This window comes from Streptomyces sp. NPDC020597, assembly GCF_044335095.1.
Classification (GTDB): Bacteria; Actinomycetota; Actinomycetes; order Streptomycetales; family Streptomycetaceae; genus Streptomyces.
The window spans coordinates 57,672-172,125 of the sequence record NZ_JBIRUL010000011.1; the positions used below are offsets into that span (position 1 = coordinate 57,672).

The following is a 114,454-nucleotide window of genomic DNA, read 5'->3' on the forward strand; positions in this document are numbered from 1 at the left end:
GATCGGGCTCCCGGACCGGCTGTCCGTGTCACGGAGCTGTACCAGCGCCTCCTCGTCCGCCGGACGGACCCGGAGGTCAACTCCCAGGTCGGGGAGTTCTCTTGGGGGGCGCTTTGCCCGCCTGACAGACAGCGGACAGAGAAGCCTCAGGAAGCCCCCAAGCGCCGTTGGTTGAGTGCCCGCCTCAGGTTCTCCCCATCTCCCTGGAGCTGACTCTCATGAAGCGTGCGCTGATGCCCGTCCGTCTCGTCCCCGCGGTGGCGCTGCTGGCGCTCTCGCCCCTCGCTCTGGCGGCCTGCGGCTCGGGCGACTCCTCCTCCTCGAACTCGAACGGCGGCGGTCCGGGGCAGCAGTCCTGCCAGGCGCCGTCCGGCAACGCCTCCGGAATGCCGAGCGGGGCGCCGAGCGGCGCTCCCTCGGGAGCGCCGACCGGTGCGGCTTCGGGACAGCCGACGGGGGCCCCTACCGGCGTCCCGTCGGGCGCCCCGAGCGGCGCTCCCAGCGGTGCCCCCGGCGGCGGTGGTCAGGGCGGCCCCGGCGGCGGTCAGGGCGGCGGCTGTGGCGGTCCGGGCGGCGGCCAGGGACAGCAGGCCCAGCAGCAGGGCTGACCACAGGCAGGCGGTACACAGGGGCGGCGCGTCCGGGAACGGGTGCGCCGCCCCTGCGCGTCGCCGCCGGCGGTCAGTCCAGCCAGTGGTGACGGCCGATGCTGATGAGCCGCATCTGACGGGTCGCCATCCTGGCGACCCGTTCGCGCTCCTCCGGTGAGGCCTCCAGGGACTCGAGGAACAGCGAGGCCGTGATGAGCATCTGGTCGACGTAGAGATGCGAGAGCATCAGCAGGTCGTCGTCGCTCCAGCCCTCGGCCTCGGAATCCTTGGCCAGCTCGGCCTTCACCTCTTCGGCGAACCGGCCCAGTTGCTCCCGGATCGCCTCCCGTACCGGCTGGACCCCGCCGTGTCGCTCCCGCGCGATGAAACGGACGTGAGCGGGGTACGCGGTCACGTGACCGGCTATCAACTCCACAGCGCGCGTGATGCGTTCGGCACTCGTGTCGGCCGTGGTCACGGTGGTGCGGATCATCGGGTGCAGACTGCCCAGCGCCTCCTCGACCAGCGCCACACCGAGATCCGCCGTGGAGCGGAAGTGCCGGTAGAAGGCCGTCGGGGCCACTCCGACGGCCCGGGTGACCTCGCGCAGGCCCAGGCTGCTCAGGCTCTGCTCCTCGAGCAGCAGCAAGGCCGCGTCCAGGAGCGACTGCCGGGTCTTCTGCTTCTGTGCCTGCCGGATGCCGAGGGTGTGACTCATGTCATCCAGTTAACAACTGTTCTCCGTAATTGGAAAGCCGGGAGGCACGCTAGACTCTGGAGTCAGTGAACAAGTGTAACCACAACTGTTCACCGAAACGTCACGAACGCGGCGCCACGCCGCCTCGAAGGGGGTACGTCCCATGCTGTTCCTCGTCGCCGCACTGCTGCTGTTCGGCGTCGTCCTGGGCACCGTCGCCCACGCGCCGTTCGCCTTCACGCTCGTCGCCGGCGTGGTGATCGCCGCATGGCTCGGCGTCTTCGCGCTCCGCGAGCGCCACGGCCGCCGGCGCACCTCGGCGCACTGACCCGCCGACCCGCCTGCCTGCCGACCCACCGATCGACCGATCCACAGGAGCTGACCGACCATGCACCTCACCGCACCGGCCACACGTCGCACCGGCGTCCGGGACGCCGACGGCATGGCCGTCGCGTCCTTCATCCTGGGCCTGCTGGGCCTGCTCGTCCTCAACGTCTTCCTCGGCCCCATCGCCGTCATCCTCGCGGCGGCGGCCCTCTGGCGCGGCACCGCCCGCCGCGGCCGCGCCTACCTCGGCCTCGCCCTGGGCGTCGCCGACCTGCTCGTCCTGGTCGCGTTCATGCAGGCGGACTCGACGGTCTCCTGGAGCTTCTGACCGCGCCGGCCGCACCTGCGAGCGAGAGGCGCCACCCGGTCCCCGTAGAATCGGGCCACCATGGCATACCTCGACCACGCCGCGACCACGCCGATGCTCCCCGAGGCGGTCGAGGCGCTCACCGCGCACCTGAGCATCACCGGTAACGCCTCCTCCCTCCACGCAGCCGGCCGGCAGGCCCGCCGCACGGTCGAGGAAGCCCGTGAGACCCTCGCGGAAGCGCTCGGCGCCCGCCCCAGCGAGGTCGTCCTCACCTCCGGCGGCACCGAGGCCGACAACCTCGCGGTCAAAGGCCTGTACTGGTCCCGCCGAGACGCCGACCCGGCCCGCACCCGTGTCCTGGCGAGCCCCGTGGAGCACCACGCCGTGCTCGACGCCGTCCACTGGCTCGGCGAGCACGAGCGCGCCACGGTCGAGTACCTGCCGGTCGACGCCGAGGGACGGGTCCACCCCGACGTCCTTCGCGACGCGATCGCGCGCAATCCCCAGGACGTCGCCCTGGCCACCGTGATGTGGGCGAACAACGAGATCGGCACGATCCTGCCGGTCCGTGAACTGGCCGACGCGGCAGCCGAGTTCGACGTCCCGCTGCACGCCGACGCGGTGCAGGCCTTCGGTCAGGTCCCCGTCGACTTCGCCGCCTCCGGGCTCGCCGCCATGACGGTCTCCGGTCACAAGATCGGCGGCCCGTACGGGATCGGCGCCCTGCTGCTGGGCCGCGAGCACACCCCCGTCCCCGTCCTGCACGGCGGCGGGCAGGAACGCCATGTCCGCTCCGGCACCCTCGACGTCCCCGCCATCGCCTCCTTCGCGGTCGCCGCACGCATCGCCGCCGAGCGGCGCGAGTGGTTCGCCCGTGAGGTCGGCGCGCTGCGCGACGCGCTGATCGACGCCGTGGGCACGGCCGTCCCGGACGCGATCCTCGGCGGCGACCCCGTGGACCGGCTGCCGGCCAACGCGCACTTCACCTTTCCGGGCTGCGAGGGCGACTCGCTGCTGCTGCTGCTGGACGCCCAGGGCATCGAGTGCTCCACCGGCTCCGCCTGCACCGCCGGCGTCGCCCAGCCCAGCCATGTGCTGCTGGCCACCGGCGTCGACCCCGACCTGGCCCGCGGCACCCTGCGCTTCTCCCTCGGCCACACCTCCACCGAGGCCGATGTCGAAGCGGTGGCCAAGGCCATCGGCCCTGCGGTCGAGCGGGCCCGCGCGGCGGGGCTGACGTGACGCGCGGCGACTGACCCGCCCCCACGGCCCCGCGGCCCCTGCCGCCCTGGGCCCCTCGGGGCGGTCGTCGCGCCCGTCGTGGTCGTCACGGAGGTCGACGCTCTTGCGCGGTTCACGGCGGCACGGTGGGCGACCCGTCACGCCCGGGTGGGCGACCCCGTCACGCCTGGCGCCGCGCGTCGGCCGCCTGCGCCGCGGCGACGAGCCGCAGGTAGCGCTTCCAGTCCCAGTGCTTGCCCGGATCGGTGTGGTCGGTGCCCGGCACCTCCACGTGCCCGATGATGTGCTCCCGGTCCACCGGTATGTCGTAGCGGCGGCAGACCGCGGCGGTGAGCCGGGCGGACGCGGCGTACATCACGTCCGTGAAGTCCTGCGGCCGGTCGACGAACCCCTCGTGCTCGATGCCCACACTGCGCTCGTTGTAGGAGCGGTTGCCCGAGTGGTACGCCACGTCCAGCTCGCGGACCATCTGCGTGACGCGACCGTCCTTGCCGACGATGTAGTGCGCCGCCGCCCGGTGCCCAGGGTCCTCGAACGCCTTGACCGCGCTCCCCAGATCTCCCTGGGTCACATGGATGACGACCATGTCGATCCCGTAGTCGTCCGGTCGGTCCGCCCAGCGGAAGTTCGCCTCGGAGGCCGGCGTCCAGCGCGCGCCGAGGAAGTCCACCGCCCCCTCCACCCGCTGTCTGCGCACGCCGGGCAGCCGCCAGTACAGCCGCGTCAGCTCCTCACGCGCCAGAACTCCGGTGCCGACGGCTGCCGCCAAGCCGCCGATCAGCAGCGCGCGCCGCCCGATCCGCCGGTCGGAGTCACCTCGTGTCGCCCCCATGGCCCGTCCTTCCTCGGACCCGGTCCGTCGGACAGGGCCGGTCCCTCGAGATCGTCAACGGATACTCGCGGGCCCGGGTTCCCGGCGACCCGTACCCTGAAAGGGTTATGACTGAGACCTCGCAGCGCCCCCGCCCCCTTCGCGTACTCGCCGCCATGTCCGGCGGGGTCGACTCCGCCGTCGCCGCCGCCCGCGCGGCCGAAGCCGGCCACGACGTCACCGGCGTCCACCTCGCGCTCTCCGCGAACCCGCAGTCGTTCCGCACCGGCGCGCGGGGCTGCTGCACCATCGAGGATTCGCGTGACGCCCGTCGCGCCGCGGACGTCATCGGCATCCCGTTCTACGTCTGGGACCTCGCCGACCGCTTCCGCGAGGACGTCGTCGACGACTTCGTCGCCGAGTACGAGGCCGGCCGCACCCCCAACCCCTGCCTGCGCTGCAACGAGAAGATCAAGTTCGCCGCGCTGCTCGACAAGGCGCTCGCGCTCGGCTTCGACGCGGTGTGCACCGGCCACTACGCGAAGGTGCTGGTCCGCGAGGACGGCGCGCGCGAACTGCACCGCGCCTCCGACATGGCGAAGGACCAGTCGTACGTCCTCGGCGTGCTGGACGACCGGCAGCTCGCCCACGCGCTCTTCCCCCTCGGCGACACGGTGACGACCAAGGACGAGATCCGTGCGGAGGCGGAGCGGCGGGGCCTCGCCGTAGCCAAGAAGCCCGACTCCCACGACATCTGCTTCATCGCCGACGGCGACACCCAGGGCTTCCTCGCCCAGCGGCTCGGCCGGGCGGAGGGCGACATCGTCGACGAGTCCGGCACGAAGATCGGCACCCACGAGGGCGCGTACGGCTTCACCGTCGGCCAGCGCAAGGGCCTGCGCATCGGCACCCCCGCCGCCGACGGCAAGCCCCGCTACGTCCTCGACATCTCCCCGGTGAACAACACCGTGACGGTCGGTCCCGCCGCCTCCCTCGACGTCGGCGCGCTGACCGCGATCAAGCCCCGCTGGTGCGGCGCCGCCCCCACCGGCCCCGGCGTGTACACGGCCCAGCTGCGCGCCCACGGCGGCGAGACCGAGGTGGCCGCCGAACTCGTCGGCGACCGCCTCCAGGTCACGTTCACCGAGCCGGTCCGGGGCGTGGCGCCCGGTCAGGCGATCGTGCTGTACGACGGCACACGGGTCGTCGGCTCGGCCACGATCGCATCGACCGTGCGGACGGCGGCCGGGGTGGCCTGACGCCGCCGGAGGACCGGGGCCGGGGGCTCGGGGTCCCGGGGGTGGTCCGGAGCCCCCGGGCCGGCCCGGGCGTCAGTCCTGCCCGGCGAAGAAGTCCGCCAGCACCGGCGCCAGCACGTTCGGATCCACCATGTGGGACTGGCCTTCCAGCGTCCGGTACGTCCCCCGGGGCACGGCGTCCGCGACGGTGCGCACCGCCTCGCGCATCCAGGGCGGGCTCGCCCCGCCCGCCACGGCCAGCACCGGCACGCGGACCGACGCCAGCCGCTCCCGCGGCGCCGTGCCGCCGCCCATGACGGCGTCGTCGTGGGCGAGGGTCGGCGCGATGGCCTCCATCCCCGCCCACATGGGCGACCGGCGCGCGCCCTGGATCATCTCCTCGGCGAGCCCCGTCAGCCGCAGGAACAGCTCGACGGCGTCCCCTCGCCGCCCCTGCGCGAGCGCCTCGGTCAGGTCCGCCGTGTACGCGGCGCGGTCCCGCGCCCCCTCCTCGTCGACGGCGTACGGCGTCTCGTAGACGGCCACCCGGCTCACCGGCAGCCCGGCGGCCGCCGCCTCCAGAGCCAGCGCCCCGCCGGACGAGACGCCGTACAGCGCCGCCTCGCCGCCCGCCGCGTCCACCAGGGCGCCCAGGTCCTCCACCTCGCGCCGCACCGCGTACGGCGCCGTGTCGCCGCTCCCACCGCGGCCCCGGCGGTCGTACCAGAGGACGGTGAAGCGGTCGGCGAGCAGCCCGGCCAGGGGCGCCACGGTGCCGCCCGTGGACATCGCCCCGGTCACGAGGATGACCGCGGGGCCCTGTCCGGCGCGGGAGTACGCGAGTTCGGTGCCGTCGCGGGAAATCGTCTTCTTGTCCATGCCTGTGCAGACTGCCGCACCGCACGGCCCTCATCGCCCTACGACACCTCAACTTCGTAGAAGCAGAGGTGGTTCCTGATCGGTGCGACGTCCGGCTTCGGATCCGGATAGGCCCAGACGAGGTCGGACGCGCCCGGCAGCGACCAGTAGGACGCCGTTCCCTTGAAGGGGCAGTAGGTGTGCGTCTCGGAGGGGGTCAGCAGGTCGAGCCGGACGTCCTCGGCGGGGATGTAGTAACGCGCCGGACAGCCGGTCTCGCGCAGGACGAGCGCCCGGTCGGTCTCGGCCAGCACATGGCCGTCGTGCACCACCCTGACGTGCCGGTCGCTGTGCTCGACGGTGATCGTGTGTCCTCGGGTCATGCAGGGACAGCGCTCGGGGGCCCGCGGTTCTTCCCGCGTACCGTGGCGCCATGCGTATCTGCGTCTTCCTGTCCGCGGCCGACCTCGACGACCGCTACACCCGCCCCGCGCGCGAGTTCGCCGAACTGCTCGGCAAGGGCGGTCACACCCTCGTCTGGGGCGGCTCGGACGTCGGCCTGATGAAGGTCGTCGCCGACGGCGTGCAGTCGGCCGGCGGCCGGCTGTGCGGGGTGTCGGTGGACTTCCTCGCCGCGTCGGCGCGGCCGGGAGCCGACGAGATGGTGATCGCGAAGGACCTGGCCGAGAGGAAGCGGCTGCTCCTGGCGAAGTCGGACGCCGTGGTGATCATGGTCGGCGGGACCGGGACGCTGGACGAGGCCACCGAGATACTGGAGCTGAAGAAGCACGGCCACACCGACAAGCCGGTCGTGCTGCTCAACACCGCGGGCTTCTACGACGGCCTGAAGGAGCAGTTCCGGCGGATGGAGGCCGAGGGCTTCCTGCCCAGGCCCCTCACCGACCTGGTGTTCTTCGCGGAGGAGGCGGTGGGCGCCCTCGCCTACCTCGAGGAGAGCCGGGGCATCGGGTGACCCTGCGGTGATGCGAGCATGGCGGGCATGGCTACCCATGTGATCACCGGTGCGGGCTCCGGCATCGGCGCCGCCGTCGCCCGCCGTCTGCACGCGCGCGGGGACGAACTCGTGCTGCACGCGCGCGACGCCGGCCGGGCGAAGGAACTCGCGGCCGGCTTCCCCGGCGCGCGGACGCTCGTCGGCGACCTCGCCGACCCCGACAGGCTGAGCTGGGCCTTCTCCCACCAGAGCCTCCCGGAGCGGGTGGACTCCCTCCTGCACATCGCCGGAGTGGTCGACCTCGGCCCGGTCGGCGACCTCACCCCGAAGTCCTGGCGGCACCAGCTCAACGTCAACCTGATCGCCCCCGCGGAACTGACCCGGCACTTCCTGCCCCAACTGCGCACCGCGCGAGGCCACGTGCTGTTCGTCAACTCGGGCGCCGGCCTGCGGGCGAGCCCCGACTGGTCCGCCTACGCCGCCTCGAAGCACGGACTGAAGGCCCTCGCCGACTCGCTGCGGGCCGAGGAGCACGGCAACGGCGTCCGCGTCACCTCCGTCTACCCCGGACGGACGGCCAGCCCCATGCAGGCCAAGGTGCACCGGCAGGAGGGCAAGGAGTACGACCCCGCCGAATGGATCGACCCCGAGTCGGTGGCCACGACGATCCTGACGGCGCTCGACCTCCCGAGGGACGCCGAGATCAACGACCTGACGGTACGGCCGGGGCGCTGACGGTCCGTCGCGCTACGTACGCTTCACCCGTGAACGCAGACTTCAGTTTCGCCCCGGCCACCGGCGTCGGCTCCCTGCCGGGCGGCGACGCCCACGAGGCCGCCAAGACCGCCACCGGGTCCTTCGAGGACTTCCCCTTCCTCGCCGAGCTGCCGGCCCGTGGACCCGGCGCGGACATGATCGGCCGCACCGCGGGCCTGCTCGTCGAGATGTACGCGCGCGTGGAGCCCAGCGGCTGGCGGATCGGCGACCGGCCGGGCCGGGACACCAAACGGGCCCGGTCCTGGCTGGGGGAGGACCTCGACGCGCTGGAGGAGCACGTCCAGGGCTACGAGGGGCAGCTGAAGGTGCAGGCGGTCGGGCCCTGGACCCTCGCCGCCGCACTGGAGCTCAGGAACGGGGAGGTCGCCCTGTCCGATCCCGGCGCCTGCCGGGATCTCGCCGGCTCCCTCGCCGAGGGCCTGCGGCTCCACCTCGCCGAGGTGCGCCGGCGGGTGCCCGGCGCGGACGTCGTGCTCCAGCTCGACGAGCCGTCCCTCACCGCCGTGCTCCGCGGCCACGTGCGGAGCGCCAGCGGCTACCGCACGCACCGCGCGGTGGACCGGCAGGTCGTGGAGGGCACGCTGCGGGACGTCGTCGGGGTGCACGGCGACGGGCCCGTCGTGGTCCACTCGTGTGCGCCGGACGTCCCGTTCGCCCTGCTGCGCCGGTCCGGGGCGGCGGCGGTCTCGTTCGATTTCTCGCTCCTCACCGAACGTGACGACGACGTGATCGGCGAGGCGGTCGAGGCGGGCACCCGGCTCTTCGCCGGTGTCGTGCCGGGCGTGGACGCCCCATTGTCGGACCCTGCCGGTAGCGTCATGGGTGTCAGGACGCTGTGGCGCCGACTGGGACTGCGACCCGGGCTTCTCGCGGAGGCGGTCACGCTCACGCCGTCGTGCGGCCTCGCGGGCGCTTCCCCCGGATACGCCCGCCGGGCCCTCGCCCACTGCGTCCGGGCGGCGAGATCCCTCGCGGACGACCCTGAGTGACGGGAGGACACACGGTGGCCGGCGACAGGCAGGCGGAGACGACGGTGCCCAGCGAGGCGCGGGAGCAGCACGCGCAGCTCGCCGAGCAGATCGAGGAGCACCGCTTCCGGTACTACGTGAAGGACGCTCCCGTCGTCAGCGACGCGGAGTTCGACCGGCTGCTGCGCGCCCTCGAGGCGCTGGAGGAGGAGCACCCCGAGCTGCGCACGCCCGACTCCCCGACCCAGAAGGTCGCGGGCGCGTACGCCACGGAGTTCACGGCCGTCCAGCACCGCGAGCGGATGCTGTCGCTCGACAACGCCTTCGACGACCTGGAGCTGGCCGCGTGGGCCGAGCGCGTCCACCGGGACGTCGGGGCGTCCGCGTACCACTTCCTGTGCGAGCTCAAGGTCGACGGCCTGGCCGTCAACCTGACCTACGAGAACGGCCGCCTCACGCGCGCGGCGACCCGCGGCGACGGCCGCACGGGCGAGGACATCACGCCCAACGTGCGCACCATCGCGGAGATCCCGGAGCGTCTCACGGGCGACGGGGTGCCCTCGCTCGTGGAGATCCGCGGCGAGGTCTTCTTCCCGATGGAGAAGTTCGAGGAGCTCAACGCCCGTCTGGTCGAGGCCGGCGACAAGCCGTTCGCCAACCCGCGCAACGCGGCGGCCGGATCGCTGCGCCAGAAGGACCCGCGCGTCACCGCTTCCCGGCCGCTGCACATGGTCGTGCACGGCATCGGCGCCCTGGAGGGCTACGAGGGCATGACCCGCCTCTCCGAGGCCTACGAGCTCCTCAGGACCTGGGGCCTGCCCACCTCCCCGCACAACAAGGTGGTCGGCGACCTCGACGGGGTGCGGGCGTTCATCGCGTACTACGGCGAGAACCGGCACTCGGTGGCGCACGAGATCGACGGGGTGGTCGTCAAACTCGACGAGATCCGTCTGCAGGGCCGGCTCGGCTCCACGGCCCGTGCGCCGCGCTGGGCGATCGCCTACAAGTACGCGCCGGAGGAGGTCAACACCCGCCTCGTCAACATCCGCGTGGGCGTCGGCCGTACCGGGCGCGTGACGCCGTACGCCCAGGTGGAGCCGGTGACGGTGGCCGGCTCCGAGGTCGAGTTCGCCACCCTGCACAACCAGGACGTCGTCAAGGCCAAGGGGGTGCTCATCGGCGACACCGTGGTGCTGCGCAAGGCCGGTGACGTGATCCCGGAGATCCTCGGCCCGGTCGTGGACCTGCGCGACGGCAGCGAGCGCGAGTTCGTGATGCCCGCCGAGTGTCCGGAGTGCGAGACCCCCCTGCGGCCGATGAAGGAGGGCGACGTCGACCTGCGCTGCCCGAACGCCCGCAGTTGCCCGGCCCAGCTCCGTGAGCGCCTGTTCTACCTGGCGGGCCGAAAGGCGCTGGACATCGAGCAGTTCGGCTATGTCGCAGCGGCCGCCCTCACCCGCCCGCTCGAGCCCCAGCAGCCGCCGCTGGCCGACGAGGGCGACCTGTTCGACCTCACCGTCGACCGGCTGCTCCCCATCCGGGCCCACGTCCTCGACCAGGACAGCGGTCTGCCCAAGCGGGACCCGAAAACGGGCGAGGAGAAGATCGTCACGGTCTTCGCCAACCAGCAGGGCGAGCCGCGGAAGAACGCGGTGGCCATGCTGGAGAACATCGCGGCCGCCAAGGACCGTCCGCTGGCGCGTGTCCTCACCGGCCTCTCGATCCGGCACGTCGGTCCGGTCGCGGCCGAGGCGCTGGCGCGTGAGTTCCGCTCGATCGAGCGCATCGAGCAGGCGACCGAGGAGGAGTTGGCGAACACCGACGGGGTCGGCGCCATCATCGCGGCCTCGCTCAAGGAGTGGTTCGCCGAGGAGTGGCACCAGGAGATCCTCCGCAAGTGGAAGGCCGCCGGCGTCCGCATGGCGGAGGAGAGCTCCGAGGAGGACGAGGGCCCGCGTCCGCTGGAGGGCCTCACGGTCGTCGTCACCGGCACTCTGGAGCGCTTCACCCGTGACGGCGCCAAGGACGCCCTGCAGACCCGTGGGGCGAAGGTGACCGGTTCGGTTTCGAAGAAGACATCTTTTGTTGTCGTGGGTGACAATCCTGGATCGAAATATGACAAGGCAATGCAGCTGAAGGTTCCTGTTCTGGACGAGGACGGCTTCTCCGTCCTGCTGGAACAAGGGCCCGAAGCGGCTGCTGAAGTGGCGCTTTCCGCCGAGGAGTAGGCCCCGCGGCGGTTGAAGGCCACCCGATTGGCGCATACCAGATGCATACGGGTGGCCGGGGCGCATTCGGGCAACCGTCGACGACCGCTGCCCGTGGAAGCCTTCTGCGGCCTACTGTTGAGGCGTGCGCCTGCCGTGCCCAGGGTTGTCAGGGCAACGGGCCGCGTGGCGTGGGCACCGCCGGCTGTGAGAGGGACGGGAATGGAACCGACCGAGAGCGCCGCCCCGGAGTCATGGCTGCGCCGGCGCCGGGTGGCCGGCGTCCGGTGGGGGAACCGGTGGGCGGGGCGCTCCGAGCGGCGGCCGGCCGCGGAGACGTACGTGCCGCACACCTCCCTGCGGCCCGACGTCGGCGGCTTCGCCGTGCCGCCCATAGGGGCGCCCGGCGCCCACGCCGACCGGCTGCCGTCCCTGCCCACCCTGCCCGCGTCGGTCGTCGGGGTCGCCGCCCTCGTCCTCGGCGCCGGGGTCTTCCGCGCCTACACCGATCACCAGGCCCTCTTCCCGTCCGGCACGACCGGCTGGGCGCTGGCCGTCCTCGCCGGCGTCGTCGTCGGCCACCTGGTCCTCCTCGGCCGCGCCCGGTGGTGGGGCGGCACCGGCTCCGGCGCCGCGCTCACCCTCGCCGTACTGCTGCTGTACGGGTGGGTGCCGGCCGGCCTGGTCAGCCTCACCGTCGTCGTCCTGGTCGGCATAGCCCGGCGCCACCGCTGGCGGCAGGGCGTCCTGCACGGCGCGGTGGACATCCTCGGCATCGGCGCGGGCGCCCTGCTGCTGGCGGCCTGCGGACGGATACCGTCCGTGGAACGCCCCTGGACTCCCGGCAGTTGGACGGTCTACACCGGACCGCAGGTGGTCCTGGTGGCCGTCGCCTACCTCGCCGTCACCCGTGTCCTGCTCTGGTACCTGCACGCGCCCCGCCTCGGCGGGCTGCCCACCGTCGCCCGGACGGCCCTGGTCAGACAGGGTCTGGTCGCGGTGGCACTGCTCGGCATCGCACCGCTGATCTGCGTGGTGGCCGTGGCCAAGCCGATCCTGCTGCCGCTGTTCGCCATCCCGCTCATCGCCCTCGACTCCACCCTGTGGATGGCCCGCGCCCGCGCCGAGGAGCAGCTGCGCGACCCGCTCACCGGCCTGCCCAACCGTCAGTGGCTCCTGGAGCGGATCTGGACCGCCCTGGACGACGCCGAGCGCATCGGCGCCCGGTCCGCCCTGATGCTGATCGACCTCGACCGCTTCCGCTCGGTCAACGACACCCTCGGACACCTCGCCGGGGACCGGCTGCTGCTCCAGATAGCCGAGCGGCTGAAGCTCGCCCTCCCGCGCGGAGCGGAGGTCGCCCGGCTCGGCGGGGACGAGTTCGCCGTCTTACTGCCCGTCGCCGACTCCACTACCTCGGCGACCCGGGTCGCCCGCGGGCTGGTGTCCGACCTCAGCTCGCCGCTCGACCTCGACGGACTCACGCTCGTCCTGGAGGCCAGCGCGGGTGTCGCCGTCTTCCCCGAGCACGCGCTCGACGCCGAGGGCATGCTGCGCCGGGCCGACGTGGCGATGTACCAGGCGAAGCGGGACCGCACGGGCGTCGAGGTGTACGAGTCCAAACGCGACTCCAACACCCCCGACCGGCTCGGCCTGCTGGGCGACCTGCGGCGTGCGCTCGACGCGCACGAGGTGCAGCTGCACTACCAGCCGAAGGTCCGCTTCGACGGCCAGGTGGCCGGCCTGGAGGCGCTGGTGCGCTGGGTGCACCCGGAGCGCGGGAAGGTTCCGCCGGACGAGTTCATAGCGATCGCCGAGTCGTCCGGTCTGATGCCGCACCTCACCGAGTACGTGCTGGACACGGCGCTCGGCCAGGTCGCCCGATGGCGGGCCCAGGGGCTGTTCGTGCCGGTCGCGGTCAACGTCTCCCCACGCGACGTCCACACGCCGGGCTTCGCGGGATCGGTCGCGGCGCGCCTCGCCCGGCACGGCGTGCCCGCGGGAGCGCTCCAGCTGGAGATCACCGAACACGTCCTCCTGGAGGACCCGCAGCGCGCCGCCGACACCCTCAACGCACTGACCGGCCACGGCGTGAAGATGTCCCTCGACGACTTCGGCACCGGCTACTCCTCCCTGGTGCACCTGCGCCGGCTGCCGGTGAGCGAGCTGAAGATCGACCGCTCCTTCGTGGCGCGGCTGGCGGTCGACGCCGAGGACGCGGAGATCGTGCGCTGCACGGTCGACCTCGCGCATTCCCTGGGGCTCCTGGTCGTCGCCGAGGGCGTAGAGGACGACGAGACCTGGGAACGCCTGCGCGACCTGGGCTGCGACGCCGTCCAGGGCTGGCTGGTGGCGGCCGCCATGCCGGCGGACGAGACGACGGCGTGGCTGCGGGCCAGGGGCGCGCGCGGCTGGCAGCGCCCGCGGGCGGCCCTGCCCGCGGCCGCCGCGGACGAGTAGCCCTCAGGGGCCGGTGACGAAGCGTTTCACAGGCAGGGCGCACAGCACCCTAGGATTAGGGCCTGTCGCCGCATTCCCGCCTGCCCTGCGGGCGGACGACGGGAATGCGACGACAGGCCCTAGGCCCAAACCACACACTCACTCCACCCCAGAGGAACGCTGCATGCCTGGCATCACGCGCGAGGAGGTCGCCCACCTCGCCCGGCTGGCGCGTCTGGAGCTGAAGCCCGAAGAGCTCGAGCACTTCGCGGGACAGCTGGACGACATCATCGGCGCGGTCGCCCGCGTCAGCGAGGTCGCCGACCAAGACGTACCGCCGACCTCGCACCCGCTCCCGCTGACCAACGTCATGCGGGCGGACGAGGTCCGTCCGTCGCTCACCCCCGAGCAGGCGCTCTCCGGCGCCCCGGCCCAGGAGCAGCAGCGTTTCAAGGTGCCGCAGATCCTGGGGGAGGACTAACCGCCATGACGGACAACGTCACCATCATCAGGCTCACCGCCGCCGAGACCGCCGCGAGGATCGCCTCCGGCGAGCTCACGGCCGTCCAGGTCACCGAGGCCCACCTGGCCCGTATCGAGGCCGTCGACGAGAAGGTCCACGCCTTCCTGCACGTCGACCGCGAGGGCGCTCTGGCGCAGGCCCGCGCCGTCGACGAGAAGCGGGAGCGGGGCGAGAAGCTCGGCCCGCTGGCCGGCGTCCCGCTCGCGCTCAAGGACATCTTCACCACCGAGGGGATCCCGACGACCGTCGGCTCCAAGATCCTCGAGGGCTGGATCCCGCCGTACGACGCGACGCTCACCAAGCGGCTGAAGGCCGCCGACGTCGTCATCCTCGGCAAGACCAACATGGACGAGTTCGCCATGGGGTCCTCCACCGAGAACAGCGCCTACGGCCCGACCGGCAACCCCTGGGACCTCTCCAAGATCCCCGGCGGCTCCGGCGGCGGTTCGTCCGCCGCGCTCGCCTCCTTCCAGGCGCCGCTCGCCATCGGCACCGACACCGGCGGCTCCATCCGCCAGCCCGCCGCCGTCACCGGCACGGTCGGCGTGAAGCCGACGTACGGCGCGGTCTCGCGGTACGGCATGGTCGCCTTCTCGTCCTCCCTCGACCAGGGCGGCCCCTGCGCCCGCACGGTCCTCGACGCGGCGCTGCTGCACGAGGTCATCGCCGGGCACGACCCGCTGGACTCGACGTCGATCGACGCGCCCGTCCCGCCGGTCGTCGAGGCCGCCCGCAACGGCAGCGTCGACGGCATGCGCGTCGGCGTGGTCAAGCAGTTCCGCGGCGAGGGCTACCAGGCCGGCGTCATCCAGCGGTTCGACGAGTCCGTCGCGCTGCTGAAGGAGCTGGGCGCCGAGATCGTCGAGCTGGACTGCCCGTCCTTCGACCTCGCCCTGTCGGCGTACTACCTGATCGCGCCGTCCGAGTGCTCGTCCAACCTGGCCCGTTTCGACGGCCTGCGCTACGGCTCGCGCGTCGGCGACGACGGCACCCGCTCGGCCGAGGACGTCACCTCCCTCACCCGTGAGGCGGGCTTCGGCCCCGAGGTCAAGCGGCGCATCATGCTCGGCACGTACGCCCTGTCGAGCGGCTACTACGACGCCTACTACGGCTCCGCGCAGAAGGTCCGCACGCTCATCACGCGGGACTTCGAGAAGGCCTTCGAGCGGGTCGACGTGATCGTGTCGCCCACGACGCCGACCACCGCCTTCGCGATCGGCGAGCGCGCCGACGACCCGATGGCGATGTACCTGGCCGACCTGTGCACCATCCCGACCAACCTCGCGGGCAACGCGGCCATGTCGCTGCCCTGCGGTCTCGCCCCGGAGGACAACCTCCCGGTGGGCCTGCAGATCATCGCCCCGGCGCTGAAGGACGACCGTCTGTACAAGGTCGGCGCCGCCGTCGAGGCCGCCTTCGTGGAAAGGTGGGGGCACCCGCTTCTCGAGGAGGCTCCGTCGCTGTGAGTGCACTGAACAAGGCCAAGGGCTTCAAGAAGTCCAAGTCCGGCACGTACCTGTCCATCGCCGGCACCGCCTTCGGCGCGATCGGCGTCGCCAAGCGGCTGAAGAAGGCCCGCGCCGAGAAGGACACCCTGGTCCTGATCGACGCCACCGTGTCCGCCGTCGCCATCGTCACCGGCCTCGCCATCCTCTACCGCGAGCTGAAGCGGCTGGGCGACGACGACGTCCTGCTGGGCTGAGAGGGAAGTTTCACCGTGACCACCACGACCGACCTGGTGTCGTACGAGGACGCGCTGTCGTCGTACGACCCCGTCATGGGCCTCGAGGTCCATGTCGAACTCGGCACCAAGACCAAGATGTTCTGCGGCTGCTCGACCGAGCTCGGCAGGGACGCGAACACGCAGACCTGCCCCACCTGCCTCGGTCTGCCCGGCGCGCTCCCGGTCGTCAACGCGATCGGCATCGAGTCGGCGATCAAGATCGGTCTCGCGCTGAACTGCGAGATCGCCGAGTGGTGCCGCTTCGCCCGGAAGAACTACTTCTATCCGGACATGCCGAAGAACTTCCAGACCTCCCAGTACGACGAGCCGATCGCCTTCAACGGCTACCTCGACGTACAGCTGGAGGACGGCGAGACCTTCCGCGTGGAGATCGAGCGCGCCCACATGGAGGAGGACACCGGCAAGTCGACCCACGTCGGCGGGGCCACCGGCCGCATCCACGGCGCGTCCCACTCCCTGCTGGACTACAACCGGGCCGGCATCCCGCTCATCGAGATCGTCACCAAGCCGATCGAGGGCGCGGGCGAGCGGGCCCCCGAGGTGGCCCGGGCGTACGTGCGTGAGCTGCGCGAGGTCATCAAGGCGCTCGGCGTCTCCGAGGCCCGTATGGAGATGGGCCAGATGCGCTGCGACGTGAACCTGTCGCTGCGCCCGCACGGCCGCGAGAAGTTCGGCACGCGGTCCGAGACGAAGAACGTGAACTCGCTGCGGTCCGTGGAGCGTGCGGCCCGCTTCGAGATCATGCGGCACGCGGCCGTGCTGAACGGCGGCGGCACGATCGTCCAGGAGACCCGCCACTTCCACGAGGACACCGGGTCCACGACCTCGGGCCGCGTGAAGGAGGAGGCCGAGGACTACCGGTACTTCCCGGAGCCCGACCTCGTCCCGGTCGCCCCGTCCCGCGAGTGGGTCGAGGAGATCCGCGCCGGGCTGCCGGAGCTGCCGCTGGCCCGCCGCAACCGGCTGGTCGCCGAGTGGGGGATCTCCGCCACCGACATGCAGTCGATCCTCAACGCCGGCGCGCTGGACCCGATCGTCGCCACGATCGAAGCCGGCGCCGACGCGGCGTCCGCCCGCAAGTGGTGGATGGGCGAACTGGCCCGCAGCGCCAACGAGTCGGGCGTCGCGCTCGACGAGCTGGCCATCACGCCGCAGCAGGTCGCCCGGGTCGCCGCACTGGTGAACTCCGGCGACCTGAACGACAAGCTGGCCCGCCAGGTCATCGAGGGCGTCCTCGCGGGCGAGGGCGGCCCGGACGAGGTCGTCGACAAGCGCGGGCTGAAGGTCGTCTCCGACGACTCGGCGCTGGGCACGGCCGTCGACGAGGCCATCGCCGGCAACCCGGGCATCGCCGACAAGATCCGCGGCGGCAAGGTGGCCGCGGCCGGCGCGCTCGTCGGCGCCGTGATGAAGGCCACGCGCGGTCAGGCCGACGCGGCCCGTGTCAAGGAGCTGATCCTGGAGAAGCTGGGCGTCAGCGAGGGCTGAGCCCGCCCGCGAGCCGCCAGGGGTGCACCGGTCCGCCGGTGCACCCCTGGCCGCGTTCCCGGCCGGACGCGCTACGCTCGCCCGCCATGAGCGCACGAACCGACTCCGACGCCCACGGCGACATGGAGGACCCGGACGAGGCGTACGGCACCGAGGAGGCCCGGCGGGCCCGCTGGACGGCGACCGTCGCCGGCGCCCTGCTCACCCTCGCCGGCCTCGCCGCCTCCCTCGTGCGCCTCGGCCGCCCCGTCCCGGCCCTCGTCCCGTCGGCCTACGCGCTCGGCGCCGCCGTCTGCGCGCTCGCCGCGGTCCTCGGCGCCCGGGGCCGCACCCGGCGCGCCCTGTGGCTGCTCATCGTCGGCGTGATGGTGATGGCGCTCGGGGACCAGTCGGACTGACGCCTCCCGGCGCGGCCGGACGGGCGCGGCCACGCGGGCGCGGCTGCGGGCGCGGGGCGGCTGACGTGCCCCGACACGGACGCCGTGATTGTCCTGTGATCTGTCTCCCACTCTTGTGAAAAGACACACGAACGCGTCATTCGATCTTTTCCGCCTGCGAGAGTGACCCCAGATCGCTCATACGTTCTTTGCTGGCTGATTCCCGGTCAAAGATCCACAATTCGTCCTCCGGGAGCACAGCTGTGGCAGCCCTCGCGCGTTGGTGTGTCCGCAACCGCCTGCTGGTGGTCGTGCTCTGGCTCCTCGCCCTGGGCGGCACGGCCACCGCGGCCGCCGTCGCCGGCGTCGCGTACTCCAACGACTACGAGGTCCCCGGCACCGAGTCCGGCCGCGCCACCCAGCTGCTCGCCGAGGGCTTCCCGGACCTCGGCGGCGACAGCGACACCGTCGTCTGGCACACCGCGACCGGTTCCGTGGGCGACGCCGACGTCGAACAGACCATGACCCGGACGCTGGACGAGATCGCCGGCCTGCCCGGCGTGGCCTCCGTCGCCGGGCCCTACGGCGAGCAGGGCAAGGCGCAGATCAGCAGGGACGGGCACACCGCGTACGCGACCGTCACCTTCGACGACCGCGCCGAGGACGTCGACGAGGGCGAGGCCCGGGCCGTCGTCGACGCCGCCAAGGCCGCCGAGACCGACGGGCTCCAGGTCGAACTGGGCGGCAGCGCGATCGCGCTCACCGAGTCCTCCGGCGGGCATCTCGCCGAGGTCGTCGGCGTGGTGGTGGCCGCGGTCGTGCTGTTCCTCGCGTTCGGCTCGCCCGCCGCCTCGGCCCTGCCCATCGCCACCGCCCTGGTCGGCGTGGGCACCGCCTACGCCGGGATCGCGCTGCTCGGGCACGCCATGACGGTCGCCGACTTCGCACCCATGCTCGGCATGCTCATCGGGCTGGGCGTCGGCATCGACTACGCGCTGTTCATCGTGACCCGGCACCGGCGCGGGCTCAAACGCGGGCTGCCGGTCGCCGAGGCCGCCGCGAACGCCGTCACCACCACCGGGCGCGCGGTCGTCTTCGCGGGCGCCACCGTGTGCATCGCCCTGCTCGGCATGCTGATCCTGCGCCTGAGCTTCCTCAACGGCGTGGCGGTCGCCGCCTCGCTGACCGTCGTCCTCACCGTCGCCGCCTCCGTGACGCTGCTGCCCGCCCTGCTGTCCCTCATCGGCATGCGAGCCCTCAGCCGCCGCGAACGCCGCCGCCTCACCGAGCACGGACCCCAGCCGGAACTGCCGACGGGCCTCGCCGCCCGCTGGTCGGCGTTCGTGGAGCGCCGCCCCAAGCTCCTCGGCGCACTCGCCCTGGTCGTCATCGCCGTCCTCGCCCTGCCCACCTTCTCCCTCCGCCTCGGGACCTCCGACCAGGGCAACGGCCCGGAGACGGCCACCACCCGCCAGGCCTACGACCTCCTCGCCCACGGCGCCTCCCGCCCGGGCGCGGCCGAGAGCGGGGGAGGCTTCGGGCCCGGCGTCAACGGTCCGCTGACCCTGGTGACCCGCGTCGGCGGCGCCGAGGACCGGCTCGCCCTGGACAACCTCGACGCCGCCCTGCGCACCACCGAGGGCGTGGCGTCGGTGACGCCGGTGACCTTCGCCTCCGACGGCCGCACCGCGTACCTGACGGTGGTCCCGACGTCCGCCCCGCAGTCGCAGCACACCAGCGAACTCGTCGACCGGCTGCGCACCGGGGTGCTGCCCCGCGCCGAGGCGGGCACCTCCCTCGACGTGCAGGTCGGCGGCGTCACCGCCGGCTACGACGACTTCGCCGACGTCATCGTCGACAAGCTGCCGCTCTTCGTGGGCGTCGTCATCGGCCTCGGCTGTCTGCTGCTCCTGCTCGCGTTCCGGTCCGTGGGCATCCCGCTGAAGGCCGCCGTCATGAACGTGGCCGCCGTCGCCGCCGCCTTCGGGATCGTCGTGGCCGTCTTCCAGTGGGGCTGGGGCAGCGAGCTGCTGGGACTCGGCCGCGCCGGGCCCATAGAGCCCTTCCTCCCCGTGATCATGGTGTCGGTGCTCTTCGGCCTCTCCATGGACTACCAGGTCTTCCTGGTCAGCCGGATGTACGAGGAGTGGCTGGAGACCGGCGACAACCGGCGCGCGGTCCGCGTCGGCCTCGCCGAGACCAGCCGCGTCATCAACTCGGCCGCCGTGATCATGATCTCGGTCTTCCTCGCCTTCGTGCTCAGCGGCGACCGCGTGATCGCCATGTTCGGCATCGCGCTCGCCGCCGCCGTCGCCCTCGACGCCTTCGTCCTGCGCACCCTGCTCGTCCCCGCCCTCATGCACCTGCTCGGCGGCGCCAACTGGTGGCTGCCCCGCGCCCTCGACCGGCGCCTGCCGCGGATCAGCATCGAGCCGCCCGAGTGCCGGGCCGCCCATGAGAGGCTCGCCGGGGAACTGGAGGAACTGGAGAGGGAGCCGCGGCCGGATGTACGCGATATCGCTGGGTGACGACGGAGCCGAGCTGCGCCCCCTGGAGCCCTGGCACGCCGAGGAGTTCCTGACGCACCTGCAGCGCGGCCGGGACTTCGTCAACCGGTACGTCCCCTTCGGCGCGAAGGCCGTCGACGCGCCGACCGCGCGGGAGACCCTGCGGCGGTACGCCGACATGCGCGCCGCCGACACCGGCTCGCTGCACGGCGTGTGGGTGGACGGCCGCCTGGTGGGCGGCGCGCTCCTGCTGAACTTCGACGCCGCGACCGCCAACTGCGAGGTCGGCTGCTGGCTGGAGCCCGCCGCCACCGGGCGCGGACTGATCACCCGGGCCGTGCGGATCCTGATCGACCACGCGGTGGAGCAGCGCGGGATCCAGCGGGTCGAGTGGATCGCCTCCGCCGGGAACACCGCCAGCCTGAACGTCGCCCGGCGCCTCGGGATGACCCGCGACGGGGTCCGCCGCCAGGCCTACCCCTATCGTGGGGAGCGGCACGACCTCGAGGTGTGGTCCGTGCTGGCCCAGGAGTGGCGCGACGCTCGCGCGGGCGCCGCTCACAACGATCTCTAAGGGACCTCTCAGAGAGCGTCCGTACGGTGCGAGGTATGGGAACCAAGACTGCTGACCAGGCCGGGGCCGAGACCGGCGCCGGGGCCACGACCGACGAGGAGAAGGTGGACGTCACCAAGACCGACGCCGGCGACCGCGCGACGGAGACCGGGGAGCTCACGGACTCCGGGGAGGCCGCCGCACAGGACGCGCAGGCCGCCGAGGCCGCCGACGACACCGACGGCGCGCACGCGCTCCGGGAGGAGTCCGCGGGCGTGGGGCAGGGGGCGGGCGCGGTCGTCTCCGCGGTCCTCGGCTTCGTGTCGCTGACCGGCAGCTGGGTCGGCACGGTCGCCGGTGAGCACCAGACCCTCCTCGGCCGGATGGAGACCTCGTCAGGCGCGAGCATCGCCCAGCAGATGCAGGCGATCTACGGCGACGCCTGGCAGATCACCGCCCTGTGGGCCGGGCTGTTCGCGCTGGCCGCGCTGGTCACCGGCGTCGTCGTGCTGGCCCGCCCGGCCTTCGGCAGCCCGGCCCGCCCGCAGGCGGCCTGGATCAAGTCGGTCTCCTGGGCCGGCGTCGCGCTCGGCGTCATCGGGCTGCTGCTGGCCGTGCTCAAGTACACCGACGCGTTGCTCGGCCTGCCCTCCGCCGGCTGAGTCCCCGCAGACCACGAGGGGTCTCAGGGCCGCCGTAAGCACCTTACGGCCGGCTCTGAGGCCCCTCGGGCGCGTCTAAGGCCCCGCCGCCCGCCGAAGATGCGGAACTCTCCCGATGTGGCGGACCCCCCTGGGAGACGAAGGTTGAGGCATCGCAGCAAGCGAAGCCGAAACCGATCTCCCGGGAGTCACACGATGTACGAGTACGAGCTCCACCAGGCCCGGTCCGCCGAACTGCGCCGCCGGGCCGCCGACGAGCGGCTCGCCCGCACCGTCGCCCGAGGCGCTCGCGCCGCCCGCCGCGCGGCCGAGGAGCGCGCGAGCGGCGGCGCCGAGTCCGAGTCCCATACGCACCGTCTCCGCCGGCTCCGCTTCCCCCGGACGGCGTGACCGCCGCGGCGGTGGCGGGCGGCCGCACGGGGGTCGGCCGTCCGCCCACCGGGGGCCCGGCGATATCCGCTGGGCCCCCCTCGCGCCGGCGTGCCATGCTCGCCCCCGTGGAGAACAGGTCCGTCAGCCCCGTCTTCGTCGGCCGCTCCGACGAGCTGGACATCCTGAACGACGCGCTCTCCCGCGCCGCCGCGGGAGAGCCGCGGGCGTTGCTCGTCGGCGGCGAGGCCGGGGTCGGCAAGACCAGGCTCGTCGAGGAGTTCGCCGTGACCGCCGGCCGCGACGCCGGCGCCGTCGTCGCGGTCGGCGGCTGCGTCGAGATCGGCGCGGACGGACTGCCCTTCGCCCCGTTCTCCGCCGCTCTGCGCGCCCTGCGCCGGGACCTGCCGGACGAGTTCGCGGCCGCCGCAGCCGGACAGGAGGACGAACTCGCCCGGCTGTTGCCGGAGTGCGGCCGGAGCACGGCCGGACGGCACGACGAGGAGGGCATGGCCCGGCTCCTCGAGCTCGTCGCGCGCCTTCTGGAACGCGTCGCCGCCGAACGCACGGTCGTCCTCGTCCTGGAGGACCTCCACTGGGCCGACGCCTCCACCCGCCATCTGCTGTCCTACCTGCTGCGCACCCCGCGCACCGGCCGCCTCGTCGTCGTCGCCACCTACCGCGCGGACGACATCCACCGTCGTCACCCGCTGCGCCCCCTGCTCGCCGAGCTCGACCGGCTGCGCACCGTACGGCGTCTCGAACTCGCCCGCTTCACCAGGGACGAGGTCGGCCGCCAGATCGCCGGCATCCTGTCCCGCGAACCCGACCCCGAGCAGATCGACGCCATCTTCGAACGCTCCGACGGCAACGCCTTCTTCGTCGAGGAACTCGCCGTCGCCGCACACGAGGGCTGCCGCACCGGTCTCACCGACTCCCTGCGCGACCTGCTCCTCGTCCGCGTCGAGACGCTGCCCGACTGCGCCCAGAACGTCGCCCGGATCGTCGCCGAGGGCGGCTCCACCGTCGAGTACCGGCTGCTGGAGGCCGTCGCCCGGCTCGCCGAGGACGATCTGATCGACGCCCTGCGCGCCGCCGTCAACGCCCATCTGCTGCTCGCGGCACCCGACGGGGACGGCTACCGCTTCCGCCACTCCCTGGTCCGCGAGGCGGTGAGCGACGATCTCCTGCCCGGGGAGCGCTCCCGCCTCAACCGCCGCTACGCCGAGGCCTTGCAGGCCGACCCGACCCTCGTCCCCGCGGACGAGCGCGTCATGCGGCTGGCCAGCTACTGGTACCACGCCCACGACCCGGCCAGGGCTCTGCCCGCCGTTCTCGACGCCTCCGTCGAAGCCCGCCGCCGGCGCGCCTACAGTGAGCAACTGCGGCTCCTGGAGCGGGCGATGGAGCTGTGGGAAGCCGCCCCGCAGGAGGTCAGGGGCGCGCTGCGCCCCGTCGGCCACGCCGAGGCGTATCCGTCCGGGCCGCCCGCACCACGCGAGGGGACGCCCGGCGGCCGCGGCCCCGCCGGCCCGCTGCGTTATCTCGACCTCCTGGCGCAGGCCACCGTCGCGGGCCGCTACTGCGGGGAACGCGAGCGCGCGCTGAAGATCGCCAAGCGGGCGCTGCGGCTGCTCGAGGACGAGGACGGCGACCCCCTGTGCGCCGCCTGGTTCTGGGTGCAGCGCTCCCGTCTGGTGCGTTCCCTGGGCCGGGGCAGCGGCCGCGAGGAGCTGGCCCGGGCACAGGAGCTGATGCGCGGTCTGCCGCCCAGCGAGGTGCACGCCGAGGTGCTCGCGCACGCCGCCGGCTGGTCCGCGCTCCATGCGCCCGGACCGGACGCCTACCGCGCCGCCGAGCGGGCGGTCGAGTACGCCAGGATGGTCGGCGCCCGCGAGACCGAGCTCAAGGCCCGCCAGATCCTGGGCATCCTCATGGTCGACGCCGGGCACATCGAGACCGGCCTCACCGAGCTGTCCGAGGTCAGGGACCGGGCGCTCGCCGAGGACATCCCCACCGTCGCGCTCGACGCCTATGTGAACCTCCCCGCCGAGCTGGAGGCGGTGGGACGCTCCCGGGAAGCCGTCGCGATCATGGCGGAGGGCCTGCTCTACGCCCGACGGCAGGGACTGCCGGACACCGAGGCGTGCGTGCAGGGCAACCTCGCGGAGTCCCTGCTGTCGCTCGGCCGCTGGGACGAGGCGGACCGTGCGAGCGCCGAGGCGGGTCGGATCGCCCGGGGTGTGGCCGTCAAGGGCGTCCACGCGGTGCTGCGCGCCGAACTCGCCCTGGCCCGGGGCGAGCTCGCCGAGGCGGGCCGCCGGCTGGAAGCCGCCCACCGCTACTTCGGCTTCCGGGAACACGTGCCGCAGGACCGTCTCCCGCTCGCCCGCCTCGCCGTCGCCCTCGCCGTGGCCGAGGACCGTCCCTCCGACGCCCGGTCCCACCTGGAACACGCCCTGGACGTCGGGTTCCCGCCCGGCGCCCAGCGCTACGCCTGGCCCCTGCTGCTCACCGCGGCCTCCGCGCTCGACGCCGTCACCGTGGCAGCCGGGGCCGGGGCCGGGACGGCGGACCGGATCCGCCGGGCGGCGAAGACGCTCGCCGCCTTCGCCCCCGTCTGGCAGGCGCACGCACTGTGGCTGCACGCCGAACTCGCCCGCGCCGAGGGCCGCAACGACCCGGAGGACTGGTCCGAGGCGGTCGCCGCCTTCGAGTGTCTGGAACGCCCCTACGACCTGGCCCGCGTCCGGCGCCGCATGGCCGAGGCGCTGCTCGCCGTCGGCGGGGAGGCCGAACGCGAGCGGGCCGCCGAGCTCCTGCGCCTCGCGCACGCGGTGGCCGTCCACCTCGGGGCCCGCCCGCTCGCCGACGCCGTAGCCCTGCTCGGCCGGCGCGCCCGGCTGCCCCGGACCACCGTCGCGGGCCCGCCGGACGCCCCGGCCGGACCCGCCGACCCGCTCGCCGCAATCGGTCTCACCAGCCGTGAACGCGACGTGCTGCGTCTGGTCTCGGCGGGCCGCACCAACCGGCAGATCGCCGAGGAGCTGTTCATCTCACCGAAGACGGCCAGTGTGCACGTCTCGAACATCCTGTCGAAGCTCGAGGTCTCGGGCCGGGGAGAGGCGGCGGCGGTGGCCCACCGGCTGGCACTGTTCCCGCCGAGGGCCGGGGACTGGCCGATCGCGCGATAATCGCGACACTGGGGCAGGACGACCGCGACCCGGCAGAGGAGAGCGATGTTCAACGCCTTCGAGGAACTCTTCTCACCGGGCCGTAAGCACACCCGGGACGAGCAGAACCGGCTGGAGCTGACCCGGGAGGACGTCGGCGACGCCGATCCCGGGCGCGGGCCGATAGACCTCGCCTCCGGAAAGGTCGTGGTCCGGGCGCACGAACCCCCGGAGCCGCCGGGGGAGAGGCCCCCGGCGGGGGAGGGGTGACGGCGGCGCTCAGGTCACCCGCAGCTCCAGAATCCGGTCGTCCCCCTTCTTCGGGGCGCCGCGGCCGTCCGTGGCGCTGGTGGTGACCCACAGCCTGTCGCCGCCCGCCGCCACCACCGTGCGCAGCCGCCCGTACTCGCCCTTGAGGAAGGCCTGCGGATCGGCGGAGACGGCGGTGCCCTTCAGCGGGACGCGCCACAGCCGCTGCCCCCGCAGACCCGCCATCCAGATCGAGCCCTCGGCGTACGCGATGCCGCTCGGGGACGCCTCGTCGGTGTGCCACTGGGCTGTCGGGTCGCGGTACTTCGCGTCCTTGGACGCGCCCTCGGCCGCGGGCCAGCCGTAGTCGGCGCCGGGTTCGATCGCGTTCAGCTCGTCCCAGGTGTTCTGGCCGAACTCCGACGCGAACAGGCGCTGCTTCGCGTCCCAGGCAAGCCCCTGCACATTGCGGTGGCCGTAGGAGTACACCGGGGAGTCGGGGAAGGGGTTGCCGGGAGCCGGCTCGCCCTCCGGGGTCAGCCGCAGGATCTTGCCGCCGAGGGACTTCTTGTCCTGCGCCAGCCCCCGGTCGCCGTTCTCGCCGGTGCCGATGTACAGCTGCCGGTCGGGGCCGAAGGCGATCCGGCCACCGTTGTGGATCATGCCCTTGGGGATGCCCTTGAAGATCGTGTCGGGCGCCCCCAGCTGATCGCCGGCCGGTCGCTTCGCGTCGTAGAGCATGCGCACGACGCGGTTGTCGGAGGCCGAGGTGAAGTACGCGTAGACCATGTGGTCGGAGGCGTAGTCGGGGGAGAGGGCGAGGCCCAGCAGGCCGCCCTCGCCGGCCGCGGAGACCCCCGGCACCTCGCCCAGCTCCGTCTTCGCGCCCGTCTTCTCGTCCACCCGCGTGATCGTGCCCTCGTCGCGCGAGCCGACGAGCAGTCCGCCCTCGGGGAGGGGCGCGAGACCCCAGGGGCTGTTCAGGCCCTCGGTCACCGTGCGCACCACGTCGACCGTGCCCTTCGCGGGCGGGGTCTCCTCGGCGGCCGGGGCGGTGCGGGCGGACGCGCTCCCCGGAGACGCGCTGGCGGAGGCGCCGGGCGACCCCCCGGCGCCGGACGAACAGCCGGCCGTCACCAGCAGGGCACCCGTGGCCAGCACGGCCGACACAGCTCGACGTCGCACGATCATGGTCCCTTCGACACACGGGTCCCTCGGCGGGCTTCACCTGTCTTACGCCGGCGGAGCCTGTGGGGTTCCCGTCCGGCGCGGCGCCCACCCGAAAGCGGCCCCCGTCCCTCCGGCCCCGGCGCCCCGGGCGGGGACCCTCACTCCCACGATCCCTGCGCCCCCGGCAGCCGCGCCAGCTCGGCCAGATCCTGCGGCGTCAGACGCAGCCGGGGGGCGCCCGCGTTCTCCGACACCCACCGTTCCCGCTTGGCGCCCGGGACCGGCACCACGTGCCGGCCCTGCGCCAGTACCCAGGCCAGCGCCGCCTGCGCGGCCGTCACGGCGTCGCCGTGACGGGCGGCGACCCGGCGCAGGCCGACCACGATCGGCTGGTTCGAGGCCATCATCTCGGCGGTGAACCGCGGATGCCGGGCCCGCATGTCGTCCGGTTCGAATCCCTGCCCGGGGGTCAGCCTGCCGGTGAGGAAGCCGTTGCCGAGCGGCATCGCGGCCAGGAAGCCGACACCGTGCGCCTCGCACCAGGGCAGCAGGCCGTCCAGCGCCTCGGGCGACCACACCGACAGCTCCGCCTCGACCGCGCTCACCGGGAACACCTGCTGGACGCGCCGCAGTTGCCGAATCGTTCCGTCGTACAGGTGCCCGCTCGACCGGCGGCCGCCCCGCGCGCCCACCGCACACAGCCCCAGCGCCCGCACCTTGCCCGCCTGGACGAGCTCGGCCATCGCGCCCCAGGTCTCCTCGACCGGCACCTCGGGGTCGGCGCGGTGCAACTGGTAGAGGTCTATGACATCGGTCTGCAGCCGCCGCAGGGAGGCGTCGCAGGCCCGTTTCACATATCCCGGACGGCCGTTGGCCACGATGTGCTGCTCGCCGACGAGCAGACCCACCTTCGTCGACACGAACGCGTCCCGGCGCCGCTCCTTCAACGCCCGCCCCAGTAACAGCTCGTTGGTGAACGGGCCGTACATGTCGGCGGTGTCCAGCAGGGACGAGCCCTCGTCCAGCGCCCGGTGCACCGCCTTGAGCGACTCGTCGCCCCGCTGCCGCGACCCGCTGTACGCCCAGCTCATCGGCATGCACCCGAGACCGACGGCACCCACCTCGAGCGCCCCCGCGCCGATCGTCCTGCGCTCCACCTGCCCGAAACCCTCCCTCACCCGCCCCCCCAACCTAACCTCTGCCGCGGCCCGGGCCTGACATAGCCTCCCGACCATGAGTGCTGACGTATGGCTGCCCATCCCCCCGCAGGAGATCGAGGGCCTCCCGCAGGGCCCGGCCTACCGCTTCTGGAACGGCGAGCAGGACTTCCCGGCGGACCCCGCCGACTGCGCCTTCTACGTCGTCCCCTACATGAAGGCCCCCGAGGTCGGGCAGCGGCCCCTGCCCGCGATGAGCTCGCTGGAGGTCGTGCAGACCCTGTCCGCCGGCATCGACCACGTGGAGCCGGCCCTCGGGACGCTGCCTCCCGGCGTACGGCTCTGCAACGCGCGCGGGGTGCACGAGGCGAGCACGGCCGAGCTCGCGCTCACCCTGGTCCTCGCCTCGCTGCGCGGGGTCCCCGACTTCGTCCGGGCGCAGGAGCGCGGGCAGTGGCTCGACGGGTTCCGGCCGGCGCTCGCCGACAAGAACGTGCTCATCGTCGGGTACGGCTCCATCGGCTCCGCCATCGAGGACCGGCTCGTGCCCTTCGAGGTGGCGCGGGTGGCGCGCGTCGCGCGCTCCTGGCGCACGACGGCGCGCGGCCCCGTGCATCCGATCGCCGAACTGCCCGCCCTGCTTCCCGAAGCGGACGTCGTGATCCTCTGCACGCCCCTGAACGAGACGACGACGGGCCTCGCCGACGCCGCGTTCCTGGCCCGGATGAAGGACGGCGCGCTGCTCGTCAACGTGGCCCGAGGCCCGGTCGTCGACACCGAGGCCCTGCTCACGGAACTGGAGAGCGGCCGGCTGACCGCGGCGCTGGACGTCACCGACCCCGAGCCGCTGCCCCCGGGCCACCGCCTGTGGACCGCCCCGGGCGTACTCGTGAGCCCGCACGTCGGCGGACCCACCTCCGCCTTCCGGCCCCGCGCCGACCGCCTGCTGGCCGACCAGTTGCGCCGCTTCGTGAACCGCGAGCCGCTGCGCAACGTGATCCTCACGACGGGCGCCCCCACCGGGACGTGACGCCGGCGGTGGTCCCGCGGTCCGGTTCGGGCACCCTCCGCAGTCCTCCGGACGCGTTCCGTACCTCATCCGGGCGCATATGCCGATGATCGTCACGCAGCGTAGAGGAACTATGTCCCTGAGTGACGAGACTGGTGTATCGTCCCGACAGGGGCTGCGCCGCGCACGACCGGCGTGAGGGACGGACATTTCAGACTGGTGAGGGGGGCGACGGGCGATGCACGGCCAATGGACGAACGATCCGACGCGGCGGAGTCGCCGCCTGCGACCCTGGCGCTCGGCCGCGCGCGGACCCGGTCGCAGCGCTCACCGGGACCCGGCGGCGGCACGGACCGGGAGGGCCCGGTGAGCTCGCCGTCGACCTCCGCCCCCCTCCTCGACGGAGCGCCGCGCACGCGTCCTCCCGCGGGGACGCCGTGCTTCGCCGTGCCGCCCGCGGGCGGCCCCGGACCCAACGTGGTCCACCAACTGCTGCTGGCCTTCCTGTGCGCGGGGTACGCCGTCGGCGCCGCCCTCGGCTGGGGCTCGGAAGAACTCGCGCTGATCATGGGCGACTTCGGGCTCACCGCCGCCGCCGGCACGGCCGCCGTGTCCTGCTTCTGCTACGCGCGCATCCGCCGCGTACGCTTCCGGCCCGCCTGGATGCTGTTCTCGCTCTCCTCGGCGATGGCGGCCCTCGGCAACCTGGTCTGGGGCTGGTACGAGGTGGTCCTCGGGCGGCCCGTGCCCAGCCCCAGCATCGCCGACCTGTTCTTCCTGTGCTTCGCGCCCCCCGCCATCGTGGGGTTGCTGGTGCTCGCCGCACGCCCCGTGACCAAGGCGGGCTGGGTCTGCCTGGGGCTGGACGCCTGGCTGATCGCCGGCTCGCTGCTCACCCTCTCCTGGAGCCTCGCGCTCGCCCAGGCCGCCCAGCTCGACGGCCCGAGCGTGGCGCACGCGGCGCTGTCGCTGGCGTACCCGCTGCTGGACATCGCCCTGGTGAGCATGGTGCTGGTGCTGCACTTCCGGCGCACCGCCGTGAACCGCACCGGGGTCAACACGGCCGTCGGCGCCCTCGCGCTGACCGTGATGTGCGACGCCCTGTTCACCTCGCCGCTGCTGCACAACGACTACCGCTCGGGGCAGCTCCTGGACGCCGGCTGGTTCGCCGGCTCGCTGCTCCTGGCCTACGCGCCCTGGGCGGCCTACCGCCGGCACGGGCGGGGGGCGGACGAGGGGCACACGCGCGTGGTGCACGAGCACCTGCCCGGACAGCGACCCGCAGCCCGCAGCGTCACGTCCCCGCAGGCCCCGACGCCCCCGCAGGGCGGTGATCACGGCTGCTATCCGGCCACCCGGCCCATCACCGGCTCGCTGGCGGCGCTCACCCCGTACCTCGCCGCCGCCGTCTGCACCCTGGGCATCCTCTACAACGTCCTCAACGGACGCAGCGTCGACCGCGTGGTGCTGCTCACCGGCGGCACGGTCGTGCTCGCCCTCGTGGTCCGCCAGGGGATCATGCTGCTCGACAACATCGCCCTCACCCAGGAACTGGCCCAGAAGGAGAACCACTTCCGCTCCCTGGTCCAGGGCTCCAGCGACGTCATCATGATCGCCGCCCCCAGCGGTGTGCTGCGTTACGTCTCCCCGGCCGCCGCCGGTGTGTACGGCCGGTCCGCCGAGGAGCTGGTGGGCACCGAGCTGGCCCACCTGATCCACCCGGAGGACCTGGGCTGTGTGGTCCACGAGGTGCGCCGGTTCCTCGCCGCCAGCCCGCAGGACGAGCCCACCACGCGCATCGAATGCCGTTTCCGCTCCGGGTCGGGAGGCTGGCTCAACGTCGAGTCGACCGTCAACCGGCACCACGGCGGCCTGATCTTCAACAGCCGGGACGTGACGGAGCGGGTGCGCCTGCAGGCGCAGCTCCAGCACAACGCCGAGCACGACCCGCTCACCGACCTGCCCAACCGCGCGCTGTTCACGCGGCGTGTCCAGCAGGCGCTGTCCGGCCGCCGCAGCTCCGACCGGGGCCCCGCCCTGCGCAACACGGCCGTCCTCTTCATCGACCTCGACGGCTTCAAGGCCGTCAACGACACCATCGGTCACGCCGCCGGTGACGCCCTGCTGGTCCAGGCCGCCCGCCGGCTGCAGGACGCCGTCCGCCAGGGCGACACCGCGTCCCGGCTCGGCGGCGACGAGTTCGCGGCCCTGATCGTCGGCGACGGCACCCGTGACCGGGCCGCCCGCGAGCGTCACATACTGGAACTCGCCGACCGTCTCCGGCTCACGCTCTCGCAGCCGTACCTCATCGACGGCAACGACGTCCGCGTCGCCGCGTCCATCGGCGTGGCCTTCGCCGAACCCGGTCTGGGCGCAGGAGAGCTGCTGCGCAACGCCGACCTCGCCATGTACCGCGCCAAGGCCGGCGGCAAGGGCCGGGTCGAGCTCTACAAGCCGCAGATGCAGCAGGACGTCGTACGCAAGGCGGAGCTCGCCACGCGGCTGCGTTCCGCGCTGCACGACGGTGAGTTCGCCCTCCTGCACCAGCCTGTGGTGCGCCTCTCGGACGGCCGGATCTCGTCGGTCGCCGCACAGGCGCGCTGGCGTTCCTCGCAGGGGGTGCTCTTCACGCCCGCCGAGTTCCTGCGGGTCGCCGAGGACGGCGACCGGACGGCCGAGCTGGGCCGCTGGCTGCTGGAGCAGGCCGTCGAGCAGGCAGCCGACCGGGTCGCGAGCGGGCTGACGCTGCCCGTGGTCGTCCGGGTGGGCGCCCGGCGGCTGCTGGACCGCTCGATGCCGCTGAGCTCGGTGGAGGCGCTGCTGACACGGCACGGCCTGCCGTCGGGCTCGCTGGTGGTCGAACTCTCCGACACCGACCCCAGGGTGCCGCTGGACGAGCTGGAGCGCCGCCTGGGGGCTCTGCGCCGCCTGGGCGTCCGGATCGCCCTGGACGGCTTCGGCAGCGGCTACGGGGCGCTCACGGCGCTGCGCCGGCTGCCCGTGGACGTCCTCAAGCTCGACCGCACGCTCGTCGAGGGGGTCGTCGAGTCCGCCCGGCTGAACAAGATCACCGGTGGGCTGCTGCGGATCGCGTCCGATCTGGGGCTGCAGTCCGTCGCCGACGGCGTGGACCTGCCCGAGCAGGTCGTCGCGCTGCACGCGATGGGCTGCACGCACGGGCAGGGCATGGCGTTCTCCGGACCGCTCGACGAGTACCGGCTGCGCCGCGCCCTCGCGACGGGCCGTTATCCGGTGCCGCACGACGGGCCGGCCGAGCCCGCGTTCGCGGGCGGCGGCGCGGGGGTGTACACCAGTGGGGTGACCGCCGTCCTGGGGAGCGGAAGTGCCCTACGCTCACATAATGAGACTCCCGTCCCACCCACTTGACAGTCGGTGTGCGCCAGGGGGAGGGTCAATGCCATGCGCACCCGAATTCTCGTACTTGGCAAGCGCGTCGGCTGAAGCTGGTGGCGTCCGGACAGACCCGGAACCCACAGCGACCCACACCCGGCGCGCTCCCCTCGCTTGCCTTATGGCACGAGGGGTTTTTTGTTGCACAAAACCCGGGGCGACGCCCCCGCACGACCCCCAGCAACACCCGTAGAACCTTCAGTAAAACCCTCAGCATCGAGAAGAGAATGCCGATGACCGAGCAGGCCACCGGGGCCCATCCGCAGCCCCGGCCCCGATCCGGAGGACAGCACTCCGCGTCCGTCGAGCACGTGACGGGTGCGCAGTCCCTCATCCGCTCTCTCGAGGAGGTCGGCGCCGACACGGTATTCGGCATTCCCGGCGGTGCGATCCTTCCCGCCTACGACCCGCTGATGGACTCGACGAGGGTCCGCCACGTCCTGGTCCGCCACGAGCAGGGCGCGGGCCACGCCGCCACCGGCTATGCCCAGGCCACCGGTCGCGTCGGCGTCTGCATGGCGACCTCCGGCCCCGGCGCCACCAACCTGGTGACCCCGATCGCCGACGCGCACATGGACTCGGTGCCGCTCGTGGCGATCACCGGACAGGTCGCGTCCAAGGCGATCGGCACGGACGCCTTCCAGGAGGCGGACATCGTCGGCATCACCATGCCGATCACCAAGCACAACTTCCTGGTCACCAAGGCCGAGGACATCCCGCGGGTGATCGCGCAGGCCTTCCACATCGCCTCCACCGGCCGCCCCGGCCCGGTCCTGGTCGACATCGCCAAGGACGCCCTCCAGGCGAAGACCACGTTCTCCTGGCCGCCCACCATGGACCTGCCCGGCTACCGTCCGGTGACCAAGCCGCACGCCAAGCAGATCCGCGAGGCCGCGAAGCTGATCACGGCCGCCAAGCGGCCGATCCTCTACGTCGGCGGCGGCGTCCTGAAGGCCGGCGCCACGGCCGAGCTGAAGGTCCTCGCCGAGCTGACCGGCGCGCCCGTCACCACCACCCTCATGGCGCTGGGCGCGTTCCCCGACAGCCACCCGCAGCACCTGGGGATGCCCGGCATGCACGGCTCGGTGGCCGCCGTCACCGGCCTGCAGAAGGCCGACCTGATCATCGCCCTGGGCGCCCGCTTCGACGACCGCGTCACCGGCAAGCTGGACAGCTTCGCGCCGTACGCCAAGATCGTCCACGCGGACATCGACCCGGCCGAGATCGGCAAGAACCGCGCCGCCGACGTCCCGATCGTCGGCGACGCGCGCGAGGTCATCGCGGACCTGGTCCAGGCCGTCCAGAAGGAGCACAGCGAGGGCCAGCAGGGCGACTACACCGCCTGGTGGAAGGACCTGAGCCGCTGGCGCGACACCTACCCGCTCGGCTACGACCTGCCCGCCGACGGCTCGCTCTCCCCGCAGCAGGTCATCGAGCGCATCGGACAGCTCGCCCCCGAGGGCACGATCTTCGCGGCGGGCGTCGGCCAGCACCAGATGTGGTCCGCGCACTTCGTCCAGTTCGAGAACCCCGCCACCTGGCTGAACTCCGGCGGCGCGGGCACGATGGGCTACGCGGTGCCGGCCGCGATGGGCGCCAAGGCGGGCGCGCCGGACCGGACGGTCTGGGCGATCGACGGCGACGGCTGCTTCCAGATGACCAACCAGGAACTGACCACCTGCGCCCTGAACAACATCCCGATCAAGGTGGCCATCATCAACAACGGCGCCCTCGGGATGGTCCGCCAGTGGCAGACCCTGTTCTACAACCAGCGCTACTCCAACACCGTGCTGCACTCCGGCCCGAACGACGTCAACCCGCAGGCCCGGGGCACCCGCGTCCCCGACTTCGTGAAGCTGTCGGAGGCCATGGGCTGCTATGCGATCCGGTGCGAGTCCCCGGACGACCTCGACAAGGTCATCGCGGAGGCGAACTCCGTCAACGACCGTCCCGTCGTCGTCGACTTCGTCGTCCACGAGGACGCGATGGTGTGGCCGATGGTCGCCGCAGGCACCTCCAACGACGAGATCCTGGCCGCCCGGGACGTCCGCCCCGACTTCGGCGACAACGAAGACGACTGAGCGAGAGAGACGTAAGAAGACATGTCCAAGCACACGCTCTCCGTCCTGGTGGAGAACAAGCCGGGCATCCTGGCCCGGATCGCCGCCCTGTTCTCCCGCCGGGGCTTCAACATCGACTCGCTCGCCGTCGGCGTCACCGAGCACGCAGACATCTCCCGCATCACGATCGTGGTGAGCGTCGACGCGCTGCCGCTGGAGCAGGTCACCAAGCAGCTCAACAAGCTCGTCGAGGTGCTGAAGATCGTCGAACTGGAGCCGGGACAGGCCGTTCACCGCGAACTCGTTCTGGTGAAGGTGCGCGCCGACAACGAGACGCGCTCGCAGATCGTCGAGATCGTCCAGCTGTTCCGCGCCAAGACCGTCGACGTCTCCCCGGAGGCCGTGACCATCGAGGCCACCGGCAGCAACGACAAGCTCACCGCCATGCTCAAGATGCTCGAGCCGTACGGCATCAAGGAGCTGGTCCAGTCCGGAACGATCGCGATCGGCCGTGGCGCCCGTTCGATCACAGACCGCTCGCTGCGCGCTCTCGACCGGTCGGCATAAGTATGGAAACGGGCGGCCGACGTCATCGGCCGCCCGTATGCCGAGACCCCGAGACCTACCTGCCGCCCGCCGTCATACGGTGGGACGCACCACCTGCACACAAGGAGAGAACCCAAAGTGGCCGAGCTGTTCTACGACGCCGACGCCGACCTGTCCATCATCCAGGGCCGCAAGGTCGCGGTCATCGGCTACGGCAGCCAGGGCCACGCCCACGCCCTGTCGCTCCGTGACTCCGGTGTCGACGTCCGCGTCGGTCTGCACGAGGGCTCCAAGTCCAAGGCCAAGGCCGAGGAGCAGGGCCTGCGCGTGGTGACTCCCGCCGAGGCCGCCGCCGAGGCCGACGTCATCATGATCCTGGTGCCGGACCCGATCCAGGCCCAGGTCTACGAGGAGTCCATCAAGGACAACCTCAAGGACGGCGACGCGCTGTTCTTCGGCCACGGCCTGAACATCCGCTTCGACTTCATCAAGCCGCCGGCCGGCATCGACGTCTGCATGGTCGCCCCGAAGGGCCCCGGCCACCTGGTGCGCCGTCAGTACGAGGAAGGCCGCGGCGTTCCGTGCATCGCCGCCGTCGAGCAGGACGCCACCGGCAACGCCTTCGCGCTGGCGCTGTCCTACGCCAAGGGCATCGGCGGCACCCGCGCCGGCGTCATCAAGACCACCTTCACCGAGGAGACCGAGACCGACCTGTTCGGTGAGCAGGCCGTCCTCTGCGGCGGTACGGCCGCTCTGGTGAAGGCCGGCTTCGAGACGCTGACCGAGGCGGGCTACCAGCCGGAGATCGCGTACTTCGAGTGCCTGCACGAGCTGAAGCTGATCGTCGACCTCATGTACGAGGGCGGCCTGGAGAAGATGCGCTGGTCGGTCTCCGAGACCGCCGAGTGGGGCGACTACGTCACCGGTCCGCGGATCATCACGGACGCCACCAAGGCGGAGATGAAGAAGGTCCTCGCCGAGATCCAGGACGGCACCTTCGCGCGTGAGTGGATGGCCGAGTACCACGGCGGTCTGAAGAAGTACAACGAGTACAAGCAGCAGGACTCCGAGCACCTGCTGGAGACCACCGGCAAGCAGCTCCGCAAGCTGATGAGCTGGGTCGACGAAGAGGCCTAGGCCTCGAGGACAGGGGTCGGAGCGTACTGCTCCGGCCCCGTTGTCCATCCTGTCCCACCACGGACGGGTGATCCTTCCGCGGAGGCATGAGGCGACCTCCGCCGCAGCACTACACTGCTGTTCATATACGCGTTCAGGCCCACAGCGTCGTGCGTCTTCCACGCGGCTAGCCCCTCCTCCGCATGCGGCCGTCGGGACGGCCGTCCGCACGCTCTGGACTTGTGAGGACTCACGTGAGCTCGAAACCTGTCGTACTCATCGCTGAAGAGCTGTCGCCCGCGACCGTGGACGCGCTCGGCCCGGACTTCGAGATCCGGCACTGCAACGGAGCGGACCGGGCCGAACTGCTCCCGGCCATCGCCGACGTCGACGCGATCCTGATCCGCTCGGCCACCAAGGTCGACGCCGAGGCGATCGCCGCCGCGAACAAGCTGAAGGTCGTCGCACGAGCCGGCGTCGGCCTGGACAACGTCGACGTCTCCGCCGCCACCAAGGCCGGCGTGATGGTCGTCAACGCCCCCACCTCGAACATCGTGACCGCCGCCGAGCTGGCCTGCGGTCTGCTGCTCGCCACCGCCCGCCACATCCCGCAGGCCAACGCCGCGCTGAAGAACGGCGAGTGGAAGCGCAGCAAGTACACGGGCGTGGAGCTGGCCGAGAAGACCCTCGGCGTCGTCGGCCTCGGCCGCATCGGCGCGCTCGTCGCGCAGCGGATGTCCGGCTTCGGCATGAAGGTCGTCGCCTACGACCCCTACGTGCAGCCCGCGCGCGCCGCGCAGATGGGCGTGAAGGTGCTGACGCTGGACGAGCTGCTCGAGGTCGCCGACTTCATCACCGTCCACCTGCCGAAGACCCCCGAGACGGTCGGCCTGATCGGTGACGAGGCGCTGCGCAAGGTCAAGCCGAGCGTGCGCATCGTCAACGCCGCGCGTGGCGGGATCGTCGACGAGGAGGCGCTGTACTCGGCGCTGAAGGAGGGCCGGGTCGCCGGCGCCGGCCTCGACGTGTACGCGAAGGAGCCCTGCACGGACTCCCCGCTGTTCGAGTTCGACCAGGTCGTCGCCACCCCGCACCTCGGCGCGTCCACCGACGAGGCGCAGGAGAAGGCCGGCATCGCGGTCGCGCGGTCGGTGCGTCTGGCCCTCGCCGGCGAGCTCGTCCCCGACGCGGTGAACGTCCAGGGCGGTGTCATCGCCGAGGACGTCAAGCCCGGTCTGCCGCTCGCCGAGCGTCTCGGCCGCATCTTCACCGCGCTCGCCGGCGAGGTCGCGGTCCGCCTCGACGTCGAGGTGTACGGCGAGATCACCCAGCACGACGTGAAGGTGCTGGAGCTCAGCGCCCTCAAGGGCGTCTTCGAGGACGTCGTCGACGAGACGGTGTCCTACGTCAACGCCCCGCTGTTCGCGCAGGAGCGCGGTGTCGAGGTGCGGCTGACGACCAGCTCGGAGTCGGCCGACCACCGCAACGTCGTCACCGTGCGCGGCACGCTGTCGGACGGCGAGGAGGTGTCGGTCTCCGGCACGCTGGCCGGCCCCAAGCACCTGCAGAAGATCGTCGCGGTCGGCGAGTACGACGTCGACCTCGCGCTCGCCGACCACATGGTCGTCCTCAAGTACGAGGACCGGCCCGGCGTCGTCGGCACCGTCGGCCGGGTCTTCGGCGAGGCGGGGATCAACATCGCCGGCATGCAGGTCGCCCGGGCGGCGGCGGGCGGCGAGGCGCTGGCCGTCCTGACCGTGGACGACACGGTGCCGCCGGCGGTGCTGGCGGAGGTGGCGGAGGAGATCGGGGCGACGTCTGCTCGTGCCGTGAACCTCGTCTGAGGTTCGCCGCACGTTCCGGGGGCTGCCGCCCCCGGGCCCCCGCTTCGGCCCTGAAGGGGCCTCGTCCTCAAACGCCGGACGGGCTGGATTCGCTGAGCGTGGCTCGGCGGTCACGTCGGACGGGCTGGATTCGCTGAGCGTGGCTCGGCGGTCACGTCGGACGGGCTGGATTCGCTGAGCGTGGCTCGGCGGTCACGCCGGACGGGCTGGATTCGCTGAGCGTGGCTCGGCGGTGCACGTCAGGTGTGTGCGCCGGGCGGGGCGGATCCGTCGGACGTGGTTCGCATGCGGACGCCGGGTGGGCTGGAGTGATCCAGTCCGCCCGGCGTTTTCGTCTGTGCGGCTACTTGTCGCTGACGCGGCTCCGTCGCAGCGTCGTCGTCGCCGCTGCCGCGGCTGCCGCGAGGACCACCGCCCCTGCGATCGCCGCCCCCTGCATGCCGTTGGTGAAGGCTTCTCGGGCCGCGGTCGCCAGGACGTCTCCCGTGCGTCCGGGCAGGTGGCCGGCGACGGCCAGGGCGCCCCCGAGGGTCTCGCGGGCCTCCGCCGGAGCCGAGGACGGCATGTCGTGGCGGTAGAGCGCCGTGCCGATGGAGCCGAGTACGGCCATCCCCAGCGCGCCCCCGAACTCGGCGCCCGTCTCCAGCAGCGAGGACGCCGAACCCGCGCGCTCCACCGGGGCCGTGCTCATCGCCAGGTCCGTCATCTGGGAGAGGACCATGACGATGCCGGAGGCGAGGACCCCGCAGGCGGTCAGCACGAGCCACATCGAGTCGGCGCCGGCGAGGGCCAGCAGGCCGTAGCCGGCCGCGCCGGTCGTGAAGCCCGCCGTCACCACGTGGGCCCGGTCCACGCCCTTGTGGACCAGGGACGTGGCCAACGGGGCCGCCATGCCGATCGGCACCGAGGGCAGCAGCGCCCACAGGGCGGCCTCCAGCGCGCTCTTGCCGAGGACCGACTGCAGGTACTGCGTGGTGAAGAAGGCCGACCCCAGCATCCCGAACGAGGAGACGAGGTTCAGCACGACCGCGGGGGCGAAGCCGGGCCGGCGGAACAGGGCGGGGGAGATCATCGGGTCGGCGGCCGTGCGCTGGCGGTGGACGAAGAGGGCCGCGAAGAGCAGGCCCACGGTGACCGAGAGGACGTACTCGGTGCGCCAGCCCTCCGACGGGATCTCCTTCAGGCCGTAGATCACGGGGAGCACGGCTGCCATCGACAGCGGGACGCTCGGCCAGTCGAAGCGGCCCGGGGCGGGGTCGCGCGACTCGGGCAGCAGAACCGGGCCGAGAACGAGCAGCAGGACCATCGCGGGCAGGTTGACCAGGAAGACCGAGCCCCACCAGAAGTACTCGACCAGCACGCCGCTCATCACGGAGCCGAGGGCGATGCCGCCCGTCATGACGCCGGACCACAGGCCGATCGCCTTGGCGCGCTGGCCCGGGTCGGTGAACATCGTGCGGATCAGGGCCATCGTCGAGGGCATCAGGGTCGCGCCGCCGATGCCGAGGACCGCCCGGGCGGCGATCAGGGTCTCGGCGCTGTTCGCGTAGGCCGCGATCAGCGAGGCGGCGCCGAACGCGGCGGCGCCGATCAGGAGCAGCCCGCGGCGGCCGATGCGGTCGCCCAGGGAGCCCATCGTCATCAGCAGGCCCGCGAGGACGAACGCGTAGATGTCGAAGATCCACAGCTGCTGGGTGCCGCTCGGCTCGAGGTCGGCGCTGATCGCCGGGATCGCGAAGTAGAGGACGGAGACGTCCATGGAGACCAGGAGCAGCGGAAGCATCAGCACGCCGAGGGCGGTCCATTCGCGGCGGCCTGCGCGGGGCGCCGGGGCGGTGGCGGTGCTCGTCGGGTTCGTTGTCATGGCAGCGACTGTACGGGCGTATTAAACGAGTGTCTAGAACGCTTGTATAAATCATTTGTCTAGGACGCATGTATGGATCGGGGATAGGGTGACGTCATGGGACATCGTGAGGATCTGCTCGAGGGCGCCAAGCGCTGCCTGCTGGAGAAGGGGTTCCTGCGGACGACCGCACGGGACGTCGTCAAGGAGTCGGGGACCAACCTGGCATCGATCGGCTACCACTACGGCTCCAAGGACGCGCTGCTGGCGCAGGCGTACGTCTCGTTGATCGAGGGCGCCGGCGACGACTTCGACCCGGGCTGGGGCGGCGGCGAGGTGACCGCGCCCGCCGGATCGCTGGAACGGTTCCAGGAGGTCTGGGCGAGCATCATCGGCTCGGTGCCGCGGACGCGGGCGATCTGGCTGCTGAGCTTCGAGCTCGTCGTCCAGGGCGACCGGCTCCCCGAGGTGCGCAAGCTGCTGGCCGAGGCGCAGGAGGAGGGCCGCTCGGGGATCGTGCCCATGTTCAACGGCGTCCCGGAGGCCGAGCTCGACAAGGAGACCGTCGACACGGAGGGCCGGTTCTACCAGACCCTCCTCAACGGGCTCATGGTCCAGTGGCTCTTCGACCCCGACACGGCGACGGACGCGGCGCAGCTCACGGAGGGGCTGCGGCGGGTGATCGCGGGCGCGGCGAAGAGCTGAGCCGAGCGAGGCGGGTGTGCGGGCGGGCGTGCCGTGCGTCCCGGTCCACGGGGCTTTCGCAGCGTGCCCTACAGCCGGGCCGCCTTCAGCGTCATGTGCAGCAGCAGCCGGTCCTCGCCGTCGTCCAGGTCCAGGCCCGTCAGCTGCTCCACCCGCGACAGCCGGTAGTACAGCGTCTGCCGGTGGATGCCCAGTGCGGCTGCCGTGCGGCCGGCCTGGCCCGCGCAGTCGAGGTAGACCTCGGCCGTGCGGGCCAGTTCGTGGTGGGCGGGGGAGGTCAGTGCCCGTACGGCGGGGTCCTGGACGCGCGCCGGGGGCAGCGAGGTGAGCAGCCGGTACGGGCCGATCGACGACCACGGCGCGACCGGCCCCAGGCGGGGCTCGGCGAGCGCGGCCCGCGCCGACGCCGACGCCTCCTCCCACGCGGCCCCGAGCTCCGCCAGGCCGACCCGTGAGGCGGCCACGCCGGCGGCCGCCTCCGGCGCCCGTTCCCGCAGCCGGGCCGCCGCCGACGTGGCGGGGGTGAGGACGTCCGCCGAGCGCAGCCGCACCAGGAGCGCCAGTGACCGCGACGCCGTTCCCCACGGCAGCGTGCACCAGGCCGTCGCCCCGGGCAGGGTGCGCAGGGAGATTGCGTCGTCCGGATCTGCCGAGGGCCAGGGGGTCACGCACACCACCGTGTGCGGACCGTCCGCGCGGGCCCCGAGCGCGGTGCGCAGCTCCGCGACCGCCATGTCCCGGGGCCAGCCCGGCTGCGCCGCCAGGACCGCCAGCAGCTCCCGGCTGAGATCGGCGCCGTGCCGGGCCTCGTCGGCCAGCAGCGCGCCGATCCGGGCCGTCACCTCCATCGCGGAGGCGAGCTGCGCGTCGGAGGGCCCGGGATCGTCGTCCAGCAGCCACACGTAACCGAGGACGACGCCCCGATGCCGTACGGGAAGGCAGACGCGGCCCCGGTGCACCCCGGCCTCCGGGGTGGGCGGGATGCGCACCGGGCCCTGCGCGCGCGTGATGCCGAAGCCCTCGAACCAGGCGCGGACGGCGGCCGTGGAACGCCTGGTCAGGATCGACCGGGTGCGGACCGGGTCCAGCGCGGACTCGTCCAGCTCGTCCTCGCTCGCGTACGCGCCGAAGGCGAGGAGCTCGAAGTCGCGGTTCTCCAGGGTCGCGGGGGCGCCCAGCAGCTCGGAGAGCTCGTCGACGAGCTCCTGGTAGTCGCCCCGATGGTCCCGGTAATCCGACGTCACCGGGGCATTCTCCCCCAAGCGCGACCGTCCTTCATACATCTGTCTGAGATCGGCGGCACGGATGCGTGACAGCTGTCGATGGCCCACGATCGGAGGGATCCTTAGGTTTCACGGTGGTTCTATCTGCTGGTTTGTGGAGGTGCCCCGTGCTGGGTCCCGTGATTCTCGCCGCGTCGCGCAGCGACCGGATGCGACGCCTGATCTCGGCGGCCCCGGTGACGAAGCAGGTCGTCGACCGCTTCATCCCCGGCGAGACGGTCGACGACGTCGTCCCGATCATCGAAGAGCTCACCGGCCGGGGTCTGGAGCTGACGATGGACGTCGTCGGCGAGGACATCACCGCCCCCGAGCAGGCCCTCGCCGCCCGGGACGCCTACCTGGCGCTGGTCGGGAGGCTGGGGGAACTCGAGCTCGGCGAACGGGTCGAGACGTCCGTGAAGCTGTCCATGTTCGGGCAGGCCCTCCCCGGCGGTCACGAGCTGGCGCTCGCCAACGTCCGGCCGGTCGTCGAGGCCGCCGCCGCCATCGGCACCACCGTCACCCTCGACGCCGAGGACCACACCACCCTCGACTCGATGTTCGCCATCCACGAGGAACTGCGCAAGGACTTCCCGCAGACCGGCTGCGTCATCCAGGCCTACCTCTTCCGTACCGAGGCCGACGCCCGCCGGCTCGCCGCGAGCGGCAGCCGGGTACGGCTGGTGAAGGGCGCCTACAAGGAGCCCGCCACGGTCGCCCACCAGGACCGGCACGAGATCGACAAGGCGTACGTCCGCGTCCTGCGCACCCTGATGGCGGGCGACGGATACCCGATGATCGGCTCCCACGACCCGCGCCTGATCTCCATCGGTCAGGAGCTCGCGCGCAAGGCCGGCCGCAAGCCCGACGAGTACGAGTTCCAGATGCTGTACGGGATCAGGAGCGACGAGCACCTGCGGCTCGCCGCTGAGGGACACCGCATGCGCGTCTACACCGCCTACGGCACCGACTGGTACGGCTACTTCATGCGCCGTCTCGCGGAGAAGCCGGCGAACCTGCGCTTCTTCGCGCGCTCGATGGTCACCAAGGGCTGAGCCCACCCCCCGCTCGCAACACGCTCAGTAAGGAGTTACCGACCTCATGGACGCTGTGACCCAGGTCCCCACCCCCGTCAACGAGCCGGTGCACGGCTACGCCCCCGGCTCGCCCGAGCAGGCCCGGCTGGAGGCCAAGCTCAAGGAACTGGCCGACAATCCGATCGACCTGCCCTGCACCATCGGCGGCGAGCGCCGTATGGGCGGCGGAGAGCGTTTCGACGTCGTCCAGCCGCACCGCCACAAGGCCCGCCTGGGCACCTACGCCAACGCCACCCGCCAGGACGCGCAGGACGCCGTCGACGCGGCCCTCGCCGCCGCGCCCGCCTGGCGCGCGATGTCCTTCGACGACCGTGCCGCGATCATCCTGCGCGCCGCCGAGCTGCTGGCCGGGCCGTGGCGGGAGACGCTCGCCGCGTCCACGATGCTCGGCCAGTCGAAGACGGCGCAGCAGGCGGAGATCGACTGTCCCTGCGAGCTCGTCGACTTCTGGCGCTTCAACGTGGCCTACGCCCGCCAGATCCTGGCCGAGCAGCCCCCGGCCAACTCCCCGGGCGTCTGGAACCGTCTCGACCACCGCCCGCTCGAGGGCTTCGTCTACGCGATCACGCCGTTCAACTTCACGGCGATCGCCGGCAATCTGCCGACCGCGCCCGCGCTGATGGGCAACGTCGTCGTGTGGAAGCCGTCCCCGACGCAGACGCACGCCGCCGTGCTGCTGATGCGGCTGCTCGAGGAGGCCGGGCTGCCCAAGGGCGTCATCAACCTGGTCACCGGCGACGGCCTGGAGGTGTCCGAGGTCGCCCTGAACCACCGCGACCTGGCCGGCATCCACTTCACCGGTTCCACGAAGACCTTCCAGCACCTGTGGAAGACGGTCGGCGCCAACATCGAGAAGTACCGGACCTACCCGCGTCTGGTCGGCGAGACCGGCGGCAAGGACTTCGTCGTCGCCCACCCGAGCGCCGACCGCGCCGTGCTGAAGACGGCCCTCACCCGGGGCGCCTTCGAGTACCAGGGCCAGAAGTGCAGCGCGACCTCCCGGGCCTACATCCCGGCGTCGATCTGGAACTCCGGCTTCAAGGAGGAGTTCGCCGCCGAGGTCGACTCCCTGACGATGGGCGACGTCACCGACCTGTCGAACTTCGTCGGCGCCGTCATCGACGAGCGTTCCTTCGCCAAGAACAGGGCGGCCATCGACCGCGCCGCGGCGGACCCGACCTGCACGGTCGTCGCGGGCGGCTCCTACGACGACTCGGTGGGCTGGTTCGTGCGCCCGACCGTCGTCGAGTGCACCGACCCGGAGAACGAGGTCTTCACGACCGAGTACTTCGGCCCGTTCCTCGCCGTGCACGTCTACGACGACAGTGCGGACGGCGCGTACGACGCCATGCTGACCCAGATGGAGTCGGTCTCGGACTACGCGCTCACCGGCTCGGTCATCGCGAACGACCGCGCCGCCGCCGCGTACACGATGGAGAAGCTGCGCTACGCGGCCGGCAACTTCTACATCAACGACAAGTCGACCGGCGCCGTCGTCGGCCAGCAGCCCTTCGGCGGCGGCCGCGCCTCCGGCACCGACGACAAGGCCGGCGCCCCGCAGAACCTGATGCGCTGGACCCTGACCCGCGCCATCAAGGAGACGCTGGTCCCGCCGACCGACTACACCTACCCCCACATGGGCTGACGGCACACGGCACACCCGCCCGGCACACCCGCGCACCCGAACGGGCCGGTCCTTCGCGGACCCGGCCCGTTCGGCGTTCCGTCGCTCGTCCGGCGTGCCCACGGGGCCGTGCCGTCTCAGATAGTAGGAAGTCCGAGTAATTGTAGAGACAGGCGCGTGCTCCTCACCTAGCTTTGTAGGAGCCGAACGTCTCGCTCGACCAAGCGAATGGCGGTCGTGAACCGGGCCCCGTGCAGGCAACCCCTGCGGGCCCGCTCCCCGCCCCTTGGGGGCGCCCCCCGCCCATTAGGCAGAGGGGGAGTCTCGCAACCCCTCAGGCACTCCCTGCATGTCGAAGGAGTCGATTTCCCATGGCCGAGACGACCGTCCGCCGCCGAGTCCGTCACGTCTCCCGTACGAGCGAGTCCGACCGCAAGAACGCCGCCGCCGCCCTGCAGCGCGCCCTCGACCGCCGCGACAACGGAGGCGAGACCGGCCACTGAGCCGGTCGGCCCCGCAGTCCGGGAGCCGCACCCGCACGGGGGCGCGGCGCGGGCGTCCGAACGGGACTTCGGACCCCGCGCCGCCCCTCGCCTCCCGCGGCCCCCGCCCCCGCTCGCCCCGCCTCGTCCCTGCCGGGTGCGCACCGCCGCGCCGCTGTCCGGATGACGGACGGTCCGTGTCATCACCTGGGACGAGGAGTAGGGTTCCCGCATGTCTCGCAGCCTCAATCTCGCAGTGATCCCCGGTGACGGCATCGGCCAGGAGGTCGTGGCCGAGGGTCTCAAGGTCCTCTCCGCCGTCCTCCCGCCGGATGTGAAGCTGGAGACCAAGGAGTACGACTTCGGCGCCCGGCGCTACCACGCCACCGGTGAGACCCTCACCGACGCGGACGTGGACGCGCTCAAGCAGCACGACGCGATCCTGCTCGGCGCGATCGGCGACCCGAGCGTCCCCTCCGGCGTCCTGGAGCGGGGCTTCCTGCTCAAGCTGCGCTTCGCCTTCGACCACCATGTGAACCTGCGTCCGTCGAGGCTCCTGCCCGGCGTGGCCACCCCGCTGGCCGGTCAGCCCGAGATCGACTTCGTCGTCGTCCGCGAGGGCACCGAGGGCCCGTACACCGGCAACGGCGGCACGATCCGCAAGGGCACCCCGCACGAGGTCGCCACGGAGGTCTCCGTGAACACGGCGTTCGGCGTCGAGCGCGTGGTCCGCGACGCGTTCGCCCGTGCCCAGGCCCGTCCGCGCAAGAAGCTCACGCTCGTCCACAAGAACAACGTGCTGGCCTTCGCCGGGCACCTGTGGACGAACGTCTTCACCAAGGTGGCCGAGGAGTTCCCCGACGTCACCACCGACTACATCCACGTCGACGCGGCCACCATCTACCTGGTCACCGACCCGGCGCGGTTCGACGTCATCGTCACCGACAACCTCTTCGGCGACATCATCACCGACCTCGCCGCGGCCGTCTCCGGCGGCATCGGCGTCGCCGCCAGCGGGAACATCAACCCGTCCGGCGAGTTCCCGTCCATGTTCGAGCCGGTGCACGGCTCGGCCCCGGACATCGCGGGCCAGGGCAAGGCCGACCCCACCGCCACGGTCCTGTCCGTCGCCCTGCTCCTGCGCCACCTCGGCTACGAGGCGGAGGCCGTCCGCATCGAGGACGCCGTCTCCGCGGACCTCGGGGAGCGCGGATCGCTGCCCGCGCGCAGCACCTCCGAGATCGGCGACGCGCTCTCCGTACGAGTAGCCGGCTGACCCGCGCCGCTCGAGAGCCTCGAAGCCGCCGGGTCGCAAGCGCGCCCGGCGGCTTCCGCATGTCCCCCGCCGGGTGTCACCATCAACCCTGGGTCGCATTCACGCCGTTTTTTGGCCCTCGTCCGGCTCTTGCGATAATCGAACGCGGAGCCGCGGTATGAGGGAATGCTCGGACGTCCTACCACCGGCCACCGGCCGTACGGACGTGAGCGCGGCCCGTCACTACACAACCGGTGAAGGACAACCACTCATGACGACGCCCACGATCGAGCTCAAGCCCTCCGCCAGCCCCACCTCCGCCGCCGAGCGGCAGGCGATCCTGGCGAACCCCGGCTTCGGCCGCCACTTCACCGACCACATGGTGACGATCAAGTGGACCGAGGGCCGCGGCTGGCACGACGGCCAGCTCGTTCCGTACGCGCCGATCCCCCTCGACCCGGCCACCAACGTCCTGCACTACGCGCAGGAGATCTTCGAGGGCCTGAAGGCGTACCGCCGCCCCGACGGCTCCGTCGCCACCTTCCGCCCGGACCAGAACGCCAAGCGCTTCCAGCGTTCCGCCCGCCGGCTCGCCATGCCCGAGCTGCCCGTCGAGACGTTCATCGAGGCGTGCGACGCGCTCGTCGCCCAGGACCTGGACTGGGTGCCCGCGCACGGCGGCGAGGAGTCCCTCTACCTGCGGCCCTTCATGATCGCGACCGAGGTGGGGCTGGGCGTCAAGCCGGCCAACGAGTACCTCTTCCTGGTCATCGCCTCGCCCGCCGGCGCCTACTTCCCCGGCGGCGTGCAGCCGGTCTCCATCTGGGTCTCCGAGGACCACGTGCGCGCCGTCCCCGGCGGCATGGGCGACGCCAAGACCGGCGGCAACTACGCCGCCTCGCTGCTCGCGCAGGCCGAGGCCGCCGCGCAGGGCTGCGCCCAGGTCTGCTACCTCGACGCGGTCGAGCGCAAGTGGGTCGAGGAGCTCGGCGGCATGAACCTGTACTTCGTGTACGGCGACAAGATCGTCACGCCGACCCTCACCGGCTCGATCCTGGAGGGCGTCACCCGCGACAGCCTCCTCGCCGTGGCCCGCGACCTCGGCTACGAGGCCGCGGAGGGCCGTATCTCCGTCGACCAGTGGCAGCAGGACACCGCCGACGGCGCCCTCACGGAGGTCTTCGCCTGCGGCACCGCCGCCGTGATCACCCCGGTCGGCACGGTCAAGCGCACCGGCGCCGAGTGGCAGCAGTCGGGCGGCGAGCCCGGCGAGGTCACCCTCAGGCTGCGGCAGGCCCTGCTGGACATCCAGCGCGGCACGGCCGAGGACAAGCACGGCTGGATGCACCGGCTGGGCTAGTCGACCCACCCCTCCTTCCAGGGCCGTCCCCGAGCGGGGGCGGCCCTGCGGTGTTCCCGGGGCCCGGACCCGTCCACCGTTGTTAGAGCGTTGCTCGAAAAGTTCCTCGCTCACCTTCTGATCAAGCGGTTGAACAGTTTAGAGTGACGCTCGAACTGAGGGAGGCAAGGTGCGACTCACCCCCACGGAACGCGACCGGCTGCTGCTCTTCGGCGCCGCCGAGCTCGCCCGGGCGAGAAGGGCCCGCGGGCTGCGGCTGAACGTGCCCGAGGCCACCGCCCTCGTCGCCGACACGGTGTGCGAGGCCGCCCGGGACGGCGTCCGGCTCGCCGAGGCGATCGAACGGGCCCGCTCGGTCCTCGGGCCCGATGACGTGCTGCCGGGCGTCGCGGACGTCGTCACCGAGGTGCACGTCGAGGCGGTCTTCGACGACGGCACGCGGCTCGCGGTGGTGCACGACCCGATCGGCGGCGGCCTCGGCGAGCAGGCGCCCGGCGCGCTGCTGCCCGGACCCGGGTACGCCGAGCCCGGACCGCAGGTGCGGCTGACCGTCACCAACACCGCCGACGTGCCCGTCTCCGTCACCTCCCACTTCCACTTCTTCGAGGCCAACCCGCGCCTGGCCTTCGCCCGTGCCGAGGCCTACGGGATGCGGCTCGCCGTCCCCGCCGGGGCCTCCGTGCGCTTCGGTCCCGGGGAGCGCGCCGAGGTGGGGCTGGTGCCGATCGGCGGCGACCGCGTCGCGATCGGCTTCGCGGGCCTGGTCGACGGACCCCTGGACGCGCCGGGCGCCAGGGAAGAGGCGCTGCGCCGGGCGGCCGCCTGCGGCTACCTGGGCGCCCACGAGGGGACGTCGCGATGAACCCGCACGCCTACGCCGCCACCCACGGCCCCAGGGCCGGCGACCGCGTCCGCCTCGGGGACTCCGGGCTGGTCGTGCGCGTCGAGTCCGACTCCCAGCGCCCCGGCGACGAGTTCCTCGCCGGGTTCGGCAAGACCGCCCGGGACGGACTGCACCTCAAGGCCGCAGCGGTCCGCGCCACCTGCGACGTCGTGATCAGCAACGTCGTCGTGATCGACGCCGTGCAGGGCGTGCGCAAGACGTCCATCGGCATCCGCGAGGGCCGCATCCACGCCATCGGCCGGGCCGGGAACCCCGACACCCTCGACGGCGTCGACGTCGTGGTGGGCACCGGCACCTCCATCGTCTCCGGCGAGGGGCTGATCGCCACCGCCGGGGCCGTCGACACCCACGTCCATCTGCTGTCCCCGCGCATCATGGAGGCCTCGCTCGCCTCCGGGGTGACCACCGTCATCGGGCAGGAGTTCGGGCCGGTGTGGGGTGTCGGCGTCAACTCGCCCTGGGTGCTGCGGCACGCCTTCAGCGCCTTCGACGCCTGGCCGGTCAACATCGGCTTCCTGGGCCGGGGCTCCTCCTCCGCCCCCGCTCCGCTCGTCGAGGCGCTCGCCGAGGGCGGCGCCTGCGGCTTCAAGGTGCACGAGGACATGGGCGCCCACACCCGTGCGCTGGACACGGCACTGCGCGTCGCCGAGGAGCACGACGTGCAGGTCGCCCTGCACAGCGACGGGCTGAACGAGTGCCTGTCGGTCGAGGACACCCTGCGCGTGCTCGAAGGGCGGACCATCCACGCCTTCCACATCGAGGGCTGCGGCGGCGGGCACGTCCCCAACGTCCTCAAGATGGCCGGCGTGCCGAACGTCATCGGCTCCTCCACCAACCCCACCCTGCCCTTCGGCCGGGACGCCGTCGCCGAGCACTACGGCATGATCGTCTCCGTCCACGACCTCAAGACCGACCTGCCGGGCGACGCCGCCATGGCCCGCGACCGCATCCGCGCCGGCACCATGGGCGCCGAGGACGTCCTGCACGACCTGGGCGCGATCGGCATCACCTCCTCCGACGCGCAGGGCATGGGCCGCGCCGGCGAGACGGTCCGCCGCACGTTCGCCATGGCCGGGAAGATGAAGGCCGAGTTCGGCGCGCCCGGCGACGGTCACGACAACGAGCGCGTGCTGCGCTACATCGCCAAGCTGACCGTCAACCCGGCCATCGCCCACGGGCTGTCGCACGAGGTCGGCTCCATCGAGGTGGGCAAGCTCGCCGACATCGTGCTCTGGCGGCCCGAGTACTTCGGCGCCAAACCGCAACTGGTGCTGAAGTCCGGCTTTCCCGCGTACGGGGTGGTCGGCGATCCCAACGCCGCCACCGACACCTGCGAACCGCTCGTTCTCGGACCGCAGTTCGGCGCACACGGCGCCACGCCCGCCGAGCTGTCCGTGGCCTTCGTGGCCCGGGCCGCCCTCGACCGCGGCGACGACCGGATGCCGACCCGCCGTCGCCGGGTCGCCGTGCACGGCACCCGCGGGATCGGCCCGGCAGACCTGCGCCTGAACTCCCGTACCGGGACGGTCGACGTCGACGCGCGCACCGGCCTGGTCACCCTCGACGGAGAGCCGCTGCGCTCCGAACCGGCCGAATCCGTCTCCCTCAACCGCCTGTACTTCCTCTGACGTCCCCCGACGCTCCCTGACGCCCCCCGCGCTCCCTGACGGCCGCCGACGTCCGCCGACGTCCCCCGGCCCACCGACCTCCTCCGACTTCTTCCAAGGACCCGGACATGAGCACACCCGCCGCCGACGGCTTCCGCATGCCCGCCGAGTGGGCCCCGCACGCCCGTACATGGATGGCCTGGCCGGGCCCCAACCCCACCTTCGACGACCCCGACGGCCTCGCCGCCGCCCGCGCCGCATGGGCCGAGGTGGCCCGGACCGTCCGCCGCTTCGAGCCGGTGACGATGGTGTGCGGGCCCGGGCAGTCGGCGCACGCGCGCACCCTGCTCGGGCCGGGCGTGGAGACGGTCGAGCGCGACCTCGACGACGCCTGGATGCGCGACATCGGACCCACTTTCCTGACGAACGGCCGTGAACTGGCGGCCGTGGACTGGACGTTCAACGGCTGGGGCGCCCAGGCGTGGGCCCGCTGGGAGCACGACGCCGAGATCGCCGCGCACGTCGCCGATCTCGCCGGCGCCCGCAGATACGCCTCGGACCTGGTGAACGAGGGCGGCGCGATCCACGTCGACGGAGAGGGCACCGTTCTGCTGACCGAGACCGTCCAGCTCGGCCCGGAACGCAACCCCGGCCGCACGCGCGCGGACGTCGAGGCCGAGATCCACGCCATGCTCGGCACCCGCAAGGCGATCTGGCTGCCCCGCGGCCTCACCGGCGACTACCCCCCGCACGGCTTCGGCACCCTCGGCCACGTCGACATCGTCGCCGCGTTCGCCCGCCCCGGGGTCGTCGTCGCGCACGTCCAGCCGGATCCGGCGCACCCCGACCACGAGGTGACCCGGGAGGTCGTCGCCCTGTTGAAGGCGCAGACGGACGCCCGGGGCCGCCGCCTGCGGGTCGTCGAGGTCCCCGCGCCCACCGCCCTGGAGGCCGACGGACACTGGGCCGACCACTCCTACATCAACCACTACCTCTGCAACGGCGCGGTGGTGCTCTGCGGCTTCGACGACCCCCGCGACGAGATCGCCGCCGGCATCTTCCGCAGGCTCTTCCCGGAGCGGACGGTGATCCTGGTCGACGCCCGTACGATCTTCTCCGGCGGCGGCGGCATCCACTGCGTCACCCAGCAGCAGCCCACGATCTAGGAGCACCGGATGCCGCGTGCGCGCAGGAACGCCCCGCCCCGCGAGGACGTGCTGGCCGCGGCCATGACGATGATCGCCGAGCGGGGTCTGGAGAGGCTGACGATGGCCGCACTGGGCCGCGAGGTCGGCATGAGCAGCGGACACCTTCTCTACTACTTCCACTCCAAGGACGAGCTGCTGATGCAGACCCTGGAATGGAGCGAGGGCCGTCTCGGCGCCGAGCGCGCCCGGCTGCTGGCGCGTCCCGGCTCCGCGGGCGAACGGCTGGACGCGTACGTCGGTCTGTACGTCCCGGACGGTCACCGCGACCCGCACTGGACGCTCTGGCTGGAAGTGTGGAACCGCTCGCAGAACGCCGACGACGCGGCCCGCGACCGGCAGGCCGCCATCGAGGGCGCCTGGCACCGCGATCTGGTCGCCCTGCTCGCCGAGGGAATCTCGCGGGGCGAGTTCCGGCCCGTCGACCCCGACCGCTTCGCCGCCCGGCTGCGCGCGCTGCTCGACGGCTTCTCCATCCACGTGGCCATCGGCCTGCGCGGCGCGGGGCGGGAACAGGCGCTCGGGCACGTCGGCGAGTTCCTCGATACGGCCCTGCTCGCATCCTGAGACGCGCCGTGAACACCCGGGCGGCCTGTGCCAGACTGCCTCCGTGCTCTCGTTCGCCACGATTATTGGCAGCAGGCGCGCCGGTCCGCAGTGACCGCCACGTACGACCAGGTACGGGCGGCCCTCGTCGTCCTCGACCCGCGCGCAGACCTCTCGCACCCGCGAGGGGTTTTTCGCTTTTCTGGCCCACCCGCAGCCGGGAGCGAGAGCGCGAGGGAGCATGGGGGGATGGTGGAGCCGGTCATTCCGGTAACGACCGAGGTCCAACACAGGAGTCTTGAGACCATGACCGCAACCAGCGAACTCGACGATTCGTTCCACGTCTTCGACACCACTCTGCGGGACGGCGCCCAGCGTGAGGGCATCAACCTCACCGTCGCCGACAAGCTGGCCATCGCCCGTCACCTGGACGACTTCGGAGTGGGCTTCATCGAGGGCGGCTGGCCCGGGGCCAACCCGCGCGACACCGAGTTCTTCGCCCGCGCGCAGGAGGAGATCGAGTTCAGGAACGCCCAGCTCGTCGCCTTCGGCGCGACCCGCCGGGCCGGCGCGAAGGCCGCGGAGGACCCCCAGGTCAGAGCGCTGCTGGAGTCGGGTGCGGGAGTGATCACCCTGGTCGCGAAGTCCCACGACCGGCATGTGGAGCTGGCCCTGCGCACCACGCTGGACGAGAACCTCGCCATGGTGAGCGACACCGTGTCCTTCCTGAAGGGCGAGGGCCGCCGGGTCTTCGTCGACTGCGAGCACTTCTTCGACGGCTACCGCGCGAACCCCCAGTACGCGAAGGCGGTCGTGCGGGCAGCCGCCGAGGCCGGCGCCGACGTGGTCGTGCTGTGCGACACGAACGGCGGCATGCTGCCGGGGCAGGTGCAGGCGGTCGTCTCCACCGTCCTCGCCGACACCGGCGCCCGGCTCGGCATCCACGCCCAGGACGACACCGGCTGCGCGGTGGCGAACACCCTGGCCGCGGTGGACGCGGGCGCGACGCACGTGCAGTGCACGGCGAACGGCTACGGCGAGCGGGTCGGCAACGCCAACCTCTTCCCGGTGGTCGCCGCCCTGGAGCTGAAGTACGGCAAGCAGGTGCTGCCCGAGGGGCGGCTGCGCGAGATGACCCGTATCTCGCACGCGATCGCCGAGGTCGTCAACCTCACCCCCTCCACGCACCAGCCGTACGTCGGCGTCTCCGCCTTCGCCCACAAGGCCGGCCTGCACGCCTCGGCCATCAAGGTCGACCCCGACCTGTACCAGCACATCGACCCCGAACAGGTCGGCAACACCATGCGGATGCTGGTGTCCGACATGGCGGGCCGCGCCTCGATCGAGCTCAAGGGCAAGGAGCTCGGCGTCGACCTCGGGGGCGACCGCGAACTCGTCGGCCGGGTCGTCGAGCGGGTCAAGGAGCGCGAACTCCGGGGCTACACCTACGAGGCGGCGGACGCCTCCTTCGAGCTGCTGCTGCGCGCCGAGGTCGAGGGCAGCCCGCTGAAGTACTTCGAGGTGGAGTCCTGGCGGGCCATCGTCGAGGACCGCCCCGACGGCAGCCACGCCAACGAGGCCACCGTCAAGCTGTACGCCAAGGGCGAGCGGATCGTCGCCACGGCGGAGGGCAACGGCCCTGTCAACGCCCTCGACCGCGCGCTGCGGGTGGCGCTGGAGAAGCTCTACCCGCAGCTGGCCAAGCTCGAGCTGGTGGACTACAAGGTCCGCATCCTCGAGGGCGTCCACGGCACCCAGTCCACCACCCGCGTCCTGATCTCCACGACGGACGGTGCGGGCGAGTGGTCCACGGTGGGCGTCGCGGAGAACGTGATCGCCGCCTCCTGGCAGGCCCTCGAGGACGCGTACACGTACGGACTGCTCAGGGCGAGCGTGACGCCGGCGGAGTGACCGGGTCCGCGGGACGCCCCGGCCGGGCAGGGAGGCCGGGGCGTCCCGCTGTCCTGACGGGACGTCTTGACGGCGGTGTGCGACGCCATTTAACTCACGGCGTGATCTAAGTCATGAGTGAATCGTGCGTGCCTGACGTGCCCGACGTGCCCGACGTGCCCGACGTGCCACTGAGACCCGAGAGCCGAGGGAAGGTCCATGCCAAGGGATCGGTCCGTACCGAGAACTGCCCTGCTCGTCTCCACCGCCCTGTTCGCCGCCCTGCTGTCACCGGCCGCCTCCCGCGCCGCCGACGACCCCGCCCCCACCCCCGTCGACCGCTTCGAGGGCGAGGTGCCGTTCGCCGCCCAGCCCGCCGAGGGCATCTTCACCTGGGGGAGCGACGCCGACGACCCGCCCACGCTGCGGCTCGCGGAACGGCCCGACGCCCCCGACGGGCAGCAGGTCCTCGCAGGCTCCTACGCGATCAGCGGCTGGGGCGGCTTCACCCACGACTACGCCGCGACCGGACCCGCCCACGACTGGTCCGCCCACCGCGGCATCCGGTTCTGGTGGGAGGGCCGCGGCACCGGCGCCAAGGTCGGCTTCGAGATCAAGGACGGCGGCGCCCACGGCGAGGCGTCCGAGCTGTGGACGACGTCCTTCACCGACGACTTCACCGGCTGGAGGCGGATCGAGATCCCCTTCTCCGACTTCGCGTACCGCACCGACTACCAGCCCGTCGGCGGCATCGACCATGTCCTCAGCCTCACGCAGACGTGGGGCTACGCCGTAACCCTCCCCACCGGGGCGGGCGGCGGGTTCGCCATGGACGGCGTGGAGCTCTACGACCGCGCCGACCAGTCGCTGCGCGCGTCCGTGACCACCGACGCCGCCGTGTACCCGGTGAAGGAGGGCGCCGCGGCCACCGTCCGCGTCACCCTCGCCACCACCGGCGCGGCCCCCGTCGACCAGCCGGTGACCGTCGCCTACCGCACCGCCGGCGGCACCGCGTCGGCCGGCGCCGACTACACCCCGGTCTCCGGCACGGTCACCTTCCCCGCGGGCACCGCCTCCGGCGCCTCCCGCACGATCAGGGTCCCGACCCTGAAGGACCGCACCGCCGAGGCCGCCGAGACCGTCCCGCTGCAGCTGACCGTCACCGGCGCCAAGCCGCCCGCCGAGACCCCGCAGGTCGTCGTCGACGCGCACGGACTGGCGTACCTGAACGCCGCACTGCCGGTGAAGCAGCGGGTGAAGGACCTGCTCTCCCGGATGTCCCTGGCGGAGAAGGCCGGCCAGACCACCCAGGCCGAGCGCGGCGCGGTCACCGCCCCCGCAGACATCGCCGGCTACGCCCTCGGCTCGCTCCTGTCCGGCGGCGGCTCCACCCCCACGCCCAACACCCCCCAGGCCTGGGCGAAGATGATCGACGCCTTCCAGCTCCGGGCGCAGGCGACCCGCTTCCAGATCCCGCTGATCTACGGTGTCGACGCGGTGCACGGCCACAACAACCTGTCGGGCGCCACGGTCATGCCGCACAACATCGGCATCGGCGCGACCCGGGACCCCCGCCTCGCCCAGCGCACCGCCGCGGTGACCGCCGCCGAGGTCCGGGCCACCGGAGTGCCCTGGGACTTCGCGCCCTGCCTGTGCGTCACCCGCGACGAACGCTGGGGCCGCTCCTACGAGGCCTTCGGCGAGGACCCGGCGCTGGTGAAGTCCATGGAGACGGTGATCCAGGGCCTCCAGGGGGCCCGCGACGGCCGTGACCTGAAGAACGACGACAAGGTCCTGGCCACTGCCAAGCACTTCGTCGGCGACGGCGGCACCACGTACGGCTCCTCGACCACCGGCGCCTACACCATCGACCAGGGCGTCACCGAGGTCACCCGGCAGCAGCTGGAGGCCGTCCACCTCGCGCCCTACCAGGACGCGGTCGACCGCGGCGTCGGCACCGTCATGCCGTCGTACTCGTCCCTCGACATCGCCGGCGACGGCCGGGGCCCGGTGAAGATGCACGCCCGCGCCGACCTGCTGACCGGCGTCCTGAAGGGCCGGATGGGCTTCGACGGCTTCGTGATCAGCGACTGGAACGCCATCGACCAGCTGCCGGGCGACTACGCCGCACGCGTGCGCACCGCCGTCGACGCCGGCGTCGACATGATGATGGTCCCCTACGGATACAAGGAGTACAGCGCCGCCCTGATCGCCGAGGTGAGGGCCGGCCGCGTCAGCGAACGGCGGCTCGACGACGCCGTCTCCCGCATCCTCACCCAGAAGTTCCGCCTCGGTCTCTTCGAGCAGCCGTACGCGGACACGAGCGGCGCCTCCCGCATCGGTTCCGCCGCCCACCGCGACGTCGCCCGGGCGGCCGCCGCCGCCTCGCAGGTGCTGCTGAAGAACGACGGCGGAGTACTGCCGCTGAAGAAGTCCCAGAAGGTCTACGTGGCCGGCTCCAACGCCGACGACATCGGCAACCAGACCGGCGGCTGGACGATCACCTGGCAGGGCGCGTCCGGCGACATCACCCCCGGCACCACGATCCTGGAGGGCATGCGCAGGGCGGGCGGCGCGATCACGTACTCCAAGGACGCCTCCGCCCCCCTGACCGGCCATGACGTCGGCGTGGTCGTGGTGGGCGAGACGCCGTACGCCGAGGGCGTCGGCGACGTCGGCAACGGCCACGACCTGGAGCTGAGCCCCGCCGACCGGGCGGCCGTGGACCGGGTCTGCGCGGCGATGACCTGCGCGGTCCTGGTCGTCTCCGGACGTCCGCAGCTGATCGGCGACCGGCTCGGGCGGATCGACGCCCTGGTCGCGAGCTGGCTCCCGGGCACCGAGGGCGACGGCGTGGCCGACGTGCTCTACGGCCGGCGCGCCTTCACCGGGCAGCTCCCCGTCACCTGGCCGCGCTCCGAGGCCCAGGTGCCGATCAACGTCGGCGACACGGCCTATGACCCGCAGTACCCGTTCGGCTGGGGTCTGACGACGCTGGCCGAGACCCCGCGGGGCGCGACGGCCACTCTCAAGGCGCTCCGCCGCGCGGCGGCCGCGGCCGAGCGCGCGGGCTCCGACGCGGCCGGCCGGGCCCTGGTGACCAGAGCCCGGCTGATCGTCCAGCAGAAGGCCGGCGACAGCCTCACGGCAGGGGTCTCGAAGCCCTTCGCCGACGCGGACCGACTGCTGCTGAGCGGCCGCTACGGCGCGGCGGTGGAGAAGCTGACCCAGGCGTACCGGGCGGCCTGAGGCCGTTCGGCGCCGCACACAGCCGACTGGTTTGGTGGGCTTCGGGTAGTTTCGAGGTATGAAGGTCGTGTCAACGGCCCGGAGCCCCCTCTCCCTGATGGCCGCGCTGGTGCTCGCCGTCCTCGCCCTGCTGACGGCGGGCGCCCCGCGCGCCGACGCGGCCACCAGCGTGTCGGCCGTCGCCGAGGCCCTGCGCGAGAGCCCGGTCTACGTCGACCCCGGGGCGAGCGGCCAGCTGTCCCAGGCGGACGCGCACGCCCTCCAGCAGCGGATCGAGGCCGCAGGCAAGCCGCTGTTCATCGCCGTCCTGCCGGCCGGATACCCCACGGCCGACCTCTTCACGGACCTGCGCACCGCCACCGGCGTCACCGGCGCGTACGCGATCCGCCTCGGCGACCGCTTCGACGCCCGGGCCGACTCCTCGGTGCTCTCCCGCACGGCCGTCCAGAACCTGGTCACGAGCGTCCGCGCGCAGAGCGACGCCCGGACGCAGCTGGCCGACTTCACCGACCGCGCCCTGCTGAACATGGGCGGTTCGGCCCCCGCGAGCTGGGGCTCCCGGGACGGCGGCGGGGTCTCGCAGGCCGCGCTGATCACGGCCGGTGTGGTGCTGGCCGCGGGCGGGGCCGGCGCGTACACGCTGGTGCGCCGCAACCGCCGGCGGCGCGCGGCCGAACAGCGGGCCGCCCTCGACCGGCTCCGGGTCGTCGTGGACGAGGACATCACCGCGTTCGGCGAGGAACTCGACCGGCTGGACTTCCACCCGGCCGAGCCGGGCGCCGACGACGCCATGCGCGCCGACTACGAACGCTCCCTCGACGCCTACGAACAGGCGAAGTCGGCCATGGCGGCGGCCGCCCGGCCGGAGGACGTCCGCGGTGTCACCCAGGCCCTGGAGGACGGCCGCTTCTCCCTCGCCCTGCTCGCCGCCCGCCGGGAGGGCCGGCCGCTGCCCGAACGCCGTCCGCCCTGCTTCTTCGACCCCCGCCACGGCCCCTCGGTCGGCGACGCCACGTGGACGCCGCCCGGCGGGGCCGCGCGCGAGGTCCCGGTGTGCGCGGCGGACGCGACCCGGCTGGCCGACGGACGCGACCCGGTGATCCGCGAGGTCGACAGCGACTACGGACGCCGCCCGTACTGGGAGGCGGGCCCGGCCTACGGTCCCTGGGCGGGCGGCTACTTCGGCGGCGGCATCCTGCCCGGCCTCCTCGTCGGCACGATGCTCGGCTCCATGATGGCCACCCCGTCCTACGCCGGCGACTACGGCGCCGGGTACGGCGACTTCGGCGGCGGGTACGACGGCGGCGACGTCTCCGGAGCCGATTTCGACCCCGGCGACTTCGGCGGCTTCGGCGGTGGGGGAGGGGACTTCGGCGGGGGCGGCGGGGGCGACTTCGGCGGAGGGTTCTGATCCCGGCGGAGGATGCGGCCCCGCCCGACGGCCGCCGTCGCGGCTCGGGGCAGCCGCCGGGACCCGTCGAGACTTGTTCAGTCCTGCGCGGCGGCCTTGGCGAAGCCCAGCAGGCCGTCGAAGTCGATCGCGCCGGGGTCGCCGTGCGCGTTCTCGGGCACGTGCATGTGTCCGCAGACCCCCTTGAACGCGTTCCAGCGCTCTCCGCTCATGCGCTGGCCGCCGCCGTTGCCCGCCGACTTCGGGTAGGCGGGCCACAGCGCCGGGCCGCGCAGCGGCACATGGTGGTGGATGTTCATCCAGGCCAGGTACTGGGCGACGGCGCGCAGCGCCCACTCCGGGGCCTTCGGCCAGTAGACGTGCGCCTGGCCGCGGGCCGTCCACTTGGCGTGCAGGCTCGGATCGCAGGTGCCGACGAGTTCCACCTGGCAGACGTTCAGGGTGTTGGTCTCGACGCCGCCGCGCAGGTTGGCCAGGGCGCGGGAGGAGATGTCGATGTCGAAGTGCTGGTACCACTTCAGCTTCCTGGCGGCGAAGTCCGGCACGGCCGTCAGGTTGGGCGCGACGGAGCCGCCCTGGTAGTCGGGCAGCGAGCGGCCCTCGGTGGTGTGCAGAACGACGACGTTGACCTCCATGCGGTCGCCGCCGAAGTCGTCCTGGTACCAGTGGTCGCGGTTCGCTCCGGGGTAGTGCTGGGGTCCGGTCCTGGTGCTCATACCTCGTGACTGTGACACAAGGCACAAAAAGGGGCCGGAAGCTCTTCGCTTCCGGCCCCTTTCTGCCGTTTTCCTCCGTATCGGGTCAAGCGCTTACGCGTTCTTGATCGCCGAGATGTCGAAGTTCAGCTTGATCTTGTCCGAGACCAGTACGCCGCCCGTCTCCAGCGCCGCGTTCCAGGTCAGACCCCACGCGGAGCGGAGGATCTCGGCCTTGCCCTCGAAGCCGACGCGCTCGTTGCCGAACGGGTCCTTCGCGGCGCCGTTGAACTCCAGGTCGATGGTGAGCGGCTTGGTGACGCCGAGGATGCTCAGGTCGCCGGTGACGCGGTAGTCGTCGCCGCCGGCGGACTCGACGCCGGTGGAGCGGAAGGTCATCGCCGGGAACTCGTCGGTCTTGAAGAAGTCGGCGCTCTTGAGGTGACCGTCGCGGTCGGCGGAGCCGGTGTCGATGCTGTCCATGCTGACGTCGATGGAGGCGGTGGAGCGGGACGGGTCGGAGCCGTCCAGCTGCAGCGAGCCGCTGAAGTCGTTGAACTTGCCCTTGACGTTCGTGACCATCGCGTGCCGGGCCACGAAGCCGATCGTCGAGTGCGAGGGGTCGATCGTGTACGCGCCGGTCAGCGCGGCGAGCTCCGGGCTCACCGTGGCGACGGCGGCAGCGGCGGAGTCGTCGGTGTTCTTGCGGCCGAAGATGCTCATGGGATGCTCCTTGGGGACGGGGGAAGATCCAGTTTGTTTAACCTTCAATCACTCTCAACGCGGGCGGTCCCGGACCTATTCCGCGGGCGCCGCCGGACTCCCGGCATCACTCGACCGGCCCAAGCCGACGCGCGTCGCACACCCCGGATGTGAGGCGGATCGCACTCATGGACTTTGTGCGACCCCTACAAGCGCCAGGCCCTCTGAGCAGTCGGAACGGCTGCACACCCGCCGGGTTCTGTTCGGTGGTACCAGGAAAACGCTCCGGAGACTGTACGGAGTCGACGTCTCCCTTTCCTTGGCGGGCTTCGTAAGGTCGCTACATGACCGTTTTGGAAGAGACGACGGGCGAGCAGAGCGCAGAGCCTTCGGAGCCCACGGACGCGCGCGGCCGGGTGGCCGAGCTGCACGAGATCCGTGCCCAGGCCCTGGCCGGTCCGAGCGAGAAGGCGACCCAGGCGCAGCACGCCAAGGGCAAGCTGACCGCCCGGGAGCGGATCGAGCTGCTCCTGGACCCGGGGTCCTTCCAGGAGGTCGAGCAGCTGCGCCGGCACCGCGCGGTGGGATTCGGCCTCGAGGCGAAGAAGCCGTTCACCGACGGTGTGATCACCGGCTGGGGCACGGTGGAGGGCCGCACGGTCTTCGTCTACGCCCACGACTTCCGCATCTTCGGCGGCGCGCTGGGCGAGGCCCACGCCACGAAGATCCACAAGATCATGGACATGGCCATCGCGGCCGGGGCTCCGCTGGTCTCGCTCAACGACGGCGCCGGCGCCCGTATCCAGGAGGGCGTCTCCGCGCTCGCCGGCTACGGCGGCATCTTCCAGCGCAACACCAAGGCCTCCGGCGTCATCCCGCAGATCTCCGTGATGCTCGGCCCGTGCGCGGGCGGCGCGGCCTACAGCCCCGCCCTGACCGACTTCGTGTTCATGGTCCGCGAGACCTCGCAGATGTTCATCACCGGGCCGGACGTCGTCAAGGCGGTCACCGGCGAGGAGATCACGCAGAACGGCCTCGGCGGCGCGGACGTGCACGCCGAGACCTCGGGCGTCTGCCACTTCGCCTACGACGACGAGGAGACGTGCATCGCGGAGGTGCGCTACCTCCTGTCGATGCTGCCGCAGAACAACCGCGAGAACCCCCCGCGCTCCGAGGCCGGCGACCCCGCCGACCGCCGCGGCGACGTCCTGCTCGACCTGGTCCCGGCCGACGGCAACCGCCCGTACGACATGACCAAGGTCATCGAGGAGATCGTCGACGACGGCGACTACCTCGAGGTCCACGAGCGGTGGGCGCGCAACATCATCTGCGCGCTGGCCCGTCTGGACGGCCAGGTCGTCGGCATCGTCGCCAACCAGCCCCAGTCCCTGGCCGGCGTGCTGGACATCGAGGCCTCGGAGAAGGCCGCGCGGTTCGTGCAGATGTGCGACGCCTTCAACATCCCGATCGTCACCCTGCTGGACGTCCCCGGCTTCCTGCCCGGCGTCGACCAGGAGCACGGCGGCATCATCCGCCACGGTGCGAAGCTGCTGTACGCCTACTGCAACGCGACCGTCCCGCGTATCTCGCTCATCCTGCGCAAGGCCTACGGCGGCGCCTACATCGTCATGGACAGCCAGTCCATCGGCGCGGACCTTACCTACGCGTGGCCCACCAACGAGATCGCCGTCATGGGCGCCGAGGGCGCGGCCAACGTCATCTTCCGGCGGCAGATCGCCGGCGCGGAGGACCCCGACGCCATGCGGGCGCGCATGGTCAAGGAGTACAAGTCCGAGCTGATGCACCCGTACTACGCGGCCGAGCGCGGCCTCGTCGACGACGTCATCGACCCGGCACAGACCCGCGAGATCCTGATCCGCTCGCTGGCGATGCTCCAGTCGAAGCACGCCGACCTGCCCTCCCGCAAGCACGGCAACCCTCCGCAGTAACCCGGCGGACCCCTCGCGGTACCCCTGCGGAAACCTCATCCACGGAGACTGAGACCCATGAACACTCCCGACATCCGCGTCGAGAAGGGCCACGCCGAGCCCGAGGAAGTCGCCGCCATCGCGGCGATCCTCCTGGCCCGTGCCGCGGCCCGCACCTCCGAGCCCGCTGCGGACCGCCGTGGCCGTCACAAGGCCGGCTGGCGCCGCCTGGAGCGCGAGGGCGGCTTCCGCGCCCCGCACAGCTGGCACTGACCTCGCAGCGACCCCACGACGAAAGGGCCCCTCTCCAGGAGAGGGGCCCTTTCGCATGGCCGGGGGCGCGGGGGCGCGCGATCGGCTCCGGCTGCCCGGCGCACGGCTCGTGGCCGTCCGCCGGGCAGCCCGGTGGTCGTGGGGACGCCTACCGCAGCCGTGCCATCAGCGCGTGCTCGACGAGCGTGATGAGCGCGGACTTCGCGTCGGCGCGGTGCCGGGCGTCCGTGGTGATGATGGGGGTGTCGGGGCCGATCTGCAGCGCCTCGCGCACCTCGTCCGGGTTGTACGGCTGGTTGCCGTCGAAGCCGTTGAGGGCGATCACGAAGGGGAGACCCGAGTTCTCGAAGTAGTCGACCGCGGGGAAGCAGTCGGCGAGACGGCGGGTGTCGACGAGGACGATCGCGCCGATGGCGCCGCGCACCAGGTCGTCCCACATGAACCAGAAGCGGTCCTGGCCGGGCGTGCCGAACAGGTAGAGGATCAGGTCCTGGTCGAGCGTGATGCGGCCGAAGTCCATGGCCACCGTGGTGGTGGTCTTGTCCCCGGTGTGGGTGAGGTCGTCGATGCCCGCCGACGCGGACGTCATCACGGCCTCGGTGCGCAGCGGATTGATCTCCGAAACAGCCCCGACGAACGTGGTCTTGCCCACGCCGAAGCCGCCCGCCACCACGATCTTCGCGGAAGTGGTGGAGCGGGAGGGACCCCCGCTAGAGCTTGCGAAGTCCACTGAGCACCCTTTCGAGCAGTGTCACGTCTGGCTGGCCGCCGGCGCTCTCGTCGCCGCCGGGCTGATGGATGGCGACCAGTCCCGCTTCCGCCAGGTCGGCGACGAGGATCCTGGCCACACCGAGGGGGATGGTCAGCAGCGCCGAGATCTCGGCGACCGACTTGATCTCTCGGCAGAGGTTGCAGATCCGCTGATGCTCGGGCAGCTGGCCCTGCATCTGATGCGGCTGCGCGGTGGTGTGCACCAGCGCCTCGATGGCGAGCTGGTAACGCGGGCGGGTCCGGCCACCGGTCATGGCGTACGGACGCACCAGCGGGTTGTTCGACGAGCCGGCGGGCGCCGCCTCGGGGGAGCGCCGATGCGGCTGCACCGGCTGGATGCGCGGGGCGTGCGGCTGGTCGTACGGGGACGGCCCCGGGCCCTGCGGCCCCTGAGGCGTGTACGGCCGCTGCTGGCTGGGCGCGGAGGGGTAGCTGTAACGGTTCGGGTTCTGGGTACCGTCGTTCTGGCCCTGGGCAGGACCGTACGACCAGTTGCCCGAATGTGAACCGCCTGGGGGTGTTGCCACTCTCTCTCCTCCTCCGACTGTGCCCTGGCACCCATCACGTGGAGCCGCGTCCCGAAACACTACGGCCTCGGGACGCCAAAACGCACCGTCCGTTTGTTAGTTGAGAAGGCTCCCTTGGAGCTCTGCTCGAAGGTCGGGCGTCAGAACCGAACCGGCTCGGTCCACCAGAAGGGCCATCTCGTACCCAATGAGACCGATGTCCGCCTCGGGGTGGGCGAGCACGGCGAGCGACGAACCGTCGGACACGGACATGATGAAAAGGAATCCCCGCTCCATCTCCACGACCGTCTGGTTCACGCTGCCTCCCTCGAAGATCCGGGAAGCGCCTGCCGTCAGGGACGTCAGACCTGAGGCGACGGCCGCGAGCTGGTCGGCACGGTCGCGGGGGAAGCCTTCGGACATCGCCAGAAGGAGTCCGTCGGCGGAGACCACCACCGTGTGGGACACCCCCGGGGTGTTGTCCACGAAGTTGGTGATCAACCAGTTCAGGTTCTGTGCCGCCTGGCTCATCGGGCTCACACTAACGCTCCTGGTTGTAGGTGCTGTCAGGCCCACTGTGATGATTCCCAGTGGCCTGGCCGTTCGTTTCACTGCTTCCTGCGTTGCGTCCGCGCTGGACGCCGCGACGCAGGTTGCTCAACCTGCCTCGGACGTCCTCCGGGGCGCGGGAGACCTGTGGGCCCCCCTGGGGGGTGCTCTCGGCGGCGCCTTCGATGAGGTTGGCCTTGGGCACCCGCCGCGGCAGACCGGAGGAGGTGACCCCGCCCGCCTTGGGCTTCTTCAGAGCGGAGGCCTGCTGCCAGCGCTCGTCGTTCGCCGACCGCCAGATGTCGCTGCCGCCGCTGCTCTCCGAGGAGGAGGCCGGTGCTTCCTGCTTCGTGGCGGGCCGCGTGCCGTTCGCGCCGCTTGCGGTGGATCCGCGGCGGGGCAGACCGGCTTCGGTCAGCGCGTGGGAGGTGGAAGGGCTCGATCCCGGACGGTCGAAGCCTACGCGGTTCTGCTCACCCGCGTCAGCGACCTGCGTGGATTCCGCTTCCGGAGCGTACTGGTCCGGGTAGCCGTTCTGGTAGCCGTTGCCGTGGCCGTTCTGCTGGGGCCAGTCGTCCTGGTAGGCCTGCTGCTCCTCGTACGGCGGGAAGTCCTCGGACGTGGCCGGCTCGGCCGTCGTCCGCTCCTCCTGGACGGGCTCCGCATACGCGGGGTCCGGGTAACCGCCGTTCGACGGGAAGCCGTCGCCCTGCGACACCCCGCCGTTGGGCGGGAAGTACTGCTCGTCGTACGCCGGGCGCTGCTGCTCCTGGTACGCCGTCTGCTGGTCGAACGAGGCGGGCTGCTCGGCGTAGCCGGTCGCGCCGCCGTCGTAGTGGCCCTGGGCGCCGTTCTGCGCGGGGTCGTAGCCGTTCTGCGCGGCTTCGTAGCCCTGGTGCTGATGGCCGGCCTCGAAGTTCTCGCCGTAGGCGGAGGCCTCGGCGGACTGGTGAGGCTGCGCGGACTGATGGTCCGGCTGGCCCGACTGGGACTCCAGGGCCGCGCGGCGCTCCTCGCGCATCAGGGACCGGCCCACCGGGTCCAGGTCGCGGATGTCGTCGGGGACCTCGTAGCGGCTGTCGTCGAAGCCGAGCTCGGCGGCGGTGCGCATCGGCAGACCGTTGCTGAAGTCCTCGCCGGCGCCGTAGTTCTGCTCCGGGATGATCTGCGAGACCGTGAACTCGTCGCGGTCCGGGTGGTGCTGCTGTTCGCCGCCGCCACCGTGCGTGATGGCGTCCGGCAGCATGACCAGCGAGGTGGTGCCGGCCTGCTCGCCCGAGGGGCGCAGCTGGACGCGGATGCCGTGCCGGTCCGACAGCCGGCCGACCACGAACAGGCCCATGCGCTGCGAGATCGCGGCGTCCACGGTCGGCGGGTTGGCCAGCTTGTGGTTGATGTCCGCGAAGTCCTCGGCGGTCAGGCCGATGCCCTTGTCGTGGATCTCGATCATCACGCGGCCGTCGGGAAGACGGGTGGCCGTGACGCGGACCTTGGTCTGCGGGGAGGAGAACGTGGTGGCGTTCTCCAGCAGCTCGGCGAGCAGGTGCACGAGGTCGGTCACGGCGCGGCCGTGGATCTCGGCCTCCGGGACGCCCGACAGCTCGATGCGCTCGTACTGCTCCACCTCGGAGGAGGCGGCGCGCAGCACGTCGACCAGCGGGACCGGCTGGTCCCAGCGGCGGCCCGGCTCCTCGCCCGCGAGGACCAGGAGGTTCTCGCCGTTGCGGCGCATACGGGTCGCGAGGTGGTCCAGGCGGAAGAGGTTCTCCAGCTGGTCCGGGTCGGCCTCGTTGTTCTCCAGGTCGGTGATCAGGGTCAGCTGGCCCTCGATCAGGGACTGGTTGCGGCGCGACAGGTTGGTGAAGATCGCGTTGATGTTGCCCCGCAGCAGGGCCTGCTCGGCGGCGAGCCGGACGGCCTCGCGGTGGACCTGGTCGAAGGCGCGGGCGACCTCGCCGATCTCGTCCGTGGTGGTGATCGGGATCGGGGCGACCCGGGTGTCGACCCGGCCCGGGTCGGTGCGGGAGAGCTGGTCGACCAGCATCGGCAGGCGCTGTTCGGCGATGCCGAAGGCGGCGTTGCGCAGCTGGCGCATGGAGCGGCTCATCTGGCGGGCCACCGCACCGGCGAGGATGAACGCCAGGAGCAGGGCGACGACCACAGCGGCGCCGGTGATGATCGCGGAGGTCTTCGCGTCGGCCGCGATGTCCGAGGCCTCGGACACGGCCTTGTCGGTCAGGTCCGACTCGATCTGCCGGTAGGCGTCGTACTTCAGCGTGGTGACCGCCCACCAGTTCTCCATGCTGATGCCCTTGTCGGCGAGGGCGGCGCGCTCGCTGCCGTCCCTGCTCTGCATCGTGGAGATGGCGACGACCATCGTCGTCGGGTTGGCGGGCGGCGGAACGTAGTCCGGGTTCTTCTGCTTCGCCTCGGCGGCCTGTGCGGCGCCGTCGCTCTTGATCTTCGCCTCGGCGTCCTGCAGCTTCTGCGCGTCGGCCTCGGTGCCGCCGCCGACGTACTCCTCGATGGCGATGCCCTCGAGGTAGGCGTAGGAGGAGAGGGAGACCTTCTGCTTGGCGAAGTCGTCGTTACGCGGGCCCGGCTTGATCAGCAGGTGCATGCCGATCGAGCGCTCGAGCGACATCGCGGCCTTGGTCAGCGAGATCGCGTAGACGGTACGGCCGTAGGAGGTGATGTTTCCGGTGCCCAGGCCGAGCTCGTTGGAGAACTCCATCAGGGGGTGCGCGACCGCGGTGTAGCCCTCTTCGGTCTGCACGCCCGACAGCTTGGAGGTGTAGGCGGCCGCACGCAGCGGCGCCAGCTTGGTCTCCGCGTCGCGGAACAGCTTCAGCCGGCGCTCGAGACCGGCCTTCGCCGGCATGTTCTTCGCGGCCTCGTCGAAGGCGTTGGCGGCGTCGTCGGTGACCTTGCGGGCCGCGACGACCGTCGGGTCGTCCCGCTTGCCGGCGAGCAGGGGCGCGGCGGAGATGTCGCGCTCCTTGTAGATGGCGTCGCCGTAGCTCAGCGAGGCCCGCACCAGGCGCGCGGTGTTCTCCGCGTCCTCGGCCTCCTGCCAGGTGTCGATCGAGCTCTTCACCTGGAAGCCGCCCATGACCAGGCCGACCACCACGGGTATGAGCAGAATCGCGTTCAGCCGGGTCGGCACCCGCCAGTTGCGCGGGGAGAGACGGCTGCCGCTCTTGGCGGGGGCAGCCGTCGGCTCCGGGCCGGGCACATGGGCGGGCGCCGCTCCGCGCGGCGGCGGCGTGAAGTTGCCCCGGGCCGCAGGCTCGGGACTTTTCTTGCTTCGCCTCACTCGACCAACAACCTCTCGGCGGTCGGCACCTTCGTCGTGCCGCTGTGTCTCAGAGCCCGGTCAGCCATCGACCATGAGTACGTCATTGACTATTGGGCAGTTCAGGCATTCCAGCATGACGACCAGCCCTCTTCCAAACATGGGAAAGAGTTGGTTCGACGTGATGTAAACCCCAGATAAAACGGTCAAAAAGAACGAGCCCCGCCAAAAGGCGGGGCCTTCGTGCGCACAGCGAGACTGACTGACCGCGACGCGTGGCGGGACTCGTCGATTCCTCTGCCGAAACGTTATGAACACCGGAGCCGACCGTGTCAAAGCCCACAGCCGGCTCCAGGACGCCTACGGCACATGCTGTACGTCACCAGGTGCTTGAAAGTTACCGCAGTCGCGCCATGAGCGCATGCTCGACCAGGGTGATCAGCGCGCTCTTGGCGTCCGAGCGGTGCCGGGCGTCCGTGGTGATGATGGGGGTGTCGGGGCCGATCTGCAGCGCCTCGCGCACCTCTTCGGGCTGGTAGGGCTGCTGCCCGTCGAAGCCGTTGAGCGCGACCACGAACGGCAGGCCGCTGTTCTCGAAGTAGTCGACCGCGGGGAAGCAGTCGGCCAGCCGCCGCGTGTCCACCAGCACCACCGCGCCGATCGCGCCGCGCACCAGGTCGTCCCACATGAACCAGAAGCGGTCCTGGCCGGGCGTGCCGAACAGGTAGAGGATCAGGTCCTGGTCGAGCGTGATGCGGCCGAAGTCCATGGCCACCGTGGTGGTGGTCTTGTCCCCGGTGTGGGTGAGGTCGTCGATGCCCGCCGACGCGGACGTCATCACGGCCTCCGTGCGCAGCGGGTTGATCTCGGAGACGGCGCCCACGAACGTGGTCTTGCCCACGCCGAAGCCGCCCGCCACCACGATCTTCGCGGAGGTGGTGGCCCGGCCTCCGTCAGAGCTTGCGAAGTCCACTGAGCACCCTTTCGAGCAGCGTCACGTCCGGAGCGCCACCGTTGTTCTCGTCGCCGCCCGGCTGGTGGATGGCCACCAGTCCGGCCTCGGCGAGGTCCGCGACGAGGATCCGCGCCACACCCAGCGGCATGGCCAGCAGCGCCGAGACCTCGGCGACCGACTTCACCTCGCGGCACAGGTGACAGATGCGCTGGTGCTCCGGGAGCAGCCCCATGAGCGCTGCCGGGTCGGCCGTGGTGCTGATCAGCGCCTCGATGGCGAGCTGATAGCGCGGCCGGGTCCGGCCACCGGTCATCGCGTACGGACGCACCAGCGGCTGGTCGCCCTCATCGCCGTACGGCTCCGCGTACGGATCATGATGGGCGGTGGGCGGGGTCATGGATCCTCCGGGCGGGACAGCAATTTTGGTTTGTCGTGCCGTCCGTCGAGGCCGGTGGGGGGATTGTGTCGGCCGGACGGTGATTTCGTGAGGCGGGTGGTACTCGGGCGGGTCAGTGGAGCAGACTGCCCTGGAGCTCGGCGCGAAGGTCGGGCGTGAGGACCGCGCCCGCTCGGTCGACGAGCAGTGCCATCTCGTAGCCGACGAGGCCGATGTCGCACTCGGGGTGCGCGAGGACGGCGAGCGACGAGCCGTCCGAGACGGACATGAGGAAGAGGAAGCCTCGCTCCATCTCGACGACGGTCTGGGCCACGTTGCCGCCCTCGAAGATCCGGGAGGCCCCGGCCGTCAGCGAGGTCAGACCTGAGGCGACGGCCGCCAGCTGATCGGCACGGTCGCGGGGGAAGCCCTCGGACATGGCCAGCAGGAGCCCGTCGGCGGACACCACGACGGTGTGGGACACCCCGGGGGTGTTGTCCACGAAGTTGGTGATCAACCAGTTCAGGTTCTGTGCTGCCTGGCTCATCTGGCTCAACTAACGCTCCTGCTGGTGAGTGGGGCTCGGGAAACTGCCGGTCGAGCCGTTGCCGGCCTGACGACCCTGCGCGATGCCCCGACGGAGATTGGTCAGCCGGCCGCGTACGTCGTCAGGCGAACGCGAGACCTGCGGACCGGTCTGGTGCTGTTGCTGCTGAGCCGTGCCCGGGACGAGGTTCGCCCGGGGCACCCGGCGCGGCAGACCGGAGGTGGTGACGCCGCCCGCGGCAGGCTGCCTGACGCGCTCGGCCTGACGGACGAGTTCGTCGTTGGGCGAGGTCCGCCACGAGGCGGGAGCGGAGGCCGGACGCTGCGGAGCGGCCGGAGCCTGCGGCTGCTGTTCCTGCTGCGGAGCCGGGGACGGCGCCGCACCGCCCGCCTGCTGACCGTGGAACCAGTTGGTCTCCAGCGTGTCGTACAGCGGGGTACGGCCGTCGCCGGGACCCGGGGCCGGCGGCAGGGCCTCCGGCTCGGGACGCCCGGCCGGACGCTGCGGGACCGGCTGCTGCGCGGTTCCGTAGCCGTTCGGCTGGGCGACGGGGAACTGGCCGGTGGACGACGGGTCCTGGCGGGCGGGCAGCGAGTGCTGCCCGGTGCCGGAGCCGTCGTAGCCCGCTGACGCGAACCGGCCCGTGGAGCCGTTGTCGTAGCCCTGGGGGGCGAACTGGTCCGGCGCCGCCGGAGCGTTCTGGCCGCCGGGGGTCCCGAAGACGTCGGAGCGGGTGTACCCGTTGTCGCCCGGACGTCCGCCCGCGCCGGGGCGCTGGAACTGACCGGTGTCCTGCGGGTTGCCCGCGGCCGGGAACTGACCGGTGTTCTGCGGACCGTTCGCCGGGGTGCGGCCGAAGTCGGCGGGGCGGCTGAAGTCGGCGGGACCGGCCTGGCCCTGGCGTTCGGCGGCACGCGGCACTGCGGGTATCTCGGCGGTGGCGCCGGGACCCTGCCGGTCGTCGATGCGCGGCATCCGCGAGGTCTGCGCGACGTCCGGCTCCTCGTGGCCGCGCGGGGCGTCCAGCGGGGTGCGCGGCACCGGCGGCCGGGCGTTCTCGTCGCCCCAGCTGGGCGTGCGCGACTGCGGGTTGCCGCCCGGCAGCTCGGCGCGCGGACCGCCGCGCGGCGGCAGCTGCGGCTGACGGCCGCGGCCGCCCTGCCCGGCGTTGTCGGCGCGCTGCTGCGGCGGACGTCCGCCGAACATGTCCGTGCCCTGCGTGCTGCCGTTGGCCGCCTGCAGACCCTGGGGCGCACCGGGCGCCTGGCCGCCGAAGCCGGCGCCGGCCGGAGCCGGACGGCCCTGCGGCGATGCGGCCGGCGGCTGCTGGGGACCGCGCGGCGGCTGGCCGCCGGGACGGCCACCGCCGTCCCGGCCGGGCAGCGCGGCCCGGGGACCCTGACCGCCGGCGAGAAGGCCGCCCGCGCCGGCCCCGGCGCCGAGGGCGCCGCCCTGCGAGCCGTTCTGGCGGCGCGCGGCGGCGACGCCGGCCGCGGCCTGCGCGGCGGCGGGACCGCCCGCGACACCGCCCTGACCGGGCTTGGGCTGGGGCTTCTTGCCGCCCTGGGCGACGTCCACGGGCAGCATGACCAGCGCGGTCGTGCCGCCGGAGTCGGAGGGGCGCAGCTGGATGCGGATGCCGTGCCGCTGCGACAGACGACCGACCACGAACAGACCCATGCGGCGGGAGACCGACACGTCCACGGTGGGCGGCGAGGCGAGCCGCTCGTTGATCGCGGCGAGGTCCTCGGGGGAGAGGCCGATGCCGGTGTCGTGGATCTCGATCAGCACACGGCCGTCGGGCAGCGCGTGACCGGTGACCTTGACCTTGGTCTGCGGAGAGGAGAACGAGGTGGCGTTCTCGAGCAGCTCGGCGAGCAGGTGCACGAGGTCGTTGACGACCCGGCCGGCCACTTCGGTGGTCGGCACGGACGAGAGCTCGATGCGCTCGTACTGCTCCACCTCGGAGGCGGCGGCGCGCAGCACGTCGACCAGCGGGACCGGACGGGTCCAGCGGCGGCCGGGCTCCTCGCCCGCGAGGACGAGGAGGTTCTCACCGTTACGGCGCATGCGGGTCGCGAGGTGGTCGAGCTTGAAGAGCGAGGACAGCTGGTCCGGGTCGGCCTCGCGGGACTCCAGTTCGGAGATGAGCGAGAGCTGACGCTGGATGAGGCCCTGGGAGCGGCGCGAGAGGTTGGTGAACATCGCGTTGACGTTGCCCCGCAGCAGGGCCTGCTCGGCGGCGAGGCGGACGGCCTCGCGGTGCACGTCGTCGAAGGCCGCGGCCACCTGGCCGATCTCGTCCCGGGAGTGCACACCGACCGACTCCACGGACGTGTCGACGTCCTGCGGGTCGGACTCGGACAGCTGCTTGACCAGCTCGGGCAGCCGGTCCTGGGCGACCTTGGTGGCGGTCTCCTGCAGGCGGCGCAGCGAGCGGATCATGGACCGGGCGACGACGAACGCGCCGACCAGCGAGACGCCGAGCACGAGCAGGATGAGCGCGCCGGAGATGATCGCCTCGCGCTCGGACTCGGCGCGCAGCTCACGCGCCTTCTGCTCCATGTCCTCGAGCAGCGTGTGCTCGATGTTGGCCATCTGCGCGATCTTGGTCGAGCTGTCGTCGATCCAGTCCTGGTACGACCGCTTGTCCTGCGACTGCAGACCGGTGGTGGAGCTCAGCGCGCGGGTGGCGTAGGTGTCCGCCTCCTCGATGACCGGGTTGCCCCGCTCGATGGGCTGCAGCAGCTCCTCGGCGCCGTCGTCGCCGTAGATGCTGCGGAAGCTCGCGAGTTCGGAGTCCTGGTTCTCGAGGGCGGCCTCGGCGTACTGCCGGTCGTTCTCGGAGAGGTCGCCGTAGACCGTGTTGCTCACCGGCAGCGCCGCCGCGAGCACGGCGCGCTGGACGGAGGCGTACTCCTTGGCGGCGGAGAAGGCGGACAGCGCACGGGTGCGCTGGATCATCTCCGGGTTGCTGGTGGCCTGCGCCATGTCCTGCGACAGGTCCAGCAGGCTGGTGATCAGACGGTGGTAGGCCTCGACCGTCTGGGTGGAGTTCTTGGGCTCCGAGTAGGCGGTCGACCGGATCTTGGCCAGGTTGCCGAGGTCGCTGAGGAGGCCGACGAGGCTGTCGCGGACACCCTGCAGGTTGCCGTCGGTGCTCGCGGCGTCGATCTCCTCCGAGGCGTCCTGGAAGGCCGTCACGGCCTTGTCGGTCTTGTCCCGGTAGCCCTTGATGCCGAAGTCGGTCGCCTTGGTGCCGTGCGTCAGCGGGCCGGCGGAGCGGTCGCGCTCGTTCTGCAGCTGGACGGCCAGCTCGGTGGCCTGCTTGGTCATGTCCGTCAGCAGCTTCATGTTGTCGAGCTGCTTGATGTCGTCCATCGACTGGTCGATGCGCAGCGCGCCCAGGGTGGTCGCGGCGACCACCGGCAGGGTCAGCAGTGCCACCAGACGCGTGGAGATGCGCCAGTTGCGCAGCGCCACCCGAGAGCCGGGACCGGGAGAACCGGTCGGCGGCTTGGCCGTCGGAGTCGGGGTGAAGGAACTCGGCGACGCGGACGAGCCGGGGCGCCCGGAGCGCTCACCGCCGTCGCCGGACGCGGCCGGGCCCGGGTTCTGGGCGTGCTGGGGCGAGGAACTGCCGGCATTGGGGCCAGTCCCGCCGTGCGGCTCCGGCTCCGCCGAAGCACTGCCATCCCTCTTGAAACGTCCCTGCACTAGCGTCGCAACCTCTGGACCAGGCGCCTCCCCGCGTGAACGGAAAGACGGTGTCGGCGTGTCGGGGGCGTCCTGAATTACGCCACCCTGATGGTCGTGAGTACCGGCGCTGGCTCCCCCTGTCTCGCCGCCACCGGGCGCGTTCTGCGCCCCCTGTGCGCCGGCTCGATCCCGCGGCGGTCCGAGGAATTCCAGCACAGTGCAGGATCTCCAACAAGGCCCGTTGGCCAGGCTGTGACATCCGTGACACGAAGTGAGGGTGAAGTTACGGGACGTAGAAAGTGTTTACCCCTAAGGCGGACATAAGGGTGTGAACCCTTGGGGCGACAGGGGTGTCCCAGTCGCCATGATCAGGAGCGGAATGAGTGCTTCAGGTGCTTTATGTCCGTTTCGTAGCAGTCAAGCAAGGGCCCGAAATGACCGAAATACCACTGAACTCGTGAGCAAACTCACACGTCAATCATGCGACCTTCACGCGTTCACCGGGAAGCGCGTGTTTAGCCTGACGCTTTACAGGGATGGCACATCCGACAAACCGCGCCCGCGCGGGTGGCCCTTCACGGCCTCCCCGGCGCCCCGACACGACAGGGCCACGTACACCAGTGAAGACGACGATGTTCCACAAGATCGCCAACCCGAGGCGCACGACGCTGGCGCACCTCGACGCCGCCGACGAACTGCAGCTCCCGGAGCAGCAGGAGCACTCCGTCGATCTCCCCGCCCAGACTGCCAACCCCAAGCGCACCATCCTCATGGAGGCACCGCTCGCCGCCTCCGTCGCGGAGTAGATCCAGGGGATCCAGGAGATCGTCCCCGGTCTCCGCGATCACATACGGGCGCCGGCCGCCGAATGCTCAAGCCGGGCGCCCACGGATGTCAAGGGCGTCCCCGGCCGGGGGCGCCCTTCCGCGTTAGCCTGGAGCGTCACACTCCCGCCAGCTCAGTCAAGGGGCCAACCAACCCGTGCGCATCGCCAGGTTCTCCATCGACGGCAACGTCGCCTTCGGCGCGGTCGAGGGGGCCGAGCCGGACGAGCTCGTCCTCGACATCATCAAGGGCATCCCGTTCGCGGACTTCGAGCTCTCCGGCACCAAGGTGCCGCTGAGCAAGGTCCGGCTCCTGCCGCCCGTGCTGCCCAACAAGATCGTCGCCTTCGGCCGCAACTACGCCGAGCACGCGCGCGAACTGGGCAACGAGGTCCCCGACGCCCCGTTCGCCTTCTTCAAGCCGTCCACCTCGGTGATCGGCCACGGCGACGACATCCAGTACCCGTCGTTCTCCGAGGAACTGCACCACGAGGCCGAGCTGGCCGTCGTCATCGGCCGGATGTGCCGCGAGGTCCCGCGCGAGCGCGTGGCGGACGTCGTCTTCGGCTACACCTGTGCGAACGACGTCACCGCACGGGACGTCCAGCGGCGCGAGAAGCAGTGGGCGCGGGCCAAGGGCTTCGACACCTCCTGCCCGCTCGGCCCCTGGGTGGAGACCGGACTGGACCTGGCGACCGCGTCCGACCTCACGATCCAGCTCACGGTGAACGGCGGGCAGCGACAGCTCGGCCGCACCAGCGAGATGACCCACTCCATCGCGGATCTGATCGTCAACATCACCGAGGCCATGACGCTGCTCCCCGGCGACGTGATCCTCACGGGCACCCCGGCAGGGGTAGGCCCCCTGGCTGTCGGCGACGAGGTCGCCGTCACCATCGAAGGCATCGGCACTCTCACCAACAAGGTTGTCAAGCGTGGCTAGCGCACCCGGCACTCCCGTACGCGTCCGTTTCTGTCCCTCGCCCACCGGTAACCCGCACGTGGGCCTGGTCCGCACCGCCCTGTTCAACTGGGCCTTCGCCAAGCACCACCAGGGCACGCTGGTCTTCCGCATCGAGGACACCGACGCGGCCCGCGACTCCGAGGACTCGTACAACCAGCTCCTGGACTCGATGCGCTGGCTCGGCTTCGACTGGGACGAGGGCCCCGAGGTCGGCGGCCCGCACGCGCCGTACCGCCAGTCGCAGCGCATGGACCTGTACAAGGACGTCGCGCAGAAGCTCCTGGACGCCGGGCACGCGTACCACTGCTACTGCTCCCAGGAGGAACTGGACACCCGCCGCGAAGCCGCCCGCGCCGCCGGCCGGCCGTCCGGCTACGACGGCCACTGCCGCGACCTCGCCGAGGCGCAGATCGAGGAGTACCGGGCCCAGGGCCGTGCGCCGATCGTCCGCTTCCGCATGCCCGACGAGACGATCACCTTCACGGACCTGGTCCGAGGCGAGCTGACCTTCACCCCGGAGAACGTGCCCGACTACGGCATCGTCCGCGCGAACGGCGCCCCGCTGTACACGCTGGTCAACCCGGTCGACGACGCACTGATGGAGATCACCCACGTCCTGCGCGGCGAGGACCTGCTCTCCTCCACGCCGCGCCAGGTCGCCCTCTACAAGGCGCTGACCGAGCTGGGCATCGCGAAGTCCGTGCCCGCCTTCGGCCACCTGCCGTACGTCATGGGCGAGGGCAACAAGAAGCTCTCCAAGCGCGACCCGGAGTCGTCCCTCAACCTCTACCGCGAGCGCGGATTCCTCCCGGAGGGCCTGCTCAACTACCTCTCGCTGCTGGGCTGGTCGCTCTCGGCCGACCAGGACATCTTCACGATGGACGAGATGGTCGCCGCCTTCGACGTCACGGACGTGAACCCCAACCCGGCGCGCTTCGACCTCAAGAAGTGCGAGGCGATCAACGCCGACCACATCCGCCTGCTCGACGTGAAGGACTTCACCGCGCGCTGCGCCCCCTGGCTGAAGGCCCCGATCGCCCCCTGGGCGCCGGAGGACTTCGACGAGGCGAAGTGGCAGGCGATCGCCCCGCACGCGCAGACCCGGCTCAAGGTCCTCTCGGAGATCACCGACAACGTCGACTTCCTCTTCCTCCCCGAGCCCGCCTCTGACGAGGCGTCCTGGGCGAAGGCGATGAAGGAGGGCAGCGACGCGCTGCTCACGACGGCCCGCGAGAAGCTGGAGTCCGCCGACTGGACTTCCGCCGAGTCCCTGAAGGAGGCCGTCCTGGCCGCCGGCGAGGCCCACGGCCTCAAGCTCGGCAAGGCCCAGGCCCCCGTCCGCGTCGCCGTGACCGGCCGCACGGTCGGCCTGCCCCTCTTCGAGTCGCTGGAAGTCCTCGGCAGGGAGAAGACCCTGGCCCGCATCGACGCGGCCCTGGCGAAGCTGGCGGCGTAACCGTCCGGACACGCGTGAGGGGCGGCACCCGGAGCACCGGGCGCCGCCCCTCGGGCGTTCACTCCTCAGACGGCGTCGCTCTCGTCGACGAGGTAGGCGAACTCGTCGAAGATCTCGAGCACGACGACGACCAGCACGGCTGCCGCCACCATGTATTCCAGCATGACGCCCGGGGCGACGTACGCCTTGCGCAGGTGCTCGTCGGGTCCGAGCTGCGCGGTCGCGACCTTGCGGAAGGGATCGCGCGCCAGTATCCGCACGGCCTTGTCCAACTGGGCTCGACGCTCGCCGGGCAGGCCGTCGTACGCCGCCCGGGCTTCGACGGTGAACTGAACTCGGTACTCGCTCATGTCCTCAGTGTGCCAGCCCGCGATACCGTCGGGGCCATGAGTATTCGCGCCGTGGTCTGGGACGTTGACGACACTCTCTTCGACTACACGACCGCCGACCGCGAGGGGATGCGGGCGTATCTCACCACCGAGCGGCTGCTCGACCGGTTCGGCACGGCGGAGGAGGCCCTCGCGCGCTGGCGGGAGGTGACCGACCAGCAGTGGGCGCGGTTCTCCGCGGGCGGCATCACCTTCGAGGACCAGCGCCGGGACCGGGTACGGGCGTTCCTGGAGCGGCCCGAGCTGACCGACGCGGAGACGGACGCCTGGTTCCGGAGGTACATCACGCACTACGAGGCCGCCTGGTCGCTCTTCCCGGACGTCCTGCCCGTGCTCGACGTGCTCGCCGCCAGCCACCGCCACGCGGTGCTCTCCAACTCCAGCATCCACGTCCAGGACCACAAGCTGCGCGCCCTCGGTGTGCACGACCGTTTCGAGGCCGTCCTGTGCGCCGCCGAGCTGGGCGTCTCCAAGCCCGAGGCGGGCGCCTTCCTCGCGGCCTGCGAGGCCCTGTCGCTGCCCCCGCACGAGGTGGCCTACGTCGGGGACCACCCCGAGATCGACGGACGGGGCGCGGCCGACGCCGGGCTGCTCTCGGTGTGGATCGACCGTCGCGGCGGCACGGCGACCGTGGAGCTTCCCGCCGGCCGGCACCGGATCGCCTCCCTCGCCGAACTCCCCGCGATCCTCGGCGCGGATACCCGTTTTGGAGCGCAGTCCACCTTCGGGTAATGTTCTTCCTGCGCCGCCGGAGAGCGGGCCGAAAGGCCGGAACCGACGGAGCAGAACTAGAACAAGATCCCCTCCGGGGCTTGCGTTCCAGTGGCCTATGGTGTAATTGGCAGCACGACTGATTCTGGTTCAGTTAGTCTTGGTTCGAGTCCAGGTAGGCCAGCTCGCAGAGCTCATCTGCGCATGCGGAGATCGATTCCGCGAAGCCCCCGTTGTGTAGCGGCCTAGCACGCTGCCCTCTCAAGGCAGTAGCGCCGGTTCGAATCCGGTCGGGGGTACTGGTTCCGATCATCTCGGGACTGCTAGGGCCCCCGTTGTGTAGCGGCCTAGCACGCCGCCCTCTCAAGGCGGTAGCGCCGGTTCGAATCCGGTCGGGGGTACAAACTGGTCTAAACCACATTGGTCTATGGTGTAATTGGCAGCACGACTGATTCTGGTTCAGTTAGTCTAGGTTCGAGTCCTGGTAGACCAGCTCGGATCTGCGGCGATGCAATTCAAACGCTCGCAAGATCCTCGCCCCCGTTGTGTAGCGGCCTAGCACGCCGCCCTCTCAAGGCGGTAGCGCCGGTTCGAATCCGGTCGGGGGTACCACTTCAAGGCCCTCCGCTTCGGCGGGGGGCCTTGTGCGTGTGCCCGCCGCCGGGGCGTCGCTCATCCGAGGCCGAACCACCGTGCCGGTCCATCGCGTGCGTCAACCCGGCGTAGGACAGGAGCAGTTCGGCGTCCCGCTCGTGACCGAGGCGACGCGACGCCGAGGCCACCGGGACCACCGGCGACCGGTACGCGGTGAAGATCGTCGTCAGCGGACGGGCGTCGGACCGGCCCGGCGTGCGAAGAACCACCCCGCGGACCGGGGCCACCGGCAGCCGGCCCACCTGGATCATGGCGCGCACCGGCCGCAGGCGACGCAGAGGGCGGCCACGCACGGCGGATTCCGTGGAGCGGCGAGGAGCTGTACGCGAAGGACCGTCTCCGTACCGGTCCGCGCCGTGGGCGTGCGCCCGTGCCCGCGAGGGCCTGCCGTTGCGGGAAAGGGCTGCCGCGGCGTTGAGGCCGCCCTTTCCCGTACCGGATCAGCCGCTGCGGCGCAGGGCCTCCGACAGGCGGGCCGCGGCGTCGATGACCGCCTGGGCGTGCATACGGCCCGGGTGGCGCGTCAGGCGCTCGATGGGGCCCGAGACGGAGACGGCGGCCACCACGCGGTTGGAGGGACCGCGGACCGGCGCGGAGACGGACGCGACGCCCGGCTCGCGCTCGCCGATGGACTGTGCCCAGCCGCGACGCCGTACGCCCGAGAGGGCGGTCGCCGTGAAGCGGGCGCCCTGGAGACCGCGGTGCAGGCGCTCCGGCTCCTCCCAGGCCATCAGGATCTGGGCCGACGAGCCCGCCTTCATCGTGAGCGTGGAGCCGACCGGCACCGTGTCCCGAAGTCCGGACAGGCGCTCCGCCGCGGCCACGCAGATGCGCATGTCGCCCTGGCGGCGGTAGAGCTGCGCGCTCTCGCCCGTGATGTCCCGCAGGTGCGTGAGCACCGGGCCGGCGGTGGCCAGCAGGCGGTCCTCGCCGGCGGCCGCGGCCAGCTCGGCGAGCCGGGGACCGAGAATGAAACGGCCCTGCATGTCGCGCGCGACCATACGGTGGTGTTCCAAAGCCACGGCCAGACGGTGGGCCGTGGGTCGTGCGAGTCCGGTGGCGGCGACCAAGCCTGCGAGGGTGGCCGGACCGGACTCCAGGGCGCTCAGGACAAGGGCTGCCTTGTCCAGGACGCCGACGCCGCTACTGTTGTCCATGAAACGATACTCCCGTCTCACTCTGTGAAACGCAAGTTCATTTTTCCGTGAGACGCGCAACCCTTGGACGCATGGTGGCCCGCGGACCAACGGGCCAGGCGGCGGGTGCCCGGGGAACAGCAGGGGCCGGTGGGCGTCGCCTCCACAAGATCTCTAGTTGGGCCGGTGCGTCATTGCCGGCCGGAGGGAAAGCGATGGGTAGGACACTCGCGGAGAAGGTCTGGGACGACCACGTCGTCCGGCGCGCCGAGGGCGAGCCCGACCTCCTCTTCATCGATCTGCACCTCCTGCACGAGGTGACCAGCCCGCAGGCCTTCGACGGACTGCGGCAGAACGGCCGCCCCGTGCGCCGTCTCGACCTCACCATCGCCACCGAGGACCACAACACCCCGACCCTCGACATCGACAAGCCGATCGCGGACCCGGTCTCCCGGGCCCAGCTGGAGACGCTGCGCAAGAACTGCGCCGACTTCGGGGTCCGGCTGCACCCGCTGGGCGACGTCGAGCAGGGTGTCGTGCACGTCGTCGGCCCGCAGCTGGGCCTGACCCAGCCCGGGATGACGGTCGTCTGCGGCGACTCCCACACCTCCACGCACGGCGCCTTCGGCGGCCTGGCGTTCGGCATCGGCACCTCGCAGGTCGAGCACGTGCTGGCCACCCAGACGCTGCCGATGGCCCGCCCGAAGACCATGGCGATCACCGTCGACGGCGAGCTGCCCGACGGCGTCACCGCCAAGGACCTGATCCTGGCGATCATCGCCCGCATCGGCACGGGCGGCGGTCAGGGCTACGTGCTGGAGTACCGCGGCTCCGCCATCGAGAAGCTCTCGATGGAGGCCCGCATGACCATCTGCAACATGTCGATCGAGGCCGGCGCCCGCGCAGGCATGATCGCGCCCGACCAGATCACCTTCGACTACCTCGAGGGCCGCCCGCACGCCCCCAAGGGCGAGGACTGGGACGCGGCCGTCGCCTACTGGAAGACGCTGAGGACCGACGACGACGCCGAGTTCGACGCCGAGGTGGTCATCGACGCCGCCGCGCTGTCGCCGTTCGTCACCTGGGGCACCAACCCCGGCCAGGGCGCGCCGCTTTCGGCCGACGTCCCCGACCCTGCTTCGTACGAAGACGCTTCGGAGCGCCTCGCCGCCGAAAAGGCCCTGGAATACATGGGGTTGGAGGCCGGACAGCCGCTGCGCTCCATCAAGGTGGACACCGTCTTCGTAGGTTCGTGCACCAACGGCCGCATCGAGGACCTGCGCGCGGCCGCCGAGCTCGTCAAGGGCCGCAAAGTCGCCGACGGCGTACGGATGCTGGTCGTCCCGGGCTCCGCGCGCGTCGGTCTGCAGGCCGTCTCCGAGGGTCTGGACCTGGTCTTCAAGGAGGCCGGCGCCGAATGGCGGCACGCGGGCTGCTCGATGTGCCTCGGCATGAACCCCGACCAGCTGGCTCCCGGGGAGCGCTCGGCGTCCACGTCCAACCGCAACTTCGAGGGCCGGCAGGGCAAGGGCGGTCGGACGCACCTGGTGTCGCCGCAGGTCGCGGCCGCGACGGCCGTCCTGGGCCACCTGGCCTCCCCGGCCGACCTGTCCGACGCCGAGACCCCTACGCCCGCTGGAGTCTGATCAGCCATGGAAGCATTCATCTCGCACACCGGCCGGGCCGTCCCGCTGCGCCGCTCCAACGTCGACACCGACCAGATCATCCCTGCTCACTGGCTCAAGAAGGTCACCAGGGACGGCTTCGAGGACGGGCTGTTCGAGGCCTGGCGCAAGGACGCGGAGTTCATCCTCAACCGGCCCGAGCGGCAGGGCGCGAGCGTGCTGGTCGCCGGCCCCGACTTCGGCACCGGGTCCTCCCGCGAGCATGCCGTCTGGGCACTGCAGAACTACGGCTTCAAGACCGTGATCTCGTCCCGCTTCGCCGACATCTTCCGCGGTAACTCGCTGAAGAACGGCCTGCTCACGGTGGTGATCGAGCAGAAGATCGTCGACGCGCTGTGGGAGCTCACGGAGCGGGACCCGCAGGCCGAGATCACCGTCGACCTCGAGGCCCGCGAGGTGCGGGCCGAGGGGATCACCGCCGCCTTCGACCTGGACGAGAACTCCCGCTGGCGGCTGCTGAACGGCCTCGACGACATCTCCATCACCCTGCAGAACGAGGGTGACATCTCCGCCTACGAGGCCAAGCGGCCCTCGTACAAGCCGAGGACGCTCGAGGTCTGACCCCGAGGCCCCCGGGCCGCGAGGCGACCCCGGCCGGGACGAGTTTCGGCCACCGCGACACCCCCTCCGTACCCCCGATCGGTCCGATCGGGGGTACGGCCGTGTCCGGGCCCGTCCGGCCCCGGAGACCTTCATCATTTCTGCCAACTTCCCACGTTAGAGGGGTTGTTGCCGGGGTACGCGCCTTGTGTGGACGCGACCGCCGGACGGGCGCGGAGGGCCGTTCGAGGCGGCAGTTGCCCCCTGGGCGGGCGACAACTCGCCCCAGATGGCACAATCTGTGCATGGAACACGACGGCCAACTCGAGCTCTATACGGCGGTCGCGAACCAGCTCAAGGAAGCGCACACAACAGTGCGCGCACTGCAAGTCCCGGAGGGCGTACGGATGGCGCTGACCCGGAAGCTGCTGGTCATCACGGCCGCGGCCAAGCACGATCTCGCCGATGCGACAAGGCGTCTGGAGCGGTTCATGGCGGACCTCGACGAGGGGCGAATGCCCGAAGAGGACCGCTGACCGCTTCCGGAGCAGCCGATTTCGTTGCGGCACAAGGGTGATTAGCCCGTTTCGTGTTTGATTTGCGGTATATATCTGCCTAACGTGCGAAAAAGCTTGAACACTTTCGTTCGGGCGAATGTCTCCGAAGGGGAAGACGTGAACAAGGCGCAGCTCGTAGAAGCGATTGCCGACAAGCTGGGCGGCCGCCAGCAGGCCGCCGAGGCGGTCGACGCGGTCCTGGACGCCATCGTCCGCGCTACGGTCGCCGGCGACCGGGTCTCGGTCACCGGCTTCGGTTCGTTCGAGAAGGTCGACCGGCCGGCCCGCTACGCCCGCAACCCCCAGACGGGCGAGCGGGTTCGGGTCAAGAAGACCTCCGTCCCGCGCTTCCGCGCAGGCCAGGGCTTCAAGGACCTGGTGAGCGGTTCGAAGAAGCTCCCGCGCGGCGGCGAGGTCTCGGTCAAGAAGGCCCCCAAGGGAAGCCTGACCGGCGGCGCGTCCGCGACGGTGAAGAAGGCCGCCGCGAAGAAGGCCGCGCCCGCGAAGAGGGCATCGGCCGCCGCGAAGAAGGCCGCTCCCGCAAGGAAGACGACGGCCGCCGCGAAGAAGACCACGGCCACCGCCAAGAAGACCACCGCGAAGAAGACCGCGGCCAAGAGCACGACGGCGGCCGCCAAGAAGACCACCACCGCGAAGTCGGCCGCCGCGAAGAAGACGACGGCCCAGAAGGCCCCGGCGAAGAAGGCGACGGCCAAGAAGGCCCCCGCCAGGAAGTCCACCGCCCGCAAGACCACCGCCAAAAAGGCCACCGCCCGCAACGCCTAGGGCACCTGGGGCCACTCACGCGCCGGGCCGGACTCCCTCTCGGAGCCCGGCCCGCGGCGTGTCCGGCGGCCGTTCCGCCTCAGAAGGTTCAGCAGGTTCAGAAGGTCTGGAGCGTCACCAGGGTGATCCTGGGCCGCTCCTTCGGTCCGTCCGTCTCGATCCGCACCCGCTGTCCGGGCCGCAGCAGCCTCAGCCCGCCCGCGTCGAAGGCCGGCGCGTCGAAGGGCACCGGTGTGCCGTCGTCGAGCAGCACCTGCCCGCTGCGGGTGTCGGGGTCGTACGTGTATGCGGTCGCCTGCATGGCGGCAGCCTACTGCCCGGGGATCAGCAGGCGCGCGGTCGCCGCGGCCGTCCGGGGCCCCACGCCCAGTGCCAGCGCGGCCCGCAGGTCCTCGCCGGTGTCCACGTCCTGGCGCACCGAATCCACCGCGTCGAGCCGGAGTTCCACGGCTCCCGAGGCTCGATGGCGGGTCCGGGAATCCGGGCCGAATGCCGGGCGCAGCGCACGGCCGGGTGCGACGGCGAGAAGCGTGGTGCCGATTGCCGCCGCGTCCGGAAGGAATGCGCGGGGGAATTCCGCGGCCGCGTCCAGTACCCGGGCCAATTCCGGCGCGCGCAGCGACGGCAGATCGGCGTTCAGGGCCGCGAGGGGCGCGTCGGGACGAAAAGCCCGTACGGCGGCCGCTCCGTGGGCCAGCGCGGCGTTCAGGCCCGTCCCCGGCTCGTCCGGGACGATCCGGGCGCCCAGGGCCGCCAGTGTGCGCCCGGCCAGGGCGTCGTTGGTGACCACGGCCACATCCCGCACCGCGGACGAGGCCAGCGCCGCCGCCACGGTGTCCTCGGCGAAGGCCAGGGCGACGCCCGGGCGCAGCCCGTCGGCGGCCGTGTCCGCGAGCCTGCTCTTGGCCAGCGCCAAGGGCTTCAGAGGTATGACCAAGGTCCACCGCACCGGCGTGCCTCCCCTCTCTTGTCGCGGTCATTGTCACCCGGCCCGTCCGTGCGCAGGACGCGCGGGCGTACGGTGTTCTCGACAGACCCGCGGTCCGGAGCGACACTTGTGCGGCCCCGGGCTCCGCTGCAGGCCCAGGGAAGTCCTAGAGGAAGGTGTTCGCGTGCCCCGCCGCAGAATCGGCTTCTGGTACCGCTTCGCCGCGGTGCTGTGCAAACCCTGGCTGGTGGTTCTGATCAAGCGGGACTGGCGCGGAATGGAGCACATTCCGGCCGAGGGTGGATTTATCACCGCGGTGAACCACAATTCGCATGTCGACCCCTTCGCATACGCGCACTTTCAGTACAACACCGGACGGGTGCCGCGATTCCTGGCGAAGAGCGGGCTTTTCCGGGAGGGATTCGTCGGCGCCGCGATGCGCGGCACCGGGCAGATCCCCGTCTACCGCGAGAGCACGGACGCGCTGAGCGCCTTCCGGGCCGCCATCGACGCCGTGGAGCGCGGCGAGTGCGTCGCGTTCTACCCCGAGGGCACCCTCACCCGTGACCCGGACGGCTGGCCGATGACCGCCAAGACCGGCGCCGCGCGCGTGGCCCTGCAGACCAGGTGCCCGGTGATCCCCGTCGCCCAGTGGGGCGCCAACGAACTGCTGGCCCCGTACGCCAAGAAGCCCGACCTCTTTCCGCGCAAGACCCACCACGTGCTCGCGGGCCCGCCCGTGGACCTCTCACGGTTCTACGGCAGGGAGACCACCCCCGAGCTGCTGAAGGAGGCCACGGAGGTCATCATGGCGGCCGTCACCGGCCTGCTGGAGGAGATCCGCGGCGAGAAGGCGCCCGAGACGCCCTACGACCCGCGCAGGGAGCGCATCGAGCAGCGCCGCCGCACGCAGGCCGAGACCGCCATGGAGAACGGCGCGGGGGCCGCCGTCCCGCACATCGACCGCACCGACCGCGCGGGGACCGGGCACGCGCAGGCCCGTCACGAGGGGGAGAACAGCAAGTGAGCAACTCCGTGAAGGCGGCCGTCTTCGGCACCGGATCATGGGGGACCGCCTTCGGCGCGGTCCTCGCCGACGCGGGCTGCGAGGTGACGCTGTGGGCGCGCCGGGCCGAGCTCGCCGACGCGGTCAACTCCACCGGCAGCAACCCCGACTACCTCCCCGGCGTCGAACTGCCGCGCAACCTGCGGGCCACGGCCGACCCGGCCGAGGCGGCCCGGGACGCCGACTTCACCGTCCTCGCCATCCCCTCCCAGACGCTGCGCGCCAACCTCGCAGACTGGACCGGGCTGCTCGCCCCCAACACCGTCCTGGTGTCGCTGATGAAGGGCGTCGAGCTCGGCACGACCATGCGGATGAGCGAGGTGATCGAGGACGTCGCCAAGGTGGGCCGGGACCGGATCGCCGTCGTGACCGGGCCCAACCTCGCCAAGGAGATCGCCTCCCGCAGGCCGGCCGCGGCCGTCGTGGCCTGCACCGACGAAGGCGTCGCCAGGCGTCTGCAGGCCGCCTGCCACACCCCCTACTTCCGCCCGTACACCAACACCGACGTGGTGGGCTGCGAACTGGGCGGCGCCGTCAAGAACGTCATCGGTCTCGCGGTCGGCATCGCGGACGGCATGGGACTCGGCGACAACGCCAAGGGCTCGCTGATCACGCGCGGGCTCGCCGAGACCACCCGGCTGGGCCTGGCGATGGGCGCGGACCCGCTGACCTTCGCCGGACTCGCCGGGCTCGGCGACCTGGTGGCCACCTGCTCCTCGCCGCTGTCCCGCAACCACACCTTCGGCACCAACCTCGGCAAGGGCATGACCCTGCAGGAGACCATCGCGGTCACCCGGCAGACCGCCGAGGGCGTCAAGTCCTGTGAGTCGGTGCTGGATCTGGCCCGGCGGCACGGCGTCGACATGCCGATCACCGAGACGGTCGTCGCCATCGTGCACGAGGGCAAGCCTCCGGTGGTCGCCGTCAAGGAGCTGATGTCGCGCAGCGCGAAGCCCGAACGACGCTGAGCGAACCCGGCGGGCGGACGCTGACTCCCGGCCCTACCACCGGGTACTCTCAAGCCGATATGAGCACCGAGAACCTCCCCCAGAGCCCCCAGCAGCCCTCTCGCAAGCCGCGGGTCGCCGTCGTCTTCGGCGGACGCAGCTCCGAGCACGGGATCTCCGTGGTCACCGCCGGCGCGGTCCTGCGGGCGATCGACCGGACGCGGTACGAGGTGCTGCCGATCGGCATCACGCGTGAGGGCGGCTGGTTCCTCACCGCCGACGAACCCGAGCGCATGGCGATCACCGACCGCCGCACGCCCGACGTCGACGAGCTCGCCGAGTCGCGGGACGGCGGCGTGGTGCTCCCCGTCGACCCCGCGAACCGCGAAGTCGTCTACTACGAGGCCGGATCGGTGCCCAAGGCGCTCGGCGAGGTCGACGTCGTCTTCCCGGTGCTGCACGGCCCCTACGGGGAGGACGGCACGCTGCAGGGCATGCTGGAGCTCTCCGGCGTCCCGTACGTGGGTTCGGGGGTGCTCGCCTCGGCCGTCGGCCAGGACAAGGAGTACATGAAGCGGGTGTTCACCTCTTTCGGGCTCAAGGTCGGCCCGTACGTGGTGATCCGGCCGCGCGAGTGGGCGCAGGACGAGTCGGCCGCCCGCAAGAAGATCGTCGACTTCGCCGGCGAGCACGGCTGGCCGCTCTTCGTGAAGCCCGCGCGCGCAGGCTCGTCCATCGGCATCACCAAGGTGGACGATCTGGCGGGGCTCGACGAGGCGATCGCCGAGGCCCAGCGCCACGACCCGAAGATCCTGGTCGAGGCGGCGCTGCGGGGCCGTGAGATCGAGTGCGGCGTCCTGGAGTTCGAGGACGGCCCGCGCGCGTCCGTACCGGCCGAGATCCCGCCGCCGGACGCCCACGCGTACTACGACTTCGACGCCAAGTACATCGACTCGACCCCCGGCATCGTCCCGGCGCCGCTGACGCCCGAGGAGACGGCCGAGGTGCGGCGCCTCGCGGTGGACGCGTTCGAGGCGGCGTCCTGCGAGGGCCTGGTCCGCGCGGACTTCTTCCTCACGGACGAGGGCGAGTTCGTCATCAACGAGATCAACACGATGCCCGGCTTCACGCCGATCTCGATGTACCCCAAGATGTGGGAGGAGACCGGGATCGGCTATCCCGAGCTGGTGGACCGCCTGGTGCAGGCGGCTCTGCGCAGGTCCACGGGCCTGCGCTGACCCGGCGCCGCCCGACGCGGGACCGGCGCGGCCGGTCCGGTCGAACGGGCCGGACGAGCTAGTCGGCGATCCCCTCGGGGATCGCCTTCTTGATGGCCGGGGCCAGATCGATCAACGCGCCGGAGGTGTCGGCGTCCGCGGACACCGACACCTCGACATAGACGCTCCTGCGGGCCGTGGTGAAGCGGTAGCCCCCGCCGTCCCACTTCTCCATCAGCCAGTCGACGCCGTCCACCCCGCCGGCCACCGCGTCCGCGTCGGCTCCCTGCGCGACCTCGGGGTCGATCATCTTCGGCGGCTGCGCGACACCGCAGCGCAGTATGATCTCCGCACCTCCCCAGCCCGCGGTGAGCGCGGAGGCGGGCTCGGGATCGTGGCGGCTCTCACCGTCCACCTTCGACGGCAGTACCTTGTCCAGGTTCCGGCACAGCGTCGTGGCTTTCGCGCCGGGACTGGGAACCGCCGCCGACGCGTTGTCGTCTGCTGAGGAGCAGCCCGCGACCGTGATCAACAGCACGAGCGCGGGCAGGCCGAAGGGCCGGTGACGGAAAAGGTTCACCGGCCAAGGTTAGACGGGGGCTACAGATGCACGACCGGGCAGGTCAGGGTGCGGGTGATCCCGTCCACCTGCTGGACCTTGGCGACCACCATGCGGCCGAGGTCGTCCACCGTGTCGGCCTGGGCCCGCACGATCACGTCATAAGGTCCCGTCACGTCCTCTGCCTGGACGACGCCAGGGATTTTGCCGATCTCTTCGGCGACGGTCGACGCTTTGCCGACCTCCGTCTGGATCAGGATGTACGCCTGTACCACGGAACCTCCAGAGCGGCCACGAGGATCATGTGGGGAAAAGGAACGCCACGGTATCGCGTCGCCGCTCGCCGCGGGGAGACCTGCGGGAACCAGGGCCCGCGCGCCGGGGTACGGGCCCGACTGAAGTTGACGGCTGTCTCGACCGTATCGAGGACACTGGTTACGCGCGACCGGGCACAGACAGGTATAGAAGGGGCGAAAGGGCAATGAAGGGCACTGTTGGTGAGCTCGGCGAGTTCGGGCTCATCAGGGAGCTCACCTCCCGTCTCACCACCACCCCCGCGGTCCGCGTCGGCCCGGGTGACGACGCCGCGGTGGTCGCCGCGCCCGACCGCCGGGTCGTGGCCAGCACCGACATCCTGCTGGAGGGCCGGCACTTCCGCCGCGACTGGTCCACGGCGTACGACGTCGGCCGCAAGGCCGCGGCGCAGAACCTCGCCGACATCGCCGCCATGGGCGCGGTGCCGACGGCTCTGCTGCTCGGCCTCGTCGTGCCGGCCGAGCTGCCGGTCACCTGGGCGAGCGAGCTGATGGACGGCCTGCGCGACGAGTGCCAGGTCGCCGGCGCCTCCGTGGTCGGCGGCGACGTCGTACGCGGCGACACGATCATGGTGTCGATCACCGCGCTCGGCGACCTGCGCAACCAGGAGCCGGTCACCCGGGGCGGAGCCCAGCCCGGTGACCTCGTCGCGGTGACCGGCTGGCTGGGCTGGTCCGCCGCCGGGTACGCGGTGCTGTCCCGCGGCTTTCGCTCGCCCCGCGCCTTCGTGGAGGCCCACCGTCGCCCCGAGCCGCCGTACCACGCGGGACCGGCGGCCGCCGGGCTCGGCGCCACGGCGATGTGCGACGTCAGCGACGGGCTGATCGCCGACCTCGGGCACATCGCGGAGGCGAGCAAGGTCCGCATCGACGTCCGGTCGGGCGCGATCGACATCCCGACCCAGATGAACGACATCGGGCAGGCCGTCGGGGTCGACCCGATGCAGTGGGTGCTGGCCGGGGGAGAGGACCACGCGATCGTGGCGACGTTCCCGCCGGACGTGAAGCTGCCCGCCCGCTGGAAGGTCATCGGCGAGGTCCTCAACCCCTCCGCCCTGCCCCAGGTGACCGTCGACGGGGCGCCCTGGACCAGCAAGGGCGGCTGGGACCACTTCGGGGACCTGGAGGAGTCGTGAGCGCTCCCGCGGCGCCGCCCCGGGTGCTGACCGTCGCCGGCTCCGACTCGGGCGGCGGGGCCGGGATCCAGGCCGACCTGAAGACGATGCTCGCGCTCGGCGTGCACGGCATGAGCGTGATCACCGCGGTCACCGCGCAGAACTCCGTGGGCGTGCAGGGGGCTTGGGAGCTGCCGGTGGAGGCGGTCCGGGCCCAGTACCGCAGCGTCGTCGACGACATCGGCGTCCAGGCGGTCAAGACGGGCATGCTGGCGTCCGCCGAACTCGTCGAGACGGTGGCCGGGTTGCTCGCCGGGACCGGCGTCCCCGTCGTGGTCGACCCGGTCGGCGTCTCCAAGCACGGCGATCCGCTGCTGGCCCCCTCGGCGCTCGACTCGGTCCGCACGAAGCTGCTGCCGGTCGCCACCGTCGCCACCCCGAACCTCGACGAGACGGCCCAACTGACGGGCGTACGGGTCGAGTCGGAGGAGCAGCTGCGGGACGCGGCCATCGCCGTGCTGGCCTACGGGCCGCGGTGGGTGCTCATCAAGGGCGGTCATCTCCCCGGCGACGCCGTGGACCTGCTGACGGACGGCGTCGAGGAGCACTGGCTGCGCGCGCCGAGGTACGACAACCGGCACACGCACGGCACCGGCTGCACGCTCGCCTCCGCGATCGCGGCGCAGCTGGCGAAGGGGCGCAGCGTGCCGGAGGCGGTCGGGGCCGCCAAGCGGTATGTCACAGGGGCGATCGCCGCGGGGTTCGCCCTCGGCGCGGGGATCGGTCCCGTGGACCACGGCTGGGACCTCGGCCGGGGCGGGCACGGAGGCGCGGAGCGGCGGTGAGCGCGGCGCGCGGTGCGGACAGCAAAAAGCCGGCCCACCCGAGGTGGACCGGCTCGATGCAGCGAACCAGCAGTGGCCGCGCGCGATGGGGTTCCCCCCAGCTCGAATGGAGTCGAGGGCAGGGGGACGTGCGTCAGCGCGAGACCTTGCCGGCCTTGATGCACGAGGTGCAAGCGTTCACGCGCTTCGGCGTCCCGCCGACCACGGTACGGACGCGCTGGATGTTCGGGTTCCAGCGACGGGACGTACGGCGGTGCGAAAACGAGATGTTGTTGCCGAAGCTCGGCCCCTTGCCACAGACGTCGCAGTTGGCAGCCACGGGTCACTCCAAAGACTTCAGATGCACTTACGGTGGATCCCGGCATGCCGGGATCGAGATCGCAGGATCAGAGATCTGAGTGGCGGTGCCAGGGGGATGGCCCGATGTGTATCGGGCAACCGGAGCAGCATACAACGACTGCGCCAGCAGAACGAAACTACCATGGCTGCTCAGGGCCCCGGCCCCGGCGGCGTCGCTCGCGGCCGGCCCTCCCCCGGCCCTCACCCGGGCCTGCCCGGGCCGCTTTCCGGCGTACCCGGCGCCTGGGGCTACGCTGCGTCCAGTCCAGCACTTCAGGGAGGCGCAGGTGGCGCAGGTGCCGCAGACGTTCTTCGATGCTCTCGCGGTGCGCACCTGGTGCGGCCTGGCGCTGTCGGCTCTGGGCCGGGCCCGCGAGGAGATCGACGCGATCAACGTCTACCCGGTCGCGGACGGGGACACCGGCACCAACCTGTATCTCACCGTGGAGTCCGCGGCGACCGCCGTCGAGGCGGTCTTCGTCGGGCACGAGGCCGGATCCGCGCCCGTCGGGCCCCCGTCCCTCGCCGACGCCGCGCACGCGATGGCGCACGGCGCGCTCATAGGCGCGCGGGGGAACTCGGGCACGATCCTCGCGCAGCTGCTGCGCGGCATGGCCCAGGTGCTGTCCGCCGAGCAGGAGGCCACCCACACCGACGGCGCCGGGCTGCGCCTGGCGCTGCGGCAGGCGGCCGACGCGGCCCGCCAGGCCGTGGCCCACCCCGTCGAGGGCACCGTCCTGACCGTCGCCTCCGCCGCCGCGGACGCGGCGGGGGGCGCGGAGGGCGACTGCGGCACGATCGCCCGCGCCGCCCACCAGGGGGCGTGTGCCGCGCTAGCCGCCACGCCGGCGCAGCTCGCGGCGCTGGGGAGGGCGGGAGTGGTCGACGCGGGCGGCCGGGGGCTCGTCGCGGTCCTCGCGGCCCTGGTGGAGACGTTCACGGGAGAGTCGCCGGGCATGCCGGGCCCTTCGGGACCTCTGGGGCTGTCGGGGTCGGCTGCACGCGCGGGACTCGTCCCGATGCAGGGCGCCGCGAGCGCCGGGAACGTTCCGGGCTCGGGCGGCGGGGACGGCGCGGACGACTGCGGGCGGGCGCCCGGCGCGGAGGGCGGGCACGCCCGGGACGCCGGAAGCGGCGGCGCGGCCGGGGCCGGGGACGAGCGCGGCCCGGACGGGGGAGAGGACGGCCCGGACGGGGAAGGGGGCGGGCCGGCCTTCGAGGTGATCTACCTCCTGGAGGCCGAGGACGCGGCCGTGGTGCGGCTGCGCCAACGGCTGGACGCCCTCGGCGACTCGCTCGTCGTGGTCGGCGGGGACGGCCTGTGGAACGTGCATGTGCACGTGGACGACGCCGGCGCGGCCGTGGAGGCGGGCGTGGAGGCGGGCCGGCCGTACCGGATCCGCATCACCCACTTCGGCGCCGACGACGCCCACACGCGCGGCGGCGAGCGGCCGCCGCGCGAGCGCGTGCAACGTGCGGTCGTCGCCGTCGTGCCCGGCGAGGGACTGGTCGGGCTGTACGCCGAGGCCGGCGCGACCACCGTGCTCGCGCGCCCCGGGGAGCCGCCCGCGAGCGGGGAGCTCGTGGAGGCGGTGCGACGTGCCCACGCGCGCGAGGTCGTGCTGCTGCCCAACGACGCCGACCTGCGGCACACCGCGGCCGCGGCGGCGGAACAGGCCCGCACGGAGGGCATCCGGGTGGCTCTCATCCCGACCCGTTCCGCGGTCCAGGGCATCGCCGCGCTCGCCGTACACGAGCCCGACCGCCGCTTCGACGAGGACGTCGTCTCGATGACCTCGGCGGCCGGCGCCACCCGCTACGCCGAGGTCGTCGTGGCCGTGCGCGAGTCGTGGACCATGGCCGGCATCTGCCAGGCCGGCGACGTCCTCGGACTCGTGGACGGCGATGTCGCCGTCATCGGCTCCGACGTCGCCGCCACTGCGGAGGGCGTCCTCGACCGCATGCTGTCGGCGGGCGGCGAACTGGTCACCCTGGTGCTCGGCGACGAGGCTCCCGAAGGCGTCGCCGAGCGGCTGGAGTCGCGGGTGCGGGAGGCGTACCTCGCCGTGGACACGGTCGTGTACCGGGGCGGGCGGCAGGGGGCGTTGCTGCTGATCGGGGTGGAGTAGGCAGGTTGAACGATTCCCGGGGCCCGTGTCCTCGTTGAACGATCCCCGAAGTCCGAGCTCGCTCTCCTCGTAGAACGATCCCCGGAGTCAGAACCCCCTCAAGGGAATCGTTCAACGATCCCTCGGCTCCTCCGCCGCCTGCAGCAACTGCTCCGCCTCGGCCCGCCGCGCCCGTATCGTCCCGCCGCCCCGCTGGCCGTCGCCCTCGAAGCCCTCGGCGGCGGCGTCCGCACAGGACCGCAGCACCGCACGCGCGCGGGCCGCCGCCTGCGCGGGGCGTCCCAGGTCGCACTCCAGCCAGCCCGCGGCCAGCTCGGCGCCGGTCCGGGCGAGCAGGCCGCTCCCGCCCAGGGTGACGAACACCGCGACCGCCTCGGACATTTGGGAGAGCGCCTCGTCCAGGGTGGCCCGGATCGCGTCGTCGTCCGCGTCCTCGGCGGCGGAACGCGCGAGCAGGTCGCCGAACTGGCGGTGAGTGTCGCCGAGTTCGGAGACCAGCCGAAGTCGCGCCTCCTCGTCGTCGCCCGCGCCGCCGAACGCGTCCGCGCACTCCTCCACGGCGCTCGTCATCAGGGCGCGTGCCACGCCCGGGTCCTGCTCGGTGCGCAACGCCAGCCAGGCGCGGGCCCGCAGCGAACGGATCAGCCCGTGCACGTTGCCGAGGTCCCGCCACAACTCCCCGGCGCGCGCGTACGCCCGGTCGGCCTCGGTGTGCAGTCCGGCGTGGCCGAGCGACTCGGCGGCCAGATGGGCGAGGGTGGCGTGGTCGTGCTGCTCCGGCCAGTGCCGGGCGATCTCGGCGGCCTGCAGCCGGCGTTCGGCGGCGTCCCGGTGCTCGCCGAGCTCGCTCAGGCAGTCGCCCAGCCACCACTGCGTCTGGACGACCGCCCCGTCCCCGTGCGTCTCCGCGCTCAGGTCCGCCAGCGCGGACTCCAGCACCTCGGCCGCCTCGGCCCAGCGGCCCTGGCGCACCAGGTACCCGCCGAGCTGATGCCGCGCCCACGCGCCGTACGTGGGGCCCGCGCCCGCCTCGTCGGCCCAGTGCGCCGACTCCAGGGCGTGCTCCGCGGCCTCCTCGGCCTCGCCCCGGCCGCCGACCACCTCGGCCAGCTGAAGGTGCAACTGGGCCCGTCCGATCGCCTCCAGGAACGGCCCACCGTGCTCCAGGGCCGCCCGCAGCGCCCGCTCCGCCTCCGCCATGTCGCCCAGCTCGTGGGCGAGACCGGCCAGCCGGGCCTCGTACTCCACGGCGAACCACGGCACACCCGCCTCGACGAACTCCGCGGCGGCGCGCGCGAACAGCTCCGCACCGGTCTCCGCCTCGCCGGAGCGCGTCGCGAGCTCCGCCAGCATCGCGTGGCCCTCGGCCACCCGGGCGGCGAGCCGGACGTCGTCACCGGCCCGCCCGTCCACGAGCGCCAGGAGCTCCCGGACGGACGACTCCGCCTGCGTCGCGGCCGACGCGGGCACCGGCCCCTCGGCCTCGTGGACCCGGCGCATCAGGATCCGCGCCCGCGCCATCAGGACGCCCGCCGCCTGCGGCACCTCCGTGCCGCCCTCGGCGTACAGCGCGAGGACCCTGTCGTACGGCTCGGAGACCGCCGCGAGCGCCTCGTCCACCTCGCCGTCGAGCGCACGGACGTAGGCGGCACGCGCGCGTGCCGCCAGCGCCTCACCCGGGTCGCCCGCCTCCTCGTACAGCCCGGCGGCGCGCTCGAACGCGTCGGCGCCCCCGGGGCCGAGACCGATCGCCTCGTGGTCGGCGATCTCGGCGAGGTCGCGCGCCGCCAGCTCCACGCCCTCGATCTCCGCGGCCGCCCGGGCCACCCGCGCCCATGCCTCGACGGCGTGCGGCCGGAGGGTCTCCGACAACCGCCTGGCCTCTTCGAGCAGAGCCGGCAGGTCCGCCTCCGCGATCTCACCGGCCGCCTCGGCCCGGGCCGGGGCGGCGAGCGTGGGCGCGGGCGATGGCGCCGTGACCGCCGGACGCGACGCGCGCACGCCCAGGGGCAGCCGCTCCACCAAGGGCCGCCGCGCCATCCGCGCGCGTGCCCGCTCGCTGACGTGCTCCGTGCCGTTGCGCTCGTCGAAACGCGCGGCCAGGGCGAGCGCCTCCGCGCGCGCATGCGCCGCGAGCTCGTCGGCCGTCCACTCCCGCCCGGCCGCCCCGGGCACCCGCTCCCCGCCGAGTCCGAGCTCACCCAGGCGCCCCATCAGCAGCGCCACGACGCTCAGGAACTCCAGCCTGCTGCGCGGCTGGCCTTCGTCCGTGAAGTAGGCGGGCCGCTCGGCGAGCAGCTCCAGGCCTCGCGCCTCGTTGCCGGTCAGCGCGCAGAACTCGACGTGGTCGGCGTACGCGCTCCGCATGCTCTCCATGGACCGCACCAGCCGGAACCCTCGCAGATGATGGGCGCGGGCCTCGTCCGGGCGGCCCAGCCGCAGCAGCGGCAGCAGCGACGACGCCAGCACGCTGTGCGGCTCGTGCGCGCACGTGTACTCGCCCTCCAGGACCGGCGCCCACAGCTCCAGGGCCTCCGCGTCCCGCCCCCGCTCCGCCTGCCACCAGCCCTGCCCGTGCAGCTCGCACGCGTGGCAGTCGGCCATGGTGTCCCGGTCCGCGGCCAGCCAGGCGGTGAACGCCCGCTCGGCCCGCGCCACGTCGCCCACGTGCGCGGCGACGCTGAACTCGGCGCTGCGCACCGCCCGTTCGGAATGGCCGGCGAGCCGGTAGCGGTGCTCCATCTCGCCCAGCCACTTCTCCACCGACGCCAGCGGCACGTGCGGCTGGTCCAGCATGCCGGCCGACATCCACTTGAAGACCCAGTGCAGCGAATGCGTCTCGTAGGCGTCGAAGTCCTCGGGCCGCTCGTCCCACATGCGCAGCAGCCGCGCGAACGGGACGAACATCTTCGCCTTCTCGGAGCTGTAGTTGTAGACCTTCAGCTGGTGCCCGAGCGCCTCGATCACGGCGAGCGGGATCCTCAGCCTCTCCGCCTCCAGGAGCAGTTGCTCCGCGCGCGCGTTGCGGGCCGGCCCCTCGGGCTGCTCGCCGTTCTCCGCCATCGCCCTGCGGAGGGAGTCGAAGTCCGTGATCTCACTCACCCGTGGCCCCCTGTCCGTCCGACGACTGCCCGTGTGCCGTGTCCCCGTGGGTGGCCCACTCGAGGAGGCCGATGAACGACCGGTTCAGGAGCGCCGAGTCCGCCGGCCGCAGCGGACGCTGCGCCATCAGCAGCGCCTGCCCGTACAGGGACTCCGTGGCGGTGCCGATCAGCTCCTTGTCGCGAAGCGAACCGATCCGCCGGATCAGCGGGTTGAGATGGTTGAGCACCAGACGCGCGCGCGGGGCGCTCCCGCGCAGCGAGCCCAGGATGCCCGCCCACAGGTCGTCCGCCTGCTCCTCGGCGTCCGCGCGCGCCTGCTCGTGCCGGGCCGCGCGGTCGTCGAGGTGCAGCGCGGGCACCGACAGCGGATGGAAGGCCCGCAGGACGACGTCGCAGCCCAGCGGGTCGAGCTTCGCCCGCGCGGCCGCCAGGAAGCCGGCCAGCGCCAGCTCGTCGGCGGGGGCGACGGAGTCCAGGTGCGCGGTCACGGTGTCGGCGTCCAGCTCGGCGACGACCGTCCCCGGCCGCACCGAGGGCAGCGCCTCCACCAGCTCGCTGTCGTAGGTGTAACCGCCGTTGATCACTCCGACGCCCTGCGCGGAGGCGATCGGCGCGACCTGCCGGTACTCCTCGACGGTGCGCGTGAAGTGCACCACCGGGTGCCGCTGCGCGAACTCCTCCAGCGACAGCCGGCCGTCGGTCGTCTCGAAGGGCAGCCACGGCAGCATCGTGCGCAGCATGTCCGTGTCGTGCCGCGCCAGGGACTTCACGCCCAGATGGTGCACGGACAAGAACGCCTCGAGCCGCTCCGGTTCACCGGCCGCAAGTCCCGTCAGCCACGACCGGATCCGCTCGCCCAGCGCCTCGCGCACCGCGGCCAGCGTCTCGTCCTCGTAGAGCGACTCGCGCGAGGCGGTCGGCCGCAGACTGTCGGTGTCCAGGACGCAACGCACGAAGAACGCCCAGTCGGGCAGCAGCTGTTCGCCGCGCTCGGTCAGCAGCATGCCCTTGAGGTGCACCCGGTGACCGGCCCGCTGCGCCGGGCTCACCGCGGACGGCAGCACGTACGCCACCCCGCGGATCCCCGCCAGCGGCACGTCCAGGCCGACCGCGTCCAACGGCGTGAAGCCGAACAGTTCACGGCAGTGCCGGGCCAGGGCGACCCGCCGGTCGGCGGGGGAGGCGTACGCCCGGTCCCAGGGCGCGGGCAGATCGGTGACCGGCTCGTCGCCGACCCGGACGTCGTACGGGAGCAGCGACCCGAAGTCCCGGGCCAGCGCCAGCACACGCGGCTCTGCGAGCCACTCTCCCGCGCCCGCCCGCGCCACCAGATGCACGGTGGTGCCCGGCTCGGGACGCTCCTCGTGGGGCAGCGTCCGCACGGTGTACGAGCCGTCGTCGCGAGCCGTCCACTCCACCGGCGGCGCGTGCGGCGTACGGGCGCTGCGGCTGACCACCCGGATCCGCTCGGCGACCACGAAGCAGGCCAGCAGACCGATGCCGAACTGGCCGAGAAAGTCCGACCGGACGTCCTGCAGACCCTCGGCGCGCTTGGAACTGCGCCCGATCGTCGCCAGCAGGTCGTGCACGTCGGACTCGGTGAGCCCGACGCCGGAGTCCTCCACCCGCAGCCCGCCGCCCGCCGCGAACAGCCGCACCCGCGCCGGGGCGCCGGGCTCCTCGGCCCGCCGGGCGGTGATGGCGTCCACGGCGTTCTGCAGGAGCTCGCGCAGATAGACCTTGGGACTGGAGTACAGGTGATGGGACAGCAGGTCCACCAGACCGCGCAGGTCGACCTGGAACGAGTGGGGTGACGGAGATGCCTGGGATGACTGTGAGGTCTGGGAGTCCATCGCTGCAGCGCCGCGGGCTGGGGGAGGAGCACGGCGCGGGGTCGGGCGGTCCCGGTGGGGCGGTGACCGCGGATGATGGCCGGAGCGCGCCATCCTAGAGCCCGAACGAGCCGTCTGACCAGGGGTTTCAGGACACCTATGCGGCAATGTCAGTGACGTGGTGTGCAATGGATCTCGTGCCCGCGCTGAAGGAACCACTGGAACAACCGCTCACGTCAGTGCTCGGCCCCGCCACCGCGAAGGTGATGGCCGAGCACCTCGGCCTGCACACGGTCGGCGACCTCCTGCACCACTACCCCCGCAGATATGAGGAGCGCGGCCAGCTCACCTCACTCGCCGACCTCCCGATGGACGAGCACGTCACCGTGGTCGCCCAGGTCGCCGACGCCCGCCTGCACAGCTTCGCCTCCGCCAAGGCGCCGCGCGGCAAGGGCCAGCGCCTGGAGGTGACCATCACCGACGGCAGCGGCAGGATCCAGCTGGTCTTCTTCGGCAGCGGCGTCCACAAGCCGCACAAGGAGCTGCTGCCGGGCACGCGCGCGATGTTCGCGGGCAAGGCCTCGGTCTTCAACCGCCGCCTCCAACTGGCCCACCCGGCCTACGAACTGCTGCACGCCGACACCGAGGAGTCCGTCGAGACCTGGGCGGGCGCCCTCATCCCGCTCTACCCGGCCACCGCCAAACTGGAGTCCTGGAAGATCGGCAAGGCGGTCCAGACCGTCCTGCCCAGCGCCCAGGAGGCGGTCGATCCGCTCCCGGAGTCGCTGCGCGAGGGCCGCGGCCTGCTCTCCCTGCCCGAGGCCCTGCTGAAGATCCACCGCCCGCACACCAAGGCCGACATCGCCGACGCCCGCGCCCGCCTGAAGTGGGACGAGGCGTTCGTCCTCCAGGTCGCCCTGGCCCGTCGCCGGCACGCCGACGCCCAACTCCCGGCGGTGGCCCGCAGGCCCGCGCCCGACGGCCTCCTCGCCGCCTTCGACGCCCGGCTTCCCTTCACCCTCACCGAGGGCCAGCGGAAGGTCTCGAAGGAGATCTTCGACGACCTGGCGACGGAGCACCCGATGCACCGGCTGCTGCAGGGGGAGGTGGGCTCGGGCAAGGCCCAGCCCCTCGACTCCCTGGTGCTCACGCCCGCCGGCTTCCGGCGGATGGGCGACCTCGCCGTGGGCGACGAAGTGGTCGTGCCGAACGGGGAGATCGCGCCGGTCGACGGCGTGTTCCCGCAGGGCGACCGCGAGGTGTGGCGTCTGGTCCTGTCCGACGGCGCGCGGGTGGAGTGCGACGACGAGCACCTGTGGATCGTCGGCACCGCCTCCGCGTGGCGCAGCGGCCAGGCCCCCGGGGTCATGACCGCACGCCGGATCCGGCAGGACACGCTCACGGCGGACGGCGCCCCGAAGTGGTACCTCCCGGCCGCGACCCCGGTCGACCTCGGAGGCGACGCGCCACTGCCGCTGGACCCGTACCGGTACGGCGCCCTGCTGGCCGGCGGCGGAAGCGGCGGACCGGATCCGGCCGCGCAGGGCTCGCCCTCGCCCGGTGCGGGCATCGGCGTCCCCGCCGCCTTCAGGAACACCTCCGTCAAGAACCGCACGGCCCTCCTGCAGGGCCTCCTGGACACGGACGGCACGGTCGGTGCGGACGGCCTGAGCGTCACGTTCCGCGCGGCCTCGCGCCTGCTCGCCGACGACGTCGCCTGGATCGTGCGCTCGCTGGGAGGCCGGGCGCGCCTCCTCCCGTCGGGGGAGGGCTTCGAGGTCCTGCTCGCCCTGCCGGAGGCGCACCCGCCGTTCCGGCTGCCCCGCAAGGCGGCCCTCCTGCGGGCCCGGCCCGCCGGCGACGACGCGTTCCGCCGCGGCATCCAGGCCGTCGAGTACGTGGGCCGCAAGCCCGTCCAGTGCATCAGCGTCGCCCACCCGAGCCACGCCTACGTCACCGACCACTTCACGGTCACCCACAACACCATGGTCGCGCTGCGCGCCATGCTCGCCGTCGTCGACGCGGGCGGACAGGCGGCGATGCTCGCCCCCACCGAGGTCCTCGCCCAGCAGCACCACCGGTCCGTCGTCGAGATGATGGGCGATCTGGCCGAGGGCGGCATGCTCGGTGGATCCGAACAGGCCACCAAGGTCGTCCTGCTGACCGGGTCGATGGGCGCGGCGGCCCGCCGCAGGGCGCTGCTCGACCTCGTCACCGCGGAGGCCGGCATCGTCATCGGCACCCACGCGTTGATCGAGGACAAGGTCCAGTTCCACGATCTGGGTCTGGTCGTGGTCGACGAACAGCACCGCTTCGGCGTCGAACAGCGGGACGCCCTGCGCGGCAAGGGCCGGCAGCCCCCGCACCTGCTCGTCATGACGGCCACGCCCATCCCCCGTACCGTCGCCATGACCGTCTTCGGCGACCTGGAGACCTCCGTCCTCGACCAGCTCCCGGCCGGCCGCTCCCCGATCGCCAGCCATGTCGTCCCCGCCGCGGACAAACCGCACTTCCTTGCGCGCGCGTGGGAGCGGGTACGCGAGGAGGTGGCCGGCGGTCACCAGGCGTACGTCGTCTGCCCTCGCATCGGCGACGACGAGGACGACCCTGAGAAGGCCGGCAAGGCCAGGAAGAAGCCGCCGGAGGACGAGGCCGAGAAGCGGCCCCCGCTCGCCGTCCTCGACGTCGCCGAGCAGCTCGCGCGAGGCCCCCTCCAGGGACTGCGCATCGAGGTGCTGTACGGCCGGATGCCTCCCGACGACAAGGACGCGGTCATGCGCCGCTTCGCCGCGGGCGACACCGACGTCCTGGTCGCCACGACCGTCATCGAGGTCGGGGTCAACGTCCCCAACTCCACCGTGATGGTCATCATGGACGCCGACCGGTTCGGCGTCTCCCAGCTCCACCAGCTGCGCGGCCGCGTCGGCCGCGGCTCGGCGCCGGGCCTGTGCCTGCTGGTCAGCGAGATGCCGCAGGCCACCGCGGCCCGGCAGCGGCTGGACGCCGTGGCCGCCACCCTCGACGGCTTCGAGCTCTCCCGCATCGACCTCGAGCAGCGCCGCGAGGGCGACGTCCTCGGCCAGGCCCAGTCCGGCGTCCGCTCCAGCCTGCGCGTCCTCACGGTCATCGAGGACGAGGAGGTCATCGCCGAGGCGCGCCGGGAAGCGGCGGCCGTCGTCGAGGCGGACCCGGAGCTGACCGCCTACCCGGGCCTGCGCACGGCGCTGGACGCCCTGCTGGACGAGGAACGGGAGCAGTACCTGGAGAAGGGGTGAGGAGGATCACCCGGGGACGCGGGGAACCGCGCCACCCGCCACACTTGAACCCAAAGCCGCCCACCACCAAGGACCAGAGATGACCCGCGTGATCGCCGGAGCAGCCGGCGGACGTCGCCTGGCGGTCCCGCCCGGCACCGGAACCCGCCCCACCTCCGACCGCGCACGCGAAGGCCTCTTCTCCACCTGGCAGTCCCTCCTGGGCGGCCCCCTCGACGGCGAACGCGTCCTCGACCTGTACGCCGGATCAGGGGCCGTCGGCCTGGAGGCCCTGTCCCGCGGCGCCGGCCACACCCTCCTCGTCGAGGCAGACGCGCGAGCGGCCCGCGTCATCCGGGAGAACGTGAGAAACCTCGCCCTCCCCGGTGCCGAGGTCCGCGCGGGCAAGGCCCGGCAGGTCATCGAAGCGGCGCCGGCCGCACCGTACGACCTCGTCTTCCTCGACCCCCCGTACGCCGTCACCGACGACGATCTTCGGGAGATCCTGCTCACACTCCGCTCGGGGGGCTGGCTCGCGGCCGAAGCCCTCGTCACCGTGGAGCGCAGCACCAGAGGCGGTGAGTTCGGCTGGCCGGACGGTTTCGAAGCGCTCCGGTCCCGTCGCTACGGCGAGGGAACGTTTTGGTACGGTCGCGCCGCCTCTACGTGCGAAGACGCACGATGACCGGACCGGAGAGCGAGGGAACACAAGTGCGCCGTGCCGTCTGTCCCGGGTCGTTCGACCCGATCACCAACGGACACCTCGACATCATCTCCCGCGCCTCCCGTCTCTACGACGAGGTCTATGTCGCGGTGATGATCAACAAGTCCAAGAAGGGCCTGTTCGAGATCGACGAGCGGATCGACCTGATCCGCGAGGTCACCGCCGAGTACGGCAACGTCCGGGTCGAGGCCTTCCACGGCCTCCTCGTCGACTTCTGCAAGGAGCGCGGGATCCCGGCCATCGTCAAGGGCCTGCGCGCGGTCAGCGACTTCGACTACGAACTGCAGATGGCGCAGATGAACAACGGCCTCTCCGGCGTCGAGACGCTGTTCGTGCCCACCAACCCCACCTACAGTTTCCTCTCCTCCTCCCTGGTCAAGGAGGTCGCCACATGGGGCGGCGACGTCTCCCACCTGGTGCCGCCCAGGGTCCTCGACGCGCTGACCGAGCGCCTCGGGCGGGACTGACCGTCCGAGGGCCGTCCTGACGTGCCGTCATCCGGTGTCCGGCGGGCGCCCCATGGCCGTACAGTCGTCCCGTCCGTCTCCAACACAGCTGTAGAGAGTGGCGAGCAACCGGTGGACGTGCAGAAGAAGCTCGACGAGATCGTCACGGCGGTCTCCAGTGCCCGGTCGATGCCGATGTCGGCCTCGTGCGTGGTCAACCGCGCGGATCTGCTCGCTCTGCTGGAAGAGGTACGCGCGGCCCTGCCCGACTCGCTGGCCCAGGCCGAGGAGCTCATCGGCGGCCGCGAGCAGGTCGTCGAGCAGGCCCGCCAGGAGGCCGAGCGGATCATCGAGACCGCCCACGCCGAACGCGGCTCGCTGGTCTCCGGCACCGAGATCGCCCGCCGCTCCCAGGCCGAGGCCGACCGCATCCTCGCCGAGGCCCGCAAGGACGCCGAGGAGGTCCGCGCGGACGCCGACGACTACGTCGACTCCAAGCTCGCCAACTTCGAGGTCGTCCTCACCAAGACCCTCGGCTCCGTGGGCCGCGGCCGCGAGAAGCTCCTCGGCACCGGACCGGGCACCGACGAGCACGGCTACGAGGACGAGGACGCCCCCGAGCGCAGCCACGACCCCGAGACTCTGCGCCGCGACGCCGACGCGTACGTCGACGCCAAGCTGGGCGCGTTCGAGGCGGTCCTCGCCAAGACGCTCGAGGCGGTCGGCCGGGGCCGGCAGAAGCTGCACGGCCGCATCGCCACGGACGACCTCGGCGCCCTCGCCGCCGACACCACCACCTTCCAGCACTCCTCGGACGCCGACTACCTCGCCGACCTGGCCGCCCTCGCGGAGCAGGACGCGGCGTCCGCGCAGCCCGTCCAGCAGACGTACGACCAGCAGGAGCCGCAGCCGGCGTACGGCTACCAGCAGCAGCCGGACCCTTACGGCGGCTATCCGCAACAACAGCAGGACTACGGCCGGCAGGACGCGTACGGCTACCAGCAGCAGGCCGACCCCTACGCGTATCAGGGGGGCTACGACGCCCAGCAGGCCCCGTACGACCCGAACCAGCCCGTGCAGCAGCACGACCCGTCCCAACAGGCCCGGCAGCAGCACCAGCAGGCGCAGCAGGGGTATGCCCTCGACGAGACCAGCCTCTTCGACACCGGCATGATCAGCGCCGAGCAGCTGCGCGCCTACGAGCAGGGACGCGGGCTGTAGGACCGGGCGGGCGGGAGCCGGATTGGGCTGTGGGCGAATGCTCCAGTATCCTGGCTCATCGGTCGCGTGTGCGCTTCGCTGATGTCGTATGCGCCCGCGATCGCCGCTGCCCGCGACACCGAGGGGCAGTGTCCCCAGCTCAGAAGATCGAAAGCAGGAATGGCTCTGAACGCCCGCCTCGACCACCGCAAGCCTCTCGTGTTCGACACGCACGAGCTGGGGCGGCGGCCCGGTGCGCAGCAGCGCCTGACCCGCGAGATCGACGCTCCCCAGGATCTCGGGATCCAGGGAGTCGTCGGAGTGCCGGAAGGCGCTCCGGTGGAGCTCGCGCTCCGACTCGAGTCGGTCATGGAAGGTGTGCTCGTCACAGGCACCGCCCGTGCACGGGCCGAGGGGGAGTGCGTAAGGTGTCTGGAGCCGCTCGAGTTCGATCTCGCAGCGGACTTCCAGGAGATGTTCTCGTACCCTGACGCCGACGACCGGGGCCGTGTGAAAGCGGATCCGGCCGACGACGCCGAGGAAGACGAGGACAGGCTCTTCCTCGAGGACGGACTGTTCGACCTCGAGCCCGTGCTGCGCGATGCGGTGGTGCTCGCACTGCCGATGCAGCCGGTGTGCCAGGACGACTGCCCCGGCCTGTGCTCCGAGTGCGGAGCCCGGCTGGCGGACGACCCGGACCACCACCACGACGCCGTCGACATCCGTTGGGCGGCACTGCAGGGACTCGCCGGTTCACCTGAAGACGGCGAGAAGGACGAGATGAGCGGCGGCGCGCTTCCATCAGCGCACGCCGACGAGAAGCAGGAGAAGTAGCCGTGGCTGTTCCGAAGCGGAAGATGTCGCGCAGCAACACGCGCCACCGCCGGTCGCAGTGGAAGGCTGCGGTCCCCACCCTGGTTGCGTGCGAGCGCTGCCACGAGCCCAAGCTGCAGCACATCGCGTGCCCGTCTTGCGGCACCTACAACAAGCGCCAGGTCCTCGAGGTCTGAGCGGCTGGTGAGAGGCTTCATGTCTGACGCCAAGGCGGACACGACCGCCAAGAACAAGGCGGACACGGCCTCGTCCCACACGCTTCTGGAAGGGCGGCTCGGCTATCGGCTCGAGTCCGCCCTTCTGGTGCGTGCGCTGACCCACCGTTCCTACGCGTACGAGAACGGCGGTCTGCCGACGAACGAGCGGCTGGAGTTCCTCGGGGACTCCGTGCTCGGCCTCGTCGTCACGGACACGCTGTACCGCACCCACCCCGACCTGCCCGAAGGCCAACTGGCCAAGTTGCGGGCCGCGGTGGTCAACTCGCGTGCGCTGGCGGAGGTCGGTCGTGGTCTCGACCTGGGCTCCTTCATCCGGCTCGGCCGGGGTGAAGAGGGCACGGGCGGCCGGGACAAGGCATCCATCCTCGCCGACACCCTCGAAGCGGTGATCGGCGCGGTCTATCTCGATCAGGGCCTCGACGCGGCCTCCGAACTGGTGCACCGCCTGTTCGACCCGCTGATCGAGAAGTCCTCGAATCTCGGCGCCGGCCTGGACTGGAAGACCAGTCTCCAGGAGCTCACCGCGACCGAAGGCCTCGGCGTCCCCGAGTACCTGGTCACGGAGACCGGCCCCGATCACGAGAAGACCTTCACTGCTGCCGCCCGCGTCGGAGGCGTCTCGTACGGCACCGGCACCGGCCGCAGCAAGAAGGAGGCGGAGCAGCAGGCCGCCGAGTCCGCCTGGCGGTCCATCCGGGCAGCGGCGGACGAGCGCGCCGAGGAGGCGACGGCCGAGGCGGCCGTCGCGGCCGACGGCAGTGTGGACCAGGAGTCCGCCTCCGCCTGAGCAGCACCACGCGACGAGCGCCCGCCCCCGACGGGGGCGGGCGCTCGGTCCGTGCAGGAACCGAGTCACGGGGGATGCCATGCCCGAGTTGCCCGAGGTCGAGGTGGTCCGGCGCGGTCTGGAGCGGTGGGTGGCCCATCGCACGGTCGCCGACGCCGAGGTCCTGCACCCCCGCGCCGTGCGCCGTCACCCGGCCGGCGCCGAAGACTTCGCGCACCGCCTCGAAGGCCACCGCATCGGCGCCCCGAGCCGGCGCGGCAAGTACCTCTGGCTGCCGCTGGAGGACACCGACCAGGCGGTCCTGGCCCATCTCGGCATGAGCGGCCAGCTCCTGGTCCAGGCGCACGGGGCTCCCGACGAGAAGCACCTGCGCGTCCGGGTGCGCTTCGCGGACGACACGGACACCGAGCTCCGCTTCGTCGACCAGCGCACTTTCGGCGGTCTCTCGCTGCACCCGACCGGCCCGGACGGGCTCCCGGACGTCATCGCGCACATCGCCCGCGACCCCCTCGACCCGCTGTTCGACGACGAGGCGTTCCACCAGGCGCTGCGCAGGAGGCGCACCACCGTCAAGCGCGCGCTGCTCGACCAGTCGCTGATCAGCGGCGTCGGCAACATCTACGCGGACGAGGCGCTCTGGCGCTCCCGTCTGCACTACGACCGTCCGACGGCCGCCTTCACCCGGCCCCGCACGTACGAACTGCTCGGCCATGTCCGGGACGTGATGAACGCGGCCCTCGCCGTCGGCGGCACCAGCTTCGACAGTCTGTACGTCAACGTCAACGGTGAGTCGGGCTACTTCGACCGGTCGCTGGACGCCTACGGGCGTGAAGGGCTGCCCTGCAAACGGTGCGGCACGCCGATGCGCCGACGCCCCTGGATGAACCGGTCCAGCTACTTCTGCCCGAAGTGTCAGAGAGCGCCGCGCGTCCCGTCGTAGCGTTCGCGCGCGGCCAGGACGTCGGTCATCCGCCCTTCGACGAGGTGGATGAGGCCCAGCAGGCGCTCGGCCACCTCCCGCCCGAGCGGGGTCAGTTCGTAGTCCACGCGGGGTGGGTTGGTGGGCTGCGCCTCGCGGTGCACCAGACCGTCACGCTCCAGCGCGTGCAGTGTCTGGGAGAGCATCTTCTCGCTCACGCCGTCGACGCGGCGGCGCAGCTCGTTGAAACGCAGGGACCCCTCGTACAGCGCTCCGAGGGTCAGTCCGCCCCAGCGGCCGGTGATGTGCTCGAGTGTGCCGCGCGAGGGACAGGCCTTGGCGAACACGTCGAACGGAAGGTCCTGATCCTCCGCCCTCTCCCGGGTGATGTCCATACGGCAAGCCTACTCGAAGGTAGCGCTAACTGACAGGTTGCACTAACTAGAAGTTAGTGCTTTCCTTTGGTAACTTTCCTTGAGCTGCCCATTTTCAGGAGTATGCATGTCCACCCCTGTCGTCTCCGTCGCCTACCACTCCGGCTACGGCCACACCGCCGTCCTCGCCGAGGCCGTCCGCGCCGGCGCCGCCGACGCCGGCGCCGAGGTGCACCTGATCAAGGTCGACGAGATCACCGAGGAGCAGTGGACGCTGCTCGACGGCTCGGACGCCGTCGTGTTCGGATCGCCCACGTACATGGGCACCGCGTCCGCCGCCTTCCACGCCTTCGCCGAGGCGACCTCCGCGCGCTGGCCCGAGCAGGTGTGGAAGGACAAGCTGGCCGCAGGGTTCACCAACTCGGGTTCCAAGAGCGGCGACAAGCTGCACACCCTGCAGTTCTTCCAGATCCTGGCCGCGCAGCTCGGCATGCACTGGGTAAGCCTCGGCCTGCTGCCCGGCTGGAACAACTCGGCCGGCTCCGAGCACGACCTCAACCGGCTGGGCGTCTTCCTGGGCGCCGCCGCGCAGACCAACGTCGACGAGGGTCCGGACGCCGTCCACAAGGCGGACCTGGCGACGGCCGAACACCTGGGACGCCGGGTGGCCGGGACTGCGCGGATCTTCCTCGCCGGCCGCGCCCAGGCCGCCTGATCCCGCAGGCCGCCCCGCGTCACGCCGTGGCCCCTACGCCGTGACCGACCCGCCGTGACCTGCGACGCAGCCGTCGCCGGTCGCGGCGTCGGTCGTGTCCGCCGTACAGCTGTCGCGGTTGTCCGCGTCGGTCGTCGTCGAGCACCCTCCGACGGCCCCGGGACGGCCCTCGACGGGTGATGTCAGGACAGCGGATGCTCGTGCGGCAGTGGCTCCCGGACGAACTGGATACGCCGTTCGTCGGAGGCGCCGATGGCGTGGAAGTTCCGGCGGGCCTGCGTCAGACTCAGCCGGCCGTTCGGTCCGCCGCGCACCCTGTCGGCGTCGCGATCGTCCTGGCCGTCGTCCTCCCAGAAGCACACGGGGCAGATCTCATAGAGGCCGCGCTCGGCAAGCGTCAGGTAGCCACAGCACGGACACCGATAGGGCCCGCCTTGTGGGCCGCGGTTCACGTCGACGAAGGGTTCGGTCACGGCCGCATCCTGGCGAAGTCCCGCTGCCTGCGCATCCCGACAGTGACAGGGACGGCCTGACTTGATCATGCCGGCGCCCTCGAGATGAGGCATGGGTCAAGGGCACGCGGCCGTATGAGCGGCAGCGACCGGCATACCCGGAGTCCTGCTGAGCGGCGTGCACGCCGGAGGCTTCGACAGCGAGAGCAAGGCTCTGACCTGCGGTGTTATCTCAGTACCCGAAGTCCTGCGTCCACCAGGGGCCGCCGGAGCCGAAGTGGACGCCGACGCCCAGGGTCTTGAAGTCGCAGTTCAGGATGTTCGCCTTGTGGCCCGGGCTGTTCATCCAGGCCTCCATGACGGCAGCCGCGTCGGACTGCCCGCGGGCTATGTTCTCGCCGCCGAGTCCCGATATGCCGGCCTTGGCCGCCCGGTCCCACGGGGTCGCCCCGTCGGGGTCGGTGTGGTCGAAGAACCCGCGCGCGGCCATGTCGTCGCTGAACTTCTCGGCGAGGCCCGACAGGGCGCTGTTCGCGGAGACGGCACTGCAGCCGACCTTGGCCCGCTCCTCGTTGACCAGCTTCAGCACCTCGGCCGCGGCCTGTGCCTCGGCCGAGACCGTCACAGGGGCCTCGGACCTCGGCGGCGCCTTGGTGGCGGCCCTCGACTTGGACGGCGTGGTCTCCGGCGCCCGGGAAGGCGTGGACGCCGGCTTCTTGGGAGCCGCCTTCGTCGGCGCGGCCGAGGAGGCGGAGACGGACGGGGACGGGGAGGGCGTGGCCGGGGCGGAGGGCGAGACCGAACGGCCGGCGTCGCGGCTGGTGGGGGCGGAGCCGCGGTCGTCGTCGGCGTTGCCGGACGTGCCACCCTGCTCGGAGGCGGAGTTCGTGGGGGAGCCGGCGGCGGCCTGGACCTTGTCGCCGGAGCCGCCGCTGCCGCCTCCGAGGCGGTAGCCGTCGATACCGGGCACCACACCCGTGGCCACGGCGACCGTGCCGATCGCCACCGCCGCGGAGACGCCGAGCAGACCGGACTTCACCGGGGTCGCGACCCTGCGCTTACGGCGCCGGCCCGCACCCGCCCGATTCGCCCCGGCCCGGCGGGCGCCGCCGTCGGGGGTGAACCCGTCGGCCGCGAAGACCGCGGTGTCGCCGTCGGCGTAGTCGCCCTCCGCGTACAGGTACTGCCGGCTTCTCGCGACGGAGTCCGCGTACGCCTCGGGGTTCAGATACGGCGCGATGCCGATCGTCGGAAGGGTTTCCGTCTGCGCATCCTGCGCCCTGTGCCTGTCCGCATGCGAGCCGTGCGTCTGTGTGACCCCCGTGGCGCGGCTCGTGGCGGCGCGGCCGGCGGCGGAGCGTCGGTGGCGTCCCATGTCCTTGCCTTCCTCGTCCGAGCGGTGTTCTCAACGGTCGGCCGAAGCCCTGGGGCGACGCGCGCCTCCTGCTCCCTCTGGTCAACCTGACTCACCCGATCGAGTGAGTTTCATATGAGAATCATTGGGTGGGGACGGTACCGCATGGCGCTCGGGGAGGAAGTGTCCCGAGAGACTTTGCGCGGTTAGGTTGCACCCATGAACGAGGATGTACGGCTGGTCGCCTGGGTGCGCGGACACGTCCAGGGCGTGGGATTCCGCTGGTTCACCCGGGCCAAGGCGCTGGAGGTCGGCGGCCTGAGTGGTTTTGCTCTCAATTTGGCCGACGGCCGGGTCCAGGTGGTCGCCGAAGGGGCCAAGGAGGGCTGTGAGGAGCTGCTCGGCTGGCTCCTGGGCGACGACACGCCCGGACGCGTAGACGGAGTCACCGAGATATGGGACACACCGCGCGGAGGTTACGACGGCTTCGCGATCCGCTGAGAACTCCCGCCGGGCGCCCCCGGGAAAGCGGAGGGGAATGCCACGGGCACGTGCCCCCAGCAGAAAGGGGCAGGTGATTGCCAAGAAAGGCTTGCCGTGGGAGGCTCCGCCCTTAAGGATGATCGCCACGCCCCGAGGGCCCCGCAGGAGTCGCAGCGCCGCCGCACAGGCCGCGCGCCACCGGGCAGCCCGCCAATACGGGGCGTGATCGTGTTGACCGTCAAACTTTTTGGTGAGACGCTGAAAGCACCCCGCGCACCCCAGCTGTTCGGCATGGATGAACGGCAGCACCAGCAAGATCCTGCCAAGCACCGCGGGTGCAAATCCCTCACGACCCACACCGCTTCGGTCGGTCACTCATTGTGGAGGACCATCCATCATGGCAAAGGCGCTTCTCGGTTACGTCGGCGGCTCCGACCCGCGACTCCTCGCCGAGATGCGACGGCTCCAGCAGCGTGTACAGGACCTGGAATCCGAGCTCGGACGGATCCAGGCCGAGAACGACGCGCTGACGGCTGCCGCTTCTCACGAATCGCTTATGGAGAGCATCGACGCACGCCAGGCGGAGCCTGCGCTCACCTGATCGCTGCACGCTGTACCACGGCACGCAGGGGTCGGGCGGCTCATTCTCACCGCGTCGGACCGCTAAGTTGTCAGAGTTTGCAAGGGACGCTTCGGCGTCCCTTCTTTCTTGTCCCCCGTATTTCAGCGCCCCCGCTTCCGCCCCTTCTGCCCCCGGCCCCCCGCCGTTGGTTCCCCCACGCACCCTTTCAGTCTCTTAACGTTTGGTGTGCCCTGCGCGTTCATGGGTGAAACCGCGGGTTCATGGAGTGAGACACCCCCGGAAGGTAGAGTCCAGCGCCGTGCACCTCAAGGCCCTGACCCTCCGGGGGTTCAAGTCGTTCGCGTCCGCGACCACGCTCCGGTTCGAACCGGGGATCACGTGCGTCGTCGGACCCAACGGCTCGGGCAAGTCCAACGTCGTCGACGCGCTCAGCTGGGTCATGGGCGAGCAGGGCGCCAAGTCGCTGCGCGGCGGCAAGATGGAGGACGTCATCTTCGCCGGCACCACCGGCCGCCCCCCGCTGGGCCGCGCCGAGGTGTCCCTCACCATCGACAACTCCGACGGGGCGCTCCCCATCGAGTACGCCGAGGTCACCATCACGCGGATCATGTTCCGCAACGGCGGCAGCGAGTACCAGATCAACGGCGACACCTGCCGCCTGCTCGACATCCAGGACCTGCTCTCCGACTCCGGCATCGGGCGTGAGATGCACGTGATCGTCGGCCAGGGCCAGCTCGACTCCGTCCTGCACGCCGACCCCATGGGCCGCCGCGCCTTCATCGAGGAGGCTGCGGGCGTCCTCAAGCACCGCAAGCGCAAGGAGAAGGCCCTCCGCAAGCTGGACGCGATGCAGGCCAACCTCGCGCGCGTGCAGGACCTCACCGACGAACTCCGGCGTCAGCTCAAACCCCTCGGCCGCCAGGCCGCCGTCGCCCGCCGCGCCGCCGTCATCCAGGCCGATCTGCGCGACGCCAGGCTGCGCCTGCTCGCCGACGACCTCGTACGGCTGCGGGAGGCCCTGCAGGCGGAGGTCGCCGACGAGGCCGCCCTCAAGGAACGCAAGGAGGCGGCCGAGCAGGAGCTGAGGAAGGCCCTGCAGCGCGAAGCCCTCCTGGAGGACGAGGTCCGGCAGCTCACGCCGCGCCTCCAGCGTGCCCAGCAGACCTGGTACGAGCTGTCCCAGCTCGCCGAACGCGTCCGCGGCACCGTCTCGCTCGCCGACGCCCGGGTGAAGAGCGCCACCTCCGCGCCCCCCGAGGAGCGGCGCGGCCGCGACCCCGAGGACATGGAGCGGGAGGCGGCCCGGGTCCGCGAGCAGGAGGCCGAACTGGAGGCCGCGCTCGAAGCCGCCCGGCACGCACTCGACGACACCGTGACCCACCGCGCGGACCTGGAACGGCAGCTCGCCGCCGAGGAACGGCGACTGAAGGACGTCGCCCGGGCGATCGCCGACCGCCGCGAGGGCCTGGCCCGGCTGAACGGCCAGGTCAACGCGGCCCGCTCGCGCGCCGCCTCCGCGCAGGCCGAGATCGACCGCCTCGCCGCCGCCCGGGACGAGTCCCAGGAACGGGCCGTCACCGCCCAGGAGGAGTACGAGGCGCTCAAGGCGGAGGTGGACGGCCTGGACGCGGACGACCACGAGCTCGCCGAGCGGCACGAGAGCGCCAAGCGGCAGCTCACCGAGGCGGAGGCGGCCCTCGCCGACGCCCGCGAGGCGGCCACGGCCGCCGAACGCAGTCGCGCCGCGACCCTCGCCCGTCGGGACGCCCTGGCGCTGGGGCTGCGCCGCAAGGACGGCACGGGCGCCCTGCTCGCCGCGCGTGACCGTCTCAACGGCCTGCTGGGCCCGGCGGCCCGACTGCTGACGGTGACGCCCGGCCACGAGGTCGCGCTCGCGGCCGCCTTCGGCGCCGCCGCGGACGCGATCGCCGTCACGACTCCCGCCGCGGCTGCCGAGGCCATCCGGCTGCTGCGCAAGCAGGACGCGGGGCGCGCCGCGCTGCTGCTCAGCGGTGCGGCGGGCGACGCGTCCGAGGAACGCACCGACGGTCAGCGCACCGACGGTCAGCGCCCCGATGGTCCGCCCTACGCCGCCGATCTGGTGCGGGGCCCCGGCGAGCTCATGCCCGCCGTGCGCCGGCTCCTGCGGGGGATCGTCGTCGTGGGCACGCTGGAGGACGCCGAGGAGCTGGTCTACGCCCGCCCGGACCTCACCGCGGTGACCGCCGAGGGCGATCTGCTGGGCGCGCACTTCGCGCACGGCGGGTCCGCCGGGGCGCCCAGCCTGCTGGAGGTGCAGGCGTCCGTCGACGAGGCCACCGCCGAGCTCGACGAGCTGGCCGTGCGCTGCGCGGACCTGACGGAGGCACAGCGCACGGCCGGCGAGCGCCGCCGGGAGTGTGCCGCGCTCGTCGAGGAGGTGGGGGAGCGACGGCGGGCCGCGGACCGGGAGAAGTCGTCCGTGGCGCAGCAGCTCGGGCGGCTCGCGGGGCAGGCCAGGGGTGCGGCCGGTGAGGCCGAGCGGTCCGCGGCGGCCGCGGCGCGGGCGCAGGAGGCGCTGGACCGGGCCGTGGAGGAGGCCGAGGAGCTGGCGGAACGGCTGGCCGTCGCCGAGGAGGCGCCGGCCGAGGAGGAGCCCGACTCCTTTGTGCGCGACCGGCTCGCCGCCGACGGGGCCAACGCGCGGCAGACCGAGATGGAGGCCAGGCTCCAGGTCCGCACCCACGAGGAACGCGTCAAGGGGCTGGCCGGGCGGGCCGACTCGCTGGACCGGGCCGCGCGGACGGAACGCGAGGCACGCGCGCGTGCCGAGCAGCGACGGGCGCGACTGCGGCACGAGGCGGCCGTCGCGGACGCCGTGGCCACCGGCGCGCGGCAGCTGCTCGCCCACGTGGAGGTCTCCGTGGGCCGGGCCGAGGCGGAGCGGGTCGCCGCCGACGCCGCCAAGGCGCGGCAGGAGCAGGAGCTGGCCGCCGCCCGCACCGCCGGCCGCGATCTGAAGGCCGAGCTGGACAAACTGACGGACTCGGTGCACCGCGGCGAGGTGCTCGGCGCGGAGAAGCGGATGCGGATCGAGCAACTGGAGACCAAGGCGCTGGAGGAGCTGGGCGTGGAGCCCGCGGGGCTGGTCTCCGAGTACGGGCCGCATCAGCTCGTGCCGCCCTCGCCGCCCGCCGAGGGCGAGGTGCTGCCGGAGGACCCGGAGGACCCGCGCAACCGGCCGAGTCCGTTCCGGCGCGCCGAGCAGGAGAAGCGGCTGAAGTCGGCCGAGCGCGCCTATCAGCAGCTGGGCAAGGTGAACCCGCTGGCGCTGGAGGAGTTCTCCGCGCTGGAGGAGCGGCACAAGTTCCTCAGCGAGCAGCTGGAGGACCTCAAGAAGACCCGCACCGACCTGCTTCAGGTCGTGAAGGAGGTCGACGAGCGCGTCGAACAGGTCTTCACCGAGGCGTTCCGGGACACCGCACGGCAGTTCGAGGGCGTGTTCGGTCGGCTGTTCCCGGGCGGCGAGGGTCGGCTGATCCTGACCGACCCCGACAACATGCTCACCACGGGCGTGGACGTGGAGGCGCGGCCGCCCGGCAAGAAGGTCAAGCGGCTCAGTCTGCTCTCCGGCGGCGAGCGGTCGCTGACCGCCGTCGCCATGCTGGTGTCGATCTTCAAGGCGCGGCCCAGCCCCTTCTACGTCATGGACGAGGTCGAGGCCGCCCTCGACGACACGAACCTGCAGCGGCTCATCCGCATCATGCAGGAGCTGCAGGAGTCGTCCCAGCTGATCGTGATCACGCACCAGAAGCGCACGATGGAGGTCGCCGACGCGCTGTACGGCGTGTCCATGCAGGGCGACGGTGTGTCGAAGGTCATCAGCCAGCGCCTGCGTTGACCGGCCCGAGCGGGTACCCGTCATCCAGCTCCCACCGCTTGCTCTTCAAGAGTTGAACACACTTCCTCCATGTGGGCGCTGAAAAGTCACAGCCGGGCCCTATTGACTTCGATACTTGAAGGCATAGTCTCGGCACCGTTGCTTTTACCTTCAGATGCCATCTATCTGGGGGTGCTGATCCCGTCGGCAGCGCTGCCGACGGCCCGAGGAGTTGAACGTGACCAGCACGACGCAGGCACAGAAGTCAGGAGCCGGCAGGGCTCATCCCGATCACCTGGGGCACGTCGTCTTCATCGCGGCGGCGGCCGCGATGGGCGGATTCCTCTTCGGCTACGACAGCTCCGTGATCAACGGCGCCGTGGAGGCCATCCGGGACCGCTACGACATCGGCTCCGCGGCCCTCGCCCAGGTCATCGCGATCGCCCTGATCGGCTGTGCCGTCGGCGCCGCGACCGCGGGCCGCATCGCCGACCGCATCGGCCGCATCCGGGTCATGCAGATCGCCGCCGTGCTGTTCACGGTCAGCGCCGTCGGCTCGGCGCTGCCCTTCTCCCTGTGGGACTTCGCCTTCTGGCGGGTCGTCGGCGGCTTCGCCATCGGCATGGCGTCCGTCATCGGCCCCGCCTACATCGCGGAGGTCGCGCCGCCCGCCTACCGCGGCCGGCTCGGCTCCTTCCAGCAGGCCGCGATCGTCATCGGCATCGCGATCTCGCAGCTGGTCAACTGGGGACTGCTGAACTCCGCGGACGGCGACCAGCGCGGCAAGCTCATGGGCCTGGAGGCCTGGCAGGTCATGCTCGGCGTCATGGTGGTGCCGGCCGTCCTGTACGGCCTGCTCTCCTTCGCCATCCCCGAGTCCCCCCGCTTCCTGATCTCCGTGGGCAGGCGCGAGCGGGCCCGCGAGATCCTCGAGGAGGTCGAGGGCGAGAGCGTCGACCTGGACGCCCGCGTCGCCGAGATCGAGCGCGCGATGAAGAGCGAGCACAAGTCGACGTTCAAGGATCTGCTCGGCGGTTCCTTCTTCTTCAAGCCGATCGTCTGGATCGGCATCGGCCTGTCGGTCTTCCAGCAGTTCGTCGGCATCAACGTCGCGTTCTACTACTCCTCGACGCTGTGGCAGTCGGTCGGCGTCGACCCGACCGACTCGTTCTTCTACTCGTTCACGACGTCGATCATCAACATCGTCGGCACCGTCATCGCGATGATCTTCGTGGACCGGATCGGCCGCAGGCCGCTGGCCCTGATCGGCTCCGTCGGCATGGCCGTCGGACTCGCGTTCGAGGCCTGGGCGTTCTCCTTCGACCTCGTCGACGGCAAGCTGCCGGCCACCCAGGGCTGGATCGCCCTGATCGCCGCCCATGTGTTCGTCCTCTTCTTCGCCCTCTCCTGGGGCGTCGTCGTCTGGGTCTTCCTCGGCGAGATGTTCCCCAACCGCCTCCGTGCCGCGGCCCTCGGCGTGGCCGCCTCCGCGCAGTGGATCGCCAACTGGGCCATCACCGCGAGCTTCCCGTCGCTGGCCGACTGGAACCTCTCCGCGACCTACATGATCTACACGGTCTTCGCCGCGCTCTCCATCCCGTTCGTCCTGAAGTACGTCAAGGAGACGAAGGGCAAGGCACTGGAGGAGATGGGCTGAGGCCCCGGAAGGCCTTCGCCGAGGGGTCTCCGGTCGGGGAGCGGGCCCGTTCCCCGCTGCCCGCTCCCCGACGCCTCCAGGACGTGCCGCCCCGGCTCACCCGCCGAGCCGGGGCAGCACGTCCTCGCAGAACAGCCGCAGGCTGCGCCAGCCCTCCTCCACCGGCATCCCGCCCGCCAGCGGATGCAGGACGAGGTTGTCGAGGCCCTGCGCCACGCACGCGTCCGGCGTGAGGATCCGGTACACGCCCTCCTCCCGCAGCTCCGCCACCGTCGTCGCCCCCGACTTCACCGCCGAACGGATCCCGCCCGACTGCCAGGAGGCGTAGGTCCGCGCCTCGTGCAGGAAGCGGTCGCCGTACTCGGCCCAGACCCGGTCCGGATCC

Annotated in this window: 101 protein-coding genes, 5 tRNA genes and 1 pseudogene (2 of these 107 only partly in view); 75 read left to right on the forward strand and 32 right to left on the reverse strand. The window is 71.9% G+C overall.

Going from position 1 to position 114,454, the window contains the following annotated elements:
- Together ACH4ZA_RS20670 and ACH4ZA_RS20675 are read left to right on the forward strand one after the other, a co-directional pair.
- On the forward strand, positions 1–2 hold a 2-nt sliver of the coding sequence (locus tag ACH4ZA_RS20670) for a thioesterase family protein (RefSeq protein ID WP_398430878.1). Its footprint begins 880 nt before the window's first position; only 2 of the gene's 882 nt are visible here; its start codon lies beyond the left edge, outside the window; the stop codon is cut by the window's left edge — 2 of its three bases fall inside, at positions 1–2.
- 216 nt (positions 3–218) lie between these two features.
- Complete coding sequence (locus ACH4ZA_RS20675; protein WP_319277540.1) at positions 219–608, forward strand: hypothetical protein; 390 nt, start codon at positions 219–221, stop codon at positions 606–608.
- A 73-nt stretch (positions 609–681) separates the two neighbouring features.
- On the opposite strand, the gene ACH4ZA_RS20680 is transcribed toward ACH4ZA_RS20675, so the two are convergent.
- Positions 682–1,308, reverse strand: a complete 627-nt coding sequence (locus tag ACH4ZA_RS20680) for a TetR family transcriptional regulator (protein WP_319277538.1) — start codon at positions 1,306–1,308, stop codon at positions 682–684.
- A 142-nt stretch (positions 1,309–1,450) separates the two neighbouring features.
- Between ACH4ZA_RS20680 and ACH4ZA_RS20685 the strand changes: the two genes are divergently transcribed.
- From ACH4ZA_RS20685 to ACH4ZA_RS20695, 3 genes are read left to right on the forward strand one after another with little or no spacing between them, the layout of a single operon-like run.
- Entirely contained in the window at positions 1,451–1,615 is a 165-nt protein-coding gene (locus ACH4ZA_RS20685; RefSeq protein WP_319277535.1) for a hypothetical protein, read from the forward strand.
- 60 nt (positions 1,616–1,675) lie between these two features.
- A complete protein-coding gene (locus ACH4ZA_RS20690; protein ID WP_266725844.1) occupies positions 1,676–1,942 on the forward strand; it encodes a DUF4190 domain-containing protein in 267 nt (88 codons plus the stop codon).
- 60 nt (positions 1,943–2,002) lie between these two features.
- Entirely contained in the window at positions 2,003–3,166 is a 1,164-nt protein-coding gene (locus ACH4ZA_RS20695; protein ID WP_398430881.1) for a cysteine desulfurase family protein, read from the forward strand.
- Positions 3,167–3,326: 160 nt separating this feature from the next.
- On the opposite strand, the gene ACH4ZA_RS20700 is transcribed toward ACH4ZA_RS20695, so the two are convergent.
- Positions 3,327–3,998 (reverse strand): N-acetylmuramoyl-L-alanine amidase, encoded by a 672-nt coding sequence (locus ACH4ZA_RS20700; RefSeq protein ID WP_319277531.1) that lies wholly within the window; start codon positions 3,996–3,998, stop codon positions 3,327–3,329.
- A gap of 107 nt (positions 3,999–4,105) precedes the next feature.
- Between ACH4ZA_RS20700 and mnmA the strand changes: the two genes are divergently transcribed.
- Positions 4,106–5,236 carry a tRNA 2-thiouridine(34) synthase MnmA gene (mnmA, locus tag ACH4ZA_RS20705; protein WP_398430884.1) on the forward strand — a complete coding sequence of 377 codons (1,131 nt, stop codon included), beginning with the start codon at positions 4,106–4,108 and terminating at the stop codon, positions 5,234–5,236.
- 72 nt (positions 5,237–5,308) lie between these two features.
- Here mnmA and ACH4ZA_RS20710 read toward each other — a convergent pair whose 3' ends face one another.
- Entirely contained in the window at positions 5,309–6,094 is a 786-nt protein-coding gene (locus ACH4ZA_RS20710) for an alpha/beta hydrolase (RefSeq protein WP_319277528.1), read from the reverse strand.
- Between the two features lie 38 nt (positions 6,095–6,132).
- Positions 6,133–6,456 carry a DUF427 domain-containing protein gene (locus ACH4ZA_RS20715; RefSeq protein ID WP_319277525.1) on the reverse strand — a complete coding sequence of 108 codons (324 nt, stop codon included), beginning with the start codon at positions 6,454–6,456 and terminating at the stop codon, positions 6,133–6,135.
- A gap of 50 nt (positions 6,457–6,506) precedes the next feature.
- Between ACH4ZA_RS20715 and ACH4ZA_RS20720 the strand changes: the two genes are divergently transcribed.
- The 16 genes from ACH4ZA_RS20720 to ACH4ZA_RS20795 all read left to right on the forward strand — a co-directional run bounded on the left by ACH4ZA_RS20720 (position 6,507) and on the right by ACH4ZA_RS20795 (position 25,085).
- Complete coding sequence (locus ACH4ZA_RS20720; RefSeq protein WP_306949159.1) at positions 6,507–7,046, forward strand: TIGR00730 family Rossman fold protein; 540 nt, start codon at positions 6,507–6,509, stop codon at positions 7,044–7,046.
- A gap of 18 nt (positions 7,047–7,064) precedes the next feature.
- Positions 7,065–7,763: an SDR family oxidoreductase gene (locus tag ACH4ZA_RS20725; protein ID WP_319277523.1), complete on the forward strand. Its 699-nt coding sequence runs from the start codon at positions 7,065–7,067 to the stop codon at positions 7,761–7,763.
- Between the two features lie 29 nt (positions 7,764–7,792).
- Complete coding sequence (locus tag ACH4ZA_RS20730) at positions 7,793–8,794, forward strand: methionine synthase (RefSeq protein WP_319277521.1); 1,002 nt, start codon at positions 7,793–7,795, stop codon at positions 8,792–8,794.
- Between the two features lie 14 nt (positions 8,795–8,808).
- The gene (gene ligA / locus ACH4ZA_RS20735) at positions 8,809–11,001 is read left to right on the forward strand and encodes an NAD-dependent DNA ligase LigA (protein WP_319277520.1); all 2,193 of its coding nucleotides are present in this window, start codon (positions 8,809–8,811) and stop codon (positions 10,999–11,001) included.
- A gap of 201 nt (positions 11,002–11,202) precedes the next feature.
- Positions 11,203–13,440, forward strand: coding sequence for a putative bifunctional diguanylate cyclase/phosphodiesterase (locus ACH4ZA_RS20740; protein WP_398430888.1), 2,238 nt, complete (start codon positions 11,203–11,205; stop codon positions 13,438–13,440).
- 163 nt (positions 13,441–13,603) lie between these two features.
- The gene (gene gatC / locus ACH4ZA_RS20745; protein ID WP_007384860.1) at positions 13,604–13,900 is read left to right on the forward strand and encodes an Asp-tRNA(Asn)/Glu-tRNA(Gln) amidotransferase subunit GatC; all 297 of its coding nucleotides are present in this window, start codon (positions 13,604–13,606) and stop codon (positions 13,898–13,900) included.
- Positions 13,901–13,905: 5 nt separating this feature from the next.
- A complete protein-coding gene (gene gatA / locus ACH4ZA_RS20750) occupies positions 13,906–15,408 on the forward strand; it encodes an Asp-tRNA(Asn)/Glu-tRNA(Gln) amidotransferase subunit GatA (RefSeq protein WP_398430890.1) in 1,503 nt (500 codons plus the stop codon).
- Positions 15,405–15,644: a hypothetical protein gene (locus tag ACH4ZA_RS20755; protein ID WP_069770484.1), complete on the forward strand. Its 240-nt coding sequence runs from the start codon at positions 15,405–15,407 to the stop codon at positions 15,642–15,644. The genes gatA and ACH4ZA_RS20755 overlap by 4 nt, the downstream gene beginning before the upstream one ends.
- Positions 15,645–15,659: 15 nt before the next feature.
- On the forward strand, positions 15,660–17,174 hold the full coding sequence (gatB, locus tag ACH4ZA_RS20760) for an Asp-tRNA(Asn)/Glu-tRNA(Gln) amidotransferase subunit GatB (RefSeq protein ID WP_319277515.1): 1,515 nt from the start codon (positions 15,660–15,662) through the stop codon (positions 17,172–17,174).
- An 86-nt stretch (positions 17,175–17,260) separates the two neighbouring features.
- A complete protein-coding gene (locus ACH4ZA_RS20765; RefSeq protein ID WP_319277514.1) occupies positions 17,261–17,572 on the forward strand; it encodes a hypothetical protein in 312 nt (103 codons plus the stop codon).
- A 242-nt stretch (positions 17,573–17,814) separates the two neighbouring features.
- Positions 17,815–20,079, forward strand: a complete 2,265-nt coding sequence (locus tag ACH4ZA_RS20770) for an MMPL family transporter (protein WP_398430893.1) — start codon at positions 17,815–17,817, stop codon at positions 20,077–20,079.
- The gene (locus tag ACH4ZA_RS20775) at positions 20,057–20,632 is read left to right on the forward strand and encodes a GNAT family N-acetyltransferase (protein WP_398430895.1); all 576 of its coding nucleotides are present in this window, start codon (positions 20,057–20,059) and stop codon (positions 20,630–20,632) included. The genes ACH4ZA_RS20770 and ACH4ZA_RS20775 overlap by 23 nt, the downstream gene beginning before the upstream one ends.
- Before the next feature lie 35 nt (positions 20,633–20,667).
- A complete protein-coding gene (locus ACH4ZA_RS20780) occupies positions 20,668–21,273 on the forward strand; it encodes a hypothetical protein (RefSeq protein WP_398430897.1) in 606 nt (201 codons plus the stop codon).
- 195 nt (positions 21,274–21,468) lie between these two features.
- Entirely contained in the window at positions 21,469–21,663 is a 195-nt protein-coding gene (locus ACH4ZA_RS20785) for a hypothetical protein (RefSeq protein WP_319277508.1), read from the forward strand.
- 95 nt (positions 21,664–21,758) lie between these two features.
- Entirely contained in the window at positions 21,759–24,836 is a 3,078-nt protein-coding gene (locus ACH4ZA_RS20790) for an AAA family ATPase (RefSeq protein ID WP_398430899.1), read from the forward strand.
- A gap of 45 nt (positions 24,837–24,881) precedes the next feature.
- Positions 24,882–25,085: a DUF6191 domain-containing protein gene (locus ACH4ZA_RS20795; RefSeq protein ID WP_398430901.1), complete on the forward strand. Its 204-nt coding sequence runs from the start codon at positions 24,882–24,884 to the stop codon at positions 25,083–25,085.
- A 9-nt stretch (positions 25,086–25,094) separates the two neighbouring features.
- On the opposite strand, the gene ACH4ZA_RS20800 is transcribed toward ACH4ZA_RS20795, so the two are convergent.
- Both ACH4ZA_RS20800 and ACH4ZA_RS20805 read right to left on the reverse strand, forming a co-directional pair.
- Positions 25,095–26,255, reverse strand: coding sequence for a PQQ-dependent sugar dehydrogenase (locus ACH4ZA_RS20800; RefSeq protein WP_319277503.1), 1,161 nt, complete (start codon positions 26,253–26,255; stop codon positions 25,095–25,097).
- Positions 26,256–26,392: 137 nt separating this feature from the next.
- A complete protein-coding gene (locus ACH4ZA_RS20805) occupies positions 26,393–27,391 on the reverse strand; it encodes an aldo/keto reductase (RefSeq protein WP_319277501.1) in 999 nt (332 codons plus the stop codon).
- 76 nt (positions 27,392–27,467) lie between these two features.
- Between ACH4ZA_RS20805 and ACH4ZA_RS20810 the strand changes: the two genes are divergently transcribed.
- The 6 genes from ACH4ZA_RS20810 to serA all read left to right on the forward strand — a co-directional run bounded on the left by ACH4ZA_RS20810 (position 27,468) and on the right by serA (position 37,377).
- On the forward strand, positions 27,468–28,421 hold the full coding sequence (locus ACH4ZA_RS20810; protein ID WP_319277500.1) for a 2-hydroxyacid dehydrogenase: 954 nt from the start codon (positions 27,468–27,470) through the stop codon (positions 28,419–28,421).
- Between the two features lie 345 nt (positions 28,422–28,766).
- Entirely contained in the window at positions 28,767–31,787 is a 3,021-nt protein-coding gene (locus tag ACH4ZA_RS20815; protein ID WP_319277601.1) for an EAL domain-containing protein, read from the forward strand.
- Between the two features lie 257 nt (positions 31,788–32,044).
- A complete protein-coding gene (locus ACH4ZA_RS20820) occupies positions 32,045–33,892 on the forward strand; it encodes an acetolactate synthase large subunit (protein ID WP_319277498.1) in 1,848 nt (615 codons plus the stop codon).
- 21 nt (positions 33,893–33,913) lie between these two features.
- Positions 33,914–34,438, forward strand: a complete 525-nt coding sequence (ilvN, locus tag ACH4ZA_RS20825) for an acetolactate synthase small subunit (protein WP_057584948.1) — start codon at positions 33,914–33,916, stop codon at positions 34,436–34,438.
- Between the two features lie 117 nt (positions 34,439–34,555).
- Complete coding sequence (gene ilvC, locus ACH4ZA_RS20830) at positions 34,556–35,554, forward strand: ketol-acid reductoisomerase (RefSeq protein WP_107441775.1); 999 nt, start codon at positions 34,556–34,558, stop codon at positions 35,552–35,554.
- A 233-nt stretch (positions 35,555–35,787) separates the two neighbouring features.
- Positions 35,788–37,377: a phosphoglycerate dehydrogenase gene (gene serA / locus ACH4ZA_RS20835; protein WP_319277495.1), complete on the forward strand. Its 1,590-nt coding sequence runs from the start codon at positions 35,788–35,790 to the stop codon at positions 37,375–37,377.
- A 343-nt stretch (positions 37,378–37,720) separates the two neighbouring features.
- Here the strand turns inward: serA and ACH4ZA_RS20840 are convergent, their stop codons facing one another.
- Positions 37,721–39,241, reverse strand: coding sequence for an MFS transporter (locus ACH4ZA_RS20840; RefSeq protein ID WP_398430907.1), 1,521 nt, complete (start codon positions 39,239–39,241; stop codon positions 37,721–37,723).
- A gap of 96 nt (positions 39,242–39,337) precedes the next feature.
- On the opposite strand from ACH4ZA_RS20840, the gene ACH4ZA_RS20845 reads away from it, so the two are divergent.
- Entirely contained in the window at positions 39,338–39,925 is a 588-nt protein-coding gene (locus ACH4ZA_RS20845; RefSeq protein ID WP_319277492.1) for a TetR/AcrR family transcriptional regulator, read from the forward strand.
- A 68-nt stretch (positions 39,926–39,993) separates the two neighbouring features.
- Here ACH4ZA_RS20845 and ACH4ZA_RS20850 read toward each other — a convergent pair whose 3' ends face one another.
- A complete protein-coding gene (locus tag ACH4ZA_RS20850) occupies positions 39,994–41,208 on the reverse strand; it encodes a helix-turn-helix domain-containing protein (protein ID WP_319277599.1) in 1,215 nt (404 codons plus the stop codon).
- Positions 41,209–41,315: 107 nt separating this feature from the next.
- Between ACH4ZA_RS20850 and ACH4ZA_RS20855 the strand changes: the two genes are divergently transcribed.
- The 12 genes from ACH4ZA_RS20855 (at position 41,316) to ACH4ZA_RS20910 (ending at position 57,817) form a co-directional block, all read left to right on the forward strand.
- The gene (locus tag ACH4ZA_RS20855; protein ID WP_319277491.1) at positions 41,316–42,242 is read left to right on the forward strand and encodes a proline dehydrogenase family protein; all 927 of its coding nucleotides are present in this window, start codon (positions 41,316–41,318) and stop codon (positions 42,240–42,242) included.
- Between the two features lie 46 nt (positions 42,243–42,288).
- Positions 42,289–43,929 (forward strand): L-glutamate gamma-semialdehyde dehydrogenase, encoded by a 1,641-nt coding sequence (gene pruA, locus ACH4ZA_RS20860; protein WP_398430910.1) that lies wholly within the window; start codon positions 42,289–42,291, stop codon positions 43,927–43,929.
- 350 nt (positions 43,930–44,279) lie between these two features.
- Positions 44,280–44,411: a hypothetical protein gene (locus ACH4ZA_RS20865; RefSeq protein ID WP_015493350.1), complete on the forward strand. Its 132-nt coding sequence runs from the start codon at positions 44,280–44,282 to the stop codon at positions 44,409–44,411.
- 211 nt (positions 44,412–44,622) lie between these two features.
- The gene (locus ACH4ZA_RS20870; protein WP_398430912.1) at positions 44,623–45,666 is read left to right on the forward strand and encodes a 3-isopropylmalate dehydrogenase; all 1,044 of its coding nucleotides are present in this window, start codon (positions 44,623–44,625) and stop codon (positions 45,664–45,666) included.
- A gap of 250 nt (positions 45,667–45,916) precedes the next feature.
- Positions 45,917–47,005: a branched-chain amino acid aminotransferase gene (locus ACH4ZA_RS20875; protein WP_319277486.1), complete on the forward strand. Its 1,089-nt coding sequence runs from the start codon at positions 45,917–45,919 to the stop codon at positions 47,003–47,005.
- 169 nt (positions 47,006–47,174) lie between these two features.
- A complete protein-coding gene (gene ureA, locus ACH4ZA_RS20880; protein WP_319277485.1) occupies positions 47,175–47,867 on the forward strand; it encodes an urease subunit gamma in 693 nt (230 codons plus the stop codon).
- Positions 47,864–49,537 (forward strand): urease subunit alpha, encoded by a 1,674-nt coding sequence (locus tag ACH4ZA_RS20885; RefSeq protein WP_398430914.1) that lies wholly within the window; start codon positions 47,864–47,866, stop codon positions 49,535–49,537. The genes ureA and ACH4ZA_RS20885 overlap by 4 nt, the downstream gene beginning before the upstream one ends.
- 107 nt (positions 49,538–49,644) lie before the next feature.
- Positions 49,645–50,682 carry an agmatine/peptidylarginine deiminase gene (locus ACH4ZA_RS20890; protein WP_398430915.1) on the forward strand — a complete coding sequence of 346 codons (1,038 nt, stop codon included), beginning with the start codon at positions 49,645–49,647 and terminating at the stop codon, positions 50,680–50,682.
- A 9-nt stretch (positions 50,683–50,691) separates the two neighbouring features.
- Positions 50,692–51,288, forward strand: a complete 597-nt coding sequence (locus tag ACH4ZA_RS20895) for a TetR/AcrR family transcriptional regulator (protein WP_398430917.1) — start codon at positions 50,692–50,694, stop codon at positions 51,286–51,288.
- A gap of 285 nt (positions 51,289–51,573) precedes the next feature.
- Positions 51,574–53,178, forward strand: coding sequence for a citramalate synthase (cimA, locus tag ACH4ZA_RS20900; protein WP_319277479.1), 1,605 nt, complete (start codon positions 51,574–51,576; stop codon positions 53,176–53,178).
- A gap of 198 nt (positions 53,179–53,376) precedes the next feature.
- Positions 53,377–56,406: a glycoside hydrolase family 3 protein gene (locus tag ACH4ZA_RS20905; RefSeq protein WP_398430918.1), complete on the forward strand. Its 3,030-nt coding sequence runs from the start codon at positions 53,377–53,379 to the stop codon at positions 56,404–56,406.
- A gap of 58 nt (positions 56,407–56,464) precedes the next feature.
- A complete protein-coding gene (locus ACH4ZA_RS20910; protein WP_398430920.1) occupies positions 56,465–57,817 on the forward strand; it encodes a hypothetical protein in 1,353 nt (450 codons plus the stop codon).
- Between the two features lie 77 nt (positions 57,818–57,894).
- Here ACH4ZA_RS20910 and ACH4ZA_RS20915 read toward each other — a convergent pair whose 3' ends face one another.
- Together ACH4ZA_RS20915 and ACH4ZA_RS20920 are read right to left on the reverse strand one after the other, a co-directional pair.
- Complete coding sequence (locus ACH4ZA_RS20915) at positions 57,895–58,533, reverse strand: hypothetical protein (RefSeq protein WP_319277472.1); 639 nt, start codon at positions 58,531–58,533, stop codon at positions 57,895–57,897.
- A 93-nt stretch (positions 58,534–58,626) separates the two neighbouring features.
- Positions 58,627–59,235: a YceI family protein gene (locus ACH4ZA_RS20920; protein WP_398430922.1), complete on the reverse strand. Its 609-nt coding sequence runs from the start codon at positions 59,233–59,235 to the stop codon at positions 58,627–58,629.
- A 323-nt stretch (positions 59,236–59,558) separates the two neighbouring features.
- Between ACH4ZA_RS20920 and ACH4ZA_RS20925 the strand changes: the two genes are divergently transcribed.
- Positions 59,559–61,163 (forward strand): acyl-CoA carboxylase subunit beta, encoded by a 1,605-nt coding sequence (locus tag ACH4ZA_RS20925; protein ID WP_319277468.1) that lies wholly within the window; start codon positions 59,559–59,561, stop codon positions 61,161–61,163.
- 57 nt (positions 61,164–61,220) lie between these two features.
- Entirely contained in the window at positions 61,221–61,415 is a 195-nt protein-coding gene (locus ACH4ZA_RS20930) for an acyl-CoA carboxylase epsilon subunit (RefSeq protein ID WP_319277466.1), read from the forward strand.
- Positions 61,416–61,563: 148 nt separating this feature from the next.
- Here ACH4ZA_RS20930 and ACH4ZA_RS20935 read toward each other — a convergent pair whose 3' ends face one another.
- The 8 genes from ACH4ZA_RS20935 to ACH4ZA_RS20970 all read right to left on the reverse strand — a co-directional run bounded on the left by ACH4ZA_RS20935 (position 61,564) and on the right by ACH4ZA_RS20970 (position 72,131).
- The gene (locus tag ACH4ZA_RS20935; protein ID WP_026248371.1) at positions 61,564–62,145 is read right to left on the reverse strand and encodes an ATP/GTP-binding protein; all 582 of its coding nucleotides are present in this window, start codon (positions 62,143–62,145) and stop codon (positions 61,564–61,566) included.
- Positions 62,126–62,713: a DUF742 domain-containing protein gene (locus tag ACH4ZA_RS20940; RefSeq protein ID WP_319277464.1), complete on the reverse strand. Its 588-nt coding sequence runs from the start codon at positions 62,711–62,713 to the stop codon at positions 62,126–62,128. Before ACH4ZA_RS20940 ends, ACH4ZA_RS20935 begins: the two co-directional genes overlap by 20 nt.
- 96 nt (positions 62,714–62,809) lie before the next feature.
- The gene (locus tag ACH4ZA_RS20945) at positions 62,810–63,223 is read right to left on the reverse strand and encodes a roadblock/LC7 domain-containing protein (protein ID WP_037781109.1); all 414 of its coding nucleotides are present in this window, start codon (positions 63,221–63,223) and stop codon (positions 62,810–62,812) included.
- A gap of 10 nt (positions 63,224–63,233) precedes the next feature.
- A complete protein-coding gene (locus ACH4ZA_RS20950) occupies positions 63,234–66,557 on the reverse strand; it encodes a nitrate- and nitrite sensing domain-containing protein (protein WP_319277462.1) in 3,324 nt (1,107 codons plus the stop codon).
- Positions 66,558–66,933: 376 nt separating this feature from the next.
- Positions 66,934–67,509 carry an ATP/GTP-binding protein gene (locus ACH4ZA_RS20955; RefSeq protein ID WP_030793795.1) on the reverse strand — a complete coding sequence of 192 codons (576 nt, stop codon included), beginning with the start codon at positions 67,507–67,509 and terminating at the stop codon, positions 66,934–66,936.
- Entirely contained in the window at positions 67,490–67,888 is a 399-nt protein-coding gene (locus ACH4ZA_RS20960; RefSeq protein WP_009190816.1) for a DUF742 domain-containing protein, read from the reverse strand. The genes ACH4ZA_RS20955 and ACH4ZA_RS20960 overlap by 20 nt, the downstream gene beginning before the upstream one ends.
- 112 nt (positions 67,889–68,000) lie before the next feature.
- Entirely contained in the window at positions 68,001–68,414 is a 414-nt protein-coding gene (locus tag ACH4ZA_RS20965) for a roadblock/LC7 domain-containing protein (protein ID WP_003973453.1), read from the reverse strand.
- Positions 68,415–68,423: 9 nt separating this feature from the next.
- The gene (locus tag ACH4ZA_RS20970; protein ID WP_398430926.1) at positions 68,424–72,131 is read right to left on the reverse strand and encodes a nitrate- and nitrite sensing domain-containing protein; all 3,708 of its coding nucleotides are present in this window, start codon (positions 72,129–72,131) and stop codon (positions 68,424–68,426) included.
- 614 nt (positions 72,132–72,745) lie between these two features.
- Here ACH4ZA_RS20970 and ACH4ZA_RS20975 point away from each other — a divergent pair.
- The 3 genes from ACH4ZA_RS20975 (at position 72,746) to gltX (ending at position 75,357) form a co-directional block, all read left to right on the forward strand.
- Entirely contained in the window at positions 72,746–72,919 is a 174-nt protein-coding gene (locus tag ACH4ZA_RS20975) for a hypothetical protein (protein ID WP_398430928.1), read from the forward strand.
- Between the two features lie 175 nt (positions 72,920–73,094).
- Positions 73,095–73,880, forward strand: coding sequence for a fumarylacetoacetate hydrolase family protein (locus ACH4ZA_RS20980; RefSeq protein ID WP_319281665.1), 786 nt, complete (start codon positions 73,095–73,097; stop codon positions 73,878–73,880).
- Complete coding sequence (gene gltX, locus ACH4ZA_RS20985; protein WP_398430929.1) at positions 73,873–75,357, forward strand: glutamate--tRNA ligase; 1,485 nt, start codon at positions 73,873–73,875, stop codon at positions 75,355–75,357. The genes ACH4ZA_RS20980 and gltX overlap by 8 nt, the downstream gene beginning before the upstream one ends.
- A gap of 65 nt (positions 75,358–75,422) precedes the next feature.
- Here gltX and ACH4ZA_RS20990 read toward each other — a convergent pair whose 3' ends face one another.
- Entirely contained in the window at positions 75,423–75,707 is a 285-nt protein-coding gene (locus ACH4ZA_RS20990; protein WP_319281669.1) for a hypothetical protein, read from the reverse strand.
- A 36-nt stretch (positions 75,708–75,743) separates the two neighbouring features.
- Here ACH4ZA_RS20990 and ACH4ZA_RS20995 point away from each other — a divergent pair, with 36 nt between their 5' ends.
- From ACH4ZA_RS20995 to ACH4ZA_RS21020, 6 genes are all read left to right on the forward strand, one after another.
- Entirely contained in the window at positions 75,744–76,478 is a 735-nt protein-coding gene (locus ACH4ZA_RS20995) for an HAD family hydrolase (protein WP_319281671.1), read from the forward strand.
- Between the two features lie 91 nt (positions 76,479–76,569).
- Positions 76,570–76,641, forward strand: a tRNA-Gln gene (locus tag ACH4ZA_RS21000).
- Between the two features lie 42 nt (positions 76,642–76,683).
- A tRNA-Glu gene (locus ACH4ZA_RS21005) sits at positions 76,684–76,756 on the forward strand.
- A 29-nt stretch (positions 76,757–76,785) separates the two neighbouring features.
- Positions 76,786–76,858: transfer RNA gene (locus ACH4ZA_RS21010), tRNA-Glu, on the forward strand.
- A gap of 20 nt (positions 76,859–76,878) precedes the next feature.
- A tRNA-Gln gene (locus ACH4ZA_RS21015) sits at positions 76,879–76,950 on the forward strand.
- A 43-nt stretch (positions 76,951–76,993) separates the two neighbouring features.
- Positions 76,994–77,069, forward strand: a tRNA-Glu gene (locus ACH4ZA_RS21020).
- A gap of 2 nt (positions 77,070–77,071) precedes the next feature.
- On the opposite strand, the gene ACH4ZA_RS21025 is transcribed toward ACH4ZA_RS21020, so the two are convergent.
- Both ACH4ZA_RS21025 and ndgR read right to left on the reverse strand, forming a co-directional pair.
- Positions 77,072–77,404 carry a hypothetical protein gene (locus ACH4ZA_RS21025; protein ID WP_398430932.1) on the reverse strand — a complete coding sequence of 111 codons (333 nt, stop codon included), beginning with the start codon at positions 77,402–77,404 and terminating at the stop codon, positions 77,072–77,074.
- 147 nt (positions 77,405–77,551) lie between these two features.
- Positions 77,552–78,268, reverse strand: a complete 717-nt coding sequence (gene ndgR / locus ACH4ZA_RS21030) for an IclR family transcriptional regulator NdgR (protein WP_189188940.1) — start codon at positions 78,266–78,268, stop codon at positions 77,552–77,554.
- A gap of 194 nt (positions 78,269–78,462) precedes the next feature.
- On the opposite strand from ndgR, the gene leuC reads away from it, so the two are divergent.
- The 4 genes from leuC (at position 78,463) to ACH4ZA_RS21050 (ending at position 81,815) form a co-directional block, all read left to right on the forward strand.
- Positions 78,463–79,893, forward strand: coding sequence for a 3-isopropylmalate dehydratase large subunit (gene leuC, locus ACH4ZA_RS21035; RefSeq protein ID WP_319281677.1), 1,431 nt, complete (start codon positions 78,463–78,465; stop codon positions 79,891–79,893).
- Positions 79,894–79,899: 6 nt separating this feature from the next.
- A complete protein-coding gene (gene leuD, locus ACH4ZA_RS21040; RefSeq protein ID WP_319281679.1) occupies positions 79,900–80,493 on the forward strand; it encodes a 3-isopropylmalate dehydratase small subunit in 594 nt (197 codons plus the stop codon).
- Positions 80,494–80,777: 284 nt separating this feature from the next.
- On the forward strand, positions 80,778–81,008 hold the full coding sequence (locus ACH4ZA_RS21045) for a hypothetical protein (protein WP_319281682.1): 231 nt from the start codon (positions 80,778–80,780) through the stop codon (positions 81,006–81,008).
- 138 nt (positions 81,009–81,146) lie between these two features.
- Positions 81,147–81,815, forward strand: coding sequence for an HU family DNA-binding protein (locus ACH4ZA_RS21050; RefSeq protein WP_319281685.1), 669 nt, complete (start codon positions 81,147–81,149; stop codon positions 81,813–81,815).
- Positions 81,816–81,912: 97 nt separating this feature from the next.
- Here ACH4ZA_RS21050 and ACH4ZA_RS21055 read toward each other — a convergent pair whose 3' ends face one another.
- Both ACH4ZA_RS21055 and cofC read right to left on the reverse strand, forming a co-directional pair.
- Entirely contained in the window at positions 81,913–82,116 is a 204-nt protein-coding gene (locus ACH4ZA_RS21055) for a hypothetical protein (protein WP_107441747.1), read from the reverse strand.
- Positions 82,117–82,125: 9 nt separating this feature from the next.
- On the reverse strand, positions 82,126–82,764 hold the full coding sequence (gene cofC, locus ACH4ZA_RS21060) for a 2-phospho-L-lactate guanylyltransferase (protein WP_319281687.1): 639 nt from the start codon (positions 82,762–82,764) through the stop codon (positions 82,126–82,128).
- Between the two features lie 163 nt (positions 82,765–82,927).
- Here cofC and ACH4ZA_RS21065 point away from each other — a divergent pair, with 163 nt between their 5' ends.
- From ACH4ZA_RS21065 to ACH4ZA_RS21075, 3 genes are read left to right on the forward strand one after another with little or no spacing between them, the layout of a single operon-like run.
- Positions 82,928–83,770 (forward strand): lysophospholipid acyltransferase family protein, encoded by an 843-nt coding sequence (locus ACH4ZA_RS21065; RefSeq protein ID WP_319281689.1) that lies wholly within the window; start codon positions 82,928–82,930, stop codon positions 83,768–83,770.
- Positions 83,767–84,777 (forward strand): NAD(P)H-dependent glycerol-3-phosphate dehydrogenase, encoded by a 1,011-nt coding sequence (locus tag ACH4ZA_RS21070; protein WP_319281692.1) that lies wholly within the window; start codon positions 83,767–83,769, stop codon positions 84,775–84,777. Before ACH4ZA_RS21065 ends, ACH4ZA_RS21070 begins: the two co-directional genes overlap by 4 nt.
- A 59-nt stretch (positions 84,778–84,836) precedes the next feature.
- Positions 84,837–85,994, forward strand: a complete 1,158-nt coding sequence (locus tag ACH4ZA_RS21075) for a D-alanine--D-alanine ligase family protein (protein WP_319281694.1) — start codon at positions 84,837–84,839, stop codon at positions 85,992–85,994.
- Positions 85,995–86,052: 58 nt separating this feature from the next.
- Here ACH4ZA_RS21075 and ACH4ZA_RS21080 read toward each other — a convergent pair whose 3' ends face one another.
- The gene (locus ACH4ZA_RS21080) at positions 86,053–86,553 is read right to left on the reverse strand and encodes a DUF3515 domain-containing protein (RefSeq protein WP_319281696.1); all 501 of its coding nucleotides are present in this window, start codon (positions 86,551–86,553) and stop codon (positions 86,053–86,055) included.
- A 20-nt stretch (positions 86,554–86,573) separates the two neighbouring features.
- On the reverse strand, positions 86,574–86,807 hold the full coding sequence (locus ACH4ZA_RS21085; RefSeq protein WP_020128743.1) for an Lrp/AsnC family transcriptional regulator: 234 nt from the start codon (positions 86,805–86,807) through the stop codon (positions 86,574–86,576).
- A 206-nt stretch (positions 86,808–87,013) separates the two neighbouring features.
- Here ACH4ZA_RS21085 and ACH4ZA_RS21090 point away from each other — a divergent pair, with 206 nt between their 5' ends.
- Both ACH4ZA_RS21090 and thiD read left to right on the forward strand, forming a co-directional pair.
- The gene (locus ACH4ZA_RS21090) at positions 87,014–87,982 is read left to right on the forward strand and encodes a thiamine-phosphate kinase (protein ID WP_057580490.1); all 969 of its coding nucleotides are present in this window, start codon (positions 87,014–87,016) and stop codon (positions 87,980–87,982) included.
- The gene (gene thiD, locus ACH4ZA_RS21095; RefSeq protein WP_398430935.1) at positions 87,979–88,806 is read left to right on the forward strand and encodes a bifunctional hydroxymethylpyrimidine kinase/phosphomethylpyrimidine kinase; all 828 of its coding nucleotides are present in this window, start codon (positions 87,979–87,981) and stop codon (positions 88,804–88,806) included. The genes ACH4ZA_RS21090 and thiD overlap by 4 nt, the downstream gene beginning before the upstream one ends.
- Before the next feature lie 133 nt (positions 88,807–88,939).
- On the opposite strand, the gene rpmB is transcribed toward thiD, so the two are convergent.
- Complete coding sequence (rpmB, locus tag ACH4ZA_RS21100) at positions 88,940–89,125, reverse strand: 50S ribosomal protein L28 (RefSeq protein WP_079041368.1); 186 nt, start codon at positions 89,123–89,125, stop codon at positions 88,940–88,942.
- A gap of 307 nt (positions 89,126–89,432) precedes the next feature.
- On the opposite strand from rpmB, the gene ACH4ZA_RS21105 reads away from it, so the two are divergent.
- Positions 89,433–91,274, forward strand: a complete 1,842-nt coding sequence (locus tag ACH4ZA_RS21105; protein ID WP_398430936.1) for a DAK2 domain-containing protein — start codon at positions 89,433–89,435, stop codon at positions 91,272–91,274.
- Between the two features lie 111 nt (positions 91,275–91,385).
- On the opposite strand, the gene ACH4ZA_RS21110 is transcribed toward ACH4ZA_RS21105, so the two are convergent.
- Together ACH4ZA_RS21110 and ACH4ZA_RS21115 are read right to left on the reverse strand one after the other, a co-directional pair.
- The gene (locus ACH4ZA_RS21110) at positions 91,386–94,376 is read right to left on the reverse strand and encodes a tetratricopeptide repeat protein (protein WP_398430937.1); all 2,991 of its coding nucleotides are present in this window, start codon (positions 94,374–94,376) and stop codon (positions 91,386–91,388) included.
- Positions 94,369–96,231: an HSP90 family protein gene (locus tag ACH4ZA_RS21115; RefSeq protein WP_398430938.1), complete on the reverse strand. Its 1,863-nt coding sequence runs from the start codon at positions 96,229–96,231 to the stop codon at positions 94,369–94,371. Before ACH4ZA_RS21115 ends, ACH4ZA_RS21110 begins: the two co-directional genes overlap by 8 nt.
- 167 nt (positions 96,232–96,398) lie before the next feature.
- Between ACH4ZA_RS21115 and ACH4ZA_RS21120 the strand changes: the two genes are divergently transcribed.
- From ACH4ZA_RS21120 to mutM, 8 genes and pseudogenes are all read left to right on the forward strand, one after another.
- Positions 96,399–99,485, forward strand: coding sequence for a helicase-related protein (locus ACH4ZA_RS21120; RefSeq protein WP_319279760.1), 3,087 nt, complete (start codon positions 96,399–96,401; stop codon positions 99,483–99,485).
- A gap of 76 nt (positions 99,486–99,561) precedes the next feature.
- A pseudogene (rsmD, locus tag ACH4ZA_RS21125) lies at positions 99,562–100,149 on the forward strand (16S rRNA (guanine(966)-N(2))-methyltransferase RsmD); the annotation flags it as partial.
- 26 nt (positions 100,150–100,175) lie between these two features.
- On the forward strand, positions 100,176–100,655 hold the full coding sequence (coaD, locus tag ACH4ZA_RS21130) for a pantetheine-phosphate adenylyltransferase (protein WP_319279759.1): 480 nt from the start codon (positions 100,176–100,178) through the stop codon (positions 100,653–100,655).
- 111 nt (positions 100,656–100,766) lie between these two features.
- A complete protein-coding gene (locus ACH4ZA_RS21135) occupies positions 100,767–101,855 on the forward strand; it encodes a cell division initiation protein (protein ID WP_319279758.1) in 1,089 nt (362 codons plus the stop codon).
- Between the two features lie 159 nt (positions 101,856–102,014).
- Complete coding sequence (locus ACH4ZA_RS21140; protein WP_319279757.1) at positions 102,015–102,668, forward strand: DUF177 domain-containing protein; 654 nt, start codon at positions 102,015–102,017, stop codon at positions 102,666–102,668.
- A gap of 2 nt (positions 102,669–102,670) precedes the next feature.
- The gene (rpmF, locus tag ACH4ZA_RS21145) at positions 102,671–102,844 is read left to right on the forward strand and encodes a 50S ribosomal protein L32 (protein WP_007493396.1); all 174 of its coding nucleotides are present in this window, start codon (positions 102,671–102,673) and stop codon (positions 102,842–102,844) included.
- Between the two features lie 7 nt (positions 102,845–102,851).
- Complete coding sequence (gene rnc, locus ACH4ZA_RS21150) at positions 102,852–103,673, forward strand: ribonuclease III (protein WP_398430941.1); 822 nt, start codon at positions 102,852–102,854, stop codon at positions 103,671–103,673.
- Between the two features lie 79 nt (positions 103,674–103,752).
- On the forward strand, positions 103,753–104,613 hold the full coding sequence (gene mutM / locus ACH4ZA_RS21155; RefSeq protein WP_319279755.1) for a bifunctional DNA-formamidopyrimidine glycosylase/DNA-(apurinic or apyrimidinic site) lyase: 861 nt from the start codon (positions 103,753–103,755) through the stop codon (positions 104,611–104,613).
- Here mutM and ACH4ZA_RS21160 read toward each other — a convergent pair.
- Positions 104,586–104,987 carry a helix-turn-helix domain-containing protein gene (locus ACH4ZA_RS21160; protein ID WP_319170254.1) on the reverse strand — a complete coding sequence of 134 codons (402 nt, stop codon included), beginning with the start codon at positions 104,985–104,987 and terminating at the stop codon, positions 104,586–104,588. The genes mutM and ACH4ZA_RS21160 overlap by 28 nt on opposite strands.
- 106 nt (positions 104,988–105,093) lie before the next feature.
- Between ACH4ZA_RS21160 and ACH4ZA_RS21165 the strand changes: the two genes are divergently transcribed.
- Positions 105,094–105,681, forward strand: coding sequence for a flavodoxin family protein (locus ACH4ZA_RS21165; protein ID WP_398430942.1), 588 nt, complete (start codon positions 105,094–105,096; stop codon positions 105,679–105,681).
- A gap of 182 nt (positions 105,682–105,863) precedes the next feature.
- Here the strand turns inward: ACH4ZA_RS21165 and ACH4ZA_RS21170 are convergent, their stop codons facing one another.
- Both ACH4ZA_RS21170 and ACH4ZA_RS21175 read right to left on the reverse strand, forming a co-directional pair.
- Positions 105,864–106,154, reverse strand: a complete 291-nt coding sequence (locus ACH4ZA_RS21170; protein ID WP_398430943.1) for a CPCC family cysteine-rich protein — start codon at positions 106,152–106,154, stop codon at positions 105,864–105,866.
- A gap of 211 nt (positions 106,155–106,365) precedes the next feature.
- Positions 106,366–107,508: a CAP domain-containing protein gene (locus tag ACH4ZA_RS21175; protein WP_398430944.1), complete on the reverse strand. Its 1,143-nt coding sequence runs from the start codon at positions 107,506–107,508 to the stop codon at positions 106,366–106,368.
- A 198-nt stretch (positions 107,509–107,706) separates the two neighbouring features.
- Here ACH4ZA_RS21175 and ACH4ZA_RS21180 point away from each other — a divergent pair, with 198 nt between their 5' ends.
- The 4 genes from ACH4ZA_RS21180 to ACH4ZA_RS21195 all read left to right on the forward strand — a co-directional run bounded on the left by ACH4ZA_RS21180 (position 107,707) and on the right by ACH4ZA_RS21195 (position 114,069).
- Complete coding sequence (locus ACH4ZA_RS21180) at positions 107,707–107,988, forward strand: acylphosphatase (protein ID WP_319279750.1); 282 nt, start codon at positions 107,707–107,709, stop codon at positions 107,986–107,988.
- Positions 107,989–108,367: 379 nt separating this feature from the next.
- On the forward strand, positions 108,368–108,571 hold the full coding sequence (locus ACH4ZA_RS21185) for a hypothetical protein (protein ID WP_109002141.1): 204 nt from the start codon (positions 108,368–108,370) through the stop codon (positions 108,569–108,571).
- A gap of 280 nt (positions 108,572–108,851) precedes the next feature.
- Positions 108,852–112,433, forward strand: a complete 3,582-nt coding sequence (gene smc / locus ACH4ZA_RS21190; RefSeq protein ID WP_398430946.1) for a chromosome segregation protein SMC — start codon at positions 108,852–108,854, stop codon at positions 112,431–112,433.
- A 217-nt stretch (positions 112,434–112,650) separates the two neighbouring features.
- Positions 112,651–114,069, forward strand: a complete 1,419-nt coding sequence (locus ACH4ZA_RS21195; RefSeq protein ID WP_319279748.1) for a sugar porter family MFS transporter — start codon at positions 112,651–112,653, stop codon at positions 114,067–114,069.
- Positions 114,070–114,165: 96 nt separating this feature from the next.
- On the opposite strand, the gene ACH4ZA_RS21200 is transcribed toward ACH4ZA_RS21195, so the two are convergent.
- Positions 114,166–114,454, reverse strand: the final stretch of a protein-coding gene (locus ACH4ZA_RS21200; RefSeq protein ID WP_398430948.1) for an LLM class flavin-dependent oxidoreductase. The gene runs 683 nt beyond the window's last position; only the last 289 of its 972 coding nucleotides appear in the window; its start codon lies off the right edge, out of view — the gene reads right to left on this strand; it ends in the stop codon at positions 114,166–114,168.

Bases quoted from the DNA above. Each gene is read 5' to 3' on its own strand.
- ACH4ZA_RS20675 (WP_319277540.1), top strand. From the start codon at position 219: ATGAAGCGTGCGCTGATGCCCGTCCGTCTCGTCCCCGCGGTGGCGCTG.
- ACH4ZA_RS20680 (WP_319277538.1), bottom strand. From the start codon at position 1,308: ATGAGTCACACCCTCGGCATCCGGCAGGCACAGAAGCAGAAGACCCGG.
- ACH4ZA_RS20685 (WP_319277535.1), top strand. From the start codon at position 1,451: ATGCTGTTCCTCGTCGCCGCACTGCTGCTGTTCGGCGTCGTCCTGGGC.
- ACH4ZA_RS20690 (WP_266725844.1), top strand. From the start codon at position 1,676: ATGCACCTCACCGCACCGGCCACACGTCGCACCGGCGTCCGGGACGCC.
- ACH4ZA_RS20695 (WP_398430881.1), top strand. From the start codon at position 2,003: ATGGCATACCTCGACCACGCCGCGACCACGCCGATGCTCCCCGAGGCG.
- ACH4ZA_RS20700 (WP_319277531.1), bottom strand. From the start codon at position 3,998: ATGGGGGCGACACGAGGTGACTCCGACCGGCGGATCGGGCGGCGCGCG.
- mnmA (WP_398430884.1), top strand. From the start codon at position 4,106: ATGACTGAGACCTCGCAGCGCCCCCGCCCCCTTCGCGTACTCGCCGCC.
- ACH4ZA_RS20710 (WP_319277528.1), bottom strand. From the start codon at position 6,094: ATGGACAAGAAGACGATTTCCCGCGACGGCACCGAACTCGCGTACTCC.
- ACH4ZA_RS20715 (WP_319277525.1), bottom strand. From the start codon at position 6,456: ATGACCCGAGGACACACGATCACCGTCGAGCACAGCGACCGGCACGTC.
- ACH4ZA_RS20720 (WP_306949159.1), top strand. From the start codon at position 6,507: ATGCGTATCTGCGTCTTCCTGTCCGCGGCCGACCTCGACGACCGCTAC.
- ACH4ZA_RS20725 (WP_319277523.1), top strand. From the start codon at position 7,065: ATGGCGGGCATGGCTACCCATGTGATCACCGGTGCGGGCTCCGGCATC.
- ACH4ZA_RS20740 (WP_398430888.1), top strand. From the start codon at position 11,203: ATGGAACCGACCGAGAGCGCCGCCCCGGAGTCATGGCTGCGCCGGCGC.
- gatC (WP_007384860.1), top strand. From the start codon at position 13,604: ATGCCTGGCATCACGCGCGAGGAGGTCGCCCACCTCGCCCGGCTGGCG.
- gatA (WP_398430890.1), top strand. From the start codon at position 13,906: ATGACGGACAACGTCACCATCATCAGGCTCACCGCCGCCGAGACCGCC.
- ACH4ZA_RS20765 (WP_319277514.1), top strand. From the start codon at position 17,261: ATGAGCGCACGAACCGACTCCGACGCCCACGGCGACATGGAGGACCCG.
- ACH4ZA_RS20775 (WP_398430895.1), top strand. From the start codon at position 20,057: ATGTACGCGATATCGCTGGGTGACGACGGAGCCGAGCTGCGCCCCCTG.
- ACH4ZA_RS20780 (WP_398430897.1), top strand. From the start codon at position 20,668: ATGGGAACCAAGACTGCTGACCAGGCCGGGGCCGAGACCGGCGCCGGG.
- ACH4ZA_RS20785 (WP_319277508.1), top strand. From the start codon at position 21,469: ATGTACGAGTACGAGCTCCACCAGGCCCGGTCCGCCGAACTGCGCCGC.
- ACH4ZA_RS20790 (WP_398430899.1), top strand. From the start codon at position 21,759: ATGCTCGCCCCCGTGGAGAACAGGTCCGTCAGCCCCGTCTTCGTCGGC.
- ACH4ZA_RS20795 (WP_398430901.1), top strand. From the start codon at position 24,882: ATGTTCAACGCCTTCGAGGAACTCTTCTCACCGGGCCGTAAGCACACC.
- ACH4ZA_RS20800 (WP_319277503.1), bottom strand. From the start codon at position 26,255: ATGATCGTGCGACGTCGAGCTGTGTCGGCCGTGCTGGCCACGGGTGCC.
- ACH4ZA_RS20810 (WP_319277500.1), top strand. From the start codon at position 27,468: ATGAGTGCTGACGTATGGCTGCCCATCCCCCCGCAGGAGATCGAGGGC.
- ACH4ZA_RS20820 (WP_319277498.1), top strand. From the start codon at position 32,045: ATGACCGAGCAGGCCACCGGGGCCCATCCGCAGCCCCGGCCCCGATCC.
- ilvN (WP_057584948.1), top strand. From the start codon at position 33,914: ATGTCCAAGCACACGCTCTCCGTCCTGGTGGAGAACAAGCCGGGCATC.
- ACH4ZA_RS20840 (WP_398430907.1), bottom strand. From the start codon at position 39,241: ATGACAACGAACCCGACGAGCACCGCCACCGCCCCGGCGCCCCGCGCA.
- ACH4ZA_RS20845 (WP_319277492.1), top strand. From the start codon at position 39,338: ATGGGACATCGTGAGGATCTGCTCGAGGGCGCCAAGCGCTGCCTGCTG.
- ACH4ZA_RS20850 (WP_319277599.1), bottom strand. From the start codon at position 41,208: ATGTATGAAGGACGGTCGCGCTTGGGGGAGAATGCCCCGGTGACGTCG.
- pruA (WP_398430910.1), top strand. From the start codon at position 42,289: ATGGACGCTGTGACCCAGGTCCCCACCCCCGTCAACGAGCCGGTGCAC.
- ACH4ZA_RS20865 (WP_015493350.1), top strand. From the start codon at position 44,280: ATGGCCGAGACGACCGTCCGCCGCCGAGTCCGTCACGTCTCCCGTACG.
- ACH4ZA_RS20870 (WP_398430912.1), top strand. From the start codon at position 44,623: ATGTCTCGCAGCCTCAATCTCGCAGTGATCCCCGGTGACGGCATCGGC.
- ACH4ZA_RS20875 (WP_319277486.1), top strand. From the start codon at position 45,917: ATGACGACGCCCACGATCGAGCTCAAGCCCTCCGCCAGCCCCACCTCC.
- ACH4ZA_RS20885 (WP_398430914.1), top strand. From the start codon at position 47,864: ATGAACCCGCACGCCTACGCCGCCACCCACGGCCCCAGGGCCGGCGAC.
- ACH4ZA_RS20890 (WP_398430915.1), top strand. From the start codon at position 49,645: ATGAGCACACCCGCCGCCGACGGCTTCCGCATGCCCGCCGAGTGGGCC.
- ACH4ZA_RS20895 (WP_398430917.1), top strand. From the start codon at position 50,692: ATGCCGCGTGCGCGCAGGAACGCCCCGCCCCGCGAGGACGTGCTGGCC.
- cimA (WP_319277479.1), top strand. From the start codon at position 51,574: ATGACCGCAACCAGCGAACTCGACGATTCGTTCCACGTCTTCGACACC.
- ACH4ZA_RS20905 (WP_398430918.1), top strand. From the start codon at position 53,377: ATGCCAAGGGATCGGTCCGTACCGAGAACTGCCCTGCTCGTCTCCACC.
- ACH4ZA_RS20910 (WP_398430920.1), top strand. From the start codon at position 56,465: ATGAAGGTCGTGTCAACGGCCCGGAGCCCCCTCTCCCTGATGGCCGCG.
- ACH4ZA_RS20915 (WP_319277472.1), bottom strand. From the start codon at position 58,533: ATGAGCACCAGGACCGGACCCCAGCACTACCCCGGAGCGAACCGCGAC.
- ACH4ZA_RS20920 (WP_398430922.1), bottom strand. From the start codon at position 59,235: ATGAGCATCTTCGGCCGCAAGAACACCGACGACTCCGCCGCTGCCGCC.
- ACH4ZA_RS20925 (WP_319277468.1), top strand. From the start codon at position 59,559: ATGACCGTTTTGGAAGAGACGACGGGCGAGCAGAGCGCAGAGCCTTCG.
- ACH4ZA_RS20930 (WP_319277466.1), top strand. From the start codon at position 61,221: ATGAACACTCCCGACATCCGCGTCGAGAAGGGCCACGCCGAGCCCGAG.
- ACH4ZA_RS20945 (WP_037781109.1), bottom strand. From the start codon at position 63,223: ATGAGCCAGGCGGCACAGAACCTGAACTGGTTGATCACCAACTTCGTG.
- ACH4ZA_RS20960 (WP_009190816.1), bottom strand. From the start codon at position 67,888: ATGACCCCGCCCACCGCCCATCATGATCCGTACGCGGAGCCGTACGGC.
- ACH4ZA_RS20965 (WP_003973453.1), bottom strand. From the start codon at position 68,414: ATGAGCCAGGCAGCACAGAACCTGAACTGGTTGATCACCAACTTCGTG.
- ACH4ZA_RS20975 (WP_398430928.1), top strand. From the start codon at position 72,746: ATGTTCCACAAGATCGCCAACCCGAGGCGCACGACGCTGGCGCACCTC.
- ACH4ZA_RS20990 (WP_319281669.1), bottom strand. From the start codon at position 75,707: ATGAGCGAGTACCGAGTTCAGTTCACCGTCGAAGCCCGGGCGGCGTAC.
- ACH4ZA_RS20995 (WP_319281671.1), top strand. From the start codon at position 75,744: ATGAGTATTCGCGCCGTGGTCTGGGACGTTGACGACACTCTCTTCGAC.
- ndgR (WP_189188940.1), bottom strand. From the start codon at position 78,268: ATGGACAACAGTAGCGGCGTCGGCGTCCTGGACAAGGCAGCCCTTGTC.
- leuC (WP_319281677.1), top strand. From the start codon at position 78,463: ATGGGTAGGACACTCGCGGAGAAGGTCTGGGACGACCACGTCGTCCGG.
- leuD (WP_319281679.1), top strand. From the start codon at position 79,900: ATGGAAGCATTCATCTCGCACACCGGCCGGGCCGTCCCGCTGCGCCGC.
- ACH4ZA_RS21045 (WP_319281682.1), top strand. From the start codon at position 80,778: ATGGAACACGACGGCCAACTCGAGCTCTATACGGCGGTCGCGAACCAG.
- ACH4ZA_RS21055 (WP_107441747.1), bottom strand. From the start codon at position 82,116: ATGCAGGCGACCGCATACACGTACGACCCCGACACCCGCAGCGGGCAG.
- ACH4ZA_RS21075 (WP_319281694.1), top strand. From the start codon at position 84,837: ATGAGCACCGAGAACCTCCCCCAGAGCCCCCAGCAGCCCTCTCGCAAG.
- ACH4ZA_RS21090 (WP_057580490.1), top strand. From the start codon at position 87,014: ATGAAGGGCACTGTTGGTGAGCTCGGCGAGTTCGGGCTCATCAGGGAG.
- ACH4ZA_RS21115 (WP_398430938.1), bottom strand. From the start codon at position 96,231: ATGGACTCCCAGACCTCACAGTCATCCCAGGCATCTCCGTCACCCCAC.
- ACH4ZA_RS21120 (WP_319279760.1), top strand. From the start codon at position 96,399: ATGGATCTCGTGCCCGCGCTGAAGGAACCACTGGAACAACCGCTCACG.
- ACH4ZA_RS21140 (WP_319279757.1), top strand. From the start codon at position 102,015: ATGGCTCTGAACGCCCGCCTCGACCACCGCAAGCCTCTCGTGTTCGAC.
- mutM (WP_319279755.1), top strand. From the start codon at position 103,753: ATGCCCGAGTTGCCCGAGGTCGAGGTGGTCCGGCGCGGTCTGGAGCGG.
- ACH4ZA_RS21160 (WP_319170254.1), bottom strand. From the start codon at position 104,987: ATGGACATCACCCGGGAGAGGGCGGAGGATCAGGACCTTCCGTTCGAC.
- ACH4ZA_RS21165 (WP_398430942.1), top strand. From the start codon at position 105,094: ATGTCCACCCCTGTCGTCTCCGTCGCCTACCACTCCGGCTACGGCCAC.
- ACH4ZA_RS21175 (WP_398430944.1), bottom strand. From the start codon at position 107,508: ATGGGACGCCACCGACGCTCCGCCGCCGGCCGCGCCGCCACGAGCCGC.
- ACH4ZA_RS21180 (WP_319279750.1), top strand. From the start codon at position 107,707: ATGAACGAGGATGTACGGCTGGTCGCCTGGGTGCGCGGACACGTCCAG.
- ACH4ZA_RS21185 (WP_109002141.1), top strand. From the start codon at position 108,368: ATGGCAAAGGCGCTTCTCGGTTACGTCGGCGGCTCCGACCCGCGACTC.